The 112,955-nt window shown below is 70.9% G+C and carries 100 protein-coding genes, 1 tRNA gene and 1 pseudogene (1 of these 102 running past the window's edge); 44 read left to right on the top strand and 58 right to left on the bottom strand.

Annotated elements, in window-relative coordinates:
- Positions 1-35: 35 nt before the first annotated feature.
- Positions 36-1,802 (bottom strand): proteasome ATPase, encoded by a 1,767-nt coding sequence (gene arc / locus ACFQ6X_RS22960; RefSeq protein WP_329212780.1) that lies wholly within the window; start codon positions 1,800-1,802, stop codon positions 36-38.
- 241 nt (positions 1,803-2,043) lie between these two features.
- On the opposite strand from arc, the gene ACFQ6X_RS22965 reads away from it, so the two are divergent.
- Positions 2,044-2,355 (top strand): ferredoxin, encoded by a 312-nt coding sequence (locus ACFQ6X_RS22965; protein WP_329212779.1) that lies wholly within the window; start codon positions 2,044-2,046, stop codon positions 2,353-2,355.
- A gap of 4 nt (positions 2,356-2,359) precedes the next feature.
- Here ACFQ6X_RS22965 and ACFQ6X_RS22970 read toward each other — a convergent pair whose 3' ends face one another.
- From ACFQ6X_RS22970 to ACFQ6X_RS22980, 3 genes are all read right to left on the bottom strand, one after another.
- Positions 2,360-2,956, bottom strand: a complete 597-nt coding sequence (locus ACFQ6X_RS22970) for a hypothetical protein (protein ID WP_383184222.1) — start codon at positions 2,954-2,956, stop codon at positions 2,360-2,362.
- A gap of 211 nt (positions 2,957-3,167) precedes the next feature.
- Positions 3,168-4,076: a tRNA (adenine-N1)-methyltransferase gene (locus ACFQ6X_RS22975; RefSeq protein WP_329212777.1), complete on the bottom strand. Its 909-nt coding sequence runs from the start codon at positions 4,074-4,076 to the stop codon at positions 3,168-3,170.
- A gap of 86 nt (positions 4,077-4,162) precedes the next feature.
- On the bottom strand, positions 4,163-5,413 hold the full coding sequence (locus ACFQ6X_RS22980) for a site-2 protease family protein (RefSeq protein WP_383184224.1): 1,251 nt from the start codon (positions 5,411-5,413) through the stop codon (positions 4,163-4,165).
- 171 nt (positions 5,414-5,584) lie between these two features.
- Here ACFQ6X_RS22980 and ACFQ6X_RS22985 point away from each other — a divergent pair, with 171 nt between their 5' ends.
- Both ACFQ6X_RS22985 and ACFQ6X_RS22990 read left to right on the top strand, forming a co-directional pair.
- A complete protein-coding gene (locus ACFQ6X_RS22985; RefSeq protein WP_383184340.1) occupies positions 5,585-6,430 on the top strand; it encodes a RecB family exonuclease in 846 nt (281 codons plus the stop codon).
- Positions 6,431-6,439: 9 nt separating this feature from the next.
- Positions 6,440-7,111, top strand: coding sequence for a response regulator transcription factor (locus tag ACFQ6X_RS22990; protein ID WP_356415905.1), 672 nt, complete (start codon positions 6,440-6,442; stop codon positions 7,109-7,111).
- Positions 7,112-7,195: 84 nt separating this feature from the next.
- Here ACFQ6X_RS22990 and ACFQ6X_RS22995 read toward each other — a convergent pair whose 3' ends face one another.
- The 3 genes from ACFQ6X_RS22995 to metH form a co-directional block, all read right to left on the bottom strand.
- Entirely contained in the window at positions 7,196-8,782 is a 1,587-nt protein-coding gene (locus ACFQ6X_RS22995; RefSeq protein WP_383184226.1) for an ABC transporter substrate-binding protein, read from the bottom strand.
- 277 nt (positions 8,783-9,059) lie between these two features.
- On the bottom strand, positions 9,060-9,764 hold the full coding sequence (locus ACFQ6X_RS23000; protein WP_383184228.1) for an HAD family hydrolase: 705 nt from the start codon (positions 9,762-9,764) through the stop codon (positions 9,060-9,062).
- Positions 9,765-9,904: 140 nt separating this feature from the next.
- Positions 9,905-13,417: a methionine synthase gene (metH, locus tag ACFQ6X_RS23005; RefSeq protein WP_383184230.1), complete on the bottom strand. Its 3,513-nt coding sequence runs from the start codon at positions 13,415-13,417 to the stop codon at positions 9,905-9,907.
- Positions 13,418-13,657: 240 nt separating this feature from the next.
- On the opposite strand from metH, the gene ACFQ6X_RS23010 reads away from it, so the two are divergent.
- From ACFQ6X_RS23010 to ACFQ6X_RS23035, 6 genes are all read left to right on the top strand, one after another.
- Positions 13,658-14,422: an IclR family transcriptional regulator gene (locus ACFQ6X_RS23010; protein ID WP_383184232.1), complete on the top strand. Its 765-nt coding sequence runs from the start codon at positions 13,658-13,660 to the stop codon at positions 14,420-14,422.
- Between the two features lie 274 nt (positions 14,423-14,696).
- Positions 14,697-15,488: an MIP/aquaporin family protein gene (locus tag ACFQ6X_RS23015; protein WP_383184234.1), complete on the top strand. Its 792-nt coding sequence runs from the start codon at positions 14,697-14,699 to the stop codon at positions 15,486-15,488.
- A 39-nt stretch (positions 15,489-15,527) separates the two neighbouring features.
- Positions 15,528-17,063 carry a glycerol kinase GlpK gene (gene glpK / locus ACFQ6X_RS23020; RefSeq protein ID WP_383184236.1) on the top strand — a complete coding sequence of 512 codons (1,536 nt, stop codon included), beginning with the start codon at positions 15,528-15,530 and terminating at the stop codon, positions 17,061-17,063.
- Positions 17,064-17,069: 6 nt separating this feature from the next.
- On the top strand, positions 17,070-18,680 hold the full coding sequence (locus ACFQ6X_RS23025; protein ID WP_383184238.1) for an FAD-dependent oxidoreductase: 1,611 nt from the start codon (positions 17,070-17,072) through the stop codon (positions 18,678-18,680).
- A 117-nt stretch (positions 18,681-18,797) separates the two neighbouring features.
- Positions 18,798-19,763 (top strand): LLM class flavin-dependent oxidoreductase, encoded by a 966-nt coding sequence (locus tag ACFQ6X_RS23030; protein WP_383184240.1) that lies wholly within the window; start codon positions 18,798-18,800, stop codon positions 19,761-19,763.
- Between the two features lie 39 nt (positions 19,764-19,802).
- A complete protein-coding gene (locus ACFQ6X_RS23035; protein ID WP_383184242.1) occupies positions 19,803-20,861 on the top strand; it encodes an LLM class flavin-dependent oxidoreductase in 1,059 nt (352 codons plus the stop codon).
- A 34-nt stretch (positions 20,862-20,895) separates the two neighbouring features.
- On the opposite strand, the gene ACFQ6X_RS23040 is transcribed toward ACFQ6X_RS23035, so the two are convergent.
- From ACFQ6X_RS23040 to ACFQ6X_RS23055, 4 genes are all read right to left on the bottom strand, one after another.
- Positions 20,896-22,053, bottom strand: coding sequence for an LLM class flavin-dependent oxidoreductase (locus tag ACFQ6X_RS23040; protein ID WP_383184244.1), 1,158 nt, complete (start codon positions 22,051-22,053; stop codon positions 20,896-20,898).
- 22 nt (positions 22,054-22,075) lie between these two features.
- Entirely contained in the window at positions 22,076-23,257 is a 1,182-nt protein-coding gene (locus ACFQ6X_RS23045; protein ID WP_383184246.1) for an SfnB family sulfur acquisition oxidoreductase, read from the bottom strand.
- Positions 23,250-23,804: an NADPH-dependent FMN reductase gene (gene ssuE, locus ACFQ6X_RS23050; protein WP_383184249.1), complete on the bottom strand. Its 555-nt coding sequence runs from the start codon at positions 23,802-23,804 to the stop codon at positions 23,250-23,252. The genes ACFQ6X_RS23045 and ssuE overlap by 8 nt, the downstream gene beginning before the upstream one ends.
- Before the next feature lie 212 nt (positions 23,805-24,016).
- Positions 24,017-24,118, bottom strand: coding sequence for a putative leader peptide (locus ACFQ6X_RS23055; protein WP_383184251.1), 102 nt, complete (start codon positions 24,116-24,118; stop codon positions 24,017-24,019).
- Between the two features lie 204 nt (positions 24,119-24,322).
- Between ACFQ6X_RS23055 and ACFQ6X_RS23060 the strand changes: the two genes are divergently transcribed.
- Complete coding sequence (locus ACFQ6X_RS23060) at positions 24,323-24,994, top strand: FadR/GntR family transcriptional regulator (RefSeq protein ID WP_383184253.1); 672 nt, start codon at positions 24,323-24,325, stop codon at positions 24,992-24,994.
- 247 nt (positions 24,995-25,241) lie between these two features.
- Entirely contained in the window at positions 25,242-26,339 is a 1,098-nt protein-coding gene (locus ACFQ6X_RS23065; protein ID WP_383184254.1) for a PAC2 family protein, read from the top strand.
- Positions 26,340-26,458: 119 nt separating this feature from the next.
- Here ACFQ6X_RS23065 and ACFQ6X_RS23070 read toward each other — a convergent pair whose 3' ends face one another.
- The 5 genes from ACFQ6X_RS23070 to ACFQ6X_RS23090 form a co-directional block, all read right to left on the bottom strand.
- Positions 26,459-29,506, bottom strand: a complete 3,048-nt coding sequence (locus tag ACFQ6X_RS23070; protein WP_383184255.1) for an NPCBM/NEW2 domain-containing protein — start codon at positions 29,504-29,506, stop codon at positions 26,459-26,461.
- A 126-nt stretch (positions 29,507-29,632) separates the two neighbouring features.
- Entirely contained in the window at positions 29,633-30,862 is a 1,230-nt protein-coding gene (gene mshC / locus ACFQ6X_RS23075) for a cysteine--1-D-myo-inosityl 2-amino-2-deoxy-alpha-D-glucopyranoside ligase (protein ID WP_383184256.1), read from the bottom strand.
- Between the two features lie 198 nt (positions 30,863-31,060).
- Positions 31,061-31,930, bottom strand: coding sequence for an SCO1664 family protein (locus tag ACFQ6X_RS23080; protein WP_383184257.1), 870 nt, complete (start codon positions 31,928-31,930; stop codon positions 31,061-31,063).
- Positions 31,894-32,484, bottom strand: a complete 591-nt coding sequence (locus tag ACFQ6X_RS23085) for a DUF3090 domain-containing protein (RefSeq protein WP_329212756.1) — start codon at positions 32,482-32,484, stop codon at positions 31,894-31,896. The genes ACFQ6X_RS23080 and ACFQ6X_RS23085 overlap by 37 nt, the downstream gene beginning before the upstream one ends.
- A gap of 105 nt (positions 32,485-32,589) precedes the next feature.
- Positions 32,590-33,300, bottom strand: a complete 711-nt coding sequence (locus ACFQ6X_RS23090; RefSeq protein WP_383184258.1) for a histidine phosphatase family protein — start codon at positions 33,298-33,300, stop codon at positions 32,590-32,592.
- Between the two features lie 63 nt (positions 33,301-33,363).
- Between ACFQ6X_RS23090 and corA the strand changes: the two genes are divergently transcribed.
- Positions 33,364-34,350, top strand: coding sequence for a magnesium/cobalt transporter CorA (gene corA / locus ACFQ6X_RS23095; RefSeq protein ID WP_383184259.1), 987 nt, complete (start codon positions 33,364-33,366; stop codon positions 34,348-34,350).
- Positions 34,351-34,383: 33 nt separating this feature from the next.
- On the opposite strand, the gene ACFQ6X_RS23100 is transcribed toward corA, so the two are convergent.
- Complete coding sequence (locus ACFQ6X_RS23100) at positions 34,384-35,172, bottom strand: ferritin-like domain-containing protein (RefSeq protein WP_383184341.1); 789 nt, start codon at positions 35,170-35,172, stop codon at positions 34,384-34,386.
- Between the two features lie 238 nt (positions 35,173-35,410).
- A complete protein-coding gene (locus ACFQ6X_RS23105; protein WP_329212753.1) occupies positions 35,411-36,463 on the bottom strand; it encodes an LLM class F420-dependent oxidoreductase in 1,053 nt (350 codons plus the stop codon).
- Between the two features lie 144 nt (positions 36,464-36,607).
- On the opposite strand from ACFQ6X_RS23105, the gene ACFQ6X_RS23110 reads away from it, so the two are divergent.
- Together ACFQ6X_RS23110 and ACFQ6X_RS23115 are read left to right on the top strand one after the other, a co-directional pair.
- Entirely contained in the window at positions 36,608-37,591 is a 984-nt protein-coding gene (locus tag ACFQ6X_RS23110; protein WP_383184260.1) for an aldo/keto reductase, read from the top strand.
- A complete protein-coding gene (locus tag ACFQ6X_RS23115; RefSeq protein ID WP_383184261.1) occupies positions 37,588-39,918 on the top strand; it encodes a helix-hairpin-helix domain-containing protein in 2,331 nt (776 codons plus the stop codon). The genes ACFQ6X_RS23110 and ACFQ6X_RS23115 overlap by 4 nt, the downstream gene beginning before the upstream one ends.
- Positions 39,919-39,987: 69 nt before the next feature.
- Here ACFQ6X_RS23115 and ACFQ6X_RS23120 read toward each other — a convergent pair whose 3' ends face one another.
- Complete coding sequence (locus ACFQ6X_RS23120; RefSeq protein ID WP_383184262.1) at positions 39,988-40,647, bottom strand: hypothetical protein; 660 nt, start codon at positions 40,645-40,647, stop codon at positions 39,988-39,990.
- A gap of 47 nt (positions 40,648-40,694) precedes the next feature.
- On the opposite strand from ACFQ6X_RS23120, the gene ACFQ6X_RS23125 reads away from it, so the two are divergent.
- Positions 40,695-40,883, top strand: a complete 189-nt coding sequence (locus ACFQ6X_RS23125) for a DUF5703 family protein (RefSeq protein WP_185301746.1) — start codon at positions 40,695-40,697, stop codon at positions 40,881-40,883.
- A gap of 70 nt (positions 40,884-40,953) precedes the next feature.
- Here the strand turns inward: ACFQ6X_RS23125 and ACFQ6X_RS23130 are convergent, their stop codons facing one another.
- The 3 genes from ACFQ6X_RS23130 to ACFQ6X_RS23140 all read right to left on the bottom strand — a co-directional run bounded on the left by ACFQ6X_RS23130 (position 40,954) and on the right by ACFQ6X_RS23140 (position 43,578).
- Entirely contained in the window at positions 40,954-41,718 is a 765-nt protein-coding gene (locus tag ACFQ6X_RS23130) for a chaplin family protein (RefSeq protein ID WP_383184263.1), read from the bottom strand.
- 137 nt (positions 41,719-41,855) lie between these two features.
- Complete coding sequence (gene chpH, locus ACFQ6X_RS23135) at positions 41,856-42,089, bottom strand: chaplin ChpH (RefSeq protein ID WP_329212748.1); 234 nt, start codon at positions 42,087-42,089, stop codon at positions 41,856-41,858.
- 163 nt (positions 42,090-42,252) lie between these two features.
- The gene (locus ACFQ6X_RS23140; RefSeq protein ID WP_383184264.1) at positions 42,253-43,578 is read right to left on the bottom strand and encodes a M20/M25/M40 family metallo-hydrolase; all 1,326 of its coding nucleotides are present in this window, start codon (positions 43,576-43,578) and stop codon (positions 42,253-42,255) included.
- 183 nt (positions 43,579-43,761) lie between these two features.
- Here ACFQ6X_RS23140 and ACFQ6X_RS23145 point away from each other — a divergent pair.
- A tRNA-Leu gene (locus tag ACFQ6X_RS23145) sits at positions 43,762-43,849 on the top strand.
- Between the two features lie 45 nt (positions 43,850-43,894).
- Here ACFQ6X_RS23145 and ACFQ6X_RS23150 read toward each other — a convergent pair.
- The 3 genes from ACFQ6X_RS23150 to ACFQ6X_RS23160 form a co-directional block, all read right to left on the bottom strand.
- Positions 43,895-46,447 carry an alpha-L-arabinofuranosidase C-terminal domain-containing protein gene (locus ACFQ6X_RS23150; protein WP_383184265.1) on the bottom strand — a complete coding sequence of 851 codons (2,553 nt, stop codon included), beginning with the start codon at positions 46,445-46,447 and terminating at the stop codon, positions 43,895-43,897.
- Between the two features lie 180 nt (positions 46,448-46,627).
- The gene (locus tag ACFQ6X_RS23155; RefSeq protein WP_383184266.1) at positions 46,628-47,671 is read right to left on the bottom strand and encodes a family 43 glycosylhydrolase; all 1,044 of its coding nucleotides are present in this window, start codon (positions 47,669-47,671) and stop codon (positions 46,628-46,630) included.
- 28 nt (positions 47,672-47,699) lie between these two features.
- Entirely contained in the window at positions 47,700-48,758 is a 1,059-nt protein-coding gene (locus tag ACFQ6X_RS23160) for a rhamnogalacturonan acetylesterase (protein WP_383184267.1), read from the bottom strand.
- A gap of 370 nt (positions 48,759-49,128) precedes the next feature.
- On the opposite strand from ACFQ6X_RS23160, the pseudogene ACFQ6X_RS23165 reads away from it, so the two are divergent.
- Positions 49,129-50,340 (top strand): annotated as a pseudogene (locus tag ACFQ6X_RS23165) (immunoglobulin-like domain-containing protein); the annotation flags it as partial.
- Positions 50,341-50,412: 72 nt separating this feature from the next.
- Positions 50,413-51,351, top strand: a complete 939-nt coding sequence (locus ACFQ6X_RS23170; RefSeq protein ID WP_383184268.1) for an RluA family pseudouridine synthase — start codon at positions 50,413-50,415, stop codon at positions 51,349-51,351.
- A 12-nt stretch (positions 51,352-51,363) separates the two neighbouring features.
- Here ACFQ6X_RS23170 and ACFQ6X_RS23175 read toward each other — a convergent pair whose 3' ends face one another.
- The 4 genes from ACFQ6X_RS23175 to ACFQ6X_RS23190 all read right to left on the bottom strand — a co-directional run bounded on the left by ACFQ6X_RS23175 (position 51,364) and on the right by ACFQ6X_RS23190 (position 56,449).
- A complete protein-coding gene (locus ACFQ6X_RS23175; protein ID WP_383184269.1) occupies positions 51,364-51,993 on the bottom strand; it encodes an MBL fold metallo-hydrolase in 630 nt (209 codons plus the stop codon).
- Positions 51,993-53,078: an S-(hydroxymethyl)mycothiol dehydrogenase gene (locus ACFQ6X_RS23180; RefSeq protein WP_383184270.1), complete on the bottom strand. Its 1,086-nt coding sequence runs from the start codon at positions 53,076-53,078 to the stop codon at positions 51,993-51,995. Before ACFQ6X_RS23180 ends, ACFQ6X_RS23175 begins: the two co-directional genes overlap by 1 nt.
- A gap of 120 nt (positions 53,079-53,198) precedes the next feature.
- Complete coding sequence (locus ACFQ6X_RS23185; protein ID WP_383184271.1) at positions 53,199-54,842, bottom strand: amidohydrolase; 1,644 nt, start codon at positions 54,840-54,842, stop codon at positions 53,199-53,201.
- Positions 54,843-54,895: 53 nt separating this feature from the next.
- On the bottom strand, positions 54,896-56,449 hold the full coding sequence (locus ACFQ6X_RS23190; protein WP_383184272.1) for an APC family permease: 1,554 nt from the start codon (positions 56,447-56,449) through the stop codon (positions 54,896-54,898).
- A 52-nt stretch (positions 56,450-56,501) separates the two neighbouring features.
- Between ACFQ6X_RS23190 and ACFQ6X_RS23195 the strand changes: the two genes are divergently transcribed.
- Complete coding sequence (locus tag ACFQ6X_RS23195) at positions 56,502-57,230, top strand: TetR/AcrR family transcriptional regulator (protein WP_383184273.1); 729 nt, start codon at positions 56,502-56,504, stop codon at positions 57,228-57,230.
- A 9-nt stretch (positions 57,231-57,239) separates the two neighbouring features.
- On the opposite strand, the gene ACFQ6X_RS23200 is transcribed toward ACFQ6X_RS23195, so the two are convergent.
- Complete coding sequence (locus ACFQ6X_RS23200; protein WP_383184274.1) at positions 57,240-57,941, bottom strand: FadR/GntR family transcriptional regulator; 702 nt, start codon at positions 57,939-57,941, stop codon at positions 57,240-57,242.
- Positions 57,942-58,072: 131 nt separating this feature from the next.
- On the opposite strand from ACFQ6X_RS23200, the gene ACFQ6X_RS23205 reads away from it, so the two are divergent.
- Positions 58,073-58,582 (top strand): gluconokinase, encoded by a 510-nt coding sequence (locus ACFQ6X_RS23205; RefSeq protein WP_383184275.1) that lies wholly within the window; start codon positions 58,073-58,075, stop codon positions 58,580-58,582.
- Between the two features lie 8 nt (positions 58,583-58,590).
- The gene (locus ACFQ6X_RS23210; protein ID WP_383184276.1) at positions 58,591-59,988 is read left to right on the top strand and encodes a GntP family permease; all 1,398 of its coding nucleotides are present in this window, start codon (positions 58,591-58,593) and stop codon (positions 59,986-59,988) included.
- Here ACFQ6X_RS23210 and ACFQ6X_RS23215 read toward each other — a convergent pair whose 3' ends face one another.
- From ACFQ6X_RS23215 to ACFQ6X_RS23230, 4 genes are all read right to left on the bottom strand, one after another.
- Positions 59,989-60,654 (bottom strand): cytochrome b/b6 domain-containing protein, encoded by a 666-nt coding sequence (locus ACFQ6X_RS23215; RefSeq protein ID WP_383184277.1) that lies wholly within the window; start codon positions 60,652-60,654, stop codon positions 59,989-59,991.
- Positions 60,596-61,348 (bottom strand): molybdopterin-dependent oxidoreductase, encoded by a 753-nt coding sequence (locus ACFQ6X_RS23220; RefSeq protein WP_383184278.1) that lies wholly within the window; start codon positions 61,346-61,348, stop codon positions 60,596-60,598. The genes ACFQ6X_RS23215 and ACFQ6X_RS23220 overlap by 59 nt, the downstream gene beginning before the upstream one ends.
- Positions 61,349-61,417: 69 nt before the next feature.
- A complete protein-coding gene (locus ACFQ6X_RS23225) occupies positions 61,418-62,989 on the bottom strand; it encodes an APC family permease (protein ID WP_383184279.1) in 1,572 nt (523 codons plus the stop codon).
- A gap of 35 nt (positions 62,990-63,024) precedes the next feature.
- Complete coding sequence (locus tag ACFQ6X_RS23230; protein WP_383184280.1) at positions 63,025-63,990, bottom strand: hypothetical protein; 966 nt, start codon at positions 63,988-63,990, stop codon at positions 63,025-63,027.
- Positions 63,991-64,227: 237 nt separating this feature from the next.
- On the opposite strand from ACFQ6X_RS23230, the gene ACFQ6X_RS23235 reads away from it, so the two are divergent.
- Positions 64,228-64,653, top strand: coding sequence for an ASCH domain-containing protein (locus ACFQ6X_RS23235; protein WP_383184281.1), 426 nt, complete (start codon positions 64,228-64,230; stop codon positions 64,651-64,653).
- A gap of 72 nt (positions 64,654-64,725) precedes the next feature.
- On the opposite strand, the gene ACFQ6X_RS23240 is transcribed toward ACFQ6X_RS23235, so the two are convergent.
- Positions 64,726-65,955, bottom strand: coding sequence for a PQQ-binding-like beta-propeller repeat protein (locus ACFQ6X_RS23240; RefSeq protein ID WP_383184282.1), 1,230 nt, complete (start codon positions 65,953-65,955; stop codon positions 64,726-64,728).
- Positions 65,956-66,154: 199 nt separating this feature from the next.
- Entirely contained in the window at positions 66,155-67,810 is a 1,656-nt protein-coding gene (locus ACFQ6X_RS23245) for an FAD-binding dehydrogenase (protein WP_383184283.1), read from the bottom strand.
- Between the two features lie 141 nt (positions 67,811-67,951).
- Between ACFQ6X_RS23245 and ACFQ6X_RS23250 the strand changes: the two genes are divergently transcribed.
- From ACFQ6X_RS23250 to ACFQ6X_RS23265, 4 genes are read left to right on the top strand one after another with little or no spacing between them, the layout of a single operon-like run.
- Positions 67,952-68,869, top strand: a complete 918-nt coding sequence (locus tag ACFQ6X_RS23250; protein WP_383184284.1) for a DMT family transporter — start codon at positions 67,952-67,954, stop codon at positions 68,867-68,869.
- Positions 68,856-69,383: an NUDIX hydrolase gene (locus ACFQ6X_RS23255; protein WP_383184285.1), complete on the top strand. Its 528-nt coding sequence runs from the start codon at positions 68,856-68,858 to the stop codon at positions 69,381-69,383. Before ACFQ6X_RS23250 ends, ACFQ6X_RS23255 begins: the two co-directional genes overlap by 14 nt.
- A gap of 17 nt (positions 69,384-69,400) precedes the next feature.
- On the top strand, positions 69,401-69,784 hold the full coding sequence (locus ACFQ6X_RS23260; RefSeq protein WP_329215433.1) for a DUF202 domain-containing protein: 384 nt from the start codon (positions 69,401-69,403) through the stop codon (positions 69,782-69,784).
- On the top strand, positions 69,781-70,092 hold the full coding sequence (locus ACFQ6X_RS23265; RefSeq protein WP_383184286.1) for a DUF202 domain-containing protein: 312 nt from the start codon (positions 69,781-69,783) through the stop codon (positions 70,090-70,092). The genes ACFQ6X_RS23260 and ACFQ6X_RS23265 overlap by 4 nt, the downstream gene beginning before the upstream one ends.
- A gap of 14 nt (positions 70,093-70,106) precedes the next feature.
- Here the strand turns inward: ACFQ6X_RS23265 and ACFQ6X_RS23270 are convergent, their stop codons facing one another.
- The 3 genes from ACFQ6X_RS23270 to ACFQ6X_RS23280 form a co-directional block, all read right to left on the bottom strand.
- Positions 70,107-71,042: an NADP-dependent oxidoreductase gene (locus tag ACFQ6X_RS23270; RefSeq protein ID WP_383184287.1), complete on the bottom strand. Its 936-nt coding sequence runs from the start codon at positions 71,040-71,042 to the stop codon at positions 70,107-70,109.
- Positions 71,043-71,078: 36 nt separating this feature from the next.
- Positions 71,079-71,228, bottom strand: a complete 150-nt coding sequence (locus ACFQ6X_RS23275) for a hypothetical protein (protein WP_383184288.1) — start codon at positions 71,226-71,228, stop codon at positions 71,079-71,081.
- A gap of 113 nt (positions 71,229-71,341) precedes the next feature.
- Positions 71,342-72,631 carry a glucarate dehydratase family protein gene (locus ACFQ6X_RS23280; protein WP_383184289.1) on the bottom strand — a complete coding sequence of 430 codons (1,290 nt, stop codon included), beginning with the start codon at positions 72,629-72,631 and terminating at the stop codon, positions 71,342-71,344.
- Positions 72,632-72,772: 141 nt separating this feature from the next.
- Between ACFQ6X_RS23280 and ACFQ6X_RS23285 the strand changes: the two genes are divergently transcribed.
- Both ACFQ6X_RS23285 and ACFQ6X_RS23290 read left to right on the top strand, forming a co-directional pair.
- Positions 72,773-73,795 (top strand): phosphotransferase family protein, encoded by a 1,023-nt coding sequence (locus ACFQ6X_RS23285; protein ID WP_329212721.1) that lies wholly within the window; start codon positions 72,773-72,775, stop codon positions 73,793-73,795.
- A gap of 6 nt (positions 73,796-73,801) precedes the next feature.
- Complete coding sequence (locus tag ACFQ6X_RS23290) at positions 73,802-75,016, top strand: acyl-CoA dehydrogenase family protein (RefSeq protein WP_383184290.1); 1,215 nt, start codon at positions 73,802-73,804, stop codon at positions 75,014-75,016.
- A gap of 82 nt (positions 75,017-75,098) precedes the next feature.
- Here the strand turns inward: ACFQ6X_RS23290 and ACFQ6X_RS23295 are convergent, their stop codons facing one another.
- A complete protein-coding gene (locus ACFQ6X_RS23295) occupies positions 75,099-76,433 on the bottom strand; it encodes a M28 family metallopeptidase (protein WP_383184291.1) in 1,335 nt (444 codons plus the stop codon).
- Between the two features lie 349 nt (positions 76,434-76,782).
- Here ACFQ6X_RS23295 and ACFQ6X_RS23300 point away from each other — a divergent pair, with 349 nt between their 5' ends.
- Positions 76,783-77,493 (top strand): DUF6215 domain-containing protein, encoded by a 711-nt coding sequence (locus tag ACFQ6X_RS23300; RefSeq protein WP_383184292.1) that lies wholly within the window; start codon positions 76,783-76,785, stop codon positions 77,491-77,493.
- Between the two features lie 54 nt (positions 77,494-77,547).
- On the opposite strand, the gene ACFQ6X_RS23305 is transcribed toward ACFQ6X_RS23300, so the two are convergent.
- The 3 genes from ACFQ6X_RS23305 to ACFQ6X_RS23315 are packed head-to-tail and all read right to left on the bottom strand — an operon-like array spanning position 77,548 to position 80,607.
- Positions 77,548-78,141 carry a TetR/AcrR family transcriptional regulator gene (locus tag ACFQ6X_RS23305; RefSeq protein ID WP_383184293.1) on the bottom strand — a complete coding sequence of 198 codons (594 nt, stop codon included), beginning with the start codon at positions 78,139-78,141 and terminating at the stop codon, positions 77,548-77,550.
- A gap of 37 nt (positions 78,142-78,178) precedes the next feature.
- The gene (locus ACFQ6X_RS23310; RefSeq protein ID WP_383184294.1) at positions 78,179-79,846 is read right to left on the bottom strand and encodes an AMP-binding protein; all 1,668 of its coding nucleotides are present in this window, start codon (positions 79,844-79,846) and stop codon (positions 78,179-78,181) included.
- Positions 79,843-80,607: an SDR family oxidoreductase gene (locus ACFQ6X_RS23315; protein ID WP_383184295.1), complete on the bottom strand. Its 765-nt coding sequence runs from the start codon at positions 80,605-80,607 to the stop codon at positions 79,843-79,845. Before ACFQ6X_RS23315 ends, ACFQ6X_RS23310 begins: the two co-directional genes overlap by 4 nt.
- Positions 80,608-80,779: 172 nt before the next feature.
- Here ACFQ6X_RS23315 and ACFQ6X_RS23320 point away from each other — a divergent pair, with 172 nt between their 5' ends.
- Positions 80,780-82,048, top strand: a complete 1,269-nt coding sequence (locus ACFQ6X_RS23320) for an exo-beta-N-acetylmuramidase NamZ domain-containing protein (RefSeq protein ID WP_383184296.1) — start codon at positions 80,780-80,782, stop codon at positions 82,046-82,048.
- 75 nt (positions 82,049-82,123) lie between these two features.
- On the opposite strand, the gene ACFQ6X_RS23325 is transcribed toward ACFQ6X_RS23320, so the two are convergent.
- Positions 82,124-84,952, bottom strand: coding sequence for a penicillin acylase family protein (locus ACFQ6X_RS23325; protein WP_383184297.1), 2,829 nt, complete (start codon positions 84,950-84,952; stop codon positions 82,124-82,126).
- A 222-nt stretch (positions 84,953-85,174) separates the two neighbouring features.
- Here ACFQ6X_RS23325 and ACFQ6X_RS23330 point away from each other — a divergent pair, with 222 nt between their 5' ends.
- A complete protein-coding gene (locus ACFQ6X_RS23330) occupies positions 85,175-85,786 on the top strand; it encodes a hypothetical protein (protein ID WP_329212712.1) in 612 nt (203 codons plus the stop codon).
- A gap of 73 nt (positions 85,787-85,859) precedes the next feature.
- On the opposite strand, the gene soxR is transcribed toward ACFQ6X_RS23330, so the two are convergent.
- Positions 85,860-86,330 (bottom strand): redox-sensitive transcriptional activator SoxR, encoded by a 471-nt coding sequence (soxR, locus tag ACFQ6X_RS23335; protein ID WP_383184298.1) that lies wholly within the window; start codon positions 86,328-86,330, stop codon positions 85,860-85,862.
- 159 nt (positions 86,331-86,489) lie between these two features.
- On the opposite strand from soxR, the gene ACFQ6X_RS23340 reads away from it, so the two are divergent.
- Entirely contained in the window at positions 86,490-86,951 is a 462-nt protein-coding gene (locus ACFQ6X_RS23340) for a MaoC family dehydratase (protein WP_383184299.1), read from the top strand.
- Between the two features lie 50 nt (positions 86,952-87,001).
- On the opposite strand, the gene ACFQ6X_RS23345 is transcribed toward ACFQ6X_RS23340, so the two are convergent.
- The 3 genes from ACFQ6X_RS23345 to ACFQ6X_RS23355 all read right to left on the bottom strand — a co-directional run bounded on the left by ACFQ6X_RS23345 (position 87,002) and on the right by ACFQ6X_RS23355 (position 89,213).
- A complete protein-coding gene (locus ACFQ6X_RS23345) occupies positions 87,002-87,625 on the bottom strand; it encodes a TetR/AcrR family transcriptional regulator (protein WP_329215431.1) in 624 nt (207 codons plus the stop codon).
- Positions 87,626-87,710: 85 nt separating this feature from the next.
- On the bottom strand, positions 87,711-88,001 hold the full coding sequence (locus ACFQ6X_RS23350; protein ID WP_383184300.1) for a YiaA/YiaB family inner membrane protein: 291 nt from the start codon (positions 87,999-88,001) through the stop codon (positions 87,711-87,713).
- A 60-nt stretch (positions 88,002-88,061) separates the two neighbouring features.
- Entirely contained in the window at positions 88,062-89,213 is a 1,152-nt protein-coding gene (locus ACFQ6X_RS23355) for an acyl-CoA dehydrogenase family protein (protein WP_383184301.1), read from the bottom strand.
- 65 nt (positions 89,214-89,278) lie between these two features.
- On the opposite strand from ACFQ6X_RS23355, the gene ACFQ6X_RS23360 reads away from it, so the two are divergent.
- The 3 genes from ACFQ6X_RS23360 to ACFQ6X_RS23370 are packed head-to-tail and all read left to right on the top strand — an operon-like array spanning position 89,279 to position 91,672.
- On the top strand, positions 89,279-89,953 hold the full coding sequence (locus ACFQ6X_RS23360) for a TetR/AcrR family transcriptional regulator (RefSeq protein WP_383184302.1): 675 nt from the start codon (positions 89,279-89,281) through the stop codon (positions 89,951-89,953).
- 15 nt (positions 89,954-89,968) lie between these two features.
- Positions 89,969-90,691 carry an ArsR/SmtB family transcription factor gene (locus ACFQ6X_RS23365; RefSeq protein WP_383184303.1) on the top strand — a complete coding sequence of 241 codons (723 nt, stop codon included), beginning with the start codon at positions 89,969-89,971 and terminating at the stop codon, positions 90,689-90,691.
- A gap of 33 nt (positions 90,692-90,724) precedes the next feature.
- Positions 90,725-91,672 carry a DMT family transporter gene (locus ACFQ6X_RS23370; RefSeq protein WP_383184304.1) on the top strand — a complete coding sequence of 316 codons (948 nt, stop codon included), beginning with the start codon at positions 90,725-90,727 and terminating at the stop codon, positions 91,670-91,672.
- Between the two features lie 23 nt (positions 91,673-91,695).
- On the opposite strand, the gene ACFQ6X_RS23375 is transcribed toward ACFQ6X_RS23370, so the two are convergent.
- From ACFQ6X_RS23375 to ACFQ6X_RS23405, 7 genes are all read right to left on the bottom strand, one after another.
- The gene (locus ACFQ6X_RS23375) at positions 91,696-92,775 is read right to left on the bottom strand and encodes a Zn-dependent alcohol dehydrogenase (protein ID WP_383184305.1); all 1,080 of its coding nucleotides are present in this window, start codon (positions 92,773-92,775) and stop codon (positions 91,696-91,698) included.
- A 30-nt stretch (positions 92,776-92,805) separates the two neighbouring features.
- Complete coding sequence (locus ACFQ6X_RS23380) at positions 92,806-94,200, bottom strand: aldehyde dehydrogenase family protein (protein WP_351177333.1); 1,395 nt, start codon at positions 94,198-94,200, stop codon at positions 92,806-92,808.
- A 146-nt stretch (positions 94,201-94,346) separates the two neighbouring features.
- Entirely contained in the window at positions 94,347-95,684 is a 1,338-nt protein-coding gene (locus ACFQ6X_RS23385; RefSeq protein WP_383184306.1) for an ABC transporter ATP-binding protein, read from the bottom strand.
- Between the two features lie 140 nt (positions 95,685-95,824).
- Positions 95,825-97,129 (bottom strand): MFS transporter, encoded by a 1,305-nt coding sequence (locus ACFQ6X_RS23390; protein WP_383184307.1) that lies wholly within the window; start codon positions 97,127-97,129, stop codon positions 95,825-95,827.
- Positions 97,129-98,532, bottom strand: coding sequence for a CitMHS family transporter (locus ACFQ6X_RS23395; protein WP_383184308.1), 1,404 nt, complete (start codon positions 98,530-98,532; stop codon positions 97,129-97,131). Before ACFQ6X_RS23395 ends, ACFQ6X_RS23390 begins: the two co-directional genes overlap by 1 nt.
- A gap of 121 nt (positions 98,533-98,653) precedes the next feature.
- Positions 98,654-100,834 carry a molybdopterin oxidoreductase family protein gene (locus tag ACFQ6X_RS23400; RefSeq protein WP_383184309.1) on the bottom strand — a complete coding sequence of 727 codons (2,181 nt, stop codon included), beginning with the start codon at positions 100,832-100,834 and terminating at the stop codon, positions 98,654-98,656.
- A 138-nt stretch (positions 100,835-100,972) separates the two neighbouring features.
- Entirely contained in the window at positions 100,973-101,584 is a 612-nt protein-coding gene (locus tag ACFQ6X_RS23405; protein WP_383184310.1) for a TetR family transcriptional regulator, read from the bottom strand.
- Between the two features lie 253 nt (positions 101,585-101,837).
- Between ACFQ6X_RS23405 and hmgA the strand changes: the two genes are divergently transcribed.
- From hmgA to ACFQ6X_RS23420, 3 genes are all read left to right on the top strand, one after another.
- The gene (gene hmgA, locus ACFQ6X_RS23410; protein ID WP_383184311.1) at positions 101,838-103,157 is read left to right on the top strand and encodes a homogentisate 1,2-dioxygenase; all 1,320 of its coding nucleotides are present in this window, start codon (positions 101,838-101,840) and stop codon (positions 103,155-103,157) included.
- Positions 103,158-103,200: 43 nt separating this feature from the next.
- Positions 103,201-103,977, top strand: a complete 777-nt coding sequence (locus ACFQ6X_RS23415; protein ID WP_383184312.1) for a GntR family transcriptional regulator — start codon at positions 103,201-103,203, stop codon at positions 103,975-103,977.
- Between the two features lie 70 nt (positions 103,978-104,047).
- Positions 104,048-105,289 (top strand): type ISP restriction/modification enzyme, encoded by a 1,242-nt coding sequence (locus ACFQ6X_RS23420; protein ID WP_383184313.1) that lies wholly within the window; start codon positions 104,048-104,050, stop codon positions 105,287-105,289.
- Positions 105,290-105,307: 18 nt separating this feature from the next.
- Here ACFQ6X_RS23420 and ACFQ6X_RS23425 read toward each other — a convergent pair whose 3' ends face one another.
- Positions 105,308-106,018, bottom strand: coding sequence for a TetR/AcrR family transcriptional regulator (locus ACFQ6X_RS23425; RefSeq protein ID WP_329212694.1), 711 nt, complete (start codon positions 106,016-106,018; stop codon positions 105,308-105,310).
- Between the two features lie 63 nt (positions 106,019-106,081).
- On the opposite strand from ACFQ6X_RS23425, the gene ACFQ6X_RS23430 reads away from it, so the two are divergent.
- The 3 genes from ACFQ6X_RS23430 (at position 106,082) to ACFQ6X_RS23440 (ending at position 109,177) form a co-directional block, all read left to right on the top strand.
- The gene (locus tag ACFQ6X_RS23430) at positions 106,082-107,050 is read left to right on the top strand and encodes an ATP-binding cassette domain-containing protein (protein ID WP_383184314.1); all 969 of its coding nucleotides are present in this window, start codon (positions 106,082-106,084) and stop codon (positions 107,048-107,050) included.
- A complete protein-coding gene (locus ACFQ6X_RS23435) occupies positions 107,047-107,877 on the top strand; it encodes an ABC transporter permease (protein ID WP_383184315.1) in 831 nt (276 codons plus the stop codon). The genes ACFQ6X_RS23430 and ACFQ6X_RS23435 overlap by 4 nt, the downstream gene beginning before the upstream one ends.
- Positions 107,878-107,947: 70 nt before the next feature.
- On the top strand, positions 107,948-109,177 hold the full coding sequence (locus tag ACFQ6X_RS23440; RefSeq protein WP_383184316.1) for a CaiB/BaiF CoA transferase family protein: 1,230 nt from the start codon (positions 107,948-107,950) through the stop codon (positions 109,175-109,177).
- Positions 109,178-109,189: 12 nt separating this feature from the next.
- On the opposite strand, the gene ACFQ6X_RS23445 is transcribed toward ACFQ6X_RS23440, so the two are convergent.
- Together ACFQ6X_RS23445 and ACFQ6X_RS23450 are read right to left on the bottom strand one after the other, a co-directional pair.
- A complete protein-coding gene (locus ACFQ6X_RS23445; protein WP_329212691.1) occupies positions 109,190-109,453 on the bottom strand; it encodes a hypothetical protein in 264 nt (87 codons plus the stop codon).
- A gap of 215 nt (positions 109,454-109,668) precedes the next feature.
- Positions 109,669-110,478, bottom strand: a complete 810-nt coding sequence (locus ACFQ6X_RS23450; protein WP_383184317.1) for an SGNH/GDSL hydrolase family protein — start codon at positions 110,476-110,478, stop codon at positions 109,669-109,671.
- 248 nt (positions 110,479-110,726) lie between these two features.
- Between ACFQ6X_RS23450 and ACFQ6X_RS23455 the strand changes: the two genes are divergently transcribed.
- The 3 genes from ACFQ6X_RS23455 to ACFQ6X_RS23465 all read left to right on the top strand — a co-directional run.
- Positions 110,727-111,053, top strand: coding sequence for a hypothetical protein (locus ACFQ6X_RS23455; protein WP_383184318.1), 327 nt, complete (start codon positions 110,727-110,729; stop codon positions 111,051-111,053).
- Positions 111,054-111,462: 409 nt separating this feature from the next.
- Entirely contained in the window at positions 111,463-112,233 is a 771-nt protein-coding gene (locus ACFQ6X_RS23460) for a glycosyltransferase family 2 protein (protein ID WP_383184319.1), read from the top strand.
- A protein-coding gene (locus ACFQ6X_RS23465; protein ID WP_383184320.1) for a glycosyltransferase crosses the window boundary here: on the top strand, positions 112,230-112,955 show its 5' portion. Its footprint extends 321 nt past the window's final position; the window shows 726 of its 1,047 coding nt (coding positions 1-726); its start codon is at positions 112,230-112,232; its stop codon lies beyond the right edge, outside the window. Before ACFQ6X_RS23460 ends, ACFQ6X_RS23465 begins: the two co-directional genes overlap by 4 nt.

Below are 112,955 nucleotides of genomic sequence, written 5' to 3' on the forward strand. Positions count from 1 at the left end.
GATGCCCTGCCGGGCATCCGCAGCCGGTCTGCGTTTTACAGGTACTGTCCGGTATTTGCCACCGTGTCGATGGAGCGACCGGTGTCCGCGCCCTGCTTTCCGGTGACGAGTGTGCGGATGAAGACGATCCGCTCGCCCTTCTTTCCGGAAATCCTGGCCCAGTCGTCCGGGTTCGTGGTGTTGGGCAGGTCCTCGTTCTCCTTGAACTCGTCCACGCATGCCTGGAGGAGGTGGGAGACGCGCAGGCCCTTTTGGCGCTGCTCGAGGAATGCCTTGATGGCCATTTTCTTTGCCCGGTCCACGATGTTCTGAATCATCGCTCCGGAGTTGAAGTCCTTGAAGTACAGGACTTCCTTGTCGCCGTTGGCGTAGGTGACCTCGAGGAAGCGGTTCTCCTCGGACTCCGTGTACATCCGCTCCACGACCGACTGGATCATCGCGTGGGCGGCGGCCTCCTTCGAGCCGGAGTGCTCGGCGAGGTCGTCCGCGTGCAGCGGCAGCGAAGGAGTGAGGTACTTCGCGAAGATGTCCTTCGCGGCCTCCGCGTCCGGGCGCTCGATCTTGATCTTCACATCGAGACGGCCGGGCCGCAGGATGGCGGGGTCGATCATGTCCTCGCGGTTGGAGGCACCGATGACGATGACGTTCTCCAGGCCCTCCACACCGTCGATCTCGGCGAGCAGCTGGGGGACGATGGTGTTCTCCACGTCCGAGCTGACACCGGAACCACGGGTGCGGAAGAGGGATTCCATCTCGTCGAAGAAGACGATGACGGGGGTGCCCTCGCTCGCCTTCTCCCGGGCACGCTGGAAGACCAGACGGATGTGCCGCTCGGTCTCACCGACGTACTTGTTGAGGAGCTCGGGGCCCTTGATATTGAGGAAGTAGCTCTTCCCCGCGGGCTGTCCGGTGACCTCGGCGACCTTTTTGGCCAGCGAGTTGGCTACGGCCTTGGCAATGAGTGTCTTGCCACAGCCGGGGGGACCGTAGAGCAGGATGCCCTTCGGCGGGCGCAGTTCGTGCTCCTTGAAGAGGTCCGGGTGGAGGTAGGGGAGCTCGACCGCGTCTCGGATCAGCTCGATCTGGTCGCCCAGGCCGCCGATCTTCTCGTAGTCGATGTCCGGAACCTCTTCGAGGACGAGCTCCTCGACCTCGCTCTTGGGAACCACTTCGTAGACGTAGCCGGACCTGGGTTCGAGCAGGAGGGCGTCGCCGGGGCGGATGGTGATGTCCAGCAGAGGCTCGGCGAGCCTCACCACCCGCTCCTCGTCGGTGTGCCCGACGACCAGGGCGCGTTCGCCGTCCTCAAGGATCTCCTTGAGGGTGACGATGTCCCCGGCCCGCTCGAATTCCATGGCCTCGACCACGTTGAGCGCCTCGTTGAGCATGACTTCCTGGCCCCGCCGGAGGCCTTCGATCTCGACGCTGGGGCTCACATTCACCCGGAGCTTGCGGCCCCCGGTGAAGATGTCGCAGGTGCCGTCCTCGTTGACCTGCAGGAAGACACCGAAGCCGGCCGGTGGCTGGGCAAGCCGGTCGACTTCCTCCTTGAGAGCCACGATCTGGTCGCGGGCCTCGCGGAGTGTATTGGCGAGCCGCTCGTTCTGCGCGGACACGCCTGCCAGGTTGGTCTGCAACTCGACGATCCGCTCTTCGAGAATCCTCGTATGACGCGGAGAGTCGGCGAGCTTACGTCGCAGGACGGCGATTTCCTGCTCGAGATAGGCAACCTGGCCGGCTGGGTCTTCTGACCCCCGCCCGGGCCGGATGCCGCGGTTGATGTCGTCGTCGTGGGCTGCCACGGTCCTCACCTCCTCCAAGGGGAGCTGGACGCTTCCTGACCCTACCTGGGTGGGTGATGATTGAAACCCCTAGATCACAAAGACCCGGTGGTGTGTCCGATCTTCACCCTTGCGCTCTCCCTCACGCCAAGGGAATACCCACCCTGCGGCACCGGGAAGCTGCCGGTTGTATCGTCGAACCGTTCAACACCCGTCAGGGCTGGCTTCAATTGGTGCAGATACGCAGGGAACGGCAGGACACATGACCGCGCAGCAGGACGCTCCGGGCAACAGTGACACGCAGGACCTGGAGGTCTGGATCGACCAGGACCTCTGTACGGGCGACGGCATCTGCGTGCAGTACGCACCTGAGGTGTTCGAGCTGGACATCGACGGTCTGGCCTACGTCAAGAGCTCCGAGGACGAGCTCCTCCAGGACAAGGGCGCGACCACCCCGGTGCCGCTGCCGCTGCTCCAGGACGTGGTGGACTCGGCCAAGGAATGCCCGGGCGACTGTATTCATGTACGTCGCGTTTCGGACAACGTGGAAGTCTTCGGCCCGGACGCGGCGTAACGGCTCAGGCGCTCAGCGCGGTGTCCCCGGCGGGTCCGGCGGACTTGATGAACGCGTTGCCCTTCCACTGCCAGGTGGCGCTCTCCTGCTCGTCGGGGCAGCAGCGCGGCACATCGGCCGAGGAGTAGCCGAGGAGCGTCGCGGCGACCAGGCCGTCACGGACCGCGAAGTCCGTGACCGTGATTTTCTGAGCGGGGTCCACCAGGGTTGCCACAACCCGCGGTGCGGCCCCGCTCGCCTGTGTCAGGACGTAGACCCCGCTGGGCGGTGTGCCGGAACCCGCGGCGCAGTGCACGACGGCGACGGTCTCGGGCCTGGTGTCGCCGTCGAGGTCGCCGGCGGCCTGTTCGGCCACGGTGTACCCGGCCGTGCCGCAGTCCAGCGGGAAGTCGGCGTCGGCCGGGTCGGGTGCTTCGGCGGCGGGCGCGGCACCGTGCTGGGCGTTGGTGCGGTGCTCGGCCGCGGAGGCGGTCGCCGTGGCCGAGTCCGGCTGGAGCAGACCTGCCGCGGCGACGACGGCGGCCATGGCCGCGGCCGTGGCGAGCCAGTGCACCGGCTTGGTGTCGGTGTGCGCGAGATCCGGGAGCGCGGAGGACTGCACGCGGTTTCTCTCCTGTGGTTCCTGGAGGCCTGGACAGTCGGCGGCCGACGGGAAGTCGGCGGGTGGGGGGTGGCCAGCATCGTGCCACACCTCACACCGCAGGGGAACGGCGGGGTCACGGCCCGGTGCCCCGGACAACGAAAAGGCGCCGCCTGCCGGCTCCCGGGGTCGGTTCGGGGAACTCGGCGGCGGCGCCTCTGCGTTGTACGGGTCAGTCGCGGGTGGCGGAGCCGCTCCGGCTGCCGGGACCGCTGTAGTCCTCGCCGTAGGCGCCCTTGGACGGGCGGCGGCGGCGCAGCGGCGCCTCGACGCCGTCCGCGAGGCGGCGGGCGGTGACCAGGAAGCCGGTGTGGCCGATCATCCTGTGGTCGGGGCGGACGGCCAGGCCCTCGACGTGCCAGTTGCGGATCATCGACTCCCAGGGCTGCGGCTCGGCGAAGCAGCCGATCTCCCGGATGGATTCGACGGTCCGTGACAGCTGCGTGGTCGTCGCGACGTACGCGCAGAGGATGCCGCCGGGCACGAGCGCCTTGGATACGGCCTCGAGGCACTCCCACGGGGCGAGCATGTCCAGGACGACGCGGTCGACGTCGGTGTCCGAGAGGTTGTCCTGGAGGTCGCCGACGGTGAGCTGCCAGGCGGGGTGCGGAGAGCCGAAGTAGCGCTCCACGTTCTGCTGGGCGATCTCGGCGAAGTCCTCGCGGCGCTCGTAGGAGTGCAGCATGCCCTGCTCGCCGATGGCGCGCAGGAGGAAGGTGCTGAGCGCTCCGGAGCCGACACCGGCTTCGACGACGCGGGCGCCGGGGAAGATGTCGCCGAAGGCCAGGATCTGCCCCGCGTCCTTGGGGTAGACCACGGCGGCGCCGCGGGGCATGGACAGGACGTAGTCGGGGAGCAGGGGGCGCAGCGCGAGATAGGCGACGTTTCCCGTGGTACGGACAACACTGCCCTCGGGAGCACCGATCAGCTCGTCGTGCGGGAAAGAACCCTTGTGGGTGTGGAAGTTCTTTCCGGCCTCGAGCGTGAAGGTGTAGTGGCGTCCCTTGGGGTCGGTGAGCTGGACCTGGTCCCCGACTTTGAATGGGCCGCGACGGCGGGCGGCACCGGTCGGTTCGGACATGCGGCCAGCCTACCGGTATTTCGTGGTCCCCATTTCGGGGGCCTTTCCGGGGACTTTCGACCGCCCGCGTGCCCGGTGGCGGACGGTCAGGCCGCGGGCCTGGCCATCGCCGCGACGAAGGCGCGTTCGACGTCGGCGGTGGAGAGGACTCCGTAGATCTCGCCGGTGTCCTCGACGACCAGGTACTCGGTGGCCGGGGTCGCCTTGAGCCGGTCCAGCAGGGCCTCGCCCGCGAGTTCCGCGGGGACCTTCATGCCCTCGGTGAGGTCCTGGGCGAGGCCGCTGACGGCCACCCAGGGGCGGCGGTGTTCGGGGACTCCGACGATGGCGGCCTCGCGGACGACGCCCTTGGGGTTGCCCTGTCCGTCGACGACCACGAGGGCGCGGGCGCCCGCTTCGTTGGCACGGCGCAGCGCCTCGGAGAGCGGCGTGGCGGACTCGACGGGGACCGCGCGGCGGGTCAGGGTGCGGGCGCGCAGGTCCGGGAGGTGCTCGCGCAGCCTGGCCATGCGCAGGCTGTTGCCCGCGCCGGTCCAGATGATTCCGGCGAGGATCGCGGCGAGCAGGGCGTCGGTCACCGTCTCGAAGCCGCTGATCTCGCTGGTGGCGTTGCCGAGGGCGCCGGTGTGGGTGAGGAGGGGCAGGCCGACGAGAACGGCGACTGCCAGGCCCCGGCCGACCCATGCGGCGGCGATGGTGCCGCTCATCGGCTTGCCGGTGATCTTCCACACGACGGCTCGGAGCATGCGTCCGCCGTCGAGGGGGAGGCCGGGCAGCAGGTTGAAGGCGGCGACGATCAGGTTGGAGATCATCAGTCCGGCGAGGAGTACCCCGGGGACCGTGCCGGCCTCGACGAACTGCAGGGGGATGTAGAAGAGGGCGCCGAGCACCAGGGAGAGCAGGGGCCCCACGAAGGCGAGGACGAACTCGCGGCCGGGGGTCTCCGACTCCTTCTCGATCTCGGAGACGCCGCCGAAGAACTGGAGCTGGATGCGGCGGACCGGCAGCTTGTAGCGCAGGGCGGCGACGGTGTGCGCGAGCTCGTGGACGAGCACGGAGGCGTAGAAGGCGATCGCGAAGAACAGGGCGACCAGGTAGCGCGCGGCGCCGAGTTCCGGCAGTACGCGGTCGAGCTGACCGCCGAAGACCCACGTGATCAGTGCGGCGACGACGAACCAGCTGGGGGCCACGTACACGGGCACACCGAAGGGGCGGCCCATGAGGAGGCCGCCGCCCGGATCTGCGGGGCGGCGCGGCTTGCCTTTCTCCGGCCCGGTGCCGGGGTCGGAACCCCCTGCGCCGGGCTTCGGGCGCCCGCTGTCGCCGCTCTCGTCCACGGGGTCCTTTCGGTCGGTGGCGTCCTGCCACGATCATGCAGTCTGCGAGCTCTGTGGTCGATGGTATGCCGCTCGGTGTCGGTGGCGGGTCGTAGGGTCTTCGACATGACCTCCGTACCGCGCCCGCCTCGGCCACCCTCGTCCCTGTCGCCGTCGCGCGCGAGCGATTTCATGCAGTGCCCTTTGTTGTACCGCTTCCGGGTCATCGACAAGCTGCCCGAGAAGCCCAGTGAGGCGGCTACCCGGGGCACGCTGGTGCATGCGGTGCTGGAGCGTCTGTTCGACTCCCCGGCGGGGGACCGTACGGCGCCGAGGGCGAAGGCGTTGATTCCCGGTCAGTGGGACCGGCTGCTCGAGTCGAAGCCCGAGCTGACCGAGCTGTTCGACGGGGACGTCGAGGGTGAGCGTCTGGCCGGGTGGCTGGGCGAGGCGGAGCAGCTGGTGGAGCGGTGGTTCTCGCTGGAGGACCCGACCCGGCTGGAGCCGGCCGAGCGTGAGCTGTTCGTCGAGACGGAGCTGGCTTCGGGGCTGCGGCTGCGCGGTGTGATCGACCGGATCGATGTGGCTCCCACCGGCGAGGTCCGGATCGTGGACTACAAGACGGGCAAGGCCCCGCGTCCGGAGTACGCGGAGGGCGCGCTGTTCCAGATGAAGTTCTACGCCCTGGTGATCTGGCGTCTGAAGAACGTGGTGCCCAGGCGCCTCCAGCTCGTCTATCTGGGCAGCGGTGACGTCCTGACGTACGACCCCGTTCCGGCCGACCTCGAGCGGGTGGAGCGCAAGCTGCTGGCCCTGTGGGACGCGATCCGGCTGGCCACGGAGACGGGCGAGTGGCGGCCGCGGCCGACGAAGCTCTGCGGCTGGTGCGATCACCGTGCGGTCTGTCCCGAGTTCGGTGGGACTCCCCCGGTGTATCCCCTGTCGGTACGCCCTGCGGAGTCGGAGGAAGGTGTCCAGGGCAGAATGGAGCCGGTCCGGGCAGAGGCCGGCCAACCGGTGGCCCTCGAAGGCCCTTAAGGAGATTCCGTGGCTATCCGCGTCCTACTGGTCGATGATCAACCACTGCTGCGCACCGGTTTCCGGATGATCCTGGAGGCCGAGGGCGATCTTGCGGTGGTCGGTGAGGCCGGTGACGGTCTGCAGGCCATCGACCAGGTGCGGGCGCTGCAGCCCGATGTCGTGCTCATGGACATCCGGATGCCGCGGATGGACGGTGTCGAGGCGACCCGTCAGATCACCGGCCCTGGCCGGGACGGTCCGGCGAAGGTCCTCGTGCTGACGACGTTCGATCTCGACGAGTACGTGGTGGAGGCGCTGCGCGCCGGAGCCAGCGGCTTCCTCCTGAAGGACGCCCCGGCCAATGAGCTGGTGCAGGCCATCCGTGTGGTGGCGGCGGGCGAGGCGATGCTGGCGCCGAGCATCACGCGCCGGCTGCTCGACAAGTACGCGGACCATCTGCCGTCGGGCGAGGAGGCCGTCCCGGACGCGCTGCACACGCTCACGGAGCGCGAGGTGGAAGTGCTGAAGCTCGTGGCGCGCGGCCTGTCCAACGCGGAGATCGCCGCCGACCTGTTCGTGAGCGAGACGACGGTCAAGACGCATGTGGGCCACGTGCTGACGAAGCTGGGCCTGCGCGACCGGGTGCAGGCGGCCGTCTACGCCTACGAGAGCGGTCTGGTGCGTCCCGGCGCCCAGTGAGCCGGGGCGGCACAGTCGGTACGTACAGCGATGCGGTCCGGGGCGGTGGCCCCGGACCGCATCGCTGTTGTGCAAGGTGTCGCGTCAGGCGCGCGCGAGCTCCCAGAGCTGCAGGTCGGCCGAGGCGTTGACCGCCCACTCCACACCGTTCAGGCCGTCGCGCGAGGCGACGTACTGCTTGCCCTGCCAGACCGGGAGGACGGGGACGTCGTTGGCCACGATGTCCTGGAGCTTCGTGAACGTTCCGGACGCGGCGCTGCGGTCGGCCACGCGGCGGGACTGGGGAATGAGCGTGTCCTGGGCGAGCGCCGACTCGTAGGGCGAGTTGAGGAAGTTGTTCTTGTCGAGGAACGGCGCCGTGTAGTTGTCCGGGTCCGGGAAGTCCGGGAACCAGCCCATGCCGTAGACCGCGTAGTCGCCCTTCTTCTGAGCGGGGCGGTACTTGGACCACGGAGTGCCCGCGACGTCGACGTCGAAGAGCTTGGAGCTGTTGAGCTGCTTCGCCAGCAGTTCGAACTCGGAGGCGGTGGCGGGACCGTAGTGGTCGGTCGTGTAGTTCAGCGTGAACTTCACCGGAGTGTCGATACCGGCCTTCTCCAGGGTTTCCGCGGCCCCGGTGACGCTCGGCTCCCCGTACTTGTTGAAGAACGAGTTGGTGTGTCCGGTGACTCCGGACGGGATCAGCGAGTAGAGCGGCTCGGCGGTGCTGCCGTACACGCCCGTCGCGATGGACCCCCGGTCGATGACCTGGGCCATGGCCTGGCGCACGGCCTTGTCCTTCACCACCGGGTCCTCGGTGTTGAAGGCGAGGTAGCTGATGGCGAGGCCGGGCATCTCGGTGAGCTCGATGCCTTCCTTCGGCTTCTCGAGCATCTGCTGGGACTGCTCGGGCGACATGGTGCGCGTCATCATGTCGATCTCGTTGTCCTCGAGCGCCGTGCCCATCGCCGCCGCGTCGGGGAAGAGGTCGAGCTCGACCTTGTCGTTGAGGACCTTCAGGTCGCCCTTGTACTTGGGGTTCTTGGTGAAGACGACCTTGACGACCTGGTCGTCCTTGACCTCGGGCTTCATGGTGTACGGACCCGAGCCGTCGACCTGGAAGCCGTCGCGGGCGGCCTTCGCCGGGTACTTGTCCTTCTGGACGATCCCGGCGGGCGGCGTGGCGAGCTTGTAGGGGAAGGTCGCGTCCGAGGTCCTCAGGTGGAAGACGACCTGGTTCGCACCCTTGGTCTCGATCGTGTCGATGTTCGCGAGCAGGCCCACCGGGCCGCTCTCGTCCTTGATGTCCAGGACGCGCTGGATCGAGTACTTCACGTCCTCCGGCGTGACGGGCGTGCCGTCGGAGAAGGTGAGGCCGTCGCGCAGTGTGCAGCGGTAGCTCTCGTTCGCCGTGTCGGTGAACTCACAGCTCTGGGCCGCCTCGGGAACGGGCTCGCCGCCGCCGCGCGGGATGTGGGTCAGGGTCTGCACGGTCTGGCGCAGGACGTTCCAGACACCTGCTTCGTAGCCGATCGCCGGGTCGAGCGGCGCGGTGTTGTCCTTGGAGGCGACGAACTGGTCCGTTGTCCCGACAACGATGGCATCGCCCCCGTCGTCCGACCCGCCACAGGCGGCGAGAACGGGCGCGAGCAGGCCTATCACGGCCGGCAGCACCAGCGTCTTGCGGTTCATCTGGACGTTCTCCCTCATTCCGACATGTGAGATGACCGAGGTTAGTGGGAGCCGTGGAGGGGCTTGACCGGGGCGATCCCGGCACGTATGCACTCGGTGATGACAGATGACCGCGCGTCTACGTCACGCTCGGGAATGATTCGTACACCGCTTCATGAACCGGGACACATGGGCTGCGGAATCGGACGCTCGGAACCATCCCGAAGGGGCCCGAACGTCACGACGCGTGACGAAGCTCACGCCCGCACTGTTGACGGAGTCTTGACATGAACCTGCGTTACAGGGGCTGCTCCGTGATCAGCCGACGCAGGAACGCGAGATCCACTTCTTCGAGGGAGGGCACCACCACGCGTCCGGGCGCGGGGGCGATCGGTGCGACGGACGGAACGGCGACCACACGGCAGCCGGCGGCCTCCGCCGCGGCGACGCCCGTCGCGGTGTCCTCGATGACCGCGCAGCGCCGGGGGTCGGCCGCGAATCCGGCGGCCGCCGCGAGGTACGGCTCCGGGTGGGGCTTGGTACGGGTGACCTCGTCCCCCGCGACCGTGAGGGCGAAGTGGTGGTGCCCCACCGAGTCCAGCACCCGGTCGATGATGCGCCGGTGCGAGGCGGACACGAGGGCGGTGGGCACCTTGTGCGCCGCGAGCTCGGCGAGCAGGCGTGCGGCGCCCGGCATCAGCGGCACGCCCCGTGCGATGCGCTTCTCGAAGCGGTCGTTGAGGAGCACCGTGAGCTCTTCGATGGCGATGTCGGCACCGGTGACCTCGATGAGGTACCCCGCGCTGCGGGTCATCGGGCCGCCGACGACGACGTCACGCCAGGACTCCTCCAGGCGGTGTCCGAGGTCGGCGAATACCTCGGCCTCCACGTCCCACCAGAATCCCTCGGTATCGACCAGGGTGCCGTCCATGTCGAGCAGGACGGCCTGCAGGGCGGAACCTTCGGCCGTACGGGTCAAGGACGCGGGGACCGTACTGGTCATCCGGTACACCTCCATGGGGGACGAGAAGGCCGGCCGCCTTCCCGGTGGGAACGGCGACCGGCCTGCACTGGACCGACCAGTCTACGACTCGTGCGGGGACGGCGCATGGAGCGGCGCCCTGCCGCGCGTTGAACAGCTGACTACCGTGCGTTGAAGTACTTGGCCTCGGGGTGATGGATGACGATCGCGTCGGTGGACTGCTCGGGGTGCAGCTGGAACTCCTCGGAGAGCTTCACCCCGATGCGTTCGGGCTCCAGGAGCGCCGCGATCTTCGCCCGGTCCTCCAGGTCCGGGCAGGCCCCGTAGCCGAGGGAGAAGCGCGCTCCGCGGTACTTCAGCGCGAACATGTCCTCGACCTCGGAGGGGTCCTCCCCGGCGAAGCCCAGCTCGCTGCGGACCCGCGCGTGCCAGTACTCGGCGAGCGCCTCGGCCAGCTGCACGGACAGCCCGTGCAGTTCCAGGTAGTCGCGGTAGGAGTTCGCCTCGAAGAGCTCGGCGGTGGCCCCGCCGATCTTCGAGCCGACCGTGACGACCTGGAGGCCGATCACGTCCGTCTCGCCCGACTCCTCGGGGCGGAAGAAGTCCGCGAGGCACAGGCGGCGGCCGCGGCGCTGGCGCGGGAAGGTGAAGCGGGTGCGCTCCGAGCCGTCCTCGTGCAGCAGGATCAGGTCGTCGCCCTTGGACACGCACGGGAAGTAGCCGTAGACGACGGCTGCCTCCAGCAGGTTCTCGGTGTGGAGCTTGTCGAGCCAGCCGCGCAGGTGCGGGCGGCCCTCGGTCTCCACGAGCTCCTCGTACGTCGGCCCGTCGCCCGCACGGGCCTGCTTGAGGCCCCACTGGCCCTTGAAGAGGGCTCCCTCGTCCAGCCAGGAGGCGTACTCCTTGAGCTGGATGCCCTTGACCACGCGGGTGCCCCAGAACGGCGGCTCGGGGACCGGATTGGTGACGGAGACGTCGGAACGCACGCCCTCCTCCGGCTCCTCGACCTCCAGCACGGCGGCGTCCCGCTTGGGCACCCTGCGCTGCTTCAGCTCGGGAAGCGTGGCACCCGGGACACCCCGCTTGACCGCGATGAGGGCGTCCATCAGCCGCAGCCCCTCGAACGCGTCGCGGGCGTAGCGGACCTCGCCCTCGTAGATCTCGTGCAGGTCCTGCTCGACGTAGGCCCGGGTGAGGGCGGCACCGCCCAGGATGACCGGGTAGTCGGCCGCCATCCTGCGCTGGTTCAGCTCCTCCAGGTTCTCCTTCATGATCACCGTCGACTTCACCAGGAGACCGGACATGCCGATGACATCGGCCCGGTGCTCCTCGGCGGCGTCCAGGATCGCGGCGACGGGCTGCTTGATGCCCAGGTTGACGACGTTGTAGCCGTTGTTCGACAGGATGATGTCGACGAGGTTCTTGCCGATGTCGTGGACGTCGCCGCGGACGGTGGCCAGCACGATGGTGCCCTTGCCCTCGGCGTCCGACTTCTCCATGTGCGGCTCCAGGTGGGCCACCGCCGTCTTCATGACCTCGGCGGACTGCAGCACGAACGGCAGCTGCATCTGCCCGGAGCCGAAGAGCTCGCCGACGACCTTCATGCCCGCGAGCAGGGTGTCGTTGACGATGTCGAGCGCGGGGCGGGTCTGCAGGGCTTCGTCGAGGTCCGCCTCCAGACCGTTCTTCTCACCGTCGATGATGCGGCGCTGCAGCCGTTCGTCCAGCGGCAGGGCCAGGAGCTCCTCGGCCTTGCCCTCCTTCATCGACTTCATGTTGACGCCCTCGAACAGCTCCATGAGCCGCTGGAGGGGGTCGTAGCCCTCGGCGCGCCGGTCGTAGACGAGGTCGAGTGCGACCTTGACCTGTTCCTCCTCCAGCCGCGCGATGGGCAGGATCTTGGAGGCGTGCACGATCGCGGAGTCCAGGCCGGCCTTGACGCACTCGTCGAGGAACACCGAGTTCAGCACGACGCGGGCGGCCGGGTTGAGGCCGAAGGAGATGTTGGAGAGGCCGAGCGTGGTCTGGACGTCGGGGTGGCGCTTCTTGAGCTCCCGGATTGCTCCGATCGTGGCGACGCCGTCCTTGCGGGACTCCTCCTGACCCGTGCAGATGGTGAAGGTCAGGGTGTCGATGAGGATGTCGGACTCGTGGATTCCCCAGTTCCCGGTCAGGTCCTCGATCAGGCGCTCGGCGATGGCCACCTTGTGCTCGACGGTGCGGGCCTGGCCCTCCTCGTCGATGGTCAGCGCGATCAGCGCGGCGCCGTGCTCGGAGGCCAGCGCGCTGACCTGGGCGAAGCGGGACTCGGGTCCGTCGCCGTCCTCGTAGTTCACGGAGTTGAGCACCGCTCGTCCGCCGAGCTTCTCCAGACCGGCGCGCAGGACGGGCAGCTCGGTGGAGTCCAGGACGATGGGCAGCGTGGAGGCCGTGGCGAAGCGTCCGGCCAGCTCCTCCATGTCGGCCACGCCGTCGCGGCCGACGTAGTCGACGCAGAGGTCGAGCATGTGCGCGCCCTCGCGGATCTGGTCGCGGGCCATCTCCACGCAGTCGTCCCAGCGCGCATCGAGCATGGCCTCGCGGAACTTCTTCGAGCCGTTGGCGTTCGTACGCTCGCCGATCGCCAGGTACGAGGTGTCCTGGCGGAACGGGACGGTCTGGTAGAGGGAGGCGGCGCCCGGCTCGGGGCGCGGCTCGCGGGCGGTGGGGGCCACGCCCCGCACGCGCTCGACGACCTGGCGCAGGTGCTCGGGCGTCGTCCCGCAGCAGCCGCCGATCAGGGAGAGGCCGTACTCGCGTACGAAGGTCTCCTGGGCGTCGGCGAGCTCGGCCGGGGACAGCGGGTAGTGCGCGCCGTTCTTGCCGAGCACCGGCAGGCCCGCGTTCGGCATGCAGGAGAGCGGGATGCGGGAGTGCCTGGCGAGGTAGCGCAGGTGCTCGCTCATCTCGGCGGGGCCGGTGGCGCAGTTCAGGCCGATCATGTCGATGCCGAGCGGCTCGAGCGCGGTCAGGGCGGCGCCGATCTCGGAGCCGAGCAGCATCGTGCCGGTCGTCTCGACGGTGACGGAGCAGATGACCGGCAGGTCGGCGCCGGTGGCTTCGAGGGCGCGCCGGGCGCCGATGACGGAGGCCTTGGTCTGCAGCAGGTCCTGGGTGGTCTCGATCAGGAGCGCGTCGGCGCCGCCGGCGATCATGCCTTCGGCGTTCTGCTGGTAGGCGTCGCGGAGCTTGCCGTACGGGGCGTGGCCGAGGGTCGGCAGTTTGGTACCCGGCCCCATCGAGCCGAGCACCCAGCGCTGCTGCCCGGTGGAGGCGGTGAACTCGTCGGCGACCTCACGGGCGATACGGGCCCCGGATTCGGAGAGCTCGAAGACCCGCTCGGGAATGTCGTACTCACCCAGGGCCGCGAGGTTTGCTCCGAACGTGTTCGTCTCGACGCAGTCCACGCCGACGGCGAAGTACTCCTCGTGCACCGAACGGACGATGTCGGGCCGGGTGACGTTGAGGATCTCGTTGCAGCCCTCCAGGTCCTCGAAGTCCTCGAGAGTGGGGTCCTGGGCCTGCAGCATCGTGCCCATGGCACCGTCGGCCACCACCACACGGGTGGCGAGCGCCTCGCGGAGGGCTGCGGCTCGGGTGCGGCTGTCAGCGGCGGGGGTCGGCAACGAGGCCATGGATGTTCTCCCTGGGATGCGACGGCTGTCGGCTTTGCGCCCTTCTGCGGAGGAGGGCACGCCGCCAGCGTAGCCGGGCGGGGCCCGGCCCGGTCATTGCGTCCCACGGGGCGGACTGCATGCTGTGCGGGGAACGGGCCCGGTCGCGCGGTGACGCAGAATCTTCTACCGACCGGACAGAGGTCGGCATCGACCGATAGTGTTCAGCATTGTCGAACCGAGGTGGAGGAGTACGGCGCGATGGCCAAGAACATCCAGTCGCTCGAGCGGGCAGCGGCGATGCTGCGTCTGCTGGCGGGCGGCGAGCGTCGGCTCGGACTGTCCGACATCTCCTCCTCGCTGGGGCTGGCCAAGGGCACCGCACACGGCATCCTGCGCACCCTGCAGCACGAGGGCTTCGTCGAGCAGGACGCCGCCTCCGGGCGCTATCAGCTCGGCGCCGAACTGCTGCGCCTGGGCAACAGCTACCTCGACGTGCACGAGCTGCGGGCCCGCGCCCTCGTCTGGACCGACGACCTGGCCCGTTCCAGCGGCGAGAGCGTCCACCTGGGCGTGCTGCACCAGCACGGCGTCCTGATCGTCCACCACGTCTTCCGGCCCGACGACAGCCGCCAGGTCCTGGAGGTCGGGGCCATGCAGCCGCTGCACTCCACGGCCCTCGGCAAGGTGCTCTCCGCCTACGACCCCGTGGCACACAGCGAGGTCGTCGAGGTGGAGCGCCGGCCCTTCACGCCACGCACGGTCACCGGCGAGGAGGAGTTCGAGTCGCTGCTCGACCTGATCCGGGCGCAGGGCTGGGCCTCCGACGTGGAAGAGACCTGGGAGGGGGTGTCCGCGGTGGCCGCCCCCATTCACGACCGGCGGCGGATGCCCGTGGGCGCCGTGGCCGTGACGGGCGCCGTGGAGCGGGTCAGCCCCGGCGGCGACCTGCGTCCCGAGCTCATCGCCGCGGTGCGCGACTGCGCCCGTGCCGTCTCCCGGGATCTGGGTGCCGGGCGCTTCTGAGTCCGCGCCGCGCCGTCGGTAACGATCGAGTCCCGCACCCGGTCCCGAGCCACAGAACTCTTGACGCGTCGTTCATTGGGGAGAAACATTGCCGTTCACCGGTCGGCATTGCCGAACACCTAACGGCAATACACGTTAGGGTGTGACAGTGCCGAGGGCCGGTCAAGCCCTTACAGGTGGCGTGCCCTTACTGATGGGTACCCACCTGGGGCGCGATCCACCGGAGAGAACCGGTGTTTCGCCTTCCCCTGGACGAAGGACAAAGGAGTCGCGGGTGTCCAGCTCCGACATCTTCATCGGCGAGACCATCGGTACCGCCATACTCATCCTGCTCGGCGGCGGTGTCTGTGCCGCCGTCACGCTCAAGCGCTCGAAGGCGCAGAACGCCGGCTGGCTGGCCATCACCTTCGGGTGGGGCTTCGCCGTACTGACCGGCGCCTATCTCTCCGCCGGCGTGTCCGGCGCCCACCTCAATCCGGCGGTCACGATCGGCCTCGCGATTCAGGGCGGCACCCCGTGGAGCGAGGTGCCCCTGTACTTCGCTTCCCAGCTGCTCGGCGCGATGATCGGCGCGGTGCTGGTCTGGGCCGTGTACTACGGGCAGTTCCACGCACACCTCAACGACCCGGAGATCCTGAAGGGCGAGCCTGCCGAGGAGGGCATGGTCGACCAGTCGGCCGCTCCGGCGGCAGGCCCCGTGCTCGGGATCTTCTCCACGGGTCCGGAGATCCGCAACGTCGTACAGAACATCGTCACGGAGGTCATCGCCACCGCCGTGCTGATCCTGGCGATCCTCACCCAGGGCCTCAACAACGAGGGCAAGGGCCTCGGGACGCTCGGTGTCCTGATCACCGCTCTGGTGGTCGTCGGAATCGGTCTCTCGCTCGGTGGTCCGACCGGCTACGCGATCAACCCGGTTCGCGACCTCGGTCCGCGTATCGTGCACGCGCTGCTGCCACTGCCGAACAAGGGCGGTTCCGACTGGGGCTACGCCTGGGTACCGGTAGTAGGACCTCTCGTAGGCGCCGCCCTCGCGGGCGGGCTCTACAACCTCGCCTTCGCCTGAGCCGTAACCCTCGACACCACAGACCTCCGGGAGCACACCGTGACCGACGCACACACCACCGGACCGTTCATCGCGGCCATCGACCAGGGCACCACGTCCAGTCGCTGCATCGTCTTCGACAAGGACGGCCGGATCGTCTCCGTCGACCAGAAGGAGCACGAGCAGATCCTCCCCAAGCCGGGCTGGGTCGAGCACAACGCGACCGAGATCTGGGAGAACGTCCAGGAGGTCGTCGCCGGCGCCATCGTCAAGGCCGGCATCACCTCCGCCGACGTCAAGGCGATCGGCATCACCAACCAGCGCGAGACCACCCTGCTCTGGGACAAGAACACCGGTGAGCCCGTCCACAACGCCCTCGTCTGGCAGGACACCCGCACCGACGTGCTCTGCAAGGAACTCGGCCGCAACGTCGGCCAGGACCGCTTCCGCCGCCAGACCGGACTGCCGCTCGCCTCGTACTTCGCGGGCCCCAAGGTCCGCTGGCTGCTCGACAACGTCGAGGGACTGCGCGAGCGCGCCGACCGGGGCGACATCCTCTTCGGCACCATGGACTCCTGGGTCATCTGGAACCTGACAGGCGGCACGGACGGCGGCGTCCACGTCACCGACGTCACCAACGCCTCGCGCACCCTCCTGATGAACCTGCACACGATGCAGTGGGACAACGAGATCGTCCGGTCGATGGACATCCCCCCGTCGGTGCTGCCGGAGATCCGCTCCTCCGCAGAGGTCTACGGCCACGCCAAGGGCGGTGTCCTCGACGGCATCCCGGTGGCCTCCGCGCTCGGCGACCAGCAGGCCGCGCTGTTCGGCCAGACGTGTTTCGCCGAGGGCGAGGCCAAGTCCACGTACGGCACCGGCACCTTCATGCTGCTGAACACCGGCGAGACGCCCGTGAACTCGTACAACGGGCTGCTGACGACCGTCGGGTACCGGATCGGCGACCAGAAGGCGGTGTACGCCCTGGAGGGGTCCATCGCCGTCACCGGTTCGCTGGTGCAGTGGATGCGCGACCAGATGGGCCTGATCAAGTCCGCGGCCGAGATCGAGACGCTCGCGTCCTCGGTCGAGGACAACGGCGGCGCGTACTTCGTGCCGGCGTTCTCCGGCCTGTTCGCCCCGTACTGGCGCCCGGACGCCCGCGGTGTCATCGCCGGCCTCACCCGGTACGTGACCAAGGCGCACATCGCCCGCGCCGTGCTCGAGGCCACCGCCTGGCAGACCCGCGAGATCAGCGACGCCATGACCAAGGACTCCGGCGTCGAGCTGACCGCTCTCAAGGTCGACGGCGGCATGACCTCCAACAACCTGCTGATGCAGACGCTCTCCGACTTCCTGGACGCACCCGTGGTGCGCCCCATGGTCGCCGAGACCACCTGCCTCGGCGCCGCCTACGCCGCCGGTCTGGCCGTCGGCTTCTGGCCGGACACCGACGCGCTGCGCGCCAACTGGCGCCGGGCCGCCGAGTGGACACCCCGTATGGACGCGGCCACCCGCGACCGCGAGTACAAGAGCTGGCTCAAGGCCGTGGAACGGTCCATGGGCTGGCTCGACGAGAACACTGGCGAGGAGTAACCAACCATGACCACCCTGCAGAGCGTCCCCGCCCTCGGGACGCATCCGGCCTCCGGCTCCCTTCCGAGCCGCGCCGAGACCCGGGAGCAGCTTTCCAAGGCGACGTACGACCTCCTGGTGATCGGCGGCGGCATCCTGGGCATCTCCACCGCCTGGCACGCCGCGCAGTCCGGACTGCGGGTGGCCCTGGTGGACGCCGGCGACTTCGCCGGCGCCACCTCCTCCGCCTCCTCCAAGCTCCTCCACGGCGGTCTGCGCTACCTGCAGACCGGCGCGGTGAAGCTGGTCGCGGAGAACCACTTCGAGCGGCGCGCGGTGTCCCGTCAGGTCGCACCGCACCTGGCCAACCCGCTCACCTTCTACCTCCCCGTCTACAAGGGCGGGCCGCACGGGGCGGCCAAGCTCGGGGCAGGCGTCTTCGCCTACTCGGCACTGTCCGGGTTCGGGGACGGCGTCGGCCATGTGATCAGCCCGGCGAGGGCACAGCGTGATGTGCCCGAGCTGCGTACGGACAACCTGAAGGCCGTCGCGGTCTACGGCGACGACCAGATGAACGACGCCAGGATGGCGCTGATGACGGTCCGCGCGGCCGTCGACGCCGGCGCCGTCGTCCTCAACCACGCCGCGGTGACCGGACTGCGCTTCACCCGGGGCCGGGTCACCGGGGCCGAGCTGGAGGACCGTCAGGACGGCACGGAGTTCGGTGTGGACGCGCGTCTCGTGCTGAACGCCACCGGCCCGTGGGTCGACCACCTGCGGAAGATGGAGAACCCGGACGCGGCTCCTTCCATACGGCTGTCCAAGGGCGCGCACCTGGTCCTCAAGCGCACCCGCCCGTGGAAGGCCGCGCTGGCCACACCGATCGACAAGTACAGGATCACGTTCGCGCTGCCGTGGGAGGACATGCTGCTGCTCGGCACGACCGACGAGGAGTACGAGGGCGACCCGGCCGATGTCGCGGTCACCGAGAAGGACACCGCGCAGATCCTGGACGAGGCGGCGTTCTCCGTCCGCGACCAGCAGCTGTCACGCGACCTGATCACGTACTCCTTCGCGGGCCTGCGCGTCCTGCCGGGCGGTCCCGGCGGCACGTCCAAGGCGAAGCGGGAGACCGTCGTGACGGAGGGCCGCGGGGGCATGCTGTCGGTCGCGGGCGGCAAGTGGACGACGTTCCGCCACATCGGCCGTACGGTGATGAACAAGCTGGCCGCGCTGCCCGGGCACCCCCTCACCGAGGACATGGAGCCGATGTCGCGGCTGCCGCGGAAGCTGCCGCTCCCCGGCATCGCGAACCCCAACGCGGTCGCGCACCGCCTGATGGTCGACGGCGGCACGCCCGGTCCGCGGATGTCTGCCGACACGGCACGGCACCTCGCCACCCACTACGGCTCGCTCGCCTTCGACATCGCGCGGCTGGCGAACGAGAACCCGGCGCTGGCGGCCCGTATCCACCCGGACGCACCGGAGATCTGGGCACAGGTCGCGTACGCGCGTGACCGCGAGTGGGCCGAGACGGCGGACGATGTGCTGCGTCGCCGGACGACGCTCACGATCCGCGGTCTGGCGACGGACGGGATCCGGGCCCAGGTCGAGGACGTGCTGGCCGACAGGCACTGACGGCGGGTACGGAACACAGGGGGCGGCTCCGGGGGGAGCCGCCCCCTGTGGCATGCCTCCCAGGACGTGCCACACAGCCGCCATACGCGTGCAATGTGACGCGGGGACAGTGGAGGGATGACCGCACACGAGGGTTTCCGTCTGTCGGTGGCACTGAACGGTGCCGGGTCCCATCCCGCCGCGCCCGCACGGCCGTTCACGCCCGAGGCCTACGCCTCACTGGTGCGCGGTGCCGAGGCGGGGCTGCTGGACTTCATCACCGTGGAGGACGGCCCCGGGCGGCTCGACTCCGCCCTGCTGCTCGCGCTGGCGGCCACCGTCACCGACCGGATCGGGCTCGTCCCGCTGGGTCCCACGACGGGTGACCCCGAGGCGTGGGCCGCGCGGATCGCGACGCTCGACCATCTCAGTGCGGGGCGGGCGGGAGTACGGCCGCGCGCGGCGACGAGCACCGCCGAGCTCGCGCGGCTGGTGGCGCAGTACGGGACTCCCGAGGGTGACCGCGAGGTGGCCGAACTGTTCGGGCGGGCAGGCGAGTTCCTGGACGCGGCGACGGAGGCGTGGGGCACCGCCGTGCGCCCCGTGCAGGGCCGGCCGCCGCTGGCGGTGCTCGCGCACGCCACGATCCCCTACCGGCTGGCAGCCGCCCATGCCGATGTCGTGTTCGTGACTCCGAAGGACACCGCCGGTCTCGTCACCATCCGCAAGGAGGTCGAGGCTCTGCGGGAGGAAGCCGGACGCCCCGTGGGGGCGCTGCGGGTCTTCGCCGACCTCGAGGTCGTACTGGGCTCCGGCCAGGAGGCGGCCGACGAGCGCCTGGCACGGCTGGACGAGGCCGCGGGCGCGCCGTTCGCCTCGGACGCGGCGGTCTTCACCGGCACTCCGGAAGGTCTGGCCGACCTCCTGGAGGAGTGGTTCCGCGAAGGGGGCGCCGACGGATTCCGGCTGCGGCCCGCCGTACTCCCCGACGACCTCGACGCGATCACCGCCGGCCTGGTGCCCGTCCTGCAGCGGCGCGGGCTCTTCCGCACCGAGTACACCGCCCTGACCCTGCGCGGCCACCTCGGTCTGGCCGGGGTCTGACGCTCGGTCTCTCCACGTACAACGGAAGGAACGGTCCTCGTGAAGTTCTCCGTACTCTCCCTCATCGGGCACGCCCCGCATCCGCTGACGGGTGAACTCCCCTCCGCCGCCGACCGGTTCCACGAGGTGATCGAGACCGCGACGGCGGCGGAGCGCCTCGGTTTCGACGCCTACTCGGTCGGGGAGCGGCACGCCGGGCCGTTCCTCTCCTCCAGTCCCGGCGTGGTGCTGGGCGCGCTGGCCGCACGTACGAACACCATCAGGCTGCTGACCGGGGTCACGGTTGTCGCGATCCTCGATCCGGTGCGGGTCGCGGAGGACTTCGCGACGCTCGACCAGATATCGCGCGGCCGGATCGAGCTCGTCGTGGGCAAGGGTGCGGAGGCCGGGCACTTCGATCTGTTCGGGCTCGACGAGGAGCGGCAGTGGGATCTGCAGAAGGAGAAGTACGAGCTGCTGCGGCGGCTGTGGGCGGAGGAAGGGGTCGACTGGGAGGGCGAGTTCCGTCCGTCCCTGAAGAACGTGACGACCGTGCCGCGTCCGTACGCCGGGCTGCCGCGCGTCTGGCACGGCTCGGCGACCAGCCTCAACTCCCCCGAGCTCGCGGCGAAGCACGGCGATCCGCTCTTCACGGCCAATGCGATCCAGCCCCGTGAGGCGTACGCCCGGCTCATCGCCCACTACCGGGAACGGTTCGAGGCGTACGGACACGACCCGGCCGACGCGCGGGTGGCGGCGGGGTCGGGCGGGCTGCTGATCGCGGACAGCTCGCAGCGGGCCGTCGAGCGCTACAAGGATCTCTACGAGGCCAGGGTCGCCCAGTCGTTCAAACCGCACCTGGAGGGCAGGGCCGGCTACAACACCCCGTTCCGCACGATCGAGGACGCGATCGCGAACGGGCCGCAGCTCATCGGGTCCCCGCAGCAGATCATCGACAAGGTCCTCGGCTACCACTCGGTGTACCGGCACGACCTGCAGTCGATCACCGTGGACGGTTTCGGACTGCCGCACGGCGAACAGCTGGAGACCCTGCAGCGGTTCGCCGAGGAGGTCGCCCCGGTCCTGCGACGCGAGGCGCCCTCCACGCTCTGGGAGTGACCCCGGGCCCGCGCGGGGCACGGGGCACCGGGCCTCAGGCCCCTGCGGGGGCCTTCGCGAAGGGGACCTGGGCGGGGCCGGGGTCGGCCGGACCGTCCGGGTGGGCCCACAGGCCCCGGGCGGCGAGCCGGGGCAGGACGCCCTCGCCGAACCAGTACGCCTCCTCCAGGTGCGGGTACCCGGAGAGGATGAACTCGTCGATGCCGAGCCGGTGGTACTCCTCGATGCGCTCGGCGACCTCCTCGTGGCTGCCGACGAGCGCGGTGCCCGCACCGCCCCGGACCAGGCCGATGCCCGCCCACAGGTTGGGGTGGATCTCCAGGCCGTCGCGGCCGCCGCCGTGCAGGGCGAGCATCCGCTTCTGCCCGTCGGACTCGCTGCGGGCCAGGCCCTCCTGGACGGAGCGCACGGTGGCGGGGTCGAAGCCCGCCAGGAGGCGGTCCGCCTCGGCCCAGGCCCGCTCGGAGGTGTCACGTGCGATGACGTGGAGGCGGATGCCGAAGCGCAGGGTGCGGCCCTCACGCTCGGCGAGCGCGCGTATCCAGGCGATCTTCTCCGCGACCTGGGCGGGCGGTTCGCCCCAGGTGAGGTAGACGTCCGCGTGGCGGGCGGCGACCACACCGGCGGCGGGCGAGGAACCGCCGAAGTACACCTCGGGCACCGGGTCGGGAACCCGGGTGAGCCGGGCGTCCTCGACGGTGAGGTGCTCGCCCTTCATGTCCACCGTCCTGCCGTCCCACAGGTCCCGGACGATCTCCAGGAACTCTCCGGTCCGTGCGTAACGCGCGTCCTTGTCGAGGAAGTCCCCGTACGCGCGCTGCTCATGGCTCTCCCCGCCCGTCACCACGTTGAGCAGCAGCCGGCCCCCGGTCTGGCGCTGGTAGGTGGAGGCCATCTGCGCGGCGAGGGTGGGCGAGAGGAAACCGGGCCTGAAGGCGACCAGGAACTTCAGGCGTTCGGTGTGCTGGCTGACCATGGCCGTGGTCAGCCAGGCGTCCTCGCACCAGGCGCCGGTGGGGGTCAGCACCCCTTCGAAGCCGAGGTCCTCGGCGGCACGGGCGATCTGCGCGAGGTAGCGGACGGTGGGCGGGCGGTCGCCGCCCGCCGCGGTGACGGGGGTGCCGTGACCGCCTCCGACGACGTGGCGGCTGTCGCCGTTGGTGGGCAGGAACCAGTGGAAGGTGAGGGTCACCGGTGATCTCCGTTCGGGGGTGTCACAGCAGGCCGTGGCGGGGCGGTCGGGTGCCGCTGAGGGCATGGCGGCCGAGGTGCTGGATCTTCCAGCGGGCCGGGTCGTGGAGGGTGTGGGTGCGGGCGTCGCGCCAGTGCCGGTGCAGGTTGAGCGAGTCGAGGGCCGAGCGGGTGCCGGCCACCTCGAACAGGGCTCCCGCGACCTCGACTGCGGCGCTCGCGGCGTACGCCTTGGCTGCGGCGACGGCGAGCGACGCCGCGGCGGCGGTCTCGTCGGTCAGGGTGGCCTGCGCGGTGTCCACGGCACGGGCAGCGGTGTCCAGGAGCGCGTCGGCGGCCCGCACCCGAAGGTCGAGTTCGCCGAACCGCTGGATGAGCAACGGGTCCTCGGCCGCGGTGTCGTACCCGCTCTCGAACCAGGGACGGCTCTTCGTCCGTACGAAGTCCGCTGCCTCGGCCAGCGCACCGGCGGCGATTCCCGCGTCGATCGCCGCGTGCACCAACTGGGCTGCGGCACCGTGCAGTTGCGGTCCCTCGAAGGTCAGATGGTGTGCGAACACCCGGTCGGCGGGCACCCGAACACCGTCCAGGCGTACGGTGCCGCTCGCGGTGGTGCGCTGACCCATGCCGTCCCAGTCGTCGACGACGGTGACGCCGGGTGCGCCGGCGGGGACAAGGGCGACGTACAGCTTGTCCTCGGCTCCGCGGGCGAGCACGGGGATCCAGTCGGCTAGGAGCGCGCCGGTCGCGTAGTTCTTCACGCCGGTCAGCAGGTACGAACCGTCGGGGGCGGGTTCCAGCCGGGTGCGGATGTCCTGGACGTGCCTGGTCCCCGCCTCGGACTGGGCGTTGCCGAACCGCTTGCCGGCCAGCAGCTCCGCGTGGAAGAAGGCCTGCTGCTCGCGGGTGCCCTGCCTGCGGATCACGTTGACGTACGCGAAGTGGCTCTGCGGGATCTGGGCGAGGCTCGCGTCGGCCGAGGCGAGCAGCCGGAAGACGTGGGCGAGGGTGAGGGCACTGACGTCCGCGCCGCCGTGGTCCGCGGGTACGGTCACGGCCAGCAGGCCGGATGCCGAGAGCTTCTCCAGTTCGGCGCGGGGCAGCAGGCGTTCGGCGTCGCGCCGCGAGGCGCCGTCGCGGAACTCCGCGGCCAGTTCGGCAGCCTTCTTCAGGGCCTCGGCGTCGTCGCGGATGATCTCAGCCATGGACTGCCACCGGTGCGGTGCGCTCCAGCACGGCCGAGAAACCGTCGACGATCCGGTCCAGCGCCTCGGCGTCCGTCGCGTCGACGGTGAGTGCCCCGTCGGCGGACACCGTGAGGTGCCGGTCCAGGACGAACCAGCCCTGGGTGATGTGGGCCGCGCCCATCGAACTGAGCACCGGGCGCAGCGCGTAGTCGATGGCCAGCACGTGGGCGGTGCTGCCTCCGGTGGCCAGCGGCAGGACGGTCTTCCCGGCGAGGGCGGACTGCGGCAGCAGGTCGAGAAGGGCTTTCAGCAGCCCCGAGTACGCGGCCTTGTAGACGGGCGTGCCGATGACGACGCCGTCGGCCCGCGCGAACAGTTCGATGGCGCCCACCACGGCCGGATGGCCGAAGTCGGCGCGGAGCAGGGCGTCCGCGGGCAGCGTGCGGACGTCGAACGGTATGACCGTGTGGCCCTGTCCGGCCAGGCGGTCGTCGACGTGGCGCAGCAGCCGGGCGGTGCGCGAGGTGGCGGAGGGGCTTCCCGAGACGGACAGGACGGTGGCCATGGGTTCTCTTCTCGTGGGGCGGTGCGGGCAGGACTGCGCACGGACCCGCGCCGGACGGCACGGAGCGGGACGGAGCGGCACACGGCGCCGGGCCGGCCCGAGGCGGAACGGGCGTCGGCGGGGAAGGCCGGGTCACCGGCGGAGAGGCTCCCGGGAACGGGCCGGCCCGTCCTGTTCAGGAGGGCAGGGGACAGCGCGCGAAGGAGGGGTCCTCAGACTTCGCGACAACAGAAGGAACTGGCAACACGTGCGAGGTCGATGTGACGTCGCTGTGTGAGATTCCGTCGGTCCTTCATGCCCGTCAGACTAGCCATCCACGTCGCCGGCAGTCGAGTGGGTGTCCACGGGGCGAGCACCGCGGTCGGGCTCGGGCTCCGTCTCACGCGGCGAGTGCCCTCCACCGGCTCTTCGTGGAGCACGCCCGGGGCCTTTGCGGCCCGCGAGTGGCCGTACCACGGGCCGAGGGCCACATAATGGGGGTATACATCGGATGTCTTGTGTGCGCGAGGAGGCCCACCATGGCCGTCACCGACGAAGCGATCGAGAAGATCAAGGGAATGATCGTCTCGGGCGCCCTGCGGCCCGGCGACCGGCTCCCCAAGGAGAGCGAACTCGCGGCCGAGCTCGGCCTGTCACGCAACTCGCTGCGCGAGGCGGTGCGGGCGCTGTCCCTGATCCGGATCCTCGACGTGCGCCAGGGCGACGGCACCTATGTGACCAGCCTGGATCCGCAGCTGCTGCTGGAGGCCCTGAGCTTCGTGGTGGACTTCCACCGCGACGACACCGTGCTGGAGTTCCTCGCGGTCCGCAGGATCCTGGAGCCGGCGGCCACGGCGATGGCGGCTCGGCTGATCGAGGATTCCCAACTGGACGCGCTGGACGCCCAGCTGGACGCTCTGGGTGCCGACCCCTCGGTGGAGGAGCTGGTCGCCGGCGATCTGGAGTTCCACCGCGGGATCGTCCAGGCGTCCGGGAACTCCGTCCTGTGCTCGTTGCTGGACGGGCTCTCCGGGCCGACCACCCGGGCCAGGGTCTGGCGCGGGCTGACCCAGGAGGACGCGGTCAGCCGCACCCTGCACGAGCACCGGGCGATTCTCGCGGCGCTGCGGGACCGGGACGCCGAGGCGGCCCGCTCCTGGGCCACGGTGCATGTGGCGAGTGTGGAGCAATGGCTGCGCTCGACGCTGTGACGGGCGGGCCGGCGGACGGCGGACCGCGTTCCACCGGCGCCCTCGGTGTCCGGGAGGGTCCGACTCATGTGCGCCGGGGCGTACATGAGTCCGGGTTCGAGCGGTGACTCAGCGCGTTTCCCCAGTACAGCTCGGATGAATCCAGGACCTTGCACGGTTCGCCCGCCCATGCAAACGGACTGCAGGGGGAGGGGGCGGAAGCCGTAAGGTTGGTCTGTACGCAAGGAAACTTCGGAAGGAGGCCTGGGTGATCGAGCTCGAGGGGGTACCCGAGCTGATCGACCCGGTCATGGTGGCCGCGTTCGAAGGCTGGAACGACGCCGGTGACGCCGCCTCCACAGCGGTCGGACATCTGGACCGGGAATGGAAGGGCGAGGTGTTCGCGGCGCTCGACGCCGAGGACTACTACGACTTCCAGGTCAACCGGCCCACGGTGTGGCTGGACGGTGGGGTTCGCAAGATCACCTGGCCCACCACACGGCTCTCCGTGGTCCGTATCGGCGGGGACAAGCCCCGCGATCTGGTGCTGGTCCGCGGCATCGAACCCTCGATGCGCTGGCGCTCGTTCTGCAACGAGATCCTGGGTTTCGCCCATGAGCTGGGCGTCGAGATGGTCGTCATCCTGGGGGCGCTGCTCGGCGACACCCCGCACACCAGGCCGGTGCCGGTCAGCGGGGTCACGTCGGACCCGGATCTGGCCAGGACGATGGATCTGGAGGAGACCAGGTACGAGGGCCCGACCGGCATCGTCGGCATCCTCCAGGAGGCGTGTACGCATGCCGGAGTGCCTGCGGTGAGCCTGTGGGCGGCGGTGCCGCACTACGTGTCGCAGCCGCCCAACCCGAAGGCGACGCTCGCCCTGCTGAACCGTCTGGAGGACCTGCTCGGGCTGCGGATCCCGCTGGGCGAGCTGGCCGAGGACGCCCGCGCGTGGCAACTCGGCGTCGACCAACTGGCCGCCGAGGACAGCGAGGTGGCCGAGTACGTGCAGACGCTGGAGGAGGCGCGGGACACCGCGGAGCTGCCCGAGGCGTCCGGCGAGGCCATCGCCCGGGAGTTCGAGCGGTATCTCAGGCGCCGGGATGTGGGAGGTCCCGGCCAGGGACCGGGCGGCCACGCCACGGAGAGCGGCGACGTGTCCTATCTGCGGGACACGTCGAGCGGTCGCACGAGACCGCCGAAGCCGCAGCGTCCGGAGAGCGGCCCGGAAAGTGATCCCGGGGCCGTACGTCCGCCGTCACCCGGCAAGGGGGACAGCGGGGCGGCCGGCACCGGGAAGGCGTCCGACGGCTCCCCCGACGCCCCGGACACGTCCGGGGACGACGGGGACACCACGGAGGACTGATCGGTCCGGGGGCCGGCGACGGTCGAACGCAATCGGGGCGCCGGGCGGGAAGGAATCCCGTCCGGCGCCCCTGTGTCCCCTGTGTCCCTACGGGACCGGTATCCGGTCCCGTAGTCCTGTCAGGCGCAGCTGAACCTCGCAGCCGCCCAGTCGCCGTGGTCACCGGTCTTGGAACCGTTGGTGTCCGTGACCTTCAGATGCACATGCCGCGCACCGTCGAGGCTCACGTCGACGGGCACCGTGGCCGAGGCGCCGGTCAGCTTCGCAGAGGTCCACAGCACCTTGCCGTCGGCCTCCACGGAGAACGCCACCTCGCCGTAGCCGTTGATCTCGTCGTCGATGCCCACGTCCGCGGTGAACGCGGTGCAGCGGCCGCCGAGATAGACCTCGATGTCGGAGTCGGCGTGGGTGCCGATCCCCTTCTCGTACGTCTTCCCCGCCAGGGTCAGCGTGTGCCCGTCCGCCGCCCCGGACTCACCGTTGGAGCGGTCGCGCTCCGCGGGCCCGTAGCCGTTGGCCGACCTGAGCCAGACCAGGTCGCTCGCCCAGGCCTCCCCGGCCGGGGGCGGTGGCATCACTCCGACGGCGAGGCGCTGCACGGCCGTTCGGGCCTCGCCCGCCGACCGGTAGCGGGCGAGCGCCGTGATCCGCGCCTCGCCCGCCGTGGCGTCCCGCGCCGGGGTGACCGCCACCTCGACCCGCCGGGTGGTGCCCGCCGGTATCCGCACCCCGGACGCGGCCGGGGTGACCTGCCAGCCGTCCGGGACGTCGAGGGTGACGGTGGTGTCCGTCAGGTCCGCGGAGCCCGCGGTGACGTCGACGGACACGGTGCCCGCCACCCCTGCGCCCACCTCCTGTGCGTCCGGTGCGGAGACGACGGCCGTCGCGCCGGGCTTCCTCCCGCCGACGGCGCTGGCGTCCTTCAGCGTGAGCGTGAACGCCTGATCCGTGCTCAGCGGCAGGGTCTTGATCCTCACCACGCCGCCGCGGTCGTCCTGGTCGTACCACCAGCCCTGCTTCGCGGCCTCGAAGTCCGCCGCCGAACGCACCTGCGGCAGCTTGCCCGCGAGCTTCACCGAGGTGGGTGCGGACCCGGTGTGCACGGTGAACTCGTAGGGGCGGCTGCTCTGTTTGCCCGCGAAGCTCCCCCTGCTCTCCCCGATGCGTACGGTGACATCGCCCGCGCCGCTCCTCGGGGCGTCCACGACGGCCCGCTGCGTGGCGTACCTGCCCTCGCGGTGCTGCCGGGTCACACCGTCGTCCTCGTACAGCGTGAACGACGAGGTCCCCTGCGGATACACGTCCCAGGCCAGCGGTGAGCCCGCCGTGCGGTCCTTGTACGAGCGGATGCCGGGCCACATCGGCACGGTGGCGCCCGCCTTCACGAAGAGCGGGAGGGTGTCGAGCGGAGCACTGTAGTGGTCGACGGTGGTCGGCCCCTGGTACGTCCGGCCGCTCCAGTAGTCGGTCCAGGTGCCCTTCGGCAGGTAGATCCCACTGCGCTCGGTGGCGTCCTGGTAGACGGGGGCGACCAGGAAGTGCTCACCGGACATGAACTCGTACTTCGCCGCGTCCGACGCCGCCTTCGGGTCGTCCGGGTACTCCAGGACGAGCGGGCGGACCATGCCGACGCCGGTCTTCGTCGCCTCGTGGGCGTACGAGTACTGGTAGGGCAGCAGCGACTCCTTCAGCTTCAGGTAGTCGCGGTTGACGGAGGTGTACGGCTCGCCGTACCGGAAGGGCTGCTTGTCGTTCGCGGCCCAGCCGTCCATGGTCATCGTCGTACCCAGGAACATCTTCCACTGGAGGTCCCGGGTGTACGTCTTGGCGCTGCCGCCGAAGATGCCGTCGACGTCACCCGTCGTGTACGCGAGTCCGGACATCGTGGCGCCCGCGTAGGTCGGGATCTGCCAGCGGATGTACTCCCAGCTGCCCGACTGGTCGCCGGACCACTGGACTCCGCAGCGCTGGGCGCCCGACCAGCTCTCCGGCGCCCAGGTGAAGCCGCGGGCATCGCTGTTGTCCTCGATGCCCTTGTACGCGTCCTTGCAGCCGTCCAGGGCGAACTTGTAGCCCTCGCCGATCCAGGCGACATCGAGCTTGGCGACCCGCTGGCCCGCCTTCACCTGGTCGGCGAGCTTGTCGATGCCGTCCTCGGTCCACAGACCGAGCTCCATCTGCCGGTCCTGGAGGCCCTCGGCGGTCTCGGCGAGGTCCTCGTAGCCACAGCCGTAACCGTCGTTGACGAGCATCCAGCCGTTCGGCATGTCGTTCTCGACGTAGCCGTCGGCGACCTTCAGCGCGTCCAGGGTGCGCCGCTCGCCGCGGTTGGCGTTGTGCAGGTAGCAGTCGGCGTCGCCGATCTCCATGCCGTACACGGGCGGCAGGAAGGGCTTGCCGGTGAGCTTCGTGTACTGGCCGATGACGTTCTTGGCGTCACCGGCGAAGTAGTAGGCGTCGAAGCGCTGTTCCCGCGCGCTCGTCGTCACCGGGTCGGTGAAGGCGTAGGTGTTGGGCGCGTAGGTATTGCGGTAGACGCCGTATCCGGCGGAAGAGAGGTAGAACGGGACCGAGTTGGGGTGGCCGCCGTCGTCCCAGTTGTAGTCGACGCCGACCTCGACGGTCTTGCCGCGGTGCGAGGTGTTGCCGCGGCCGTTCTGCATCCCGGCGCCGTAGAACTGCTCGTCGGCACCGCGGGCGAGGGTCTGGGTGGTCTTCTCCCCGTCCCAGCTCAGCCCCTTGGCCTCGGACCAGACCTGGCTGCCGTCGGCCCGGTGCAGCGCGAACCGCAGGGGCGACTTGTAGGCCCGCAGGGTGACGCCGCCGCTCGCGGAGAGGTCGTAGCGGTCGCCGCGGTCCTTCCAGCTGGTTCGTGGCGGGGCGCCCTGGGGCAGCACGATGTCGTCACCGGTCGGGTCGGCGAACGTGCCGTCCGGGGCGAGTTCGATGCGGAAGGTCTCGGCGGAGACGAAGCTGACGCGGGCCTCGGCCTTGCCGGCCCTCAGGTGGTAGACGGGCCCTTCGGCGGAGAACCCGGTGATGTCGCCGACGGTGGTGCTCACCGGTTCGGACGGCTCGGCCTGGGCACTGCCCGGCCCCGCGAGTACCGCGAGCAGTCCGAGCAGGCCGGCAACTGCCGCCACTCTGATGCGCGTTGATGATTGCATAGAGCGCTTTTAGCGCAACTTCGAGCAATTGACCACGGACAAAAGGGAACCGGCCCCCGACTTCGTGAAGAAGTCGGGGGCCGGTCCTCGGGATCGGGTCACGCGGTGCGGTCACGCATCCGGCTGTTACAGGGCGACACCCAGCAGGGCGTCGACGGTGCGCGAGACGAGACCGGGCGCACCCTCGTCCGTACCGCCGGCGGAGTTCTGCCGGGCTGCCCAGCGGTCCACGGCGGCGAGCGCCGCCGGAGCGTCCAGGTCGTCGGCCAGGGCCTCTCGGACCTCCTCGACCAGTGCGTCCGCGGAGAGCCCGTCGGGCCGGGAGACGGCGGCACGCCAGGTCGCGAGACGCGCGACGGCGTCGGCGAGCACCTGGTCGGTCCACTCCCAGTCGGACCGGTAGTGGTGCGAGAGCAGCGCCAGCCTGATCGCCGCGGGGTCCACGTCGTCGCGGCGCAGCGCCGAGACGAAGACGAGGTTGCCCTTGGACTTGGACATCTTCTCGCCGTTCAGGGCGACCATGCCGGCGTGCACGTAGGCACGGGCGAACGGATGCTCGCCGGTCAGTGCCTGCGCGTGCGAGGCACCCATCTCGTGGTGCGGGAAGGCGAGGTCGGACCCGCCCCCCTGGATGTCGAAGCCCATGCCGAGGTGGTCCAGCGCGATGGCGACGCACTCGATGTGCCAGCCGGGCCGGCCGCGGCCGAGGCTGGCGCCGTCCCAGCTCGGCTCGCCCTCACGGGCGGCCATCCAGAGCATCGGGTCGAGCGGGTTCTTCTTGCCCGGCCGGTCCGGGTCACCGCCGCGCTCGGCGGAGAGCAGGCGCATCGCGTCGGCGTCGAGCCCCGAGACCTCACCGAAGTGCGGGTCGCAGTCGACGGAGAAGTACACGTCGCCGTCGAGCTCGTATGCGGCACCCGCGTCCCTGAGGCGTTCGACCAGCGGGACGATGCCGGGTATCGCCTCCACCGCCCCGATGTAGTGCTGCGGGGGAAGCATGCGCAGGGCGGTCATGTCCTCCCGGAAGAGTGCCGTCTCGCGCTCCGCGAGCTCGGTCCAGTCCTGACCGTCGCGCACGGCCCGCTCCAGCAGCGGATCGTCCACGTCGGTCACATTCTGGACGTAGTGAACCTGCCGCTTGGTGTCGAGCCACACGCGCTGAACGAGGTCGAACGCGTTGTAGGTCGCCGCATGACCCATGTGGGTCGCGTCGTACGGCGTGATGCCGCAGACATAGATGCGGGCGACGGGACCGGGGTCAAGGGTGATCCGTCCGCCGGTCGCGGTGTCGTGGATCCGAAGGTCGCGGCCCTTGCCAGGCAGGGCGGGGACCTCAGAAGCGGGCCAGGCATGCATGTCATGAGCGTAACCGGACGATGCTTCCGGATACGAACCGGATCAAGGATCCTGGCCGAAGAGGCGGTCTTGTACGTGCGGGGCTTTTCCGCTAACGGCCGGGGGCGGACAGCCGGCGGCGCACTCCCGCACCGGGGAATCCGCCCTCCGGACCCACCGTCCGGCCTTCCGCCACCTGCCGCCGGGAGAGCGCCGCTCTCACACCGGTGGCCACGGAATCGCCGGCCACTCCCCGCTCGGCTGCGGGTGCCTCCCGGACTTCCGCAGCCCGGAAACCCGCTCCCGCAGTGCGTCGAGCTCCACCGCGGTGATGAGTTCCCCCAACCGGGTGGCCAGCGCCGCACCCGGTTCCAGTTCGGCGGCCAGCGCGTCCAGCACCTCGACCGCCTCGGCCGTCAGCGGCTCGCCCGCCCAGCCCCACAGCAGGGTCCGCAGCTTGTCGTCGGCGTTGAAGGTGACGCCGTGATCGATGCCGAACAGCCGGCCTCCGGGGGCGGGCAGCAGATGCCCGCCCTTGCGGTCACCGTTGTTGATCACCGCGTCCAGGACCGCGAGCCTGCGCAGCCGGGGGTCGTCCGCGTGCACCAGCAGCGCGGTCTTCCCCTCCCCCACCTCCGCGAACCCCACGGCCTTCCAGCCGTCCCCCGGCTCCTCGTCCTCGACGAGCCCGAGCAGCGGCGGCAGTCCGTGGACACCGCCGCCGTCGGCCCCGGACTCCTCCGCGCTCTCGTCCGCCTCGATCCACAGCTGGCACATGCCCTCGCCGTAGGGGCCCTCACGCAGCACCGTCGGCGGTACGAGCCCCCATCCGGTCGCCTCGGAGAGCTCGTAGGCCGCCACCTCGCGCTGGGCGAGCGTGCCGTCCGGGAAGTCCCACAGAGGCTGCTCCCCGGCCACCGGCTTGTACACGCAGGGGCGTTCCTCGCCCTCGTACGCGACCGTGCAGTAGAGCACGGCGTTCGACGCACCGCGGACCTGTCCGAGGACCGTGAGCTCCCCCTGGGCGAGCAGGGTCTTCAGTCCGGCCTCCGTCAGGCCCCGCGACGGTATCCGTTCTGGCGCGGGCATACGTGTCCTTCCGGGTCGAGCGGCAGGCTGCAGAGCGGGCACGGCGGGCGGCCGGCGTTCACGACGTCCAGGGCGCGCTTGGCGAACGCCCGGGCCTGCGCGCCGCTCAGCCGGACCCGGAGCATCGGCGGGCCGTTCTCCTCGTCCTGCAGGAGCCTTTCCTCGGCCTCGGCGAGGTCGTCCTCGGAGTCCGCGTCCAGCTCGACGAGTGCCTGCGCCTCGACGATCATGCGCTGTTCCTCACCGTCCCAGGCCAGCGCCATCGTGCCGACCCTGAACTCCTCCTCGACCGGGGCGTCGAGCGGGGCGGTGTCGGTGACGTCCATGGGTGCCACCGCCGGCACCGGTGAATTGCCGCCGGTCCGCCGGACGACCTCGTCGAGGAGTTCGTCGATCCGTTCGGCCAACGCGGCAACCTGGGTCTTCTCCAGGGCCACACTGGTGACCCGTCCCGTCGAGGATGCCTGCAGGAAAAACGTACGGCGGCCAGGCAGCCCGACCGTACCGGCCACGAAACGGTCCGGGGGGTCGTAGAGGAACACCTGACGGGACACGTCCTGTCTCCCTTGAAATATGAAGGCGAATGGGCGCCGACCGGGCCCCGGGGGGATGCCCCCCGCAAGGCCTCTACGGCGCGTCCACCCTACTGCGCGGAGAGATCACGGCGCCCCCGCGCCGCCCCCGACGGCCGCATCCGTTGCCTCCTCCCCCGCCGCGTCGGCCCCCAGGGGCTGTTCGCGCGGTGCCAGGGAGGCGAAGTCGCCGGTGTCGCCGAGGCGCAGGAGAAAGGGGCGAAGCCGGCTGTAGCGGATCGCGGTGACCGAGCAGGGGTCGGCGTGAATGCGCTGGAAGAGGTCGAGATGCATGCCGAGCGCGTCGGCCACGAGGGCCTTGATGATGTCGCCGTGCGAGCACATCACGTACGTGGCGTCGTCGCCGTGTTCCGCCTCGATCCGGCCGTTCCAGTCCCGTACGGCGTCCACGGCCCTGGCCTGCATGGCCCGCATGGACTCGCCGCCGGGGAACGCCGCGGCCGAGGGGTGCTGCTGCACGACGGACATCAGCGGTTCGTCGGAGAGCTCGGCGAGCTTGCGCCCCGACCAGTCCCCGTAGTCGCATTCACTGATCCGCTCCTCGGTCCGCAGGACGAGGCCCGGCCGGGCCTCGAGCAGGGGCTGGAGCGTCTCGCGGCAGCGCTGCAGGGGGCTGCTGACGGCCGCGACGAGGCTGAGTGCGGCCAGCCGTCCGGGCAGCGCGGCCGCCTGTTCGGCGCCGCGTTCGTCGAGGGAGACACCGGGGGTCCGCCCCGCGAGCACTCCGGCGGTGTTGGCGGTCGAGCGTCCGTGGCGTACAAGGATGAGCGTGGGCATACGTGCCAGCGTAGAGGGCACGTCGAAGGTGCGAGGAGGCACGATGCAGGGAAGAATGCGCGCGTGATCGTGGACTGCGGCATTTACCGGGACGGGCGCCGGACCGACGGCCCCGCCGACTTCTCCGACGCCCTGGGCGAAGCGCGGGAGGCCGGGGACGCCTTTGTCTGGATCGGACTGCACGAGCCCACGGAGAAGGAGTTCGACCTCGTCAGCAGCGAGTTCGGACTGCACCCCCTGGCGGTGGAGGACGCTCTCCGCGCACATCAGCGCCCCAAGCTCGAGATCTACGACGACTCCCTGTTCGCCGTCATCAAGCCCGTGGTCTACGAGCCGGAGAGCGACACGGTCAGCACCGACGAGCTGATGATCTTCATAGGTGACTCCTTCGTGGTGACGGTCCGCCACGGCGAGGGGGCGCCTCTCGCAGCGGTACGCCGTCGGCTCGAGGCCGAGCCCGAGGTGCTCAGGCACGGCCCCACGGCAGTGCTGTACGCGGTCAGCGACGCGGCGGTCGACCACTACATCGAGGTCGCCGCCGAGCTCCAGGCGGACCTGTCGGAGCTGGAGGCGCAGGTGTTCGCCCCGAGCGGCACCGGGGACGCGAAGAACACCGCCGCCCGCATCTACACCTTCAAACGGCAGGTACTGGAATTCCGCCGGGCGACCGGCCCGCTGAGCGCGCCGATGACCCGGCTCGCGGGCGCGGGCGTGCCTTTCGTCGACAAGCACTCACAGCCGTTCTTCCGGGACGTCAGCGACCACCTGACGCGTGCCAACGAACATGTGGAGGGGCTCGACCGGCTGCTCTCGGACATTCTGTCGGCGCATCTGGCGCAGATGGGGGTGCGGCAGAACGACGACATGCGGAAGATCTCGGCGTGGGCGGCCATGGCCGCCGTACCGACCATGGTGGCCGGCATCTACGGCATGAACTTCGATCACATGCCCGAGCTGCACTGGGTGTGGACGTACCCGGCGGTGATCGGGCTGATGGGCTGCGCGGTCTTCGGCCTGTACCGCCTGTTCAAACACCGCGGCTGGATGTAGCGCCACCCGTCCGGACCGGGCCGGGCCCGTCCGTCACGCGTACTCGGCCTCCGGCGTCGCGGGGCCGCCCAGCGCGTTGCGCCGTGCGGGCGGTTCGAGGCTCACCATGCGCCGCCAGCCGGCCAGCCGCTCGTACGCGTACATCCCGTGGATCCCCGCGGCCAGGACGGCCGCCTTGGCGCGGGGCCAGCGCAGCACGGTGCCCATGTGGCTCATCACGGCGAGGCTGACGTCCCGGTACACCCGGATCTCGGCGAGGGCGCACTCCCGCAGGACGGCCTGAATCGTCCGGCCGTGGCCGGCCCGGGCGAAGCGGAGCAGTTCCTCGTGGCAGTAGGCGAGGTGGTTGTCCTCGTCCCGCGAGATCATCTTCACCGCGCGGCCGAGTGCGGGATGGTCCGCGAAGTACCTGCGCAGCAGCTGCATCTGCTCGGAGGCGCGCTGCTCCGTGACCCTGCTGTGGGCGAGGTAGACGATGATGTCCCGCTCCGACAGCGGTTCGTCACGGTTGAGCTGGTCATGGGCGAGGCCGATGCCGTGCTTCTCCAGGAGCAGCGTGTAGTCGGTCTCGTACGGCACGACCACGGGTTCGAGCCCGCGCTGCTTCAGCAGGGCGTTGAAGATCCGGCCGTGCTTGTCCTCGTCCGCCCCGTGCCGGGTGATCTTGGGGGCGAGATCGCGCAGGCTCCTCGGGACGAGGGCGGCGATGCGGCCGTTCTCCCAGCCGCCCTGCGACTCCCCGCTGGCTGCGATGGAGCAGAACAGCCGGAAGGCGTCGTCGTCGTCGAGGATCTCCTGAAAAAGACTCTTTGCCGAGAGCATCACTGCCACCCTTCGCACCGTGTCCGCAGAAACAAAGTCAATGGCGGAACCGGGCGGCGGGCAACACGAGGGGGGCCAGGCAGGGCCGAACGGGCCCCCGCCCTGTCCGGACGGCCGGACGGCCGGGTCGGGGGGCGTAACCGTGGGGCGCGGTGCGCGTTGTTCCCTGTGACGGCCGTGGCGGGGAGGACCCCCGAGCCCCCACCACGGCCGTAGTGCTGTCCCGGGGGCGCGGCAGCTACGCGGCGAGGCCGGAGTGCTCCAGGGCGTCCGTGCCCGCGCGCAGGGCCGCGAGACGCTCCTCGAGCGTGAAGCCGGCCGGGGCGAGCGTCAGCGTGGTGACTCCGGCGGCGGCGTACGCCTGCATACGCTCGGCGATCCGCTCCACCGAGCCGAGTAGCGTGGTCTGGTCGATGAGCTGGTGCGGCACGGCGGCGGCGGCGCCCGCCTTGTCGCCGGCCAGGTACTTGTCCTGGATCTCGGCGGCTTCCTTCTCGTACCCCATGCGCTGGGCCAACTGGTTGTAGAAGTTCTGCTTGCGGCTGCCCATGCCGCCGACGTACAGCGCGGTGTACGGGCGGAACATGTCGGCGAGGCCGTTGATGTCGTCGCCGATGGCGAGCGGCAGCGTCGGACAGACGTCGAAGCCCTCCATGGTCTTCCCGGCCTTCTCCCGGCCGGCCCGCAGGTGCTTGACCGCGGTGTCCTCGAGGTGCTCGGCGGAGGGGAAGATGAGCAGGGCTCCGTCGGCGATCTCGCCGGTCTGCTCCAGGTTCTTCGGGCCGATCGCGGCGATGTAGAGCGGGATGTGCTCGCGCTGGGGGTGGACGGTGAGCTTGATGGGCTTGCCCGGGCCGTCGGGGAGCGGCAGCGTCCAGTGCTCCCCCTCGTAGGAGAGGCGCTCGCGGGACATGGCCTTGCGCACGATGTCGACGTACTCGCGGGTGCGGGCCAGCGGCTTGTCGAACTTGACGCCGTACCAGCCCTCGGAGACCTGCGGCCCCGACACACCGAGGCCCAGGCGGAACCGGCCTCCGGAGAGCGAGTCGAGAGTGGCCGCGGTCATCGCCGTCATGGCGGGCTGACGGGCCGGGATCTGCATGATGGCGGACCCGACGTCGATGGACTCGGTCTGGGCGGCGACCCAGGCAAGAACGGTCGGTACGTCGGAGCCGTAGGCCTCGGCCGCCCAGCAGACGTCGTAACCGAGGCGGTCGGCCTCCTGGGCGACGGCGAGGTTGTCGCCGTCCATGCCCGCGCCCCAGTAACCGAGATTGATGCCGAGCCGCATGCCGCGCTCCCTCTACTGATGAGTAACGTCCCTGTGTCCCGGACTCTAGCGCGCATGCCGGGGATCCGGCAGGCTCGACGGCCCTCAGTTCGGTTGTCCACAGGCTTCCACCCTGTGGGGCCTTGGCCAGTAATCTCAGCGCCCATGGAGCAGAGGCATCTCGGCCGTACCGGCCTTCGCGTGTCCCGGGTCGGGCTCGGCACCCTCACCTGGGGCCGGGACACCGACGAGCACGATGCTGCCGACCAGCTGAAAGCCTTCTGGGACGCCGGCGGCACGCTGATCGACACAGCCGATGTGTACGGCGGCGGGGAGTCCGAGTACCTCCTCGGCCGGCTCGTCGACAACCTGGTGCCCCGGCAGGATCTGGTCATCGCGACCAAGGCCGGCAGCGTGCCCGATCCGTACCGCCGCTTCGACGGATCGCGCGGGCATCTGCTGGCAGCGCTCGACGCGTCCCTGGAGCGGCTCGGGACGGACTACGTCGACCTGTGGCAGGTCCACGCCTTCGACCCCGTGACGCCGTTGGACGAGACCCTGCAGGCACTGGACCTGGCGGTGTCCTCGGGACGCGTCCGCTATGCGGGGGTGTCGAACTTCAGCGGCTGGCAGCTGGCCAAGGCGGCCACCTGGCAGCTCGCGGCGCCCGGTCTGCGTACCCGGCTGGCCAGCACGCAGATGGAGTACTCGCTGCTGCAGCGGGGCATCGAGCGGGAGGTGCTGCCCGCGGCGCTGGATCTCGGAGTGGGGCTGCTCCCTTCGTCCCCGCTGGGCCGCGGGGTGCTGACCGGCAAGTACCGCACCGGCACGCCGTCCGATTCGCGGGGCGCCTCCGAGCACCTCGCCCCCTTCGTCGAGCCGTATCTCGACGACCCGGCGAGCCGGATCGTCGACGCGGTGGCCACGGCTGCGGACGGCCTCGCCACGACACCGCTCATGGTCGCGCTGGCCTGGGTGCGGGACCGCCCGGGAGTGGTGGCCCCGATCATCGGCGCGCGCAACGCGCAGCAGCTCTCCGAGGCCTTGTCAGTGGAGGCGCTTAGTCTTCCTGACGAGATCTGCCAGGCGCTCGACGATGTGTCGGCGCCCGTGCACCGCTATCCCGACCAGGACTGGAGCACGCTGTGACTGCCCTTCCCCGGGGGGAAACCCCGGACCCCGCGGCCGAGAACCACGAGGACCGCGAGGACGCGGGCTCCGACGGCGCTGTCGGCGCCACCGTCACGCCCGGCGACGAAGGGGCCGAAGGGAGCGGTGCGGAACAGGCTCCCGCGAGCTCCGAGGTCCCTGCAGCCCTCGACGCCTCCGCAGAGTCCGGGACCGCCGCAGACCTTGAAGTCCCCGCGGACTCCGAGGCACCCGTCGGAACCGAGGCGGACGGCACGCCCGCAGCCGCCGCGGCTCCCGCGCTCTCGGAGGCCGAGATCGAGCTGGCGGCTCAGCGCGAGCTCCGTGAGCGGATCGAGAAGCGCAAGGCCGAGAAGGAAGGGCCCATCCCCGCCGGTACGAAGCTGAGCGGCCCGGCTGCCGACCTCCTCGCAGCCGTGCGCGCCGTCGAGAGCGGCGAGAAGGCGGCCACGGCGTTCTTCGAGCCGCGCGCGTCGACGCCCGCGCCCCGCCCGGCCGCCACCACCGGACCCGCATACGCATCGCCCTCGCCCGCCCGGCCCCGGTCCGCCGAACAGCAGCCCACGCACACCGCCTCGCCCGAGGCGGCGGACGCCGTCGCGGCGGTGCTCGCCGAGGGCGGCGCGCCCGAGGCCATGGCACGCCCGGCTGCCGTGACCCTCGGCGAACAGGCCGCCGGCATCCTGCGCGAGAACCCCTGGCAGCTGTTGTCCGTGCCCGGGGTCCGTCCCGAGCAGGCGGACGGCTTCGCCAGGGCTCTGCTCGGCACGGAGTGCGGCCCGGACGACGAGCGGCGTACGGCGGCGCTCGTGGGCTGGCTGCTGGAGCGTGCCGCCCTCCAGGGCCATACCGCGCTGGACGCCTCGCAGGTACGTGCGGCGCTGGCCGAGCGCGCGGTCACCGACCCCGACGCCGCCGTTGAGCACGCCGTCGCCGAGGGCGTCGTGCTCGTCTTCCAGGACGGCCTCGACCCCGCGGACGCCGCGGAGCCCGAGGAACCGGAGGGGGACGACGAGGACGGCGCACAGGACGCACACGACGAGCAGGAGCCGGTACAGGTCCTGCTGGGCCTCGACCGGTACGCGCTGGCCGAGGAGAGCCTCGCCGACGGCCTCGCACGGCTGGTCAACGCCTGTGAGAAGGGCGCCGACTGGACCCAGGCCGCTGCCGCCGCCCCGTCGCCCTCGGCGGCCGAGCTGATCAGGACGGTGGCGACCGCCGGACTCGTCGCCCACAGCGGTGGCGAGAGTGCCCGGGCGGAACCCGCCGCCCTCATCGCCGCCGCGCAGGGTCTGGGGCTGCGCGCCCTCGGCGCGACCCACAGTGTGGACGGCCGGCACAGGCTGGCCACCGCGGTCGGTGATCCGCAGGCCGCGCTCACCCTGCGGGATCTGCTCTCCGGTGCGGCGGGCACCGGCCGGGACACCGACGGTGCCCTCGCACTGGACCTGCTGGTCGTGCTGGACGCGCCGCAGCTCGATGTGGAGACCGCCGCGATGCTGGTGGAGTCCCTCGCCGACGGGACCCGGCTGGTGCTGAGCGGCGACCCGGGGGTGCTGGGTTCCGCCGGCGCGGGCCGGGTGTTCGCGGACGTGCTGGCGGCACGCGCGTGCCCGCAGGTGGTGTCGCGCACACCGGACCCCGGACCGATCGGCGAGCTCGTCTCGGGCATCGGAATCGGTGAGCTCACCCAGGTCGAGGCGCCCGGCCGGGAAGTCGTGATCGTCCCCGTCCGCGATGCGGGTGAGGCGGTCCACCGCACCGTGCAGCTCGTCGCCGACTCGGTGCCGCGTGCCATCGGCGTGCCGTCGTCCGACACCCAGGTGATCACCGTCGGACACGGTGGCTCCGCCGGCACCAAGGCACTCAACGCGGCACTCAAGGAGCGGCTCAATCCGGGCCCCGGCAGATTCGGCGGCTTCGACCCGGGCGACCGGGTCGTCCACGTACCGGCTCCCGGCAGGGCCGTGCCGGGTTCGGTCGTCTCGGCCGACGCCGCCGGACTGCACCTGGACTGTGCGGGCACACCCGTCGTCGTACCCCCGGACGCGGTGGAGTCGTCGGTACGGCACAGCTGGGCCCTCAGCGCCCATCAGGCGGCCGGAATGCGCTGGCCCGCCGTGGTCGTCGTCCTGCCGGGCGATGCCGCTCAGGGCCTGAGCCGTCCGTGGGTGTACACCGCGTTCAGCCGCGGTGAGCGCCATCTGTCCGTGGTGCACGGGGTGGACCAGGCACTGCCGCGCGCGGTCGCCGAGATCCCCGCCCAGGAGCGGACGACGCGGCTGCGCCCCCTCCTGGAGGCTCTGCCGACCCCGGACGCCTCCTAGGGGACCCCGGCGCGCCCCGGACAGCAGGACGAAGGCCCCGGTGCGTGCCGGGGCCTTCCGTCCGCAGGGTCAGGAGCCGCCCACCACGGAAGCGTCCGCGTCACCGTCCAGCTCGTCCTCGTCGAAGACCGAGCTGACGTCGAAGCGGCAGACCACCTGCGCCGGATCGGCGTCGTCGAACGGTGCCCCGAGCCACTCCCCCGGCTCGGGAAGCTCGTCCACGGCGGAGACCCACAGCGTGGAGTCGCCCTCCTCCAGACCGAATTCCTTGTGCCGGGACGCGATCTCGTCCGCCTCGTACTCGCCGAAGAGCACGCCCAGCGCGGCATGCACGCTGGTACCGACCACGGGCACGGTGTCGCTGTCGTGCTGGTCGGGGTCCAGGTCGGCGAGCCGCTGGGCCTGGGCGAGCAGCCGCGGGGGTTCCACCACCGCGTAGTCGCGCCTGATCAGCACACTGAGGGCGTGCGGCTCCTCCGGACCGGCGTACGGCGGCAGTGAGTCCTCCGCGCCGGGGATCTCGAAGGGGGTGACCTCGTCGTAGCGGTCGTAGAGGAATTCGTCGTAGACCTCGGCCGCAGCGGCCAGTGCGTTGAACGCGTCGTAAACAGCGGGGTCGTCGTCCCCGGTACGGCGCTCGACCGCCTCGAGGTGGCGGTCGAGCGCGGTTTTGACTGCATCGGCGGCGGCGCGTACCTCGGCAGCGGTGGGCTGCGCAGCATCAGACATAGTGCAGACGCTATCCGTACCGGGGCTCTGCACGCACAATAGATGCGATGCCGGAATACGAATTTGTCGACGTGTACGTGCCGCGCGGGGTCTCCCGCAAGGAAGCGACCCGCCTGCTGACCGACCATGCCGAGTACGGGCACTGGGAGTTGGACCGCCTGACCCTGCGCCTGGACGGCAGCCGCCGCGTCCGGTTGCGCCGCCGGATCATCCGCCAGCTCCGGGCCACCTGGTAGCGCGGAGCGGGTCCCGCGTCTGCGGAACCCGCTCCCTCGACGACGCCGTACGCGAGAGGTCGCGGTGCCGTTATGCGGCGCTGCGCGAGCGGCGGTACAGGACCGTACCCGCACCGGCGAGCAGCAGGCCGGCGCTCGCCGGGACCAGCAGGTCGAGCCCGCCCGCACCGGTCTGTGCGAGCTGCGGGCCGGGGACGAGCTGGGCCTCGGGAGCGGGCGGAACCTGCGCGGGCGGCAGTGCCGGCTCCTCGGGGGTGTGGGGCGTCTGCGGTACGACGGGCGGAGGGCCGACCTCCGAGTCGTTCTCGCAGCTGTTGCCGAAGACCGGGTTGAGCAGGCCACCGATGGTGACGCTGTTGCCGCAGAGGTTCACGGGAATCTCGACCGGCACCTGCACCTGGTTGCCGGAGCCGATACCGGGTGACCCCTTAGCCTCCCCCTGGGCGGAGGCGCCGGGGGCGCGGTGCCTGCCGGTCCCCTCGCCGCTGCCCCGGCCCTCGTGCCCGGAGGCCTGGCTGCCGGAGCCGCCGTGTCCGCGACCGTGACCGGACGGGGCGCCGTCGTCCCGGGTGTGGCCGGGACCGGCATCCGACGATCCGTTCCCGCATTCGTTGCCGATCGTGGGATTGAGCAGGCCGACGACGTTCACGGAGTTTCCGCAGACGTTGACCGGTACGTCGATCGGGACCTGGATCGAGTTCCCCGACAGCACCCCCGGTGAGTTCGACGCGCCGCCTGCGGCTCCCGAGTCGGCGTGTGCGTAGCCACCACTGAGCGCGAGCACTCCGCCCGCCGCTGCCATGGTGATCAGGCCTTTACGTGTGACCTGTCGCATAGGTTTGTTTCCTGCCTTCTGCCTTCCGAATGCCCTCGGCACAACCGTGCGAGGGCCGAATGCCCAGCGGCCCCGGAGTGCATGGCGCGCACTCCGGGGCCGACCGGACTCACACCCTTACGGGTTGGTGTTCAACGTCAGTCGTTGACGCAGGCGTTGCCGAAGGCCGGGTTCAGCAGCCCGATCACGGAAATGGTGTTGCCGCACACGTTCACCGGAACGTGGACCGGAACCTGGATGACGTTGCCCGAGAGCACGCCGGGGCTGCCGATGGCAGCACCCTGGGCGCCGGCGTCGGCAGAAGCCATACCCGCACCCGCGAGCACGAGACCACCGGTAGCAGCCGCGATTGCGACGACCTTCTTGATCATTATTCCTCCTGGTTGACAAGTGCGGTCCCAGCCGCGGACCGCATCACCTGTAACGAGGAGGGAGTTGGGGGGCTACGAGTGCGTGACCCCTTTCACCCTTTCTGGTGAGGTGCGTACACGCTGGCGAATTCGGCTGCCGCCGGCGTTCCCGCTGCTCCAGGACTCAGGAGTGGTCGATGAAGCGGTCGAGCACCCGGGTGCCGAACTTCAGGCCGTCCACCGGTACCCGCTCGTCCACACCGTGGAACATGCCCGCGAAGTCCAGCTCCGGCGGCAGCTTCAGCGGGGCGAAGCCGAAGCAGCGGATACCGAGGTCGTCGAAGGACTTCGCGTCGGTACCGCCGGAGAGCATGTAGGGCACGGCGCGGGCGATCGGGTCCTCGGCCTTGAGCGCGAGCTGGATCGCGTCCACCAGGGAGCCGTCGAAGCTGGTCTCCAGCGCCTTGTCGCCGTGCACGTCCTCGCGCTTGACCCGCGGGCCGAGGATCCGGTCGAGGTCCGCCAGGAACTCGTCCTCGTAACCGGGCAGGAAGCGCCCGTCCACGTGCGCGGTGGCCTGTCCGGGGATCACGTTCACCTTGTACCCGGCGCCGAGCATGGTGGGAGCGGCGGAGTTCCGCAGGGTGGCGCCGACCATCTTGGCGATCCCGCCGAGCTTGGCGAGCGTCGCCTCCATGTCCTCCGGGTCGAGCGGGGTGCCCAGCGCGTCGGACAGCTCGTCGAGGAAGGACCGCACGGTCTTGGTCACCCGGACCGGCCACTTGTGCCGGCCGAGCCTGCCGACGGCCTCGCAGAGCTCGGTGATCGCGTTGTCGTTGTTTGTCATGGACCCGTGGCCTGCCGTGCCGTCCACGGTGAGCCGCATCCAGTGCATGCCCTTCTGCGCGGTCTCCACCAGGTAGAGGCGCAGGTTCTCGTTGACGGTGAACGAGAAGCCGCCGACCTCGCCGATCGCCTCGGTGACGCCGTCGAAGAGGTCCCGGTGGTTGTCGACGAGGTGGCGAGCCCCGAACGTGCCGCCCGCCTCCTCGTCCGCGAGGAAGGCCAGCACGATGTCACGCGGGGGCTTGCGCCCGCTGCGCATGCGGTCGCGGACGACCGCGAGGGTCATCGCGTCCATGTCCTTCATGTCGACCGCGCCCCGGCCCCAGACGCAGCCGTCCGCGATCTCGCCGGAGAACGGGTCGTGCGTCCAGTCGGCCGCGTTGGCGGGCACCACATCGGTGTGCCCGTGGATCAGCAGCGCGGGCTTGGAGGGGTCCTCGCCCTCGATCCGGGCCACGGTGGAGGCCCGGCCCTTGTGGGACTCGATGATCTGCGGTTCCAGCCCGACCTCGGCGAGCTTCTCGGCGATGTACTCGGCGGCGAGCCGCTCGCCGGGGCCCGAGTGGTCGCCGTAGTTGCTGGTGTCGATCCTGATCAGGTCACGACAGAGGTCCACGACCTCATCCTCACCGGAGACGGTCCGAGCCGTGTTGGTCTCGCTCACGCTGCTTCCTTCCACTGTCGCGGTGGTGCTCCCCCTCATCCTCGCGCGCCTGCCCCGCACACCCAAGACCGCCCGCTCCTCGTTACGTGCCTTTCACACGTCATGGGGCGTGATCGAGCACCCCCGAATGTTTGCTATGGTTTTCCACGTCGGAACGGGCCCTGCCCGGTCGGCACACACCCGGTCCGGGTGGCGGAATGGCAGACGCGCTAGCTTGAGGTGCTAGTGCCCTTTATCGGGCGTGGGGGTTCAAGTCCCCCCTCGGACACCAGCAGAAAACCCCCAGGTCACCCTGGGGGTTTTCGCTGTTCCCGCCCTATTCCTTGATGCGCAGGAAGGTCACGGAGTGCGCCGGGAACGTGTGGGTGAGTACGCGTCCGTCGACCCGCAGGGTCGATTTCCGTGGCGCCACCTGCCGGTCGTCGGCGGTGTTCACCGCGTCCGGAGCCGCCCGGAGCACGGTCAGCCGGGCGGTCCGTGAGGCCGGCTTCGCCCCCAGGTCGATCCTGGTCCTGGCATCCGACGCCTGGGCGTTGACCACCTTGACCACGAGTTCGCCCGTGGCGTCGTCCCGGGTGACCACCTGCCGGAAGGGTTCGGCGGGCTTGTCGTCGGTGAAGGTGCCCCACTGCTTCCCGTCGAGGAAGAGGGTGACCTGCCGGTCGCGCACCTGGATCCTGAGGTCGTAGGCGCGTCCCGTCTCGATCGTCGTGCTGTCCTCGGTCATCGTCCGGTTGGCGCCGTCGACCGTCTTCTCCACGGCGGAGCGGGTGTTGCCCCAGCCTCCGAGGTTCCACCAGTACTTGTTCCCGGTGTCCTTGACCCCGAAGGCGACGAGGAAGCCCTCCTTGCCCGCCTTCTTCGTCGCCCTGACCCGCAGGTCGTAGTTCTGCCAGCCGGGGTCGCCGGCCGTGACCAGGGTGTCCTCGGCACTCTCGTCGGACTGGACGTACGCCCCGTCCTGGACGGCCCAGGCGCCGCGGCCCGCCGCCTTCGTCCACTGCGTGTCCCCGGTGGAGAAGTCGTCGCTCAGCAGCCGGGTGCCGTCCTCGCCGGTGACCTCGACGTCGTCGTACGCGGCACTGGTCGCCCAGGTCGACAGCCCGACGGCGCCGGTGATCGGTGCGGAGACCGCGGGTGTGGTGGACGCGGCGCTCGGCACGACCCGGTCGCCGACGTTGTTCATGAAGAGCTTCTGCACCTCGTAGTTGGCCGAACCCCATGACTTCTCGTTGTCGAACCAGATCATGTCCGGGCGCCACTGCGCGTCGTTCGTGTCGGCGAGGAGCGGGGCGTAGGAGGCGAGCTTCACGACATCCGCGTTGCGTTCGAGGCCGGTCATGAAGGCGGCTTCGGCGAGGGCGTTGGAGAAGCGGTTGTCGAGCGAGGCGTATTCGCCGAGGAACACCTCGGGGCCGTTGCGGTCGTAGGTGTCGTAGCGGGCGTTGTTCTCGAGGAACCACTGCGGGCTGTTGTAGTAGTGCTCGTCGACCATGGCGACGTCGGCGTCCCGGTTGAGCTGCCAGGCCCGGTCGAAGGTGGTGCCGCTGTCGTCCGGGCCGGAGTTGCTGACCACGGTGATGTCCGGGTACCTGGCCTCGATGGCCTCGCGGAACCGGGTGAAGCGGGTGAAGAACTCGTCCGGGAGGTTCTCCTCGTTGCCGACCTCCAGGTGGGTGAGTCCGAACGGCGCGCGGTGGCCCATGGCGGCGCGCTTCGCCCCCCAGGTGGAGCCGGCCGGGCCGTTGGCGAACTCGATCAGGTCGAGGGTGTCCTGAATGTGCCGTTCCAGCAGTTCGGGGTCGTCGGTCGCCTTGTTCTGGCCGCAGCCGGTGACGAGTGCGGGCACGACGGGCAGCGCCATCGCGCCGATGTCCTCGGCGAACTGGAAGTACTCGTAGTAGCCGAGGCCGTAGGTCTGGTTGTAGCCCCAGAAGTTGGCGTTGACGGGGCGCTGCTCGACCGGGCCGATGGTGTCCTTCCACTGGTAGGAGCGCTTGCGCTCCCAGCCGGGCGCCTCGTACGCCTCATGGCTTCCCGTGTTGACGAGGCAGCCGCCCGGGAAGCGCAGGAAGCCGGGTTCCAGTGCGGCGGTCTTCTCCGCGAGGTCCTTGCGGAGCCCGTTCGCCCGTCCCTTGTAGGTGTCCCGGGGGAAGAGGGAGATCATGTCGAGCCGTACGGTGCCGCTGCCCCCGGCCGTCACGGCGAGCCGGCCGTCCGCGGCCGCGGTGCGGGCGGTGAGGGTGCCCGTGTACTTCGCCCAGCGGTCTCCGCGCACGGTGATACGCAGCGGTGCGGTGAGCGTGGTGCCGTCCGCCGCGGTCGCTCCGACGGTCAGCGCGGTGCCCTCGGCCCGGTCGGTGCGTGCCCAGACGGAGAAGTCGTAGCGGGCGCCCTCGCGTATGCGCAGGCCCTCGTTGTAACCGGAGTTGGTCACTCCGAAGCCGGCCCGTCCGCCCGCGCCGCCGTCGAGGTCGAGGCGCAGGTACCGGCGGTTGCGTTCGCCCAGACGCTCGTCGTCGTCCAGGGTCCGGGCCTGCCCCGTACCGCCGGACACCGCGGTGGGACTCCAGGCGGTCATGGCCGAGTACGCGGCGTTGTCGGCGCGGTCGTACTCGAAGGACCTGTTCTGGACGAGTTCGGCGTACAGCCCTCCGTCGGCCGCGTGGTTGATGTCCTCGTAGAAGACGCCGTACATCGAGTCGTCGATGGCGGGGCCGGTGCGGTCCGGGTGGACGGTGAGGGAGTATTCGGCCGGCTCCGCCGCAGGTGCGGTGTCGTCGGCGCGGGCGGGCGCGGCAAGCAGCGTTCCGAGGAGGAGCGCGGCGACGGGGACGGTGAGCCGGGACCACGGATGCGGGTACGGCATGGACGCTCCAGGGGTTCGCGGTTCGATATATCGGACGTTGCCCAGAACTTCGAACGAAAGATAGGCAGGGACATGGGACGCGTCAATGCCGCGGACCGGCCCCGGCCGGTCGGCCGTGGCCGGTTCCGGCGTCAGGCGCCGGGCTTCAGGCGCCGGGCGTCAGGCGCCGGGGGTCAGGCGTCAGGCGGAGTCGGCCACCGGGATGCCGAAGTCCGGCGTGCCGTCCGCCTTCCAGGCCAGCCGTTGGATCCGGGTGTGCCGGTTGGGGTCGTGCAGCGGGTCGCCGGCGATCTCCCGGTACGGCCGTGCGTGGTAGACGAGCACGTCGGTCCGGCCGTCCTCGGCCACGGTGAAGGAGTTGTGGCCAGGACCGTACTGCCCGGTCTCCTCGCTGCTGATGAAGACGGGCTCCGGGGACTTGGCCCAGGAGGCCGGGTCCATCAGGTCACTGCGGGCGTCCGCGGTGAGGAGGCCCATGCAGTAGTTGGCATCGGTCGCGCTCGCGGAGTACGTCATGAAGACGCGGCCGTTCCGCTTGATCACCGCGGCTCCCTCGTTGACCTTGAAGCCGATGCACTCCCAGTCGTACTCGGGCGTGCTGAGGCGGATCTGGGGACCGGTCAGCGTCCACGGGTCGGCCATCCGCGAGAGGAAGAGCCCTGTGTTGTTGTCCAGGCCGGGCTCGTGCTGGGCCCAGACGAGGTAGCGGCCTCCCCGGTGGGTGAAGGTGTGGGCGTCGAGCGAGAAGGTGTCCCAGGCCGTGGTGAGCCGCCCCTTCTCGGTCCAGGTGCCGCGGAAGGGGTCGGCGCTCGCGTTCTCCAGCACCCAGATCCGTATCTTCCAGACGTCGTCCGCGGGCGCCGAGGCGAAGTAGACGTACCACTTGCCGCCGATGCGGTGGAGTTCCGGCGCCCAGATGTGGGCGGCCATGTCCCCGGCGGTGTGCCTGGTCCAGATCACCGCTTCCTCGGCGGTGCTCAGGCCGGGCAGGGTGCGGGAGGAACGCAGGATGATCCGGTCGTACTCGGGGGCGCTGGCGGTGAAGTAGTAACGGCCGTCGGTGTGCCGGGTGATGTGCGGGTCGGCGCGTTGCTCGACCAGGGGATTGCGGTACGGGGCGCGTGGCGCCGCGGCGTGGGCGACGCCGGGTACGGCGGTGAGGGCCCCTGCGCCCAGGGCTCCCCTCAGCAGGGCCCTGCGGCCGGGCACTTCGGCATGGTTCACGGCGATCGCCTCTCGTGGGGGAACGGGGTCACCGGACGGTGCGCGGGGGGAGGAGCTGCTGGGCGCGCAGTTCGCCGAGGACGAGCGCGGCGTACTCGGTGGCGCCGCGCGTGGAGGTGTGGGTGTTGTCGCGCTTCTCGTCGTAGAGGTAGAGGGCTTTGGAGGCATCGGGGCCGAGCTCCTCGACCCGCGCCTTGGTCAGGGCGGTGAGGTCGATGAGCGGGGTGCCCTGCTCGGCGGCGAGGGTGCGCACCTCGGCGGGCAGGTCCACGCCCAGGCCGTTGACGATCAGCGCGGTGCCGTTGTCGAGCGTGCCGTCGGTGTTGAACCAGCGGCGGACGATCGGGGTGACGAGCACGGGCCGGCCGCCCTCGGCCCGGACGTCCTCGATCATCGCGGTGAGGTTGGCCCGGTAGGTGGGGCGGTCGGTCTGCTTGTCGTTGTGGGCGAGCTGGATGAGGACGAGGTCGCCGCGGTGGATGCGGTCCCGGAGGGCGGGGAACAGGGCCGGGTCGTCCCGGAAGGTCTGCGAGCTCTCCCCGGAGTCGGCGTAGTTGGCGACGGCGAGCCGGTCCGTGAGGTACTGCGGGAGCTGCTGCCCCCAGCCCGAGTAGGGCTCGCCGGGCTGGTCGCAGACGGTGGAGTCGCCCGCGAGGAGGATCTGGGGCGTGCGGACCCGCTCGACCCGGAGTGCCGCGAGCCGCGGTGCCGTGCCGCCGAAGGCGAGGTCCAGTCCGGGGCTGCCGACCGGCCCCGTGGGCTCGCCCTCCGGCTCGCGCACATCCACGGTGAAACTGCGGCGCACGGTCTCACCGCCGGCGTTCGGGGTCTCGGCGAGCACGGTCCTGCGGGTCTCGGCGGTGACCGCTGTCGCGCCGGCCTCCGCACCGCCCAGAAGGGCTCCGACCCGGTACGTGCCGGGGGTGACGTCGAAGTGGCAGACGACCGGGGCCGTCCCGGTGCAGTGGTCCAGGCCGTCCGGCCCGGCCGTGGTGCGGTTCCGGGCCACCGCGGGAGTGACCGCGAGGGCGGTCAGGGCGGCAGCGGCAGTGCAGGCGGCCAGCAGGGCGGTTCCGGCTCGGCGCATGGCGAGGCTCCTCCAGGTCGGGTGGTTCCGGGTCGGGTAGTTCCGGGTCGAGTGGTTCCGGGTCGGGTGAATCCGTGTTCGACGACTAGGGTTGAAAGGATTCAGCGGGCAGGACCCTACGCGGGTCGGCAAGCGCTTTCTACAGGGCGTACGAATTCGTCCGCGCCTCTTGACGGGGGTCCCCGGCACCCCTAGCGTCGGTCCGATTTGACGAACAGCGTCCGGTATTCCGAACAACGTCGGGAGAGTCATGCGTCCGCACCCCGCGAGAAGAGCTCTTGCCCCTCTGCTGCCTCTCCTGTCCCTCGTCGTCGGCCTGCTCGCGTTCCCCGGCAGCGGCCCCGCCCACGCCGGACCCGCGGGGGTCAGCGACGGGGCAGCCACCGCGCGGGCCGCGGCCGCGCTCACGGTGCACGGCCTCGACGACGTGCGCGGCAACCTGACGCTGCCCGCCGCGGGCGCCCACGGCACGACCGTCACCTGGAGATCGCAGAAGCCCCGCGTCATCGACGCGACAGGCATTGTGCACCGCCCGGAACCAGGTGCGGGACCGACGCGCGTGGAGCTCACCGCCGTGGTCACCCGGGGCAGGGCGGCCGCCCGCCGTACCTTCACCGCCGCTGTGCCCGAACTGCCGCAGGAGCGGACGTACACCGGCTACGCCATGAGCTACTTCACCGGCGAGGGCACCGAGGACGGCGAGCAGATACGTATGTCGCTCAGCCGGGGCGACGACGCGCTGCACTGGCAGGAGCTGAACGGCGGCAGGCCGGTGCTCACTTCGGACCTAGGCACCAAGGGGCTCCGCGACCCGTTCGTCATCCGCTCCCCGGAGGGCGACACCTTCTACCAGATCGCCACCGACCTGCGGATGTACGGCGGCACGGGCGGCAGCTGGGACCAGGTCCAGCGCACCGGCAGCAGGTCGGTCATGGTCTGGGAGTCCACGGACCTGGTGAACTGGACCGACCGGCGCCTGGTGGAGGTCGCGCCCGACACCGCCGGCAACACCTGGGCTCCGGAGGCGTACTACGACGAGAAGCTCGGCTCGTACGTCGTCTTCTGGGCCTCCAAGATCTACGCGGCGGACGACCCGGAGCACACCGGCAGCACCTACAACAAGATGCTGTACGCGACCACGCGTGACTTCCGCACCTTCACCGAGCCGGAGGTGTGGCACGACCCCGGGTACTCGGTCATCGACTCGACGGTCATCCGCCACGACGGCAGTTACTACCGTTTCACCAAGGACGAGCGGAACCCGTCGTCGGACACCCCGTGCTCCAAGTTCATCACGGCGGAGAAGTCGCAGGACCTCACGTCCCGTTCGTACGGCTTCGTGGCCGACTGCATCGGCAAGGGCTCGGTCGACCGCGGTGAGGGCCCCGCCGTCTTCAGGTCCAACACCGAGGAGAAGTGGTACCTCCTCATCGACGAGTTCGGCGGGCGCGGCTACGTACCGTTCGAGACGGACGACCTCGACTCGGGCAGCTGGACGATGTCCACGGACTACGCACTCCCGGCGGGCGCCCGGCACGGCACGGTGCTTCCGGTCACGCAGGAGGAGTACGAGCGGCTGCTCGGCTCCTGACGGCCGGGCGGTGCGATGATGGGCAGTCCTCCAGGCCCCCCACCCATGACAAGGACCGACGCGATGAGAGGACGGGCGAAGCCCCCCGCCGCCCCGCTGCCCCAGCGGGACGGCATCGATCCGGTGCGGGTGAGGCTGCCGGAGGACCCGGACGGGGCCTGGGGATGTGTCCGCGACCATCTGCTGGACCGGTTCGCGGCGGCGGTCGGGGCACAGCGCGTGGACGCGATGCTCGCCGAGGGGCTGTTCGTCGGGGCCGACGGCGGTGCGGTGCGTGGCGACGAGCCGTACACAGCGGGTCGGTACCTCTGGTTCCACCGGGATTTCGCGCCGGAGGAGCCGGTGCCGTTCCCCGTCGGTGTGGTGTACCGCGACGAGCACCTCGTCATCGCGGACAAGCCTCACTTCCTCGCCACCACTCCGCGCGGCCGGCACATCACGGAGACGGCGGTGGCCCGGCTGCGCAGGGAGCTGGATCTGCCGGAGCTGCAGCCCGCCCACCGGCTCGACCGGCTGACGGCGGGTCTCGTCCTGTTCGTCGTACGGCCCGGGGAGCGGGGGGCGTACCAGACGCTGTTCCGGGACCGGCTGGTGCGCAAGGAGTACGAGGCGGTGGCACCGTACGACCCGGGTGTGGCACTCCCCCGCACCGTGCGCAGCCGGATCGTCAAGGAGCGCGGGGTCATCGCCGCGCGCGAGGAGCCGGGCGAGGCGAACAGCGAGAGCCGGATCGAGCTTCTGGAGCACCGGGGCGGCTTCGGCCGCTACCGGCTGCTGCCCGCCACGGGGCGCACCCATCAGCTCCGGGTCCATATGAACGCGCTGGGGCTGCCGCTCGTCCACGATCCCGTCTACCCGGTGGTGGAACCGGAGCGGGACCGCGACGACTACACGCGGCCCATGCAACTGCTGGCCAGGGTGCTGGAGTTCACCGACCCGGTCACGGGCGGGCCGCACCGCTTCGAGAGCGGGCTGCGGCTCACCGCGTGGCCGGACCGGTGAACCCCGGCCGGGTCAGTGGCCGCGGGCGATCCATTCGTCCAGGTGCGGGGCCTCGCCGCCGATCGTGGTGGATTCTCCGTGTCCGGTACGCACGACGGTCTCGGGCGGGAGTCCGAGCAGCCGGTCCCTGATCGAGTCGACGATCGTCGGGAAGTGGGAGAAGGACCGTCCGGTGGCTCCGGGCCCGCCGTGGAACAGGGTGTCACCGGTGAAGACGGTGGCCAGGTCGGGGGCGTAGAGGCAGACCGCGCCGGGCGCGTGGCCCGGGGTGTGCAGGACCGACAGACGTGTTCCGGCGATCTCCAGCTCCTGGCCGTCAGCCAGTTCGGCGTCGGGGGTGCGGTCCGGGTGGGTCTGCTTCCACAGGGGCAGGTCGTCGGGGTGCAGGAGGATCGGTGCGCCGGTCGCGTCGGCGAGGGCGGGGGCCGCGTCGATGTGGTCGTTGTGCGCGTGGGTGCAGATGATGGCGCGCAGCGTGCGGCCGCCGAGTGCGGCCTGGATCGCGAGGGCGTCGTGGGCGGCGTCGATGACGACCGCCTCGGTCTCGTCGCCGATGATCCAGACGTTGTTGTCGACGTCCCACTCTCCGCCGTCGAGGGCGAAGGTGCCGGAGGTGACCAGGTGGTCGATGCGGGCGGCCATCAGAACACCACCACCGAACGCAGGACGTCGCCGTCGTGCATACGGGCGAAGGCCTGCTCGACGTCGCCGAGTCCGATCGTCTCGGTGACGAACGCGCCGAGGTCGATGCGGCCCTGCTGGTGCAGGTCGATGAGCATCGGGAAGTCGCGCGAGGGCAGACAGTCGCCGTACCAGGAGGACTTGAGCGAGCCGCCGCGGCCGAACACGTCGAGCAGCGGGAGTTCGAGCTGCATCTCCGGGGTGGGGACGCCGACGAGGACGACGGTGCCGGCGAGGTCGCGGGCGTAGAAGGCCTGCTTGTACGTCTCCGGGCGGCCGACGGCCTCGATGACGACGTCCGCGCCGTTGCCGTCGGTCAGTGCGCGGATCGCCTCGACGGCGTCCTCGGAGCGCGAGTTGACGGTGTGGGTGGCGCCCATCTTCTTCGCCGTCTCCAGCTTGCGGTCGTCGATGTCGACCGCGATGATCTTCGCCGCGCCCGCGAGCCGGGCGCCTACGACGGCCGCGTCGCCGACGCCGCCGCAGCCGATGACGGCGACGGAGTCGCCGCGGCCGACCTGGCCGGTGTTGATGGCGGCGCCGATGCCCGCCATGACACCGCAGCCGAGCAGTCCGGCGACGGCCGGGGAGACCTCGGGGTCGACCTTCGTGCACTGGCCGGCCGCGACGAGGGTCTTCTCGGCGAAGGCGCCGATCCCGAGCGCCGGGGAGAGTTCGGTGCCGTCCAGCAGGGTCATCCTCTGCTTCGCGTTGTGCGTGTCGAAGCAGTACCAGGGGCGGCCGCGCAGACAGGCGCGGCACTGTCCGCACACCGCACGCCAGTTGAGGACGACGAAGTCGCCGGGCGCGACGTCGCTGACGCCCTCGCCGACGGACTCCACGATGCCCGCGGCCTCGTGGCCGAGGAGGAACGGGAAGTCGTCGTTGATGCCGCCCTGCTTGTAGTGCAGGTCGGTGTGGCAGACGCCGCACGCCTGGATCTTCACGACCGCCTCGCCGGGCCCGGGGTCCGGAATGACGATGGTCTCGACCCGCACCGGCTCGTTCTTCCCCGGTGCGATGACCCCTTGCACCTGCTGCGCCATACCGTGGTCTCCCTGTTTCCGAGTGGGGCTCTGCGAAGGTTGATCACGGACAACCGTACGCCCCGGAGGGTGCCGCGTCGGCACCCTCGGAGCGTTACTTTCCACGGAGGACGTCCGGTGTCAGGCCTCGGAGTCGTGGACCTTCCGGCCGCCGACGTATGTCCGCAGCACACGTGTCCCGCCGATCTCGTCGGACGGGTGCGCGTACGGGTCGCGGTCCAGGACCACCAGGTCGGCGAGGGCCCCGGCGCGGAGTGAGCCGGTGTCGTCGAGGTGGTTCACGTGGGCGGATCCCGCCGTGTACGCGGCGATGGCGTCCGTGAGCGGGATGCGCTGTTCGGGGAGGAAGACCGGGCCTTCGCCGTCCGGTGCGATCCGGTTGACCGCGGTGTGGATGCCGTGCAGCGGATCGGCGCTGCTGACCGGCCAGTCGCTGCCCGCCGCGACGGTGGCGCCGGATCGCAGGAGGGCTCCGAACGGGTACTGGAGGGCGGCCCTCCCGGCGCCGAGGAAGGGGATGGTCAGCTCGTCCATCTGCGGTTCGTGGGCGGCCCACAGCGGCTGGATGTTGGCGGTGGCGCCGAGCTCCCGGAACCGGGGGATGTCGTCGGGGTGGACGACCTGGAGATGGGCGAGGTGGGGGCGGGTGTCGGTGCGTCCGTTGACGGAGCGGGCCGCCTCCACGGCGTCCAGGGCCTCGCGTACGGCGCGGTCGCCGAGGGCGTGGAAGTGGGCCTGGAAGCCGAGGGCGTCGAGTGCGGTGACGTACCCGCGCAGCTCGACGGGGTCGATGAAGCTGGTGCCGCTGTTCGCGGTGGCGCAGCCGCAGGCGTCGAGGTACGGGGTGAGGAGGGCGGCCGTGCCGGTCTCGGCGACCCCGTCCAGCATGATCTTGACGGATCCGGCCCGGAACGGGCCGGTGCTCAGCTCCGCCCGCCTGGCGGCCAGTTCGGGTATCTGCTCGGCCCCGCGGTCGCGGTCCCACCAGAGTGCGCCGACGACCCGGGCGGTGAGCGATCCGTCGCGGGCGGCGGTGAGGTAGGCGTCTGCGGCGTCGTCCATCGAGCCGTAGGAGCCGACGATCGCGTCCTGCCAGGCGGTGATGCCGTACCCGTGGAGGATCCGCTGGGCCCGCAGCAGCGCGGCGAGCCGGTCGGCCGGGGTGGAACGCGGGGTGAGCCGGGCGACCAGGTCCATGGCTCCCTCCTGGAGGAGGCCGGTGGGCTCGCCCCTCCCGTCGCGCTCGATGCGCCCGTCGGCGGGTTCGGGGGTGTCCCGGGTGATGCCGGCGAGTTCGAGGGCGCGGGTGTTGACCCAGGCGCCGTGGTGGTCGCGGTTGACGAGGTAGGCGGGGCGGTCGGGTACGGCGGTGTCGAGCAGGTCCCTGGTCGGGGCGCCGCCTTCGAAGGCGTCCATGGACCAGCCGCCGCCGGTGATCCATTCACGGTCGGGGTGGGTGTCGGCGTAGGCGCGTACGGCGGCGACGGTGGCCGGTGCCGTACGGGCGTCCGTGAGGTCGCACTGGGCCATCTCGAGTCCGGCGGTGACCGGGTGGATGTGGGCGTCCTGGAAGCCGGGGACCAGCAGGCGGCCCGCGAGGTCGACGACCTCCGTCCTCGGGCCGATGAGAGCGCGGACCTCGTCGTGGCCGACGGCGGTGATCCGGTCGCCGGTGACGGCGACGGTGGTGGCACGGGTGCGGGCCGCGTCCATCGTGAGGACGGGGCCGCCGGTGAGGACGAGGTCGGCGGGGGTGTGGTGCATGAGGTGTTCCGTTCGTTCCGTCTGCGGGGTGGATGGTGCGGGGCGGTGCGCAGTCAGGCCGTTTCGGGGACGGTGGGCGTGGTGGAGCGGCCGGTGACGAAGTAGGGGGATTTCCTGACCCACTTGGCCCAGGCCGCCGCGATCACGCCGGTCAGCAGCATGACGGCGGGGCAGAAGAGCATGAACCAGCCGTTGTCCGGGCTGATCTCGAAGTGGTCGGCGGAGGTGTAGAAGGTCCAGCACAGGTAGCCGCCGAGGCCGAGCAGGACGACGGCGCTGAGGACGGGGAGGATCACCGCACGCAGGGCCTCGGACAGGCTCTCGCGCAGGGCGCCGCGGAAACGGGCGGCGGCGGCCAGGGCGGTCAGCGCGTAGTAGAGGGACACGACGACGCCGATCGCGTTGACGGAGGCCAGGATGAGGTCGCCGACCTTCGGGATGACCAGGGAGAGGACGGCCACGGCGGCGGCGACGCAGCCGATGGCCACGGTCCCGGCCGCCGGGGTCCCGTAACGGGGGCTGACCTTGGTCCAGAGCGGGCCGAGCGTACGGTCGCGGCCCATCGCGAACATGCCGCGGACCGTGGGTATCACCCCCGACTGGAGGGACGCGATCGCGGAGAACGTCAGGGCGATCAGCGGGAGTGCGGCGAGCGGCTGGTCCGCGAGCCGCTCACCGAAGTAGGTGAGGCCCTGGGCTCCGTGCGCGGTCAGCTCGTCGAGGGAGAGGACGCGCTGGAAGGCGAAGGAGCCGAGCAGGAAGAGGCCGAGCATGGTGAAGAGGGTGATGAGCCCGGCCCTGGAGGCGTCCTCGGGGTCGCGGACCTCCTCGGTGACGCTGAACGAGGACTCGAAGCCCCAGTAGCAGAAGACGGAGAGCAGGAGCCCCTGGGCGAGCTGCTGTCCGGACGGGATGGTGAACGGGTTGAGCCAGTCCAGGCTGAACGGGTGCGGTCCCGCGACGAGTCCGTATCCGCAGAAGCCGAGCAGGACGACGTACTCGAAGACGAGCAGGTACTTCTGGAAGGTGGCGGCGGACCGGAGGCCGGTGATCGCGGTGAAGGTGACGGCCACCAGGACGACGATGCCGAGAGCGGTCGCCTGCGCCGTGGAGTCGGGGTCGAGCCGGAGGCCCGCGAGCTCGTGCAGGCCGCCCTCGCCCGCGAGTTGGAGGAGGGCGGAGCCGGTGACGGTCGTGGTGTACGAGAGGAAGACGACCGTGGAGACGATGCCGATCCAGCCGGTGAGGAAGCCCAGCCAGGGGCTGAGGGAGCGGCCGACCCAGACGTAGCCGCTGCCCATGTTCGGCTCGACCCGGTTGAGCCGTGAGTAGGCGCTCGCGATGCCGAGGATCGGCAGGAAGGCGAGCAGCATGATGATCGGCAGGTGCAGGCCTACGGCGGCCGCGGTGACACCGAGGCCGATGCCGATGCTGGTGGTGGCGGCCGTGGAGGAGGCGGCGATGGCCACGCCGTCGACGACGCCGAGGCTCTTCCTCAGGGCGTCCGGGGGCTGCGGGGCGGGTGGGTCGCTGCCGTACGGGGTTCGCGAGGCCTTCACGGTCACTCCTTCGCCGAGGGGCACCGTTCGGCCCCGATGGCGGCACATCGAACTCTCCGGCGGGTTCACACGTCAACGCTGTTGTCATAAGGTGCGCCCCATGGGAGCGAGCGAGCGGGTGGTGCCGGAGGGGGCGCGTCGGCGCAGGCGCCCCACCAAGGGGGGCACGGTCCTGTCCGAGCAGCTGATCGTGGAGACGACGCTCAGGCTGATCGGGGAGCACGGGGCCGCCGCCCTGACGGTGCGGCGGCTCGGTGCCGCCCTGGGGTGTGATCCGAGTGCCGTCTACCGGTACTTCAAGGACACGGACGAGCTGTTGCTCGCGGTGGCCGACGAGTTGATCGGCCGTACGTTGAACAGCTGGCGCCCCACCGGTGACTGGCGGGCCGATCTGCGGGCGCTGGGGCTGAGGATGCACGCGGACTACATGGCGCATCCGCAGGCGGCGATGCTGGCCTGCGCCCGGGTGACGGGCCGCAGGCACGAGATCCGGTCGGTGGACGCGATTCTCGGGGTGCTGCGCGGGGCGGGATTCCCCGATGCGGAGGCGGTCCGGATCTACCACGTGTTCGTCGACCAGACACTGTCGTTCGCCGCCCTGGACGCGTCGACGCTGGCGCTTCCGGTGCGGGCGCGCGAGCTGGAGGCCCGTGCGTGGCGGGAGACGTACGCGCGGATGCCGGCCGAGACGCATCCGCACATCGCGGCGACGTCGGGGGTGCTGGTCGCGGAGATGGACCGCAGCGGGTATCCGGCGGCGCTGGAGATGGTGCTGGCGGCTGCCGCGGGGCGGTTGGCGCACGTGCGCTCGGGCCCGCCCGGCGCCTGAGGGCAGACCTCAGGGCGCGAGTACGTCCAGTTCGTGGAGGGCGCCCACCGCGATCTCCTTCGTGAGGCGTTCCGCGGCTGCCGCGTCCCCCTCGCGGACGGCCGCGGCCAGGCGTACGTGGAGGGTGACGGCCGCGGGGTCGGGGTCCTCGAACATCACCTGGTGGTGCGTACGCCCGGCGAGGACCTCGGCGACGACGTCGCCGAGCCGCGCGAACATCTCGTTGCCGGAGGCGTTGAGCACGATGCGGTGGAAGGCGATGTCGTGCCGCAGATAGCCCTCCAGCTGCTGGCCTCGGGAGGTGGCGACCATGCCGAGGGCGCATTCGGTGAGGGCGGCGCACTGTTCGGCGGTGGCGTGCCGGGCGGCGAGTCCGGCGGCGACGGGTTCGACGGCGGACCTCAGCACGGTGAGGGAGCGCAGCTGCCGGGGGCGGTCGGAGCCGGCCAGCCGCCAGCGGATGACCTGGGGGTCGTAGACGTTCCACTCCTCGGTGGGCCGCACGGTCACGCCGACGCGGCGGCGGGACTCGACCAGGTGCATGGACTCCAGGACGCGGATCACTTCGCGTACGACGGTGCGCGACACCTCGAAGCGCTGTGCCAGCTCGTCGGTGCGCAGCACCCGGCCGGGCGGGAAGTCCCCCGCGGCGATCTCCAGACCCAGGGTGTCCAGCACATGTGTATGCAGCCCCTGGCCCTGTGTGGTCATGCCCACAAGCCTACGGGGCGGCCCACAGGAACAAAAAGTACGACGTTTATGTCACAGCTACTTGAATAAGTCGTACGTAATGAGTTTCAGTAGCGCGACGGACCGATGTCGAAGAAGACAGCGAGGCACCAATGAGCACCCCCCACGTCGTCGTGGTGATGGGCGTGGCAGGGACCGGCAAGACCACGATCGGTCCCCTGCTCGCCGCCGCACTCGGCGTTCCCTACGCCGAGGGCGACGACTTCCACCCGCCGGCCAACATCGCCAAGATGTCGGCGGGTACCCCGCTGGACGACAACGACCGCTGGCCCTGGCTGGACGCGATCGGCCAGTGGGCCCACAGCCGGGCGGGGCTCGGCGGAGTCGTCAGCAGCTCGGCGCTCAAGCGGGTCTACCGTGACCGGCTGCGCGCCGAAGCCCCTGGTGCCGTCTTCCTGCATCTGACCGGCGACCGGGCTCTCATCGAGCGCCGGATGGCGGACCGCAAGGGCCACTTCATGCCGACCGCACTGCTCGACTCCCAGTTCGCGACCCTGCAGGAACTGCAGGAGGACGAGGCGGGCGTGGCAGTGGACGTGTCCGGCACCCCCGAAGAAATAACCGACCGGGCCGTCGCCGCGCTGCGCCGGCTCGCCTCTTAAGGATCACCGTGAGCACTCTCAGCGTCGAGATGCTGGCAGCGGATGCCGTCGAGCCGATCACTTCGGCCGGCAACGCGCAGTTGGGCATCGCCGTCCTGGCGGGCATCGCCGTCATCGTCGTACTCATCACCAAGTTCAAGGTGCACGCCTTCCTGGCGCTGACCATCGGCTCGCTGGCGCTCGGCGTCTTCGCCGGTGCCCCGCTGGACAAGACGATCACCAGTTTCTCCACCGGCCTCGGCGCCACCGTCGCCAGCGTCGGTGTGCTGATCGCACTCGGCGCGATCCTGGGCAAGCTGCTCGCCGACTCGGGCGGCGCCGACCAGATCGTCGACACGATCCTCGCGAAGGCGAGCGGGCGCGCCATGCCCTGGGCGATGGTGCTGATCGCCTCGATCATCGGTCTGCCGCTGTTCTTCGAGGTCGGCATCGTGCTGCTGATCCCGGTGGTGCTGCTGGTCGCCAAGCGCGGCAACTACTCCCTGATGCGGATCGGTATCCCCGCGCTCGCCGGCCTCTCGGTGATGCACGGTCTGATCCCGCCGCACCCCGGCCCGCTGGTCGCCATCGACGCGCTCGACGCCAATCTGGGCGTCACGCTGGCGCTGGGCGTCCTCGTCGCCGTCCCGACCGTGATCATCGCGGGCCCGGTCTTCTCCCGGTACGCCGCACGCTGGGTGGACATCCAGGCGCCGGAGAAGATGATCCCCGAGCGCCCCTCGGAGGACCTGGACCGCCGCCCCGGCTTCGGCGCCACCCTGGCCACCGTGCTGCTGCCCGTCGTCCTGATGCTGGCCAAGGCCCTCGTCGAGATCGTGGTGGACAACCCGGACAACCACGTCCAGCGCGTCACCGATGTGATCGGTTCGCCGCTGATCGCCCTGCTCGCCGCGGTGATCGTCGGCATGTTCACGCTGGGCCGGGCCGCCGGATTCACCAAGGCGCGGCTCTCCACGACCGTCGAGAAGTCGCTCGCCCCGATCGCCGGCGTGCTGATGATCGTCGGTGCCGGCGGCGGCTTCAAGACGACCCTCATCGACGCCGGTGTGGGCCAGATGATCCTCGAGTTCTCCGAGAACTGGTCGATACCCGCCCTGCTGCTCGGCTGGCTGATCGCCGTCGCGATCCGCCTGGCGACGGGTTCGGCCACCGTGGCCACCATCTCGGCGGCCGGCCTCGTCGCTCCGCTGGCGGCCGGCATGTCCACTCCGGAGGCGGCCCTGCTCGTCCTCGCCGTCGGTGCGGGCTCGCTCTTCTTCAGCCACGTCAACGACGCGGGGTTCTGGCTGGTGAAGGAGTACTTCGGCATGGACGTCGGCCAGACGATCAAGACCTGGTCGGTGATGGAGACCATCATCTCCGTCGTCTCGCTGGGCTTCATCCTGCTTCTGTCGCTGGTCCTGTAGCTATTCCTCCGGATCCCGCCACAGCGGGTGCTCGGAGCGGGCCCAAGGGCGCTCGACCGACCCGGTGCGCATGCCACGGCGTGCCTCCGGGTCGGCGAGCGCCATTGCCGTATGTCCGGCCAGGACGATGCCGATCGCGAGTGCCAGCCAGTCGTGCACGAAGGTCGCGCCCGTGCGCCACACCAGCGGGGCGAGGTCCGTGAACCACATCAGCAGCCCGGTGCCGAGCATCACGAGCACGGCGCCGGCGATCCAGGCGGCGTAGAGCTTCTGGCCCGCGTTGAACTTCCCGGCCGGCCGGGCGCCGGGCGTGCGGTCGCGGCGCAGAGCGGCCTTCAGCCACTGCCGGTCGTGCGGTCCGAACCGGTTGAGCCGGGAGAGGTCGGCGCGCAGGGCCCGGGAGACCAGCCCGGCGAGCAGCGGTACGGGGACGAGCAGCCCGGACCATTCGTGGACGGTGACCACGAGGTGGCGGCGGCCGACGAGTTCGGCGAGCTGGGGGACGTACAGGAAGGCCGCGGTGGCCACGCAGAGCAGCGTCAGCCAGGCGGTGGTGCGGTGCACCCAGCGCTCGGCGCGGGTGAAGCGGCTGATCCTCGTGGGGTGTTCAGACGGTGGGGGCGTCGTCGCGGCCGTTGGACCGGCCGACCCAGGCGTCGACGTCATAGCCGAGCTCCTCCCAGTAGCCGGGGCGTACGGCGTCGGTGACGGTGATCCCGGAGAGCCATTTCGCCGATTTGTAGAAGTACATCGGTGCCACGTAGAGCCGGACGGGGCCGCCGTGCGAGTGGGTGACCGGCTTGTCCTGCATGCGCAGCGCGACCAGGACGTCCGCGCGGCGGGCCTGGTCCAGGGTGAGGCTCTCGCTGTAGGCACCGTCGAAGCAGGTGAAGCGGACCGCCTTCGCGCCGGGGCGTACGCCTGCCGCGTCCAGCAGTGCGGACAGCCTGACCCCCTCGAACGGGGTCTCGGGGACCCGCCAGCCGGTGACGCACTGGACGTCGCGTACCAGGCGGGTCTGCGGGAGCGCCTTCAGGGAGTCCAGCGTGTAGGTGGCGGGGCGGTCGACCAGGCCGTCCACGGTGAGGCGGTAGTCGGCGGCGGTCTTCTCCGGTACGGACGTGGCGACGGAGTAGTAGCGGAAACCGCCGCCGTTGGGCAGGAGCCCGGTCAGCCCGGTGGGGTCCTTGTCGGCGACCGCTCCGAGCCCGGTCTCCAGCCCCCGCTGGAGGACGGGGGCGGCGACCACACCGGCGGCGCCCAGGCCGAGCATGGCCAGGACCAGGCGGCGGCCGACGGGCGTGCCTTCGGCACGGCTGGCGTCCGGAGGATCTTCGCTGTCGGGAGGGGGACTGTTCACCCGTCCATTCGAACACCCGCGGCCGCCCGTCACCAGGGGCCGCGGGTGTTCGTCACCACCGGGTAAGAATTACCGGTGGGCCGTCGTGCTCTCCGCGGCCTTCTCCAGCTGGAACGCCTCGTTGCCGAGGCCGATCCTGGCGTGCACCTCGGGCTTCGTGGAGCGCAGCACCGCCCCGTACACCAGGCCGCCGACGAGGGCTACGCCGATGACGCCGGGCAGCAGCCAGTTGAGTACGGAGCCGGGGCCCGAGCCGACCAGTACGTCGAAGTCACGGACGGTGAACACCGCGATGGCCAGCAGCGCGATTCCGGCGAGGCCGGAGGCCACGAGCCGGGGAGCCTGGGCGCGGCCCGCACCGCGGCGCACGAAGAAGGCGATCACGGCGAAGGAGGCCGCCGCCATCAGCAGGATCACTCCGAGCGCGCCGACGTTGCCCATCCACGTGAACAGGTGCAGGACGGGCGCCGTCGGGTCGCCGACCGGGTTGTCGTCCGTGAAGGCGAAGGCCAGCACGATCACGACGGAGATCACGGACTGGAGGAGCGATCCGGTGGCGGGCGCCCCGCTGGTCTTGCTGGTCCGGCCGAAGCCCGCGGGCAGCAGGCCCTCACGGCCCATCGCGAAGGCGTAGCGGGCGACCACGTTGTGGAAGCTGAGCAGCGCGGCGAACATGCCCGTGACGAAGAGGACGTGCAGCACGTCCGTGAACGTGGCGCCGAGCCTCTCCTCGGTGAGGCCGAAGAGCATGCCCGGGCCCTCCTTGAGGGAGGTGTCCGAGATGAAGCCGGGGCCCGCGGCGACGGTCAGCGCCCAGGAGCTCACCGCGAGGAACAGGGCGGCGTAGCCGACGGCCAGGAACATGACCCGGGACACGACGACCTGCGGGCGGCTGGTCTCCTCCGCGTACACGGGGGCCTGCTCGAAGCCGACGAACGCGGCTATGCAGAAGCAGAGCGCGGTGCCGAGCCCCGCGCCGGTGAGGGTGTCGGGGTTGAACGCGTGGAAGGACAGGCCTTCGGGGCCGGGCTTGCTCACGGCGGCGATGTCGAAGATGACGACGAGGGCGCACTCGATGACCAGCAGGACGCCGAGCACCTTGGCGTTGAGGTCGATCTTCAGCCAGCCGAGGACACCGACGACGGCCACCGAGACGAGGGCGGGGAGCCACCAGGGCATGTCGATGTCGAGATAGGTGGCGAAGAGGCCGGAGACCTCGAAGCCGAGGATGCCGTAGATGCCGACCTGCATGGCGCTGTACGCGACCAGCGCGACGAGCGAGGCGCCCGCGCCGGCCGTCGGGCCGAGACCGCGGGCGATGTAGGCGTAGAACGCACCGGCGTTGTGGACGTGCCGGCTCATCTCCGCGTAACCGACGCTGAACAGCATGAGCACGATGCCGAGGACGACGTAGAGCAGCGGCTGCCCGACGATGCCCATCACACCGAAGACCGTGGGCATGACCCCGGCGACGACCATCAGCGGGGCGCTGGCCGCGAGGACCGAGAGGAGCAGTCCGGGGGTGCCGAGCCGGTCGGCGCGAAGGGCGCGTTCCTCCCCCTTGTAGGTGTTGATCCCGCCGGTGTCGCCGGTTGTCGCGGCCGTTCCGGTCCCGGTCGTATCTGTTCTGCCCGTCGACATGGCGGGGGTGGTCCCTTCGTTGAGAGCAACGTGCATCACGGGGTACCGAGCGCGTAGGCGCGCGCGGCAAGAAATGCGGGGTACGGATCGCGGCCGGAGTACGACCAGGGGGCCGCGGTCGCGTGGGGGCCGATGCGGTGGAAGAGCGCGGCGGCCTCGGCGGGGCGGCCCTCGCAGATCTTGGCGTGGGCAAGGAAGTTGAGGTCGACGTGGTGGCGGGGGTGGTCCTCGCGCTCCCACTCCAGCCACCAGTCGAAGGCGGCCTTCATCACCTGTCTGGCCCGGCGGCCGGTCCAGTGCCCCGAGCCCGCCGGGTCGTCGGACACGCTGCCCGCCGCGGCCAGGACGCGGTAGCGCTCGGCGTGCGCGACGACGGGGAGCACGGCGAGCGGCGAGTCGGCCGGGGCCTGCTCGGCCGCCCATGCGGCGAAGTCGTAGACCTCGTGGAGCGGATCGCCGCCCCCGGGATCGGTCTCGGCCAGCAGGGCCGTCATCAGGTGGTGCGCCTGGTGGTGTTCGGGGTGACGGGACCGGATCGCCTCGAACTGCCTGGCGGTCTCCTCCCGGGTGCCGTACGTGCGGTCGAGCAGCATCAGGCCCAGCCAGGGGGTCGGGTCCGCGGGGTCGAGCCGGGCGGCGCCCAGGCAGGCTTCGCGGGCCTTCTCCCGTTCGCCGGCACCGGACTTGGGACCCAGGGCCCTGGTGACGGTGGCGCAGGCGAGGAGGGTGGCGGCGTCGGGGCTGTCCGGTTCGGCGAGCAGCCACTCGCGTGCCCAGCCTGCCGCGGACGGGGCGGCGGCGAGTGCGAGGACACGGTGGCCGCGGCGGTCCCAGTCGGTGTCGGTGGTGACGAGGAGGGAGCGGGCCCTGGCCCACCGGCCCTGGGCGAACTGACCTCGTACGTCGATCAGTTCGCTGTCGTCGAGGGCCGGGTCGAAGGCGTGGTCCGAGCGCCCGCCCTTGCGGCGGGCGCGGCCCAGGGGCGGCGGAGGCGGGGACATCCGCAGGCTTCCTTTTTTCGACGCGGTGTGCGAGTTGGTTCGACGCTGTGTGCGAGCAAACGATCGCGCACAGCAAAGCGGTAGGTAATGCTCCACGTCAAGGGCGGTCCATCCGCAACTGTTTGCGTGAGCCACGCAGTTGGCGGCCACGGGTCGTGGTCTGAACCATTCGCGCAGCTCGTTGCGGGGGTGGCGGAGACACGGAACGGCCGGGGTGACGCGTGCCACACTGCGGTCATGGAGAACCGTGAACCGCTCAAACCCTTCCTCCTCGCCTTCCCCGGACCGCTGCGCGACCGGCTGGTGGCGGCCGTGCTCTCCGGCGAGAAGGTGTCGACGTCGGGGCTGCTCGCGGAGTACGAGGTGGAGAAGGAGGACCTTCCGCCGGTGGGTGAGCGGTCCGCGCTGATCGACTCCCGGGGGCGGGAGGTCGCCGCCGTGGAACTGACGGAGGTGCGCGTGGTGGCGCTGGGCTCGGTCGGCCTTCAGCACGCACTCGACGAGGGCGAGGGGTACACATCGGTCGCCCAATGGCGTGCGGGGCACGAGGCGTTCTGGCACAGCGCGGAGATGCGGGAGGCTCTGGGGGACCCGGAGTTCACCGTGGACGACGACACGAAGATCGTCGTGGAGAGGTTCCGGGTGGTGGAGCGGTGGGAGTGAGGGGCCGGGAGTGACGGTGCCCGGCCCGTCCCCGCGCGCCGACGCGGCGGGAGCCGGGACCGGGAGCCGGGATCACACGGCGGGGAGCGCGTAGAGCTTCTTGCCGTGCATCACGGCCAGCCGTTTGCCCGCCGCCACCACGTACCACTGCTGGATGTCGCCGGTTCTGTCGTTGTAGGTCCAGCGCAGCTTCCCGGTCGTCGCGTCGAAGGAGTGCACGCCCCCGTCCTTGTCGAACTCGGTCGCGCCGTACAGGGTGTTGTTCACCTTGGCGAACTGGCGTGCCTGCGTGGCCGTGTCCCGCAGATCCTCGTTGTGCCAGATCTGCTTGCCCGTCGCGGGGTCCACCGCCCACAGGCTGCGGGCGGTGTCGGAGGCGTAGAGCACCCCGTCCAGGACGTGAGGATCGCTGAAGGTGCTGAACTCGCTCGTCGCGAGGGACCAGCGCTCCTTGCCGTCGGCCAGTGCGAACGCCCGCAGACGCTGCCCGTCCGCGACGATCACCAGCTCCCCGTGCACGGCGAAGCGACGGTGGTTGGACCGGCTGATCTTCTTGGTCCACACCTGCCGGCCCGTCGCCGTGTCGCGGACGGTCACGTTCTCCCGGTAGTCCGTGTAGACGAGGCGGTCGCCCACGGTCGCGGCGGTGATGCCGTACTCCTCGGTGCCCGTGTCGCGCCGCTCACGCCAGGCGACCTTGCCGGAGGCGGTGTCGATCGCGGCAATCACGTTGTCGGGCGAGGTGAAGTCCTTCTCCAGGATGCCGGCGAGGACGTACACATGGCGGTCGTCCGCCGCGATCGGGCGCGGCTGCTCGTACGCCTTGCCCAGCCGGCTCCGCCAGGTCTCGTTGCCGGTGGCCGGGTCCAGGCCCACGACGTCACCGTCGTACTCGCCGCTCGCGAGGTACAGCGTCCCGCCGCCGAGGACGAGTGCGGCGCCGGGTGTGGTGACGCCTGCGCGGGACCACTTCTGCTTGCCGGTGACCGTGTCGCGTCCGACCAGCGGGTCGCCCGACACCAGGACCACGTCCCCTGCCACCGCGAGCGCGCCGTCGCCGGCGAGGTTGCTGTTCGCCGCGTTCTGCTGCCACAGCGGCTCGGGTGCGGTGCCCGGCGGCGGGGTCGTGAAGCGGTCACCGTTCTTGTCCCCGCCCGGCGTCGGGCTGCCTCCCGGCGCGGCCGCCTCCCCCTCGGGACCGCACCCCACAGCCCCGGCGCCGACCACGGCCAGGCCCAGTCCCGTCCCCGCCAGCCTGAGTATGTGCCTGCGCGACACCGCGTACCCGCCACGTCCGACCACGTCTGTTCCTGCTTCCGTCCGCTGTTCCGACGTCCCCCGGGGACGCTCGAGCGCCGTCAGGCTAGCCGTCGGATTTCGGCCGACCGCAGGACGGTACGGAATCGGGACAGGGCCGTGAAGCTCCCGTCGCCCCGTCACAGAACGCCCGGCGGGCCGTCCGACCGGCCGTCCGACCGGCCGGTCGCCTCAGCCGGTCGCCTCAGCCGGTCGCCTCGGCCGCCGCCCGGCCCGCCGCGCGGCCCGAGAAGATGCAGCCGCCGAGGAACGTGCCCTCCAGCGAGCGGTAGCCGTGGACCCCGCCGCCGCCGAAGCCGGCCGCCTCTCCCGCCGCGTACACACCGGGCAGCGGGGTGCCGTCCGCCGTCAGGACGCGGGAGGACAGATCCGTCTCCAGGCCCCCCAGGGACTTGCGGGTGAGGATGTTGAGCCGGACGGCGATCAGCGGGCCCGCCTCGGGGTCGAGGATGCGGTGCGGCTTGGCCGTACGGATCAGCCTGTCGCCCAGGTAGGCGCGGGCGCCGTTGATCGCCGTGATCTGGAGGTCCTTGGTGAAGGGGTTGGCGACCTCCCGGTCCCGGGCGGTGATCTCGCGACGCAGGTCGTCCTCGTCGATCAGCGGCTCCTCGGTCAGTGCGTTCATCCCGCGGACCAGCGCGCCGAGGTCCTTCTCGACGACGAAGTCCACGCCCTTGTCCATGAACGCCCTGACCGGTGCGGGGACGTCGGCGCGTGCCCGGCCGATCACGTCGCGGACCGACTTTCCGGTCAGGTCGGGGTTCTGCTCGGAGCCGGAGAGCGCGAACTCCTTGCCGATGATCTTCTGGTCGAGGACGAACCAGGTGTACCCGTACCCGGACTTCATGATGTGTTCGAGGGTGCCCAGCGTGTCGAAGCCGGGAAAGAGCGGGACCGGAAGCCGTTTCCCGCGCGCGTCCAGCCAGAGCGAGGACGGGCCGGGCAGGATCCGGATGCCGTGCTTGGCCCAGATCGGGTTCCAGTTCTCGATGCCCTCGGTGTAGTGCCACATCCGGTCGCGGTTGATGTGATGGGCGCCCGCCTCCTCGGTGATGCCCACCATCAGCCCGTCGACGTGGGCGGGCACTCCGGAGAGCAGCTTCGCGGGCGGGGTACCGAGCCGCTCGGGCCACTGGGCGCGTACGAGGTCGTGGTTGCCGCCGATGCCGCCCGAGGTGACGATCACGGCCTGCGCCTTCAGCTCGAAGGCGCCGGTGACCTCGCGGCTGCTGGCCGTGCCCCGCTCGGCGCCGCTCGCGTCGAGGAGTTCGCCGGTGACGGTGTCGATCGCCCCGGCCGAGCGGCCGAGGCCGGTGACCCGGTGGCGGAACCGCAGCTGGACGAGGCCCTTCGCGACGCCTTCGCGCACCCGCCGTTCGAAGGGGGCGACGACGCCGGGCCCGGTGCCCCAGGTGATGTGGAAGCGGGGGACGGAGTTGCCGTGGCCGTTCGCGTCGTAACCGCCTCGTTCGGCCCAGCCGACGACGGGGAAGAGCCGCAGCCCCTGGTCGTGGAGCCAGGACCGCTTCTCACCGGCCGCGAAGTCGACGTACGCCTCGGCCCACTTGCGCGGCCAGTGGTCCTCCTTGCGGTCGAAGCCCGCCGTGCCGTACCAGTCCTGGAGGGCCAGCTCATGGCTGTCCTTGATCCGCAGCCGGCGCTGCTCGGGCGAGTCGACGAGGAAGAGGCCGCCGAAGGACCAGTGCGCCTGGCCGCCTATGGACTGTTCCGGCTCCTGGTCCAGCAGGATCACTGTCCGGCCCGCGTCGACGAGCTCGGCGGTGGCCACCAGACCCGCGAGCCCGGCCCCGATCACGATCACATCAGCGTCGTACGCCATGGTTCCATCCTTCGGGGCGATGCCGTGCGGTGCACGAAGTTACCAGTGCGTCAGATCTTCGGTACCGGCCGCTTCCACGTCAACCGCCCGGTCGGCGCCGCCCTCACCGCTCGCGCGGGTCCGCGGGGCTATCGTCGGACCGTGTCGGTGCTGGTTCTCCTGCTATCCGTGGGCGCCGCGTGCTGTCTGGGCTTCGGGTTCGTCCTCCAGCAGGACGCCGCCCGACGTGCGCCCTTGAGCGACTTCCTGTCGCCCCGGCTGCTGCTCGACCTGATGCGGGTGCCGAGCTGGCTCGCCGGGATCGGCCTGATGGTCTGCGGCATGGTCCTCGGGGCGCTGGCGCTCGGGCAGGGTGAGCTGTCGCTCGTCGAGCCGCTGCTGGCGACCAATCTGGTCTTCGCGATGGCACTGCAGCGCCACCGGACCGGGCAGTCACTCGGCCGGCAGGGCTGGGGCGGTCTCTGTCTGCTGGCGGGCGGCGTCACCGCGTTCCTGCTCGCCGGCCAGCCGGAAGGCGGGGAGGCGACCGCTGATCCGCTGCGGCAGTGGCTGGTGATCGGCACGGTCGCGGGGCTCGCGGTGGTCCTGACCGTCTCTGCCAGGCACCCGCGGACTCCCGGAACGCCCGTGCTGCTCGGGCTGGCGGCCGGACTCCTGTACGGACTGCAGGACGCCCTGACCAGGCTCTGCGGGGAGAGGCTGGACGAGGGCGGCTGGGCGGCGCTGCTGACGGGCTGGCATCCGTACGCGGTCGTCGTGATCGGGGTGACCGGTCTGATCCTGGTCCAGAGCGCGTTCGAGGCGGGGCCGCTGCGGATGTCGCTGCCCGCGCTGACGGCCGCGCAGCCGCTGGCCGGGATCGCGTGCGGCATCGGGTTCCTGGGCGACCGGGTGCGCACCGACACGGGTGCCCTGGCCTGGCAGGCGGCCGGACTCGCGGCGATCGTGGCCGGGATCGTGCTGCTCGGGCTCCATCCGGCGATGCCGGAGGGGAAGGGCAGGCACGGGTCCACTGCTGCCGACCGGGTGATGTTGGATGAGCAGCATGACTCCGGATGACGAGATCCTGGACATCGTCGACGAGAACGACGAGGTCGTCGGGCAGGCGCCGCGTGGCGAAGCGACCGCGCGGGGCCTGCGCCACCGCTGCGTCTTCATCGAGGCCAGAGACGCCGGGGGCCGGCTCTTCGTGCACCGCAGGACGGCGACGAAGCTGGTCTTCCCCTCGCACTACGACATGTTCGTCGGCGGGGTCGTGGGCGCGGGCGAGTCCTACGACGAGGCGGCGCTGCGGGAGGCCGGGGAGGAGCTGGGGGTGCCGGATCTGCCCCGCCCCGAGCCCCTGTTCAAGTTCCTCTACACGAGCGCCGAGCACAGCTGGTGGTCGTACGTGTACCGGGTGCGGTGCGAGCTGCCGGTGAATCCGCAGGTGGAGGAGGTCGCCTGGCACACGTTCCTCACCGACGCGGAACTGGAGCGGCGGCTCGGCGACTGGCTGTGGGTTCCGGACGGGCTGGAGACCTACCACCGCCTGCGGGAGTTCAGGGCCGGGGAAGCGGGGTCCACCCCGTGAGCCGGCGCAGCGACGTCATGCGGGGCCTGCGGCTGTGGTTCGCGCCGCAGCAGATCCGCGCGGAGGGCGACACCCCGGACTACCGCTTCTCGCTCGCCAACGAGCGCACGTTCCTCGCGTGGCTCCGGACGGCTCTCGCGCTGATCGGCGGTGGTTTCGCCGTCGACCAGTTCCTGCCCGGGCTGAGCTGGGGCCTCCGGGCGGGCCTGGCCCTCGGGCTGCTCGTGGCCGGTGTCCTGTGTGCCCTGCGCGCGGTGAATCACTGGGTGCGGTGCGAGCGGGCGATGCGGCGCGGTGAGGATCTGCCGGTGTCCCGCTTCCCGGCGCTGCTGAGCATGGTCGTCGCCGTGGTCGCCCTGGCGATGGTGGTGGTGGTCCTCTTCGGCTGGGAGGGCCGGTGACCACGGCGGAGCGCGATCCGGGTCTGCAGCCGGAACGGACGAGGCTGGCCTGGCGGCGTACGACGTTGTCCTGCACGGTGGTGGCCCTGCTCGCGGTCAGGCAGGCCCTGCACGGCGGGGCCGACGCGGCCGGGGTGGTCGCCGTGGCACTGAGCCTGCTCGCCTGGCTGGGGTTCCTGCGGGTGGCGCACCGCCGGGTGGCGGGCCTGGGATCCACCGCGCCGCCGGCGCTGTCGCCGCGCAACGCGCTGACCGCAGCGGCGTGCACGGTCGCGATCGCGGCGTTCGCCGCCGCCATGCTGTTCTGAGCCGGCGCGCGGTCTCAGCTCTCCCAGTCCACGGTGACGACGATCTTGCCGCGGGTGCGCCCCTGCTCGTTGAGCCGGTAGGCGTCCGCGGCCTGCTCCAGGGTGAAGACCTGGTCGACGTGGACGGTGATGATGCCCTGTTCGGCCAGCTCCGCGATCTGTGTGAGGTCCTGGGCGTCGGGGCGCACGAAGGCGTAGCGGCCGCCGTACGAGAAGACCTCCGCGTCCGCGATGGAGGCGAGCCGGCCGTCGGGGGCGAGCGTCTCGGCGGAGACCCGCAGGGCTTCTCCGCCGACGGTGTCGAACGCGGCGTCGATGCCCTCGGGGGCCAGGGCCCGCAGCCGGTCGGCGAGCCCGTCGCCGTACTCCACGGGTTCGGCGCCCAGCTGCCGCACGTACTCATGGTTGTGGGGGCCCGCCGTGCCGATGACCCGGCAGCCCGCGTGCCGGGCGAGCTGGACGGCGAACGAGCCGACCCCTCCGGCGGCGGCGTGGACGAGGACCGTCTCGCCGTCCTGGACCTTCAGGGTGCGGTGGAGGACCTGGTAGGCGGTGAGTCCGCACAGCGGGAGGCCGGCGGCCTCCTCGAAGCTCAGGTTCAGGGGCTTGCGGGCGAGGGTCCGCACGGGCGCGGCGACGTATTCGGCGAGGGTCCCGCGCGAGAGGAAGTCCTCGCGCACGTAGCCGATGACCTCGTCGCCCACCGAGAACTCGTCGACGGCGGCACCGGGTTGGACGACGACTCCGGAGACGTCCCAGCCGGGAATGACCGGGAAGACGGCTTCCAGCGCCGACTGCAGGTAGCCCTGGCGCGCCTTCCAGTCGACCGGGTTGACGGCCGCGGCCCGCACCTTCACCAGGACCGAGTCGGGGCCGACCTTGGGGTCGGGCCGGTCGCCGTACTCCAGGACATCGGCCGGACCGTAGCTGCTGTAGCTGATCGCCTTCATCCTCCGACGATCGGCGCAGGTCAGGGTCCCCGCAACTCAGGCTGTGAAGGCGCGGAAGGGCGGCAGCAGGGTGCGGGGGGCATCACCGGAGTGCCGGAGCCCGATGAGAAGGGCGGTCGTCGTCTCGAGATACCCGGCCCGGTCGAGCCCGCCCACGGTCGGCGGTACGCATCCCAGGGCCCGCACCAGGACCCCGTACCGCCGCCAGGGCCTGCTCGTCGTCCCCGCACAGGGGGACGGTGACCGGCCCGGTACGGGGACGCGTTCGTGGCGGCGCAGGGCTGGGAGGCCCTAGAGCCTCACCAGCGCGGGATCGGCGGGGTCACCCACTCGGGGTCGGCCTTGCGCATCGCCGCCGCGTCGTCGCGTGCGCGCATCGTGCCGTCGTCGTCGAGCCAGCGCCGGTGGAGCGCGGCCAGCCGGTCGCGGTCCAGTTCGACTCCGAGTCCGGGGGCGTCGGAGACGGCGAGGTGTCCGCCCTCGAAGGTGTGGCGGGTGGTGATGACGTCCTCGGTCTGCCAGGGGTAGTGGCTGTCGCAGGCGTAGTCGAGGTTGGGCACGGTGGCGGCGACGTGGGTCATCGCGGCGAGGCTGATGCCGAGGTGGGTGTTGGAGTGCATGGAGAGTCCGACGCCGAAGGTGCGGCAGATCCCGGCCAGTTCACGGGTGCGGTGCAGTCCGCCCCAGTAGTGGTGGTCGGAGAGGATCACCTGGACCGCGTCGCGGGCGAAGGCCTCGGGGACTTCCGCGAGGGTGGTGACGCACATGTTCGTGGCGAGCGGGAGGTCCGTCCCGGCGGAGACCTCCGCCATCGCCGCTGTACCGCTCGCCGGGTCCTCCAGGTATTCGAGTACGCCCTTGAGTCGATCGGCGACGTACAGCGAGGTCTCCACGGACCAGGCGCCGTTGGGGTCCAGCCTCAGCGGCTGCCCCGGGAAGGCCTCGGCGAGCGCCCGGACCGCGGCGATCTCCTGGTCGGGCTCGAAGACCCCTCCCTTGAGCTTGAAGGAGGTGAACCCGTGCTCGCGGGAGAAGCGCTGTGCCTGGGCGACGACTCCGGCGGGGTCGAGGGCCGCGCCCCAGTCGTCCTGTTCGCCGCCCGCGGGGTGGGCGGCCCACCGGTAGAAGAGGTACGCGCTGTACTCGACGCTGTCGCGGACCTTGCCGCCGAGCAGGGCGTGCACGGGCAGGCCGAGGGTCTTTCCGAGCGCGTCCAGGCAGGCGACCTCGAACCCGGAGACGACGGAGAGCCGCAGCTTGTCGGCGGTCTGCACGCCCCGCAGCCCGCCCGCGTCGACCCGCCCGTCGGCGGCGCGTGAGTCGCCGCACACCTCGTCGGCCAGGGCGAAGAGGCCGTTCAGGTCGCTGACCGGGCGGCCGGGGAGGGCCCGGGCCAGCGGCTCGGCCAGTTCGAGGTAGGTGCCGTCGCCGTAGGTCTCCCCGATTCCCGTCACACCGCCGCGTGTGACGACCTCCACGATGAGCCGCGGGGTGTACGGCTGGTGGACGCCCTGGGTGTTCAGCAGCGGCGGATCGGCGATGAGGATCGGGGTCAGCCGGACGTCGTCGATCAACAATGCTGTATCCATACGTGAACCCTATTCAGGGATACGACTGAATGCCAGACCGGGGGCCAAGATCGTCCACTTGATTCCGGGAGTTCACTGGACGACATACCGACTGGTCGGCATCATGGTCCCGATCGTTCAACCGTCCCGGAGGTGCGCACCATGAGCCCAGTCCATCCGCCAGGTCTCGACCTCGACCTGCTGCGTGGGTTCCTCGACCGCGAGCGGCCCGGGCTGGTGAACGGACCGCTCGAAGGCCGGCTGATCGAGGGCGGACGCTCCAACCTGACCTACATCGTCACCGACGGTACGGGGCAGTGGGTCGTCCGCAGACCGCCGCTGGGCCACGTGCTGGCCACCGCGCACGACATGAAGCGCGAGCACCGGGTGATCAGCGCCCTGCACCCGACCGCCGTACCGGTGCCCGAGCCGGTGCTGCTGTGCGAGGACGAGTCGGTCATCGGCGCGTCGTTCTACGTCATGGAGTACGTCGAGGGAACCCCGTACCGCACCGCCGAGCAGCTCGCCCCCCTCGGCCCCGAGCGCACGCGGGCCGCCGTCCTCGGACTGGTCGACACCCTTGTCGATCTGCACGCCGTGGACCCGGAGGCCGTCGGTCTCGGCGACTTCGGGCGCCCCGAGGGCTTCCTGGACCGCCAGCTGCGGCGCTGGGGCAAGCAGCTGGACGCGTCCCGCAACCGTGAGCTGGCCGGCATCGACGAGCTGCACGCCGCGCTCGGCCGGGCGCTGCCCGCCTCCCCCGCACCCACCGTCGTGCACGGCGACTACCGCCTGGACAACGTGCTGATCGGGGAGGACGACCGGATCAAGGCCGTCCTGGACTGGGAGATGTCCACGCTCGGCGACCCGCTGACCGACCTCGGCCTGCTCGTGATGTACAGCTCCGACCTCGACCTGCCCGCCTCCCCGGTGTCCACCACCAGCGGCGCGGCCGGCCACCCCACTCCCGCCGAGCTGATCGAGCGCTACGCGGCCCGCTCCGGCCGGGACACCTCCGGCATCTCCTGGTACACGGCCTTCGCCTGGTTCAAGCTCGCCGTGATCCTCGAGGGCATCCACTACCGCTACACCCTCGGCCAGACCGTCGGCCCCGGCTTCGACCGCATCGGCGACCTCGTCCCCGTCTTCATCGCGCACGGCCTCACCACCCTCCAGGAAGGCTGATCACCCATGGACTTCGCATTCGACGCCCGTACCGAAGAGCTGCGCACGAAACTGCTGGCCTTCATGGACGAGCACGTGTACCCGGCCGAGGCGGTCGCGGAGGAGCAGCGCGCCCGGCTCGCCTCGCCGTGGGACACCCCGCAGGTCGTGGAGGACCTCAAGGCGGAGGCGCGCAGGCAGGGCCTGTGGAACCTCTTCCTCCCCGACGCGGAGTACGGTGCCGGGCTGACGAACCTCCAGTACGCCCCGCTCGCCGAGATCACCGGCCGCAGCCCGCATCTGGCCCCGACCGCGCTGAACTGCGCAGCCCCGGACACCGGGAACATGGAGGTGCTCTTCCAGTTCGCCACGGACGAGCAGAAGAAGCAGTGGCTGGAGCCGCTGCTCGCCGGCGAGATCCGCTCGGCGTTCGCGATGACGGAGCCCGAGGTGGCCTCGTCGGACGCGACGAACATCGAGACGCGGATCGCGCGGGAGGGCGATGACTACGTCATCAACGGGCGCAAGTGGTACATCTCCGGGGCGATGAACCCGGACTGCGCCGTCTTCATCGTGATGGGCAAGACCGACCCGGACGGCGAGGACATCCGCCGCCAGCAGTCCATGATCCTCGTCCCGCGCGACACCCCCGGCCTGGAGGTGCGCCGTGCGATGCAGGTGTACGGCTACGAGGACCACTCCCATGGCGGCCACGCCGAGGTCGTATTCACGGATGTGCGGGTGCCCGCCGCGAATCTGATCGGCGAGGAGGGCGGCGGCTTCGCCATCGCCCAGGCGCGGCTTGGGCCGGGCCGTATCCACCACTGCATGCGGCTGATCGGGATGGCCGAGCGCGCGATCGAGCTGATGTGCAGGCGGGCCGTGTCCCGTACGGCCTTCGGTAAGCCGCTCGCCCAGCAGGGCGTCGTGCAGAACTGGATCGCGGACGCCCGGGTGACCGTGGAGCAGCTGCGGCTGCTCGTCCTGAAGACGGCCTGGCTGATGGACACGGTGGGCAACCGCGGGGCGCACACCGAGATCCAGTCGATCAAGATCGCCACGCCGCGCGCGGTCGTCGGGATTCTCGACCAGGCGGTGCAGGTGTACGGCGCCGGCGGTGTGAGCCAGGACTTCCCGCTGGCCGAACTGTGGGCCTCGGCACGGACCCTGCGGCTGGCGGACGGGCCTGACGAGGTGCACCAGCGGTCGCTCGCCCGGCGCGAGATCAAGAAGTACCTCTGAGTTCTGAGGTCCCGGGTACGGGCTCCGGCCTCTGACCGACGGCGGTGCGGCCCGCTCCTACTGACCGCACCGCCGAAGGAGTTCAGAAGGTGAGCTTCCAGCTGTCGATGTAGCCGGTGTCCTGCGAGGCCGTGTCCCGCACCTGGAGCTTCCAGGTGCCGTTCGCGGTCTCGCTCGACGCGTTGACGGTGTAGGTCGCGATCACGTTGTCGGCCGAGTCGCTGCTGCTCGCGCTCTTCAGCCGGTACGCGGTGCCGTCCGGCGCGAGCAGATCGACGACGAGGTCACCGCGCCAGGTGTGCTTGATGTCCACGCCCACCTGAAGTGCGGTGGGGGCGAAGCCGGTCCGTCCGGTGACCGCGATGGGGGAGGTCACGGCGGCCCCGGCGTCCGGCACGGCGACATCGGTGGTGCTGGTGAACACGCCCTCGCCCGTGGGCGGTTCGACGGTGCCTGCGGAGAGGGTCCAGATCGCGTGGGCCACCGCGTCGCTGTTGCGGTCCAGGGCCGTGTCGTTGATGTTGGCCGTGGTGTCGCAGGACGAGTGGTAGCAGCGGTCGAAGGACTGCCCCGCGGTGCCGCCCCACTTCTGGGCCTGGGCGCTGCTCTTCGTGTTGCTCGCTCCGGTGAACAGGCCGCCGACGGGCACGCCCGCGCTCTTGAACGGGGCGTGGTCGGAGCGGCCGTCGCCCTCGGTCTCTATCTCGGTGGGCACCGAGAGGCCGGCGAAGTAGCTCTTGAAGGTCTGCTCGATGACCGGGTCGTCGTCGTAGACGAAGTAGCCGGCGTTGGGCGAGCCGATCATGTCGAAGTTGAGGTATCCGTCGAGCTTGGCACGCTCGGTGGCGGCGAGGTTGTTCACGTAGTACTTCGAGCCGACGAGCCCCAGCTCCTCGGCACCCCACCAGGCGAAGCGCAGGTGCTTGTCGGGTGCGAGCTGCGCCCGGGAGACGGCGAGGGCGGTTTCCAGCACGGCCGCAGAGCCGGAGCCGTTGTCGTTGATCCCCGCGCCGGAGGTCACCGAGTCGAGGTGGGAGCCGGCCATGAGGACCTGGTTCGGATCCCCTCCCGGCCAGTCGGCGACGAGGTTGTACCCGGTGGCTCCGCCGGAGGTGAACTGCTGGAGTGCCGTGGTGTATCCGGCCGCGTCCAGCTTGGCCTTCACATAGTCGATGGACGCCTTGTAGCCGGTCCGGCCGTGGGCCCGGTTGCCGCCGTTGGCGGTGGCGATCGACTGGAGCTGGGTGAGGTGCGCCTTGACGTTGGCGAGGGGTATGTCGGGCGCCGCGGCCACCGCAGAAGGGGCGGCCGCCGCGGAGGAGGCGGGGGCCGCCTGTACCGCGGGGGCCGCCGTCGCGAGCAGGGCCGCGACGGCGAGGGCGGATGCGGACACGGATCTGTATCTGGCTGGGCTCATCGAAGGCTCCGGATTCCGTTCGGGGACTGACGGAACGTGCGGGGGGTACCCGGCCGTGCACGGCCGGGGCCTGGAGCTGGCGGTGCGATGTGCGTGACCGATGGTCAGCGAGATGGCCGCGTACCGTCAAGAGCTGAATCCGGACAGCCCTGTTCGCTCAACGGACAGAGACGGCGGGCGGGCTGCCGCACGGGAGCGGAAGAACCCCGTCGCGCCGACGGGGTCGATGCCGATCGCCGTGCGCAGGAGCGGAGTTGGCGCCGCACCGACACCGATCCCGCTTGCCCACCCGATGATCACGGGATAAGGTCCCCGGGCACATATGGGGTGATCATGACAGGCGGGGGACATGGCAGACGTAACAGGCGCACCCACGAAGGGCGCGGGCGCATGGGGGCAGGCCGTCATGGCCGTGGCGCTGGTCGGGGCACTGGCGGCCGGACTGTGGACGATCCAGGAGACGTCGTCCGCGGACAGCGTCCCGCCGCCTGTCACCTGCTCGGGCGGGGAGCCCGAGAAGGCGACGGGGAAGCCCGGAAAGGCGCCCTGGCGTGTCTCCGGGGCGCAGCTGTGCGAGGCGCTGAACCGTCCCGGTCTGGCCGATGTGCTGGGGACGCCCGGGGAGACCGTGAAGTCGGCCAGCGGCAACGGCGGCTCCCTCGACCTGTCCGGCGCGAAGGAGATCGACACCCCCTCGGCCCAGGTCGAGTTCGGGACCTACACCGTGACGCTGTCGGCCACCTACGACGGTCTTCCGGTGGACGGGTCCGCCACGCTCCTGGGCGCCGACGCACGGCAGCAGACCTTTCTGGGGCGCCCGGCGGTCATCTACTCGCAGCGCACCATCAGCATCAGTTTCCGCCTCGACGGCAGCGACTCCGAGAGCGGTCCCGGCGCTCCGGCCCGCGTCCTCAGCGTCGCCCAGGACGCTAAGGACAGCGGCGGGTCCTTCGAGGTGGCGGTGTGGCGCACGGACGGCATGACGCCGGACGACGCGGTGCTGCTCGGCGTCGCCGAGAGGGTGCTGCCGACGGTCCCTCGGTGGGCTGCCGCCGGCTGACGGCCTCCGGCAGCGCCGGGTCGGCCGGCCCGCCGCGTCCGGCGGCTTCGGCCGTCAGGGGCGCAGCGCCCTCAGCAGCAGGTCGGCCAGGTGGTCGGCGACCTCCTGCTGGCTGAGGGGGCCGTCCGGGCTGTACCACGTGGACAGGTGGTGGACCGAACCGAAGTGGTAGTCGACCACCAGGTCGGCCGGGGTCGCCGAGGAGAACACCCCGCTGCGCTGCCCCTCCTCGACGAGCGCCCGGAACCCCTCGTGGTAGCGGCGCCGCTCCATCCGTACCTGCTTGTTCTTCTCCGGGCTCAGGTGGTGCATCGAGCGGAAGAAGATCGAGGCGTCGTCGAGGTTCTCGATGGTCGTGACGACCACGTCCGCCGCCGCGTCGCGCAGCCGCTGCTCGATCGGGGCCTCGGCGTTCGCGTACGCGTCGAGCCGCTCCTGCTGGAGCCGCAGCACCCGGGCGTAGACCTCCTGGAGGAGGTCCTCCTTGGAGCCGAAATAGTGGTAGAGGGCGCCCTTGGTGACGCCCGCCGCCTCGACGATCTCCTGGACCGAGGTGCGGTCGTAGCCACGCTCGGCGAAGAGCCGGGTGGCGGCGGCAAGCAGCCGTTGAGGGACGGGCGTACCGTCCCCGTCCGTCGCCTTGGCCATTGCCGCCACCTGCCCTTTCGTCTGTGCGTGAGGTGTTCTACCGGGGAGAACGCAGTTCCCGCCTGAGGATCTTCCCACTTGCGGTCTTCGGGAGTTCCGTCAGGATCTCCACTTCGCGCGGGTACTTGTACGCGGCGAGCCTTTCCTTGCAGTACGCGCTCAGCTCGCCGGGCTCCGTCTCGGCCCCCGGACGCAGGCTGACGTAGGCCCGGACGGTCTCCCCGCGGTAGGTGTCGGGGACGCCCACGACGGCCGCCTCGCGTACCGCGGGGTGGGTGTAGAGGACGTCCTCGACCTCACGGGGCCAGACCTTGAAGCCGGAGGCGTTGATCATGTCCTTCTTGCGGTCGACGACGTAGAGCCAGCCCGCCGCGTCCATGAAGCCGATGTCGCCGGTGCGCAGTTCCCCGTCGGGGAAGGCGGCCTCGGTCGCCTCGGGGAGGTTCCAGTACCCGGAGACGACCTGCGGCCCGCGTACGGCTATCTCGCCCTGTTCGCCGAAGGGGACGTCGTCGCCGTTCTCGTCGATGATCCTGACCAGCGTGTCGGGTCCGGGAATGCCGACGGACAGGGTCCCGGACACCGGGTCGACGGGGGCCTCGTGCTCCGGCGGCACGGCGGCGCAGGGCGCCGTGCACTCGGTGAGGCCGTAGCCGTTGCGGATGTACGGGCCGAAGCCGTCGCGGAACTTCTCCACGAGCGCGGGCGGCAGCGGCGCACCGCCCGAGGAGATCACCTCGAAGGAGGCGAAGTGCTCGCGGGTGACCCCGGGGTGCGCGGCGAGCGCCATGAAGGCGGTCGAGGGGCCGACGGTGTAGGCGGGGCGGTGCTCGGCGAAGGCCTCCAGGACGACGCTCGCCTCGAAGCGGTAGGCGAGCACCAGGGTGCCCGCGTTGGCGATGCAGGCGGCGAGCTGGCACACCATGCCGGTGATGTGGAAGAGCGGGGCGAGCGCGAAGTAGGCGGCACCCTCGGCGATGGGGTGGCCGGTCCGCTGCCGCTCCGCGTTGACCATGATGTTGGCGTGGGAGTTCATGGCGCCCTTGGGGGTGCCGCTCGTCCCGGAGGTGTAGCTGATCAGCGCCACGTCGGCTGCGGTGAGCTCGGTGCCCTCGGGGGCGGCGAGTCCCCGGCGGGCCACGGCCACCAGGTCCGCCGCCCAGTCGTCGGGGCCGGGGGCGGGGAGCCGCTCGAAGCCGAGCACCCGGGGGTCGTCGGCCGTCTGGAGGTCGCGCTCGCAGGCGGTGACGGCGATCTTCACGCTGGGCGCGGCCTCCGCGGTGTCCCGCAGATAGGACTCCCAGGCCCGGTCGGAGCAGATCAGCGCGGTCACCGCCGCGTCCTTCAGTACGTGGCCGACCTCGCCGGACTTGTACATCGGGTTCAGCGGGACGACGGTCGCGCCGGCCTTCCAGGCACCCAGCAGCGCGAGGACGAAGTGCGGGGTGTTCTGCAGCATGATCGCCACCCGGTCGCCGCGCCGCAGCCCCTCGGCGGCGAGGTGCCCGGCCACGGAGTCGGAGAGCTCATCGGTCTCGCGGTAGCCGAGGCGGCCGTCGAAGTAGGCGAGGGCGGGGTGCTCGGGAGCCCGTGCGGCAGCGGCGCGGAAGGCGTGCACCAGGGTCTCGGCCGGGTGGACGGGGGCCCGCTGGGCCTCGCTGAGCAGGGCGGTCCAGGGCTTTGCCGCGTAGATGGACTCGGTCATGCGCCGGCCTCCTCCCACTTCTGCTGCAGGTGGTTCATGCTGCCGATCCAGTGGTCGGGGTCCTTGGCGCGGGCCCGGTAGTACCCGGCCACCTCCGGGTGCGGCAGGACCAGGAAGCGGTCCTGCTCCATGGCGTCGAACAGGGCGTCGGCGACGGCCTCAGGCTCGATGGCGGTGGGGGCGAGTACGAGATCGCCCGCGGAGCCCGCCGCGGTGAGCATGTCCGTACGCACGCCCTGCGGACAGATCGTGTGGACCTTGATGCCGCGGTGGCGGTAGGTGAGCGCGAGCCACTCGGCGAAGGCCACCGCGCCGTGCTTGGTGACGCTGTACGGGGCCGCGCCGATCATCGTCAGCAGACCGGCCGCGGACGCGGTGGAGACGAAACGGCCGCTGCCGCGCTCCAGCCAGTCCGGCAGCAGTGCCCTGGCCGCGCGGACGTGGGACATCACGTTGACGTCCCAGGCCGCTGCCCAGACGTCCTCGTCGGCGAAGGCGTCGCCGCCGGATGCCAGGCCCGCGTTGGCGCAGTAGATGTCCACCGTGCCGTCGAGTGCGTCCCGGGCCGCGTCCACGATCCCCGAGGCGTCACCTGCGACGGCCGTCGCGCCGATCTCCTCGGCGAGCGCCTTGATCCGGTCGATGTCGAGATCGTTGACGACGACCCGTGCACCCTCCGAGGCGAATCTGCGGGCCAGAGCGGCTCCGATGCCGCCTCCGGCTCCGGTCACCACTACGCCAGCGCCCTGCACCGTACTCATCGGTCCCGCCTCTCTCAGCCGTCTTCCCCGGCAGACTAACCAGTCGGTATGTGATCAGGGAAGGGGTCCCGGGCAGGACTGGGAATCTGCCCAGTCAGGGCCGTTCCGTGCGGCCCGGGCCCGCGCTAGCGTGCGTGGCCATGACAGTCGGCGCGATCATGGAGGTAGCGGAATGACCCTGTCCAGACGTGGTTTGCTGGCCGTCGGCGGAGCGATGGGTGCTGTCGCGGCCACCGCGGCCGGGCCCGGAACGGCCTCGGCCGCAGGCCGGGGGCACGGTGCCGGGCGCACCGGGGTCCGTACCGGCTTCGAACGGCTGGCCGCCGACGGGTACCGGACTCTGGCGGGCGAGAAGGTCGGTGTCGTCACCAATCCGACCGGGATCACGGCGGACGTACGGCACATCGTCGATGTGATGCACCCGGACGAGCGGGTGAATCTGACCGCGGTCTTCGGACCGGAGCACGGCTTCCGCGGGACCGCGCAGGCGGGCGGCTCGGAGGGACGCTACGACGACCCGGCGACGGGGCTGCCGGTCTACGACACCTACCTCAAGAGCGGGCAGCCGCTCGCGGACGTCTTCACGGCCTCCGGCGTGGACACGGTCGTCTTCGACATCCAGGACGCGGGCGCCCGCTTCTACACGTACATCTGGACCCTTTACGACTGCATGGAGGCGGCGGCTCTCGCCGGCAAGCGGTTCGTCGTCCTCGACCGGCCGAACCCGGTGACCGGGCGGGCGGCGCTGGGACCGGTGCTCGACCCGGCCTTCGCGACGTTCGTGGGGCGCAGGGAGATCTCCCAGGCGCACGGGATGACGGTCGCCGAGCTGGCGCTGCTCTTCAACGCGGAGTTCCTCGCGGCGCGCCCGGTCGAGCTGGACATCGTGAAGATGTCGGGGTGGAAGCGTTCCGACTTCTTCGACGTGACGGGGCTGCCGTGGGTGCCCCCGAGCCCCAACATGCCGACGCCGGAGACGGCGCTGGTCTACTCGGGGACATGCCTGTTCGAGGGAACGAACCTCTCCGAGGGGCGGGGCACGACCCGGCCGTTCGAACTGCTCGGGGCGGAGGGGATCGACCACCGGTGGGCGGCGGCGGCGAACGCGCTGGAGCTGCCCGGGGTGGCCTTCCGTGAGGCGTACTTCGCGCCGACGTTCTCCAAGTTCCAGGGGAAGACGGTGGGCGGGGTCCAGGTGCACGTCCAGGACCGGGACGTCTTCGACCCGGTACGCACCGGCATCGCGCTGCTGGTGTCGGCGAAGCGGACGTGGAGCGGGTTCGCGTGGCGCCCGGACAACTGGATCGACAAGCTCACGGGCAACACGCGGGTCCGCACGATGATCGACGCCGGCGCGGACACCGATGAGGTGGTGGGGGCGTGGAGCGCCGATCTGGCGGCGTTCCGGGCCACGCGCAAGAGGTATCTCCAGTACCGGTGAGTGCCGAAGGCACCTGCCGTGCCCTCGACCGCCGGACGGGCTCGACATGCCCGTCCGGCGCTCGAGGAGTCCAGGTCAGCGGTGGGAAGGGAACTCCACGACCTGCTGGTACGTCGGCCGGTTCTGCCAGTGGATCGTTTTGTGCGTGATCCCGCCGAGCGCGCGGTGGACGATCGCGTCGGTGCACCACTGCTCACCCGCCCCGCAGCTGTCGTCCCCGGGGTAGACCGCCGTCGCGGGCTCGGCAGCCGCCTGCTTCAGCGTGGTGAGCAGTGCCTGGCGGCAGGTGCTCAGGTCGCCGTTGCCGCAGTACGTCTTCGCCAGCGGTCCCTTGACGGGCTGTCCGAGGACCTGTCGCAGGTCCTTGTCGGCGAATCCCCACCAGCCGTACTGGAACGCGGAGCCGCTGTGCGCCCCGCTCGGCCCGTGGCTCGCGGCCGGTGACTCGTCCGTGGCCAGGTTCGCGGTCAGCGCCGTGTAGAGGCCGTCACCCAGACCGGGCCGGAACTCGGCCTCGACCAGTTTCGGCCACCAGGCGTCCATGATCCGTACCGCGTCCGCGTGCGTGTACGTGTGTGATCCCTGAGTGGTCTCCTTGCGCTGTGAACCCGCCGCGCGCCATGAGTCCAGCTGCTGCACCACCGCGTTGAGCGCGGGATCGGTGACCGGCTGGGAGCGCAGCACCTTCAGGAGCTCGGGCAGCAGCTGCTCGCCCCGCAGGTCCGTGACGGCCGCCTCCGCCATGGCGCGGGTGAGGGAGGCGCGGGTCACTCCGCCGTCCTCGACCAGTTTCGCCACCCTGTCGTCGAGCAGGTCGCCCCGGTGCACCGCGCCGAAGCCGAACGCGGCGGTGGCGTAGTCCTTGGCCTGGCGGTTGTTCCAGGAGATGTAGTAGTCCTGTCCGCTGGACTGCGGGTGCTCGGCGAACGGGGTGTAGTCGCTGGTGTTGGCGGCCGGGTCGTAGCCCTGCCACTCGTACGCCTTCTCGGCCTTGACCGGCAGCGCCGGGTCGACTCCGGCCGCGCGCACGGGGTTCATGCCGCTGTTGTAGAAGGCTGCGGTGCGCGAGTCCGCGTAGAACCAGTTGAAGGCGTAGTCGATGTGATGGGCCGCCTGCTGGAAGGAGGCCGCGTCGGTGATGTACGCCGGGTCGTTGAAGAGCTGGAAGCCGATGATCGAGTCGGCTTCGTGGCGGTAGGTGGTGCGCAGCGAGGTGTACGCGACCGGCTTGCCGCCCACCGTGGCGCGGTGGGTGACGATGCCGTAGTCCGTGCGCCAGACCTGCATCCGGTAGGAGCCCTTGGCGGTGGAGTCGGCGACCGTGGGCTTCCAGGAGTTGGTGCGCTCCAGCTTCTCCATCGGGGCGCAGGCGCCGTTGTCGCGGTAGTGCGTGGAGTCCTTGGAGGGCGTGGAGCCGTCCGGTTCGCAGAGCTCGATGGCGTACGTGTCGGTGATGTCCTGGGCGGCCGATGTGGCGCTCCAGGCGTAGTCCTGGCCGCGGCCCATCTGGATGTACATGCCGACGCCGGCGAAGGAGACGCCGCGGGCGCTGATGCCGGGGCCCTGGAGCTCCTGGAGCATCATCAGCTGGGGGGCGAAGTAGCCGGTCTGGGGGCCCATCACGGCGATCGGGTTGCCGCTCGCGGTGTGACGGCCGGACACCAGGAGGGCGTTGGACATGCCGCGCTTCTGGGCGCCGCTGCCGGTTCCGGGCAGCGATCCCTCCGGGATGACGCCGTCGTCGTACATGCCCTGCAGCGGCTTGAGTGCGGTCGGCGCCTTGACCGGGGCCTTCGCATTGGTGCCCGCCGAGCCCGTGCGGTCGTAGATCAGGGGTTCGGGTGTGACGGAGCCCGCGTCGGGAAGTGCGGTGCCGCGGGCCTGGTCGGGCTTGCCCGCGTACGGGAACGAGGTGCCGTCGTGGACGGTGAGGACGGCCTCGGGGTCGTTGCGCTGGCGGAACGACTCCCAGACCCTGGTCCCCTCCTCGACGCCGTACTTCTGCTGGGCGGCGAGCAGCGAGAGCGCGGCCTGCACCTCACCGCCTCCTCCCCCGCCGAACTGTCCGCCGACGACCGACGCGATGGAGATCAGGTCGGTCAGTTTGAACGGCTGGATCTCGCCTATGTTGGTGATCGAGTCGATCTTTCCGGTGAGGACGTACTCGCCCGGGAAGTAGCGGCCGTTCTTCGACTTCACCCGGTAGGCGTTGATGCCGTCGATGTAGGCCTGGGCGTCGGCCATCGCCTGCTCACCGCGTGGGCCCTCGGTGGTCCTGATCCATTCGACCTGGGCCTCCAGGTCCGCCTCGGTGTACGGGGCCTGCGGCCAGAACTGCTGTTCCAGGCCCTGGTTGGCGAGCGCTCCGCCGGCGAACGAGGTCAGCTCACCGCGCCCGATGTGCCGGAAGAGGTCCATCAGCCAGAGGCGGTCCTGTCCGGCGGCGAACCCGGCACCGAACTCGGTGCCGTAGCGGGTGGTGCCCTTGATGTGCGGAACGCCGCTCTTCTTGTCGCGCGTGATGGTGACGTCCTCGCGCGGCTTCGTGACGGACTCGACCTGGTCGGCGGCGACCCCGAAGGAGGCGTCGTTGAAGAAGTCGGTCAGTTTCTGGTCGGTGAGGCTCGTATGCCCCGCCACCAGGCCGTTGTAGCGGTCGAGCTGGTCGTCGCTGTGAGCCGGGTGCGTGCCGAACGCCTTGTTGCCGAGGATCTCGACGAGGGTGGCGTTGCCGTTCTCGCCGGGTGGCAGGATGTCGGCGCACTGCCCCTGGCAGTGATCGGCGACAGCAACGTGTTCCGGCTCGGCCGCGCCGGCCGGGGGGGCCGAGGCGAGCAGGGACGTACCGAGGGCGAGAACGGCCGCGACTGTGGCGGCTCTGAGCGTGCGGGTGCGTGGGGGCATGCGTGCTCCTCCGGATGGCCGATGCGCCGGAGGTTACTGGCGGTACACCCCGTCAGTAAGATGAACATCAGTCACTTTTTCCGAATCACCACACCCGTCGCCACGCCGCCCACATGGGCCATCTCAGGTAGTGGACACATTTCACCTTTCGATGGAGCCGAAACGGGCAGTCGTACGTCCATCCCTTGACGCCGAAGTACGACCGACGGAGGTGGCAGTGTCATGGCCGGTTTCCGGAGTCTTGCGAGACAGGTCCGCGATCCGCGGGGCGATCTGGCTTTGCGGCGGTACTCGCTGCGCAAATGCCTGGAGCGATTCGCCCCTTACGGCCACCGGGCCACCTGGGATCACCTGTGCGCCCGGCACGGGATCGAACCCGAGGACCGGGCTCCCGACCCGGTGCGCCTGATCGGTGCGCTGGAGGAGCTGGAGGAGGCGCGGGACGTCTGGCTCGCGTACGAGACGGGGTTCGCCGAACGGCGGCGCCGCGAGAAGCACGACGGACTGCGCCGGCCTGGCGCGTTCGACGACTGGCACCGACGGACCTGGGGCGGCAACGGCATCGCCCCGTGCGACAACCCGGGGGTCCATCCCGCCGCACCGCTCGCCGACGTGCTGGGGCGCCTGATCGCCGCCCTGAGCGCGGAGCCGGGCGCCGCCTGCCCGGTCTGCACGGGGACCGGAATCGTCTGGCGGCAGGACCTGGACCGGGAACCGTGGTCGGGCCCGGTCTGCACGGGGTGCGGCATCGTCGTTCCCCGTCCCGTACTGACCCCGGGAGCACTGGCCAGGGCCAGGGGGATGCGGCCGAGGGATCTGGCGTCGGCGGCCTGAAGCGCGCGGGGGGCGCCCGCCTGTGCGCACCCCGCGTCGTCCACGTCCCGAGCCGGCAGGGCCAGGACCCCTATTAGTTGTCCGCCGCCTTGCGCTCGGGCATCAGGCGCGACCCCGTGATCCGTTCGCCGGACACATCGTCGGGGTTGGACAGCACACACGTCTCCAGCGACAGGCATCCGCAGCCGATGCAGTCGGTGAGATGGTCCCGCAGCCGCCCCAGCTGCTTGATGCGCTCATCCAGCTCCGAGCGCCACGCCTCGGACAGCCGCGCCCAGTCCTCCCGGTTCGGCGTGCGTTCCTCCGGAAGCTCGGCGAGCGCCTGCCTGATGGTGGCGAGCGGGATACCGACCCGCTGCGCCGCGCGTACGAAGGCGACCCGGCGCAGGGCGTCCCTGGTGTAGCGACGCTGGTTGCCGCTGGTGCGGCTGCTGGTGATCAGGCCCTTGGACTCGTAGAAGTGCAGGGCCGACACGGCGGCGCCGCTGCGTGCGGATAGCTGGCCGACCGTGAGTTCGTGAAGTGTCTGCGGGATCTGTGGCACTCCCCGAACCCTACTGGTCCCTCCTCGAACCCTGCCGCCCGCTTCGAAAACCTGGCCGGTCCGTCGTTGACAGGGACGCACCGCCCAACCATGCTGAGCAAGCGCTTAGACATTCGTTCGGGGACGACGGCAGACAGCCGGAAGGCAGGGACCAGGAACATGGCAGAGCCGAAGATCTTCACGTCCGCACAGGAGCTGCGGGACGGGGTGGGCCAGGAGCTCGGTCACAGCGAGTGGCTGGAGATCGAGCAGAAGAGGATCGACCAGTTCGCCGAGGCCACCGGTGACCACCAGTGGATCCATGTGGATCCGCAGCGTGCCGCCGCAGGACCCTTCGGCACGACGATCGCCCACGGCTATCTGACGCTCTCGCTGCTGCCCGCGTTCGTACCGCAGATCATGCGGGTCGAGGGAGTGAAGATGGGCATCAACTACGGCAGCAACAAGGTCCGCTTCCCCTCGACCGTGCCGGTGGGTTCGCGGCTGCGCGCGACGGGTGTGCTCAAGAGCGTCGAGGAGGTGGGCGGCGGTGTGCAGGTGACCACCCTCGTCACCATCGAGCGCGAGGGCGGCGACAAGCCGGCCTGCGTCGCCGAGGCGGTTTCGCGCTTCTACTTCTGAGCCGTACCCGTACGCCGGGCGGGCCCTCGGGCCGGCCCGGCGCACGGGCGCTACTTCTGCGCCCCCACCATCCGCAGGACGAGGTCGGCGTAGAGCGTGCCGACCTCGTCGGGCGTCCGGCTCCCCTGCGCGTTGAACCAGCGGGCCACGTCGATGCAGAGCGAGAGCACGGCCAGCGTGGTGCCCGGGACGTCGGGGACGTCGAACTCCCCCGCCCGGACGCCGTCGCTGATGATCCGGCGCACCGCGGCATCGCTCTTCCTGCGCAGCTCGACGATCTCCACGCGGTGTTCGTCGCCGAGCGCCTCGAGTTCGTACTGGACGACCCGGGCCGTGGTGTGGCGCTCGGCGTGCCAGCGGACGAAGGCCCGTACGGCGCCGGCGAGCCTCTCGGCCGCCGTGCCGTCCCTGTCGGCAGCCGTCTCCAGGAGGAGCAGGGCCCGGTCGTGACCGATCCTGCTGATCCGGTGGAGCAGCTCTTCCTTCGTCTTGTAGTGGATGTACAGCGCGGCCGGGCTCATCCCGGCCCGCCCCGCGATGTCCCGCGTGGTGGTCGCGTGATACCCGCGTTCGGCGAAGGCCTCGACGGCGGCGACGAGCAGTCGCCGGGCCGCCTCGGGCGTGACCTCACTCCACGGCGTCTCGTCGCCGTCGGTCTGCTCCGCCGTGCTCATGGTCACGTGCCCCTCTCCCTCTGCAGGACGAACACCATACCCCGAACCTGAGCAAGCGCTTAGGGGTCGTCGGCGGCTGAGACCGTCAGAGCTTCTGGAAGGGGTCGTGCTCGGCGAGGATCTTCTCCAGCCTGGCCTGGTCGACCCGGCTGATGATCTGCCCCGCCTCCTGACGGTCCCTGATGACCTTGGCCAGAGTGAAGCACGAAGTGACGAGGTAGAGGACGCCGATGGCGAGGAAGGCGCGCACCCAGGCGTCGGCGTCGAGGAAGAAGATACCGAGGGCCACCGCGCCCATGGCCAATCCGAAGGAGAGGACGGCCTGGACGTAGAAGGCGGCGGTGCTCTGCTGCTTGACCGATGTTGTCTCACTCATGTCGCACAGCATCCGGCGCGGCGGCGTCCAGCACATCCGTCCGCGTACTCAGTTCGGCACTCAGAAGGCGGAGACACCCGTCAGCGCGCGGCCGATGATCAGCTTCTGGATCTGGCTGGTGCCCTCGTAGAGGGTCATCACGCGGGCGTCCCTGACCAGCTTGCCGACCGGGTACTCGTCGATGTACCCGTAGCCGCCGAAGACCTGGAGGGCGTTGTTGGCGGCGCGGACGGCCGCCTCGGAGGCGAAGAGCTTCGCCGTGGACGCGGCCGTGGCGAAGTCCTGGCCGCGGTCGACGAGGTCGGCGACGCGCCAGGTCAGCATGCGCGCCGCGTCGACGTCCACGGAGATGTCACTGATCAGCTCCTGGACGAGCTGGTAGCTCGCGATGGACTTGCCGAACTGCTCGCGCTCGCCCGCGTACCGTACGGCGGCGTCGAGGGCGGCCTGCGCGATGCCGACGCAGCCTGCCGCGACCGACATCCGGCCCTTCGCCAGGGCGGACATGGCGATCGAGAAGCCCTTGCCCTCGGGCCCCAGGAGCGTGGCGGCGGGAACGCGGACGTCCTCCAGCACGATCTCGGCCGTCGCCTGGCCGCGCAGGCCGAGCTTGCCGTGGACGGTGCGCCGGGTCAGGCCGGGACTGTCGGCCGGCACCAGGAAGGCGGAGATGCCCCGGTGGCCGGGGGTGTCGTTGGTGCGGGCGAAGAGCAGCACCACATCGGCCCAGGTGCCGTTGGTGATGAACATCTTGGAGCCGTTGATCACGTAGTCGTCGCCGTCGCGCACGGCCTTCGTCGTGAGGTTCCCCGCGTCGGAGCCGGTACCGGGCTCGGTGAGGCCGAAGCAGCCCACGGCCTCACCGGCGGTGAGCCTCGGCAGCCACTGCTGCTTCTGCTCCTCGCTGCCCCAGGAAGCGATGGTCTTGGCGACCAGGCCGAGCGAGACGGACACGATGCCGCGCACGGACGAGTCGCCGCGCCCGAGCTCCTCGGTCACCAGGCAGTACGCGAGGTGGTCACCGCCCGAGCCGCCGTACTCCTCGGGCACGGTCAGCCCGAGGAAGCCGAGGGAGCCAAGCTTCTTCACGATCGACTTGTCGACACTCTCGGCACGGTCCCACTCGACGACATGCGGGGTGATCTCCCGTGCGACGAAGTTCTCGGCGAGCTCCCGGACAGCTGCCTGCTCCTCGCTCAGCTCCAGGTTCATCCTGCGACACCCCACTTTTAATTAGCACTGCTAGTTTTATGCTTGCAGGCCCTACTATGTGCCGCATGGCCCGACCGCGCAAGCCCCTCCTCAGCAGAGACCGCATCGTCGAGGCGGCGAGCGCGCTCGTCGACGCCGAGGGGCTCGACGCGGTCTCGACCCGCCGGCTCGCGGCCGAGCTGGGGGTCAGCGGACCCTCGCTCTACAACCACTTCCGCAACAAGGACGAGATCCTCGACGCGGTGGCCGACGCCGTGTCCGCGAAGGTCGATCTGTCGATGTTCGAGGAGGCCGACCCCCGCGACTGGCCGGCCGCCCTGCACGACTGGGCCGTCTCCTACCGCGCGGCACTCGCCGCGCACCCGCACATCGTCCCGGTGCTGGCCCAGGGACCCGGCCGCAGACCGGCCGGCCTGCGGGTCGCCGACGCCGTCTTCGGCGCGATGGTGCGGGCCGGCTGGCCCCATGCCCAGGCGACCTACATCGGCGCGCTGATGCGCTACTTCATCACCGGCTCGGCGCTCGGCTCCTTCGCCCGCGGATTCGTCGACGACGAGACGGCGTACGACCCGGCCGACTACCCCCACCTCGGCCAGGCCCACCTGCTGGCCGACCGCCGCCAGCAGGTCGACGAGGGCGCCTTCGAGACGGGGCTGCGGGCCCTGCTGGACGGCCTCGCGCTGCAGTACGAGCAGACCGTGCCGAACGGCACGCTTCGGCACGCGCCGAACGGTCGCTGACGCATCCTGGACCGTATGGCTCGCATGACACCGCACGGTCCGGCCGCCTCCCACCTCGCCGCCCTGGCCTCGCTGCTCGCCGACGAGACCCGCGCCGCCTTCTGCCTCGCCCTGCTCGACGGCCGCGCCTGGACGGCGGGCGAGCTGGCCCGGCATGCCGGAGTTGCCCCCTCGACGGCGAGCGAGCACCTGGGGAAGCTCGTCGCGGGCGGGCTGCTGACGCAGGAGCGCCAGGGCCGCCACCGCTACGTGCGGCTCGCCGGCAGCCGCACCGCCCGCCTCGTCGAGGAACTGGCGGCCCACGCCCTGCCCGACCGGGACGAGGAGCGTCCACGGACCCTGCGCGCGGCGGGCATCAGCAGCGCGCTGGCCCGGGGACGCACCTGCTACGACCATCTCGCCGGGCGGCTCGGCATCACGGTCACGGACGCGATGACCGCCCGGGGGCTGCTGCGCCAGGACACCGGGTTCGCCCTCACCGACGACGGACTCGACTGGTTCGAGGCGCTGGGAATCGTCCTGGAGCCCGACGGGCGGCGGCCGCTCGTGCGGGAGTGCCTGGACTGGACGGAGCGCCGCCCGCACCTGGCGGGGGCCGCCGGGGCCGCGCTGTGCGGTCACGCCCTGGAGGCGGGATGGTGCGTACGCATCGGGTCCGGGCGCGCGGTGAAGGCGACGCCGGACGGGGAGCGTGCCCTGTCGGAGCTGCTCGGAATCGAAGCGGGAACTATTCGGTAGGTGCCGAAGCGTCCCGGGCTTACTGTCGGGCCCATGACGACGACACCGACATCGCGCCGTGCCGCGCAGACCTCTCCGGGACGCGACTGGCGGGCCCCCGCCGCCGCGTGCACCACGGTGGTCCTGTGGGCCTCCGCCTTCGTCTCCATCCGCAGCGCGGGCGAGGCGTACTCACCGGGAGCCCTGGCGCTCGGCCGGCTGCTCGCGGGGACGCTGACCCTCGGGGCGATCCTGCTCGTACGCCGGGAGGGACTGCCGTCCCGGGCGGCGTGGCCGGGCATCGTGGGATCGGGGCTGCTGTGGTTCGGGCTGTACATGGTGGCGCTCAACTGGGGTGAGCAGCAGGTCGATGCGGGCACCGCCGCGATGGTGGTGAACATCGGCCCGATCCTGATCGCGCTGCTGGGCGCCGGGCTGCTCGGCGAGGGGCTGCCGCGCCGGCTGCTCGTGGGCATGGCCGTGTCGTTCGCGGGGGCCGCGGTGGTCGGTCTCTCCATGTCCGGGCACGGGAGTTCCTCGGTGCTCGGCGTGGTGCTCTGCCTCGTGGCCGCGGTGGCGTACGCGGGCGGTGTGGTCAGCCAGAAGCCCGCCCTGCGGCACGGATCCGCGCTGCAGATCACCACGTTCGGCTGTCTGATCGGTACGGTCGCCTGTCTGCCGTTCGCCGGGGTGCTGGTCTCCGAGGCGGCCGACGCGCCGGTCTCGGCCACGCTGAACATGGTCTACCTGGGCGTCTTCCCGACGGCGCTGGCCTTCACCACCTGGGCCTACGCGCTGGCGCGCACCACCGCGGGCCGGATGGGCGCGACGACGTACGCGGTGCCCGCCCTGGTGGTGCTGATGTCGTGGCTGCTGCTCGACGAGGTACCCGCCCTGCTCACCGTCGCGGGCGGCCTGCTCTGTCTGGCCGGGGTGGCGGTCTCCCGCACCCGGGCGCGCCGGGCGGAGCCCCGGGAGGAGCCGGCGGCCCGGGTCCCCTGACCCGGGCCGCTGTACGGGAGCTCCTAGAAGACGACCAGCGCGCGGCCGCCCTTGCCCGCGATCATGTTCTCGAAGGCCGCCGGAATGCCGTCCAGGGCGATCCGCTCCGTCACCAGCATGGAGAGGTCGAACCGTCCGGCGCGGATGTGCTCGGCGAGCACCGGCAGGTCGCGTGCCGGGTCACTGTTCCCGTACACACAGCCCGTGAGCGACCGGCCCCAGTGGAAGATCTCCAGGGCGTTGAAGGACACCACCTGGTCCTTGCCGCCGATGCCGACGACCGTGGTGCGGCCGCCGCGGCGGGTGGACTCCCAGGCCCCGCGGATCGTGGCGGGCCGCCCCACGCACTCCACGGCGACGTCCGCGCCCTGGCCGCCGGTGAGCTTGCGGATCGCGCGCGGGGTGGTGTCGGAGGCGATGACGTAGTCGGTGGCACCCGCCTTGCGGGCGAGCTCCTCCTTCTCCGGTGAGACATCGACCGCGATGATCTTCGATGCCCCGGCGATCCGCGCGGCCTGCAGGACGGCGAGGCCGACCCCGCCGACCCCGAACACGACGACGCTCTCGCCCTCGCGGACCCGGGCGGAGTGGTGCACCGCCCCGTATCCGGTCAGGACCGCGCAGCCGAGCAGCGCGGCGTCGGTGAGCGGGATACCGGCCGGGGCGGGCAGTACGCAGTTCGCGGCGACGACGGTCTCCTGCGCGAACGCCGCGACGTTCAGGCCCGGGTGGAGCTCCGTGCCGTCGGCCGTACGGGCGTGGATGTTGGCCGCGCCCTTCAGCGCGTCGGCGCAGAGCCAGACCTCACCGATGCCGCAGTGGAAGCAGTTCCCGCAGGACGGCGCCCAGTTGAGGACGACCGCGTCGCCGGGGGCGACATCGGTCACCCCTTCACCGACGGACAGGACCGTACCGGCGCCCTCGTGGCCGAGGACGGCGGGGACGGGCAGCCGCATGGTGCCGTTCGTCAGGGACAGGTCCGAGTGGCAGACGCCGGCGGCGGCGAGCGAGATGCTCACCTGGCCGGGACCGGGCTCGGGGAGTTCGATGTCGGTGATCTCCAGGGGAGCTCCGACGGCGGGCAGTACAGCGGCGCGGACCACGAACAGACTCCTTGGCGGTCGGTGAAGGGCTCAGAACTGGAGGGACTTGGTCTGCAGGTACTCGGCGAGGCCGTGCGGGCCGAGCTCGCGCCCCACTCCCGACTGCTTGTAACCGCCGAACGGCGCCAGCGGGTTGAACCGGCCGCCGTTGATGTCCACCTGTCCGGTGTCCATGCGGCGGGCGAAGGCCACGGCCTCGGCGTCGTCGGCGGCCCAGACGGCCCCGGCCAGCCCGTACACGGTGTCGTTGGCGATCCGCAGGGCGTCGTCCACGTCCTCGTACCGCAGGATCGAGAGGACCGGGCCGAAGATCTCCTCCCGCGCGATGGTCATACCGGGCGTGACGTCGGCGAACACGGTGGGGCTGACGTAGTACCCCTGCTCCTTGGGCGCCTCGGGGCCCCCTGCGACGAGGCGGGCGCCCTCCTCGATGCCCTTCTCGATGTATCCGCGCACCCGGGCCTGCTGCTTGGCGTTGACGACGGGGCCGACCCGCTCCCCGGGTACGTACTTCGCGACGGCCGCCGCGGCGAGGGCCACGGCCTCCTCGTACCGCTCGCCGTCGACCAGCATCCGGGTCCACGCGCTGCACGTCTGGCCCGAGTTGGACATCACGTTGGCGACACCGACGTTGACGGCCTTGGCGAGATCGGCGCCGGGAAGGATGACGTTGGCGGACTTGCCGCCGAGCTCCAGGGCGACGCGCTTGACCGCCGCGCCCGCCGTGGCGCCGATCCGCCTGCCGACAGCCGTGGACCCGGTGAAGGAGACGAGGTCGACGTCCGCGTGCTCGGCGAGTGCCTGTCCGGCGACCGGGCCGAGGCCCGTGACCAGGTTGAAGACGCCGGCGGGCAGCCCTGCCTCCTGGGTGACCTCGGCGAAGAGCTGGGCGGTGAGCGGGGTGTCCTCGGCCGGCTTGAGCACGACGGTGCAGCCCGCCGCGAGCGCGGGGGCGACCTTGGCGACGATCTGGTGGAGGGGGTAGTTCCAGGGGGTGATCGCCCCGACGACCCCGACGGGCTCCAGCAGGACGGTGGAGTTGCCCAGCTTCTCCTCGAAGGAGTAGGAGGCGGCCAGTTCGGCGTACGAGCCGGCGACCAGCACCGGTACGCCCGCGTGCACCATCTGGGACAGCGGCAGCGGCGAGCCCAGTTCCGCGGTGACGGTCTCGGCGATCTCGTCCTTGCGGGCGGCCAGCACGTCGCGCAGGGCGGCGATCCGTGCGGCGCGCTCGGCGGGCGGGGTGGCCGCCCAGCCGGGGAACGCGGCGCGTGCGGCGCGTACCGCGGCGTCGACGTCCTCGGCGGTGCCCGCCGGAACGTGGCCGATGACCTGCTCGTCCGCCGGATTCACGACCGCGATCGTGTCCCGGCCCGCGGCGGGCCGCCACTCCCCGCCGATGTACATCCCGTCATGCGCCTTCATGGCTGTTCCTCCCGGGCTTGCTGTGCCTGCCGCCGTAGCCGTGCATCGTACGGACGGATGCCGTCCCGGCCCCAAACTAGCGCTGTTAGTTTTTCGGCGCCAGGGAACGGCTGGAGACACAGGTCACGCGCGGCGGCGGCCGGCGGTCACACGTCGAGCCCCGGAATGACCTTGGGCAGGGGGCAGATCCGGCGCCCCGAGTGGTCGAAGACGTACAGATGCGCCAGGTCGACGAGGAGCGGCACCTGCCCGCCGGCCCGCAGCCGCATGTCGGGGCCGGTGCGCACCACGAGGTCGCTCGCCGTGACGGCCGGCCGGTCGGGGCTGCGCACGGCGTACGGTTCCGCGTCCGGCTTGTCGAGTACGGCGACGGAACCGGTGGCGCGCTGCTTCAGGCGTTCCAGTACACCGATCCCGCCACCGGATGCGCGGCGGCGGCGCTGGGGCGACTGCTGGCGGGCCGACTCCAGATCGGGCACCACCGCGGGCTGTGAACCCGTGTTGAGGTGGACGAGCGCCTCGTGCCCCTGGTACTCGACGTGCTCGACGATGCCGCTGAGCGCGACCTCGCCCCGGCGGGCATGGCTGGGCGGGGCGATCCGGACCGCCTCGGAGCGCAGGCCCACGATGATCCGGCGGCCCTGCTGGATACGGAGCAACTGGTGGTCGGGGCTGAGGGGTTCGGGCAGCGGCAGGCGCTGCCGGCCGAGGTCGATGGACATGCGCCCCTCGAGCGGGGCGTGGACGACGGCCTGGAGCAGATTGATCCTGGGGGTGCCGATGAACGCGGCGACGAACACGTTCTCGGGTGTCGCGTAGACCTCGCGCGGCGTGCTGACCTGCTGGAGCACCCCGCCGCGCATCACCGCGACCCGGTCGCCGAGCGACATCGCCTCGGCCTGGTCGTGCGTGACGTACACGGTGGTGACGCCCAGTTCCCGGGTGAGCTGGGAGATCTCGGCCCGCAGGTGGTTGCGCAGCTTCGCGTCCAGGTTGGACAGCGGCTCGTCCATCAGGAAGGCGGAGGGATGGCGCGAGATGGCCCGGCCCATCGCGACCCGCTGGCGCTCGCCGCCGGAGAGCTGGCCGGGGTAGCGGTCCAGCACGCTTTCGATGCCGAGCATCCTGGCCGTGGCCTCGACGCGCTCGCTGTTGTCCCTGCGCGGGTTCTCCAGCTTCAGCGGGAAGCCGATGTTGGCGCGATTGGTCATGTTCGGGTAGAGCGCGAAGTTCTGGAAGACCATGGCCATGCCGCGTTCGCGCGGCGACACGTGGTTCGCGGGCTCGCCGTCGAGCAGCAGCTCCCCCTCGGAGATCTCCTCCAGACCCGCGATCATGCGGAGCACGGTCGACTTGCCGCAGCCCGACGGCCCCAGCAGCACGACGAACTCGCCCGGGTCGACGGACAGCGAGAAGTCGTCGACGGCACGAGGAGCCCGTCCGTACGTCTTGCTCACGCTGTGCAGGGAGATGGCACGAGTCATGGTTCCGCCCGGGGAGGTGGGTGGGCTGCACGTGGGGAGCGGCTGCGTGGCCGAAGTTAGCCCACTGGGCGGGGTGTGGGAATGACTCGTGCGCAGGTTAAAAAGTTAAGTCGGCAAAGTGGCGGAGCAGGCCGGATGTGTCAGGTGGGGTTCCGGTTCTCGCAGGGGCGTTCGGTCCGTGGCACGGGTGCGGCCGGAGAGGATGCCGCGGCCTTGTTCCGGCCCGCGGAATCCGCACCCCGGGTCCCGGCCGCGGGTTCTTCGGCCTTCGTCCGGCCGCCGCGCAGACCGAGTCCGGCGGCCCCGACGAGCAGCACGCCCAGCATCACGAACGGTGCGGCGCTGCCCGCGATTCCGGCGGTCAGACCCGCCGTCGCGGGGGCGGCCACCTGGCCGAGGCGGTTTCCGGTCAGCCGGAGGGCCAGTGCGGTGGAACGCGCCTTCGCGGGGGCGGCGCGTACGACGGTGGTCATCGACAGGGGCTGGCCCACTCCCAGGCAGAAGCCGAGTAGAGCGAGCATCACTGCGAGCACCGGGACGGGTACGGGCAGCGCGATGGCCGCGCAGATCAGGCCCCCGAGCAGGCAGGTCGTGGTGAGCAGCGCGTTCCGGCCGAGGACCCGCAGCATCGGCGTCATCGCCAGCCGGCAGGCGATGGTCGCGGCGGCCCGGAGACTCAGCAGCAGTCCGACGGTGGCGGGTGCGATGCCGCGTTGCTCGCCGACGACCGGCAGGTAGGCGGTGAGGATGTCGGTGGCGGAGAGCACGGCGAGGCTGATGAAGATGCCGGCCGGGACGCCACGGGTGCGCAGGATCCGGCCGACCGGTACCTTCCGGGCGGCCTCCGAGGGGGAGCCGGCGACCGTCCGGTGCTCGATGCGCCACAGCGCGGTGAAGGAGACGACGGCAACGGCTGCGGAGACGAGGAGGGCGAGGGCGCTGGTACGGGCCATGGCGCCGTCCCGCTCCGAGATGAGGTATCCGGCGGCGATCGGGCCGATGAGCTGGCCGAGGGAGGCGCCGATGGTGAAGTGGCCGAAATTGCGGTCCTGTTCGGCGGGAGCCGACTGCCGTGCGACGAGTGACTGCGCGCCGATCACGAAGCAGAGGTGGCCGAGGCCCATGAGTCCGCTCCAGGCCGCCAGCGCCGGGAGGGAACCGGCCGTGCCGCTGAGTGCGCAGCCCCCGCCGATCAGTACGACCCCGAGCGGCAGCAGGGGGGCGCAGCGGCCGTGGTCGGTCCTGCGGCCCAGCGGTACGGCGGCGAAGAGCGGCAGGAGCGCGTACACGCCGGCGATGACGCCGATCGCGCTCTCGTCCGCGCCGAGCGAGAGGGCCCGGTAGGAGACGGCAGGCCGCGCCATCGACACCGCTCCCTGGGCGAAGGCGAAGGCGATGACGAGGCGCAGCAGCCAGCCCCTGCCGGGCCGTGGTTCCGCAGGCATCAGATGATGCCGAAGAGGATTCCGGCGCCGAGGACCACCAGCGAGGTGAGCACGGCCCACTTGACGGTGAACTTGGTGTGGTCGCCGAACTCGACCTTCGCCATGCCGACCAGGACGTAGACCGCGGGCACGAGCGGGGACGACATGTGCAGGGGCTGGCCCACCAGGGAGGCCCGGGCGATCTCCAGCGAGGAGACGCCGTGGGCGGCACCGGCCTCGGCGAGCACGGGCAGGACGCCGAAGTAGAAGCCGTCGTTGGACATGAAGTAGGTTAGGGGGAGGCTCAGTACGCCGGTGACGACGGCCATGTGCGGGCCCATCGCGTCGGGGATGGCCCCGACCAGCCAGTCGGCCATGTGATCGACCATGCCGGTGCCGGTGAGCACCCCGGTGAAGACGGCGGCGGCGAAGACCATGCCGGAGACGTTGAGCACGTTGTCGGCGTGGGCGGCGATGCGGGCCCGCTGGTCGGGCATGTGGGGGAAGTTGACCGTGAGGGCGAGGGCCGCGCCGAGGAGGAAGAGCACCGGGATCGGCATCAGTTCCAGGATCATCGACGCCAGCAGGGCGACGGTGAGGCCGGCGTTGAACCAGTAGAGCTTGGGGCGCAGGGTCGGCCTGTCGGGGTCGAGCCCCTTGAAGTCCTCGCCGCTGTCGTCGGCCGCGTGGTCCTCGGCGGCGTCTCCGCCGCCCGTGGACGCCGTGCCCTTCACCAGCCGGTCACCGCCGCCGCCCGCGCCGACGAGAACGGTCTCGGGCTCCCGCACGAGCACCTCGTCGAGAGTGAGTGTGCCGAGGCGCTTGCGCTCGCGACGGCCCAGGACGCACGCCAGGAGGATGACGGCGAGGAGTCCGACGGCGAGGGCCGGGATCATCGGGACGAAGATGTCGGCCGCGTCCAGCTTGAGCGCGGTGGCCGCGCGGGCGGTGGGACCGCCCCAGGGCAGGGTGTTCATGACACCGTTGGCCGTGGCGGCGACACCGGTCATCACGACCAGGCTCATCTTCAGCCGCTTGTAGAGCGGATACATGGCCGAGACGGTGATCATGAAGGTGGTGGAGCCGTCACCGTCCAGCGAGACGATCGCGGCGAGCACCGCCGTACCGATGACGATCCGCATCGGGTCGGCCTTGCAGAAGCGCAGGATGCCCCTGACGACGGGATCGAAGAGTCCGACGTCGATCATCACGCCGAAGTAGACGATGGCGAACATCAGCATCGCCGCGGTCGGCGCGAGGGTGCCGACGCCTTCGATGACGTAGTCGCCGAGCTTCGCACCCTGCCCGACGGCTACGCAGAAGAGTGCGGGTATCAGGACCAGCGCCGCGATCGGCGACATCTTCTTCATCATGATCAGGACCAGGAAGGTCGCGATCATGGCAAATCCGAGGATTGTCAGCATGTGGGATACCTAACGTTCACCTTTGAACTCTCACCGGTCTCGGCGGTTCGGATGACGTTAGGTGTCCCGTCGGGCGGTTAACAAGATGTTGACGTGTGAGCAATACGAGCAAAACCCCAGGTCAGAGAGTTGGTGCTACGGAGACCGGGACGGCGTTGAGCACAGCGGTCCCGGACAGCGGGTCCAGGAGCGTGCCGTCGAGCAGCTGGTTCACATTGACTCCCGGCCCGGTCTCGGCGACGGACATGCGTGTGCCCGGGCGGCTGTGCCCCCAGCCGTGCGGAAGGCTCACGACTCCGGTCCGTACCGCGTCGGTGATCTCTGCGGGCGCCTCGACCTCGCCGCCCGCCGCGGTGATCCGTGCCGTGGCGCCGTCGGCGAGCCCGATACGGGCGGCGTCGTCGGGGTGGATCTGCAGGGTGCAGACGTTCGAGCCGCCGCGGAGGGAGGAGACGTTGTGCATCCAGCTGTTGTTGGAGCGCAGATGGCGGCGGCCGACGAGGACGAGACCGGTGGGCCGTTCGTCCAGTGCCTCCCGGAGCCGTGGCAGGTCTGCGGCGATGGGGGCGGGGAACAGCTCGATGCGGCCGCTGCGGGTCCTGAGCAGCTCCGGGACACGGGGCTTCAGCGGACCGAGGTCGATGCCGTGCGGATGCGCCAGGAGCCCTTCCAGCGTGAGGTCGTACGGGCCGAGGCGCAGCATCAGGTCGAGGCGCCGCTCGGGGCCGGTGCGGCCCGTCAGCTCGGCGGCGAACTCCTCGGGGAGGCCGGCCTTGCCGAGGGTGGCGGCGATGGCCATGTCGTCGACCGCTTCGGGCGCTGCCCCGTGCATACCGCCGACGGCGAGGACGAGCCGGGCGAGGATCTCGCTCTCGGCCATGCGGTCGTCCTCCAGCGGGACGGCCGCGCGCGTGTAGCGGACCTGGTTGTGCACGGCGAGGGAGTTGAGGGCGAAGTCGAAGTGGGCGCTCTGCGAGGGCGGCGGCGGGGGCAGCACGACGTCCGCGTGGCGTGAGGTCTCGTTGAGGTACGGGTCGACGCTGACCATGAAGTCGAGGCCCTCGGCGAGCGCCCGGTCGAGCCGGTCGCCGTCCGGCGCGGAGAGCACCGGGTTGCCCGCGACGACGACGAGGGCACGGATCCGCCCCTCCCCCGGGGTCTCGATCTCCTCGGCGAGTGCGACGACGGGGAGCTCGCCCTTGGCCTCGGGGTGCCCGGAGACACGGCTCGCCCAGCGGCCGAGCGCGAAGCCCTTGCCGGGGGCGGCGGCACGGGGTGCGCGGGCGGTGGCGGAGAGCGGGAAGAGTGCGCCGCCGGGGCGGTCGAGGTTGCCGGTGAGGATGTTGAGTACGTCGACCAGCCAGCTCGCCAGGGTGCCGTGTTCGACGGTGCAGCTGCCGATGCGTCCGTAGACGGCCGCGGCGGGGGCTGCGGCCAGTTCGCGGGCGATCGTACGAATGGTGGCGGCGTCGATGTCGCAGGCGGCGGCCACCGCTTCGGGCGTGAAGTCCTCGATGGCCTCGGCCAGTTCGTCGTAGCCGTCGAGGTGCTCGGTCAGCACGCCGGGGTCCGCGAGCTTCTCCTCGATGAGGACCTGGGTGAGCGCGGCGAGCAGGAGGGCGTCGGCCCCGGGGCGGATCGCGACGTGCCGGTCCGCGAGACGGGCGGTGCGGGTGCGGCGCGGGTCGATGACGGTGAGGGTGCCACCGCGTTTGCGCAGCGCCTTGAGCTTGCCCGGGAAGTCGGGGGCGGTGCACAGGCTCCCGTTCGACTCGAGCGGGTTGGCGCCGATCAGGAGCAGATGGGCGGTGCGGTCCAGGTCGGGTACGGGGATGGCGTTGGCGTCGCCGAAGAGCAGGCCGCTGGAGACGTGCTTGGGCATCTGGTCGAGGGTGCTCGCGGTGAAGACGTTGCGGGTGCCGAGCGCGGAGAGCAGCAGCTGGGGATAGAGCCCGCCGGCCATCGTGTGCACGTTGGGGTTGCCGAGGACGACACCGACCGACTGCTTGCCGTGCTCCTGGACGAGGGCCGGGATCCTCGCGGCGATCAGGTCGAAGGCCTCGCTCCAGGTCGCCTCCCGCAGGACGCCGTCCGTCCGCACGAGCGGGGTGCGCAGCCGGTCGGGGTCGGAGTCCAGACCTCCGAAGGACGCGCCCTTGGGGCAGATGAAGCCCTGGCTCAGGACGTCGTCACGGTCGCCGCGGGCACCGGTGACCGTCGTTCCCTCGATGGTGAGGGTGAGTCCGCAGGTGGCTTCGCAGAGCGGGCAGATACGCAGAGCGGTGCGGGAATCGTGGGACATGGGCCCTCCCCGGGGCGGCGACAGCAGTGGCGCACGGGCATGCGCCGTCGGGCCGCGGACCGCACAGCGGGTGTGAGCTCCCGGCCGGATCGAGCATACCGACCGGTACGGATGCTGGCGAGGTGTTGGCGCCACCTGTCATTCGAGGACCCGCGCGAGATAGGCCTGGATCAGCACGCGGGTCTCCCCTATCAGAGCCGGGTCACCCGACGGGTCGGCGTGGAAGGCGAGTTGGAGCACGGCGTCGGCAGCCTCGACGCAGACCAGTACCGTCCGGAGCAGATCGGTGTCGGGGTCGCGGCCGAGATGACCGGAGAGCAGGGAGGCCAGCCGGCCCGCGACCCTGCGGTTCGACTCGTCGAGCGGGTCGCCGGCCGGCGCCGGAGGGCCGAAGTCGACGAGGGCGAAGCCGGGGACCGTGCGCTTCATCGCCAGGTACTCGTCGAGTACGGCGTCGATCGCGCTCCGCCAGTCCTCCGTGGGAATGTCCGCGAGGCGGGCCACGATGCGCTCGGCGTAGAGGTCCAGATTGCGCTCGGCGAGTGCGTCGACCAGGCCCCGCTTGTTGGAGAAGAACCGGTAGACGGATCCGATGGGCACACCGGCACGGTCGGCCACCGCCCGGGTGGAGAGCTGTTCGTAGCCGGTCTCGTCGAGGAGCCCGGCGCAGGCGTCGAGGATCCGGGTGAGGCGTTCTGCACTGCGCTGCTGCACGGGGGCGCGCCGGAGGTTCGTGTTCGCATGGGGCACGGTTCCATGATGCCGTGGGTCCGGCCGGGGGTGAGTCCACCGTGCGCGGGCCCGGAGGCCCGGTTCGCCGGTCCCGCCCGGCCCGCAGCACCCGTATCCGCACCTGTTCCCGCCGCGTTTCCGCACCGGCCGTCACGGACACGGCACAGCGGTCCCCGTATGCCGTTGACGGGCGGCGTTTCGATTCCTACGGTTGACCATAGGATTCTTCGTCAGGGGATCCATGGGATTCCTCTTCCAACGGGAGCGCATGATGAGTGGCACCGAACAGGCCAGGAAGACGGCGGAGACTCTCACGTACAGCACCGGTTTCGGCAACGAGCACGGCTCGGAGGCCGTCCCGGGAGCGCTTCCGCACGGCCGGAACTCACCGCAGCGCGCACCGCTCGGGCTCTACGCCGAGCAGCTGAGCGGCTCGGCCTTCACCGAACCCCGCGCACGCAACCACCGCTCCTGGCTCTACCGGATCCGCCCCTCGGCGGCCCATCCCCCGTTCGTCCGCGTCGACAACGGCGCGCTGCGCACCGCTCCCTTCACCGAGGCGGTTGCCGATCCCAACCGGCTGCGCTGGGACCCGCTCCCCGAGCCCGCGCCGGGTACGGACTTCCTGGCCGGCCTGTGGACGCTGGGCGGCAACGGCGACGCGACGCAGCGCACCGGCATGGCCATCCACCTCTACAGCGCGAACTCCTCCATGACGGACCGGGTGTTCAGCGACTCCGACGGTGAGCTCCTGATCGTGCCCGAGCGCGGCGGCCTCCTGGTCCGTACCGAACTGGGACTGCTGCGCCTCGAACCCGGCCATGTGGCGCTCGTGCCGCGCGGTGTCCGCTTCCGTGTCGAGCTCCTGGACGCCACCGCCCGCGGGTACGTCTGCGAGAACTACGGGCAGCCGTTCGTCCTGCCCGATCTGGGCCCTATCGGCGCCAACGGCCTGGCGGCCGCACGGGACTTCCTGGCGCCCGTCGCGGCGTTCGAGGACCGTGAGGGACCGGTCGAGGTCGTCAACAAGTTCTGCGGGAACCTCTGGTCGGCCACGTACGACCACTCCCCGCTCGACGTCGTCGCCTGGCACGGCAACCACACCCCGTACGTCTACGACCTGCGCCGCTTCAACGTCCTCGGCAGCATCAGCTTCGACCACCCGGATCCGTCGATCTTCACGGTGCTGACGTCCCCGTCCGACACCCCTGGGCTGGCCGGGGTCGACTTCGTCGTCTTCGCCCCGCGCTGGCTGGTCGGCGAGGACACCTTCCGCCCGCCGTACTTCCACCGCAACGTGATGAGCGAGTACATGGGACTCATCGAGGGCGCGTACGACGCGAAGGCGGGCGGCTTCGTGCCCGGCGGCGGCTCGCTCCACAACATGATGTCGGCGCACGGACCGGACCGCGAGACCTTCGACCGGGCGAGCGGCGCGGAGCTGAAGCCGCAGAAGATCGACGACGGGCTCGCGTTCATGTTCGAGACCCGCTGGCCGGTCACGGCGACCGCGCAGGCCGCTGCCGCGGACCATCTGCAGCACGGGTACGACGACGTGTGGCAGGGTCTGAGCCGCAACTTCCGGCCGTGAACCCCCGAAGCCGGCCACTGCCCAGAGAGTCCAGGTGAACCGGATGAACCAGGTGAACGAGGTGAATCACACCCCCGCCTTCGCCCCCGACTCCCTCGTGCTGAACCGGAAGCTCCCCCTGTGGTACCAGGTCTCGCAGTCCCTGCGGGCCTCGATACTGGGCCGCCCCCAGGACGCCTCGCCGCGACTTCCCACCGAGGAGCAGCTCGCCGCGCACTACGGCGTCAGCGTCCTGACCATGCGCCAGGCGCTCAAGGAGCTGGAGACGGAGGGCCTGATCAGCAGGCACCGGCGGCGCGGCACGTTCATCGAGCCGCGCGCCCGGCGGGTGTCGCCGGTGCGGCTGCTGGGTTCGATCGACGCCATCGTCGCCCAGCAGTCGGGTGAGCGGACCACGGTCCTCGGCCACGGCGCCACCCCCGTCCCGGGCGATCTCGCGGAGTTCTTCCCCGACTGCTCCGAGGTGGTCGACTACCGGCGGCTGCGCTGCGACGACGGGACGGGCGAGCCCACCAACTGGGCGGAGAACGCGGTGCGCCCCGAGATCGCGGCCAGGATCGACGTGGCCGATCTCGAGCGGTGGCCGATGACGAAGGTGCTGCGCGACGCCGTCGGCGTACGGATCTCCCGGATCACGGACACGGTCGAGGCCCGTCTCGCCGACCCTGCGACGGCGGAGCTGCTCCAGATCCCGCTGCTCAGCCCGATCCTGCACTACACGGGCGTGACGTACGACGACGACGGGCGGGTGGTGGACGTGGCGCGCATCCGGTACCGGGGGGACCGTTTCTCCTTCTCCGTGACGGTGGAAGCGCACTGACCGCCCCGCCTCCACCGCCCGCCGTTACGATGCCTTGGGCGGCGGACGTGGCGACGGGGAGGACGACACGGTGGCAGCACGGGTGGCGGCCGGAGCCGGCGGGGCCGAGGGGATCCCGCTGCTCGACGACCTCATGCCCTGGTCGGTGCGGCCCCTGAGAACGGGGCGCCCCTGGGTGACCGCGCCGGACGCGGCCTCCCTCAGGGCCCGTTGGGACCTGCTGGTACGGGCCGAGGGCGCCGAGCAGGAACGGCTGTTCCGGTCCAGCCGCTCGCGCAGCCCCCTGACCGCGGCCGCGGCACTGCCGGGCCGCACCACCGCGACGGGCCGGTTCGCCCGGGACCCGGGCCTGTATCCCGAGCCGGTACGGATCCTGCACGGCCCCTTCGACGAGCAGTGGCTGATCCCCGACCAGCGGTTGCTCGACGCGGCCCGCCCCGAGCTGTGGCGGGTGGCCGACGGGCACCAGGTCTTCGCCGTCGAGCACGGATACGTACCGCAGGACACCGGGCCCGCCCTCTCCGTGACGGCGCTCCTTCCCGACGGGCACTCCCCCGCCGGCCGGCCGGGCCGGATACGGCCGCTCTACCGGCGCCCCGGCGGCCGGGAGCCCAATCTCGCGCCGGGCCTGCTCGCTCTGCTGGACACCCGGTACGCGGCCCCGGTCGCCCCGGAGTCCGTCCTCGCCTGGACCCTCGCCGTCGCCCGCCCCTCCCCCGCCGGATGTCTCGTGCCGCTGCCCGCCGACGGCACCCTGTGGGCCGAGGGTGTGGAGCTCGGCCGGGAACTGCTGCGTCTGCAGCTGCGCGGGGCGCGCGGCGGGCAGCGTCCCCGGCTGCCGGGCGGCCGCCGGCCCTATGTGCGGGCCGCGATACCGCCCCGGCCGGCCGCGCTGCGCTACGACCCGGACGACGAGGCGCTCATGCTCGGCGAGGGGCCGGGCGAGGGGCGCATCTCCCCCGTTCCGGCCGGAGCGTGGGAGTTCCGGGTGAGTGGCGTCCGGATGCTGGAGCTCTGGTTCGAGCGCCGCACGGCCCAGGACGGGCGGGAAGGCCTGGAGGCGCTGCGACCGCGCGACTGGCCGCAGGAGTGGACGTCCGAGCTGCTCGAGCTGATCACCGTCCTCGCCCTCCTCGGTGAACTGCGGCCCGCGCAGGAGGCGTTGCGGAAGCGGCTCGCCGCGGAGCCCGCTGTCACCCGCGACGCGCTGCGGGCGGCCGGGGTGGTGCCGGCTCCCGCGACGGCCCGGCGGCCCGCCTCCGTCCTCGACCACCACGAGGAGGGCCCGGAGGGGCAGTTCGCGCTGCTGTGACCCGGCAGACAGCCGCGCCTACCGCTCGAACGAGTCCAGTACCCGGCCCAGCGCCCGGTCGAAGACACCCTCCAGATCGATCGGCCCGGAGTCCTCGGCGAACCCGGCTGCCAGCCGCGGGTACTTGCCGGTCATGATCTGGCTGATCAGATAGTTGGTGCGGGCCGCGTGCTCCTGCTCCTCGGTCCAGGGCAGCGAGCGGCTGCGTTCGGCCGTGGCGATCTCGTTGGCCGTATAGGTGGTGACCACGCCGTTGACCATGGCGATGAGTTCCATCTTTTCGCCGAACCGGGCATCGAGCCCGTCCAGGATGCTCAGCGTGTACTCCATGTAGGCCAGTACGTTCGGGCTGAATCCGTAGACCGGTGACATCAGCCGGGGCACCCAGGTGTGGCGGTGCATCATCGCGCGGGCCTGGTGCGCGAGCGCCGTCATGTCGGCGCGCCAGTCGCCGGACGGCTTCTCCGGCAGGTCGTACCCGCCACTGACCGCGTCGAGCATCAGCTCGTACAGGTCCTCCTTGCGCGGCACGTAGTTGTAGAGCGACATCGTGCCGCAGCCCAGCTCCGCGGCCACCTTGCGCATCGACACCGCGTCCAGGCCCTCGGCGTCGGCGATACGCACGGCGGCTGCCGCGATGTCCGCACGGCTGAAAGCGGGCTTGGGCCCACGGCCCGCCCGCTCGGGGCGCGCCCAGATCACTTCGGGTACAGGGGGTCGCCCCGCCATCGGTCATCACCTCTTGCACCATCGTAGTTACGTACACCGTACGTAGTGCGCTACGGTAGGCCCATGGCAACTACGTACGCTGTACTTAGTGAAGGTCTGGAGAAGCACTACGGAGACGTCCATGCCCTGCGCGGGCTCGACCTCGCCGTCGCCGAGGGCTCCGTCTGCGGTGTGCTGGGGCCGAACGGCGCGGGAAAGAGCACCGCCGTCCGGCTGCTCACCACGCTGACGAGCCCGGACGGCGGCAGCGCGCGGGTCGCCGGCCACGACGTGGTCCGCGAGGCCGCCGCCGTGCGCGCGGCCATCGGAGTCACCGGGCAGAGCACCTCGGTCGACGGCGAGCTCTCCGGGCGGCAGAATCTCCGCCTCTTCGCGCGACTGCTCCGCTTCCGGGGCCCCGCGGGCCGCTCCCGCGCCGACGAGCTCCTCGAACGCTTCGGGCTGACCGAGGCGGCCGACCGCCCCGCCCGCACCTACTCGGGCGGCATGCGCCGCCGCCTCGACCTCGCCGCCGGACTCCTCACCCGCCCGCAGGTGCTCTTCCTCGACGAGCCGACGACCGGCCTCGACCCGCACAGCCGCAACCAGATCTGGGAGGCGGTACGCGAACTGGCGGGGCGCGGCACCACCGTCCTGCTGACCACGCAGTACCTGGAGGAGGCCGACCAGCTCGCCGACGACATCGTGCTGATCGACCGGGGCCGGGCCGCCCACCGGGGCACGCCAATCGAACTCAAGTCCCTCATCGGCAGTTACGCGGAGGTCGTCGTCGCACACGAGTCGGCGCTCGGGGCCGCCGCGGCCGTGCTCGACCAGCTGACCGGCGCCGAACCGACGCTCGACCACGAGCACCGCACCGTCGGCGTCGTCGCGTCCGACGCCACCCTCACGCTGCCGCGCATCGTCCGCGAACTGGACGCGGCGGGTGTCCCGGTGATCGATGCGAGCCTGCGCCCGCCCACCCTCGACGAGGCCTTCCTCCGACTGACCGACCGCGGCGACGTCCGCGCACCGAAGGAGCCGGCAGCATGAGCACGACGACCCCGGTCCACGAGCGGACCCTGACGCCCGCCGTCACGGGCTCCCTGGCGGCCGACAGCCTGGCCATGCTGGGCCGTCAGCTGCAGAAGATCAAAGCCGCGCCGGGTGTGCTGATCCTGACCCAGACCATGCCGATCACGATGCTGCTGTTCTTCGGCTACGTGTTCGGCAGCGCACTGGCGGTCCCCGGGCAGGAGTACCGCTCCTTCCTGGTGCCCGGCCTCCTCGCCGCAACTGCGGCCAACGGCCTCATGACCGGGATGTTCCAGGCGGCCCAGGACTGCGACCGCGGGGTGATGGACCGCTTCCGTACGCTGCCGATGAGCCGGGCCGCCGTACCGCTCGGCTCCACCGCCGCCGAGGTACTGACCACGGCCGTCGGCATGATCCCGCTGATGCTCGTCGGACTCGCGGCGGGCTGGCGGATCGAGGGCGGCCCGGCCGCAGCGCTCGGGGCGTACGGGCTGCTGCTGCTGTTCCGGTTCGCCACGTCCTGGGCGGGTTACTGGCTCGGGCTGCTCATCCGCAACGAGGAGGCCGCGGGGCAGCTGGGCAGTGCCACCTTCATCCTGCCGCTGCTCTCCAGCGCGTACATCCCGACGGACGACATGCCGGGCTGGCTGCGCACCGTCGCCGAGTGGAACCCGATCAGCGCCCTCGCCTCGGCCACCCGCGATCTCTTCGGCAACGCCTCCCCGGCCGAAGGCGCCGCCTGGCCGGTCGCGCACCCGGTGGCGGGCACGCTGGCCTGGGCTGCCGTCCTGCTCGCCGTGTTCGTCCCGCTGACCGTGCGCCGGTACGCACGCGGCACGGACTGAACCACGGGCGAGCGCGAGCGGGGGCGGACGGGATGACAGAAGTGCTGCGCACAGGGTAGGTACGGTGCTCATGAGCACTCAGCCACTCCCCCTGGACGGCATCACCGTGGTCGCGGTCGAGCAGGCCGTCGCCGCCCCCTTCGCCACCCGCCAGCTCGCCGACCTCGGCGCCAGGGTCATCAAGGTCGAGCGTCCCGACGGAGGGGATTTCGCCCGCGGCTACGACACCGCGGCGCGCGGACTCGCCTCCCACTTCGTCTGGTGCAACCGCGGCAAGGAGTCCGTCGCGATCGACCTCAAGGACCCGCGCGGGCTGGCCGTGGTGCGCCGCCTCGTCGCGGACGCCGATGTGTTCGTCCAGAACCTGGCGCAGGGAGCGGCCGCGCGGCTCGGGCTGGACGCCGCCGCCCTCTGCGCCGCACATCCGCGCCTGGTGGCCGTGGACATCTCCGGCTACGGCGCCGAGGGGCCGTACGCGCACAAGCGCGCCTACGACATGCTCGTCCAGTGCGAGGCCGGCCTGGTGTCCGTCACGGGCACCCCCGGACAGCCGGTGAAGGCGGGGATTCCCGCCGCCGACATCGCGGCCGGGATGTACGCCTTCTCCGGTGTGCTCGCGGCGCTGCTGCGGCGCGCCACCACGGGACGCGGCGGTCCGGTGGAGGTCTCGATGCTGGACTCGCTGGCCGAGTGGATGGGGCATCCGCTGCACCACGGGATGCACGGGGGTGAAACCCCGGCGCGCACGGGGCTCGCGCACGCCGTCATCGCCCCCTACGACGCGTACCGCACCGCGGACGGGGAACAGGTGCTGCTCTCCGTGCAGAACGACCGGGAGTGGCGCCGCCTCGCCGAACAGGTGCTGAAGCAGCCGGAGCTCGCGGACGATCCGGCCTTCGCGACGAACACCGCCCGGACGGCGAACCGGGAGCGGACCGATGCGGTGGTGGGGCAGGCACTCGCGCGACTGACCGGCGCGGAGGCGCTCGCCGGGCTGGACACGGCGGGTATCGCCTGCGCACGGCTGAACACCGTCGCGGACGTGGCGGCCCATCCTCAGCTGGCCGCACGGGACCGGTGGCGGGACGTGGCCTCACCGGTCGGCGCGTTGCGCACGCTGCTGCCGCCGATCACGCTGCCGGGCGGGGCGGAGACGCCGATGGGTGCCGTACCGGCGCTGGGGGAACACACCGACGCAACGCTGCGGGCCCTGGGGATGACGGACGAGCAGACAGCAGCACTGCGCCGGGACGGAGTGATCGTGGGCACGGCCCTGAGCGGTGGGCCGGACCGGTCGTGACAGGCCGTCGGGTCAGCGGCGGCTGCCGAAGAGCGAGCGGCGCAGTCGCCGCAGCGGCGCGAAGAGCGAGACACGCGCGCTCCGGCTCCTGCGGGTGTGCGCGGCGTCGCGCGAGGTGAGCTCGAGCATCAGCAGCGTCGCTTCCGCGGACTCACGCTGCGGAACGGCGGGGCCGCCCAGCACTGCGAGATGGCGGTCGAGGCGCGAACTGGTCGCACTGCTCCCACATGTAATGGCAGGCACACGCGCCCTGCTGCGCACCGTTATCTGTTCCATGTCACTCCCCACCCGTACGAGGGCACCCGGCCCGGGCAGGTTAACCCTATCGTCCCGCGATGACACTCGCGTATCCCGGTAACAGGATTACGCACATGTATACGGAGGTTGACGGGCGGTCACCGAATGCCCGCGGATGGAGGAGACCCCGACGGGCGGGGGCCTCCTCCCCGGCGGACGGCCGGACCGGTTGCGCTGCGCGACTACGGGCGGTGTCAGGCCGCCGAGTTGAAGACCGGCAGGTAGCCGCCCGACTGCCCGGCGGCGGTGGGGTGGTAGGACTCGCCGATGTTGAGCCAGTTCACGCTGTGCAGCCAGGCGCTGCCCGAGCAGATCTCGTGGTTGGTGAAGGTGGACGTGACATCACCGAAGGTGAAGCCGTGGTCGGCGGCCCGCTTGGCGGTGGCCGCGTTGAGGTAGTCGGCAGCGCTGTTGATGGCGGCGCGTTCCTTCTCGCTGAGACCCGCGAGGCAGTTGCCGCCGAGTTTGTAGAAGCGGGGATAGCCGAGGACGACGACCCGGGCGGCGGGCGCCTTGGCGCTGATCGCCGAGTACACCGAGTCCAGCCGGCCGGGCAGGGTCGAGTCGACGAAGGAACGGGCGGTGGCGATCCGGCTCAGGCAGGTGGACTCGGACTGCAGGACGCAGGTGGTCATGACGTCGGCGAAGCCCGCGTCATTGCCCCCGATGGAGATCGAGACGAGGTCGGTCGAGGAGTTGACGGGACCGAGCTGACCGGCCGTGACATCGGCCGTACGGGCCCCCGAGCATGCGGTGAAGGAGAACGAGGAGGGCGCGTTGGCGGCGGCCCAGAGCACGGGGTAGGCCCGGGTGCTGCGCTTGCAGTTGCCGCTCGCGCTGTCGTAGCTGCCGGCGCCCACGCCGGAGGAGTACGAGTCGCCGAGAGCCACGTAGTCGACCGCGGCCGCGGATTCTTCGGCGTTGGCGACACCGGCCCCGGTCAGGGCGAGGACGGTGCCGAGCAGGAGAGAGGACGAGAACGCCACGAGTCTGGACATTTTCATGGAACCTCCTTGGGCAGGATCTCTGCCTACTCCGTGGTAGCAGTCACGGCCGCAATTCCGGAAGTGTCCATGCCAAGACCATTCAGCAAGTGCTCCTTGACGGCCTCCTGGCGTTACGTCACATTGAAGTCCGGCATCCGGCGCACTGGGGGGCAAAGTCGCCAATGCGGATCATCAGTAGTGAGACAGGGTCAGTTCGGACAGATGTGCTGCCTCTTGTGACAGGTGGCGCTGCGGCGGTGGCGGGGGTGGGCGCCGCGCTGGCACTCATCGACTTCGACTCACCGATGCGCGCCCCTTTCGCGCTCTTTCACCTCTTCGCAACCCCGGCCGCCGCGCTCTCCGCGTGGCTGCCCGGCATGGACCGCACGGGCCGGCTGGTCGTCTCGGCCTCGGGGTCCCTCGCCGTCAATCTCCTGGCGGCGCAGGCGCTGACCGCGCTGGACAGCAGGTCAGCGCGGAATTCCGTTCTGATCATTTCCGCAGCGGCGCTGATCATTTTCCTGTCGGCCCGGATTCCGAAGGCCTGGAAAGACCGGAGCAATAGGAAGTCACAATTCCGCACGCGAACGTGACAGTCAGGCAAAAATCCGGAAAAAGCGAGACCTCGTGGGAGGTCTTGTCATATAGTTCCACTCGTTAATACCGTCGTACATTCACCCGCAACGGTCCACCACGCAAGGCGGCTCCAGGGGAGGGCTCAGGCAGCCGCGGTGGATACCGGGCGGGGCGCGGTAGGGGGGTGCCGTGCCCAGCGGCCGTACTCAGTCGAGTCGGCCGCCGTGCGGCCAGTTGTGCCAGCTCATCCAGCCAGCTCGGAGTGTCATGCCGTCATGGCCGGGGTGAGAACCCCCCTTTCGAACCGGACCTTTGACCGGACTGCCCGGGGGCGGGCCGTCCACCGGACGAGAGGGAAAAAGACTCATGAGTTCAGTTCTGCCTTCCTCGATCAGATCGACAACCGAAGAGACCGAAGTCGCTCGAATGGAGAGCGAATACCGACCGATCTCTTCCCACCTCGCGATAGCGCCGCCGGTAAGTGTCGTGATCCCCGCCATGAACGAGGCGGAGAATCTTCCCTATGTGTTCAAGACCCTGCCCGACTGGATTCATGAAGTCGTGCTCGTCGACGGGAATTCCACCGACGACACGATCAGGGTGGCCCGTGAACTGCGCCCCGACGTCGTGGTCGTCAAGCAGGTCGGCAAGGGCAAGGGAGACGCCCTGATCAGCGGCTTCGCCGCCTGCACCGGTGAGATCATCGTGATGGTCGACGCGGACGGTTCCGCGGACGGCGAAGAGATCGTCAGCTACGTCTCGGCCCTGGTCGGCGGCGCCGACTTCGCCAAGGGCTCCCGCTTCGCCAACGGGGGCGGCACGGACGACATGACGCCGGTCCGCAAGTTCGGCAACTGGGCGCTGTGCACCGTCGTCAACCGCAAGTTCGGGGCCCGCTACACCGACCTCTGCTACGGCTACAACGCCTTCTGGAAGCACTGCCTGGACAGGATCACCCTGGACTGCACGGGCTTCGAGATCGAGACGCTGATGAACATCCGGGTGGTCAAGGCCGGACTCAGGGTCCAGGAGGTCCCGAGTCACGAGTACAACCGGATCCACGGCGTCAGCAACCTCAGTGCCGTGCGCGATGGGATCCGGGTGCTCCGGGTGATCCTCAGGGAGAAGCGCGTACGCCGTGGCGGGCGCCGGGCGGCCGCCGTGCCCGCGGTCATCGGCCGGGGACAGGTGCTGTGAACCTGCGCGACTTCTCCGTGGTCATCTGTGTGTACACCGAGGACCGCTGGGAGGACATCCTGGCGGCCGTCGGCTCGGTTCGCGCGCAGTCCCTGCCGGCCCGGGAGATCCTGCTGGTGGTGGACCACAACCCGGCGCTGCTGGAGCGGCTGGGCGAGGAGTACGGGCAGCCGGGGCGGTCCGGGGCGGTGCGGGTGCTCGCGAACGCGGGCCCCCGCGGCCTCTCGGCCGGCCGCAACACCGGTATCGCCGCGGCCCGCGGGGAGATCGTCGCGTTCCTCGACGACGACGCCGTGGCCGAACAGGACTGGCTGCGCCACTTCGACAAGGGCTACGACGATCCGCGGGTGATGGCCGTCGGCGGGCGGACCGTGCCCGCCTGGTCCTCGGGCCGCAGGCCCGCCTGGTTCCCCGAGGAGTTCGACTGGGTCGTCGGGTGTACGTACAGGGGGCTGCCGCCCGGCACGGTCCGGGTCCGCAACGTCCTCGGGGGCAACGCGTCGTTCCGGCGCACGGCCTTCGACGCGGCGGGCGGTTTCGCCACCGGGATCGGGCGGGACGGCGACAAGCGGCCGCTGGGCGGCGAGGAGACGGAGCTCTGCATCCGGCTCGCCCGTGCGCTGCCCCGCGCGGTCCTGCTGATCGACGACCGCGCGGTGATCCACCACAAGGTCCCCGCGGTACGGGAGCGCTTCCGTTACTTCCGTACCCGGTGCTACGCC

This window comes from Streptomyces sp. NPDC056452 (genome assembly GCF_042796085.1).
In the GTDB taxonomy this organism is placed as follows: Bacteria; Actinomycetota; Actinomycetes; order Streptomycetales; family Streptomycetaceae; genus Streptomyces.

Coding starts and splice junctions, on each gene's coding strand:
- ACFQ6X_RS22965 (WP_329212779.1), top strand. CDS start 2,044: ATGACCGCGCAGCAGGACGCTCCGGGCAACAGTGACACGCAGGACCTG.
- ACFQ6X_RS22975 (WP_329212777.1), bottom strand. CDS start 4,076: ATGTCCGAACCGACCGGTGCCGCCCGCCGTCGCGGCCCATTCAAAGTC.
- ACFQ6X_RS22985 (WP_383184340.1), top strand. CDS start 5,585: ATGCAGTGCCCTTTGTTGTACCGCTTCCGGGTCATCGACAAGCTGCCC.
- ACFQ6X_RS22995 (WP_383184226.1), bottom strand. CDS start 8,782: ATGAACCGCAAGACGCTGGTGCTGCCGGCCGTGATAGGCCTGCTCGCG.
- ACFQ6X_RS23000 (WP_383184228.1), bottom strand. CDS start 9,764: ATGACCAGTACGGTCCCCGCGTCCTTGACCCGTACGGCCGAAGGTTCC.
- metH (WP_383184230.1), bottom strand. CDS start 13,417: ATGGCCTCGTTGCCGACCCCCGCCGCTGACAGCCGCACCCGAGCCGCA.
- ACFQ6X_RS23010 (WP_383184232.1), top strand. CDS start 13,658: ATGGCCAAGAACATCCAGTCGCTCGAGCGGGCAGCGGCGATGCTGCGT.
- ACFQ6X_RS23025 (WP_383184238.1), top strand. CDS start 17,070: ATGACCACCCTGCAGAGCGTCCCCGCCCTCGGGACGCATCCGGCCTCC.
- ACFQ6X_RS23030 (WP_383184240.1), top strand. CDS start 18,798: ATGACCGCACACGAGGGTTTCCGTCTGTCGGTGGCACTGAACGGTGCC.
- ACFQ6X_RS23045 (WP_383184246.1), bottom strand. CDS start 23,257: ATGGCTGAGATCATCCGCGACGACGCCGAGGCCCTGAAGAAGGCTGCC.
- ssuE (WP_383184249.1), bottom strand. CDS start 23,804: ATGGCCACCGTCCTGTCCGTCTCGGGAAGCCCCTCCGCCACCTCGCGC.
- ACFQ6X_RS23055 (WP_383184251.1), bottom strand. CDS start 24,118: ATGGCTAGTCTGACGGGCATGAAGGACCGACGGAATCTCACACAGCGA.
- ACFQ6X_RS23060 (WP_383184253.1), top strand. CDS start 24,323: ATGGCCGTCACCGACGAAGCGATCGAGAAGATCAAGGGAATGATCGTC.
- ACFQ6X_RS23070 (WP_383184255.1), bottom strand. CDS start 29,506: ATGCAATCATCAACGCGCATCAGAGTGGCGGCAGTTGCCGGCCTGCTC.
- mshC (WP_383184256.1), bottom strand. CDS start 30,862: ATGCATGCCTGGCCCGCTTCTGAGGTCCCCGCCCTGCCTGGCAAGGGC.
- ACFQ6X_RS23080 (WP_383184257.1), bottom strand. CDS start 31,930: ATGCCCGCGCCAGAACGGATACCGTCGCGGGGCCTGACGGAGGCCGGA.
- ACFQ6X_RS23090 (WP_383184258.1), bottom strand. CDS start 33,300: ATGCCCACGCTCATCCTTGTACGCCACGGACGCTCGACCGCCAACACC.
- ACFQ6X_RS23100 (WP_383184341.1), bottom strand. CDS start 35,172: ATGCTCTCGGCAAAGAGTCTTTTTCAGGAGATCCTCGACGACGACGAC.
- ACFQ6X_RS23105 (WP_329212753.1), bottom strand. CDS start 36,463: ATGCGGCTCGGCATCAATCTCGGTTACTGGGGCGCGGGCATGGACGGC.
- ACFQ6X_RS23110 (WP_383184260.1), top strand. CDS start 36,608: ATGGAGCAGAGGCATCTCGGCCGTACCGGCCTTCGCGTGTCCCGGGTC.
- ACFQ6X_RS23120 (WP_383184262.1), bottom strand. CDS start 40,647: ATGTCTGATGCTGCGCAGCCCACCGCTGCCGAGGTACGCGCCGCCGCC.
- ACFQ6X_RS23125 (WP_185301746.1), top strand. CDS start 40,695: ATGCCGGAATACGAATTTGTCGACGTGTACGTGCCGCGCGGGGTCTCC.
- ACFQ6X_RS23130 (WP_383184263.1), bottom strand. CDS start 41,718: ATGCGACAGGTCACACGTAAAGGCCTGATCACCATGGCAGCGGCGGGC.
- chpH (WP_329212748.1), bottom strand. CDS start 42,089: ATGATCAAGAAGGTCGTCGCAATCGCGGCTGCTACCGGTGGTCTCGTG.
- ACFQ6X_RS23150 (WP_383184265.1), bottom strand. CDS start 46,447: ATGCCGTACCCGCATCCGTGGTCCCGGCTCACCGTCCCCGTCGCCGCG.
- ACFQ6X_RS23160 (WP_383184267.1), bottom strand. CDS start 48,758: ATGCGCCGAGCCGGAACCGCCCTGCTGGCCGCCTGCACTGCCGCTGCC.
- ACFQ6X_RS23170 (WP_383184268.1), top strand. CDS start 50,413: ATGAGAGGACGGGCGAAGCCCCCCGCCGCCCCGCTGCCCCAGCGGGAC.
- ACFQ6X_RS23175 (WP_383184269.1), bottom strand. CDS start 51,993: ATGGCCGCCCGCATCGACCACCTGGTCACCTCCGGCACCTTCGCCCTC.
- ACFQ6X_RS23180 (WP_383184270.1), bottom strand. CDS start 53,078: ATGGCGCAGCAGGTGCAAGGGGTCATCGCACCGGGGAAGAACGAGCCG.
- ACFQ6X_RS23185 (WP_383184271.1), bottom strand. CDS start 54,842: ATGCACCACACCCCCGCCGACCTCGTCCTCACCGGCGGCCCCGTCCTC.
- ACFQ6X_RS23190 (WP_383184272.1), bottom strand. CDS start 56,449: ATGTGCCGCCATCGGGGCCGAACGGTGCCCCTCGGCGAAGGAGTGACC.
- ACFQ6X_RS23195 (WP_383184273.1), top strand. CDS start 56,502: ATGGGAGCGAGCGAGCGGGTGGTGCCGGAGGGGGCGCGTCGGCGCAGG.
- ACFQ6X_RS23200 (WP_383184274.1), bottom strand. CDS start 57,941: ATGACCACACAGGGCCAGGGGCTGCATACACATGTGCTGGACACCCTG.
- ACFQ6X_RS23205 (WP_383184275.1), top strand. CDS start 58,073: ATGAGCACCCCCCACGTCGTCGTGGTGATGGGCGTGGCAGGGACCGGC.
- ACFQ6X_RS23215 (WP_383184277.1), bottom strand. CDS start 60,654: ATGACGTCGACGCCTGGGTCGGCCGGTCCAACGGCCGCGACGACGCCC.
- ACFQ6X_RS23225 (WP_383184279.1), bottom strand. CDS start 62,989: ATGTCGACGGGCAGAACAGATACGACCGGGACCGGAACGGCCGCGACA.
- ACFQ6X_RS23230 (WP_383184280.1), bottom strand. CDS start 63,990: ATGTCCCCGCCTCCGCCGCCCCTGGGCCGCGCCCGCCGCAAGGGCGGG.
- ACFQ6X_RS23235 (WP_383184281.1), top strand. CDS start 64,228: ATGGAGAACCGTGAACCGCTCAAACCCTTCCTCCTCGCCTTCCCCGGA.
- ACFQ6X_RS23245 (WP_383184283.1), bottom strand. CDS start 67,810: ATGGCGTACGACGCTGATGTGATCGTGATCGGGGCCGGGCTCGCGGGT.
- ACFQ6X_RS23255 (WP_383184285.1), top strand. CDS start 68,856: ATGACTCCGGATGACGAGATCCTGGACATCGTCGACGAGAACGACGAG.
- ACFQ6X_RS23260 (WP_329215433.1), top strand. CDS start 69,401: ATGCGGGGCCTGCGGCTGTGGTTCGCGCCGCAGCAGATCCGCGCGGAG.
- ACFQ6X_RS23270 (WP_383184287.1), bottom strand. CDS start 71,042: ATGAAGGCGATCAGCTACAGCAGCTACGGTCCGGCCGATGTCCTGGAG.
- ACFQ6X_RS23280 (WP_383184289.1), bottom strand. CDS start 72,631: ATGGATACAGCATTGTTGATCGACGACGTCCGGCTGACCCCGATCCTC.
- ACFQ6X_RS23285 (WP_329212721.1), top strand. CDS start 72,773: ATGAGCCCAGTCCATCCGCCAGGTCTCGACCTCGACCTGCTGCGTGGG.
- ACFQ6X_RS23290 (WP_383184290.1), top strand. CDS start 73,802: ATGGACTTCGCATTCGACGCCCGTACCGAAGAGCTGCGCACGAAACTG.
- ACFQ6X_RS23295 (WP_383184291.1), bottom strand. CDS start 76,433: ATGAGCCCAGCCAGATACAGATCCGTGTCCGCATCCGCCCTCGCCGTC.
- ACFQ6X_RS23300 (WP_383184292.1), top strand. CDS start 76,783: ATGGCAGACGTAACAGGCGCACCCACGAAGGGCGCGGGCGCATGGGGG.
- ACFQ6X_RS23305 (WP_383184293.1), bottom strand. CDS start 78,141: ATGGCCAAGGCGACGGACGGGGACGGTACGCCCGTCCCTCAACGGCTG.
- ACFQ6X_RS23310 (WP_383184294.1), bottom strand. CDS start 79,846: ATGACCGAGTCCATCTACGCGGCAAAGCCCTGGACCGCCCTGCTCAGC.
- ACFQ6X_RS23315 (WP_383184295.1), bottom strand. CDS start 80,607: ATGAGTACGGTGCAGGGCGCTGGCGTAGTGGTGACCGGAGCCGGAGGC.
- ACFQ6X_RS23320 (WP_383184296.1), top strand. CDS start 80,780: ATGACCCTGTCCAGACGTGGTTTGCTGGCCGTCGGCGGAGCGATGGGT.
- ACFQ6X_RS23325 (WP_383184297.1), bottom strand. CDS start 84,952: ATGCCCCCACGCACCCGCACGCTCAGAGCCGCCACAGTCGCGGCCGTT.
- ACFQ6X_RS23330 (WP_329212712.1), top strand. CDS start 85,175: ATGGCCGGTTTCCGGAGTCTTGCGAGACAGGTCCGCGATCCGCGGGGC.
- ACFQ6X_RS23340 (WP_383184299.1), top strand. CDS start 86,490: ATGGCAGAGCCGAAGATCTTCACGTCCGCACAGGAGCTGCGGGACGGG.
- ACFQ6X_RS23345 (WP_329215431.1), bottom strand. CDS start 87,625: ATGAGCACGGCGGAGCAGACCGACGGCGACGAGACGCCGTGGAGTGAG.
- ACFQ6X_RS23350 (WP_383184300.1), bottom strand. CDS start 88,001: ATGAGTGAGACAACATCGGTCAAGCAGCAGAGCACCGCCGCCTTCTAC.
- ACFQ6X_RS23355 (WP_383184301.1), bottom strand. CDS start 89,213: ATGAACCTGGAGCTGAGCGAGGAGCAGGCAGCTGTCCGGGAGCTCGCC.
- ACFQ6X_RS23360 (WP_383184302.1), top strand. CDS start 89,279: ATGGCCCGACCGCGCAAGCCCCTCCTCAGCAGAGACCGCATCGTCGAG.
- ACFQ6X_RS23365 (WP_383184303.1), top strand. CDS start 89,969: ATGGCTCGCATGACACCGCACGGTCCGGCCGCCTCCCACCTCGCCGCC.
- ACFQ6X_RS23370 (WP_383184304.1), top strand. CDS start 90,725: ATGACGACGACACCGACATCGCGCCGTGCCGCGCAGACCTCTCCGGGA.
- ACFQ6X_RS23380 (WP_351177333.1), bottom strand. CDS start 94,200: ATGAAGGCGCATGACGGGATGTACATCGGCGGGGAGTGGCGGCCCGCC.
- ACFQ6X_RS23385 (WP_383184306.1), bottom strand. CDS start 95,684: ATGACTCGTGCCATCTCCCTGCACAGCGTGAGCAAGACGTACGGACGG.
- ACFQ6X_RS23390 (WP_383184307.1), bottom strand. CDS start 97,129: ATGCCTGCGGAACCACGGCCCGGCAGGGGCTGGCTGCTGCGCCTCGTC.
- ACFQ6X_RS23395 (WP_383184308.1), bottom strand. CDS start 98,532: ATGCTGACAATCCTCGGATTTGCCATGATCGCGACCTTCCTGGTCCTG.
- ACFQ6X_RS23400 (WP_383184309.1), bottom strand. CDS start 100,834: ATGTCCCACGATTCCCGCACCGCTCTGCGTATCTGCCCGCTCTGCGAA.
- hmgA (WP_383184311.1), top strand. CDS start 101,838: ATGAGTGGCACCGAACAGGCCAGGAAGACGGCGGAGACTCTCACGTAC.
- ACFQ6X_RS23415 (WP_383184312.1), top strand. CDS start 103,201: ATGAACCAGGTGAACGAGGTGAATCACACCCCCGCCTTCGCCCCCGAC.
- ACFQ6X_RS23425 (WP_329212694.1), bottom strand. CDS start 106,018: ATGGCGGGGCGACCCCCTGTACCCGAAGTGATCTGGGCGCGCCCCGAG.
- ACFQ6X_RS23430 (WP_383184314.1), top strand. CDS start 106,082: ATGGCAACTACGTACGCTGTACTTAGTGAAGGTCTGGAGAAGCACTAC.
- ACFQ6X_RS23435 (WP_383184315.1), top strand. CDS start 107,047: ATGAGCACGACGACCCCGGTCCACGAGCGGACCCTGACGCCCGCCGTC.
- ACFQ6X_RS23440 (WP_383184316.1), top strand. CDS start 107,948: ATGAGCACTCAGCCACTCCCCCTGGACGGCATCACCGTGGTCGCGGTC.
- ACFQ6X_RS23445 (WP_329212691.1), bottom strand. CDS start 109,453: ATGGAACAGATAACGGTGCGCAGCAGGGCGCGTGTGCCTGCCATTACA.
- ACFQ6X_RS23450 (WP_383184317.1), bottom strand. CDS start 110,478: ATGAAAATGTCCAGACTCGTGGCGTTCTCGTCCTCTCTCCTGCTCGGC.
- ACFQ6X_RS23460 (WP_383184319.1), top strand. CDS start 111,463: ATGGAGAGCGAATACCGACCGATCTCTTCCCACCTCGCGATAGCGCCG.